Below are 108,414 nucleotides of genomic sequence, written 5' to 3' on the forward strand. Positions count from 1 at the left end.
GCACCGGCCGCCACAGTCTGCCATCGACGGTCACGAAGTTTCCGGCCGGCCGCGTGGTCGCGCGATCGATCAGGATCGGATTGCTCGCATGCGGCTTCCACGGCCCGAACAGCTGCTCGGCGTAGTAGATCGCCAGCGTGTCGGAATATCCGCCGGTGCCGTCGCGCCAGGCTCCGAACATGTAGTGAAGGCCGTTGTGCTGCGTGATGGTCACATCGGCAAGTTCGAGCCCGGACAGGAGCGTTGCGTGCCGCTCCCATTTGTCCGGAAAGCGGATGCATTTGTAGATCGGAACGTCCCGATGCGCGGTGCTTTCCGGGATCATCCAGAGTTCGCCACCGTGCTCGATCAGGAACGGATAGGACAGATGCCAGGGCTCTTCCAGCACCGGCTGCACCGCGCCGATCGGCCCACTGCCATCGAATTCGATCGCGGAGATGATGCCCTTGCCGGTGCGGTGGTCGAGGTCTTCGAAGAACACGAAGGTCCGGCCCTGCCATTTCACCGGGACAGGATCGGCATAGAAGTGGTTGCCGGGATCGCCGAGCACCTTCCAGGCAGGGCCCGACAAGTCGCCGCTGCGCCAGACATCGGCATCCTCGGCGTAGCGCCAGCCGATATGCCAATGCGGCGCGTAGCAGCAGAGACGATAGATTTCCTTTGCGATCGACGTCGCAACGCCACGCATCACAAAGGGCGCGGGATTCGGCGCTGCGCTGCCGCTCACCGGGACGGCCAGTTGCGGCACCAGCCGCGGAGCCCCCGACAGAATCGGCGGCAGCATCGACAGCGTGCGCAGCATGACCGTTTCGAGCCCGCCGCTCAGGCCGGCCGCGATCTCCGCGGAAGGATGGCCGCGGTCCATCACCGCGCCGTCGCGCTCATTGACGATTTCGATCACCGGCAGGTCGCCGGCGAGAATGGCCGCCAGTGCGGCGCCTTCTCCGGCGTGGCCGTTGAAGCGCGGACGGAGATAGAGCTGTGCGGAGCAGTTCGGATCGCGCTCGGCGCCGGTGAAGTCGACCACCACGTCGGGGTTGCCTGCGCGCGGCCGCTCCGGGATCGTCTTCAACCTGTCGGCGCCGCCGGCCTTGCCCTTGCGCAGCACGATGCGCTCCAGCTCGAAGAGGGCGTGCAGGCCCGCGGGGCGGGGCCCCGGCGTCGTAATCCAGGCAATTTGAACGGGGATATCCTGATCGTTGACGCGCAGTGACTCACGGCACATCCAGAGCCGCGGCTGCTCGCGATCGCAGCGAAACTCGATAATCATGGCCAGCCCAACTTCCTAGTGCGCGTCCGCCCCCACGGCGTCGGCGAGAATGCGGACGTATTCCTCTATCATGGCATCCAACGAGTAGCGCGACTTCAGGCCCACGGCGCTTTGCCGCAGCTGGTCGCTCAACGAACGATCGGTCAGGACCTTCGACACCGCGGCCGAAAACTCGGCCTCGTTTGCGGCGTCAACGAAGATTGCCGCGGGCTGTCCTTCGTAGGACAGCACCTCGCGCAGCACCGGGAGATCATTGACGACGCAGGGAATGCCGGCGCTCGCGGCTTCGACCGCGGCGAGGCCGAAAGTCTCGGCCTGCGTCGGGAAGACGAAGACGTCGAGGCACGCCAGGAAATCGGCCATCTGGCGCGGCGGAATCTCGCCGATGAAGTGCAGGCGGTCCGAGACCTTGAGCTCGTCCGCCAGGGTTTTCAGTCGCCCTTCATCGGCGCCCTGGCCGGCGAGCGCGAGGTGCCACGATGGGTCGGCAGCCAGCAGGCGAATGGCCGCATCGAGCCGCTTGTGCGGGTGCAGCCGTGCCGCGCAGCCGAGCAGGGTGCGATCCGGCGGCAGCTTGAACTGTTGCCGTGCAACGTCCTTCGGCAGCGAGTGCGACTTGTCGTCGAAGCCGTGCGGGACGTGCTTCATGCGCGATCGATAGGGCGCGGGGTAGCGGGCGTATTCCCGCTCCATGTCCCGCGAATTCAGCGTGATGCACTGGAAGAAGCCGGTCGACCCCATGATGATGTCGGCGGCGCGCACCGGCATGCTCATCGACAGCGCCGACGACACCTGGTTGGCGATGACGGGAGCGCGGCTGACGAGCCGCGACACGCCGCCGCCGATCACGTTGCCGAAGTGCTGGAAGGTCAGGACGACGTCGGGCCTGATGGTCCTGAGATGGCCGGCGAGCGTCCACAGCATGCGCAGCAGCGCCAGCGGATTTCCCGGGCGGGTCTGTGCGCAGTAGAACGTGTTGGGCGGCTCGTCGAAGGAATCCGATTTGCGGAAGAAGAACAGGTTGCTGACGTCGTAGCCGCGCGCAGTGAGGCCGGCACCGAGCAGCCGCGATATCTCCTGCGCGCCGGCGTTCTCGGCCTGGGTCTGCACCAGGACGACACGCAGCTTCGGCTTGCTCTCGTTCGGTCGATCGCGCGACGCGGTCGGTGCCTCGCGCAATTCTGTGCCCGGCGCGTAATGGAGCACGGATTCCTCACCCGTCGAGGGAGTGGTTTGGTCTCCCTGATTTTTGCGCGCGTATTTATCACGCGAAGCGCGCTCGTGCACCGAGTAGCGCGTGGTGAGGTTACTGCTCATTTGGTGCGATCAGACATTGCCAGCAATCGAGAGCCATTGTCTCACACATAGGGTACAGCGGGCTCGTTAACTAATTGGTTACGGCCGCATCAAGAGGGGGTAACTGCGGATTAACCATAGATATTTACGTTGGGCCGGCACTGAGCAGTGCCGTCAGTAAAGTAGAGTCAGAGCCCCATGAAGTTCGGTAGCCGCGTCGGCCCGAGACGTTCCGATGCCACGGAACCCGCAGCGTCGTGGGAAACTGCCGGCGTGCCGACCGGCCAATCCTCCGCGGAAACCACCAAGGGCGTGCTAAGCATTCCAGGCGTGCTGGCCTTTTTTCGCGAGAACGGTCAACGCATCCTGATGCTCGCCGCGGTCATCTTCGCCGTCGGTATCATCCTGCTGATGCTGATCCCGGCGCGCTACGCCGCGACGGCGCTCGTCGTCGTCGATCCGCGCGAGCAGCGTGTGACCACCGATCAGGACGTCCTGCCGGGGATCGGGCAAGATGCCGCAGCCCTGCAGAGCTACGTCGAGATCGCCAAGTCGGACGGATTTCTCGGGCCGCTGATCGATCAGCTCAAGGTCGCCGAGGACAGCGACATCGCGGGCGGCAGGACCGACGCCACGCGCCTGCTCGACCGGTTTCGCAACCGGCTCGATATCTCCAGGCGCGGATTGACCTATGTCATCGCCATCAAGTTCACGTCCAACAACCCGCAGCGCGCGGCGTATTACGCCAATGCGATCGCCGAGGCGTTCGTCGCCAGCCAGCGCGGAACGCGCAGCGTGGCAACCGACGAGGCTGCCGACTGGTTGAAGAGCCGGCTCAAGACATTGAACGACCGGCTGCGCTCGTCGGAAGATGCCGTCGCCAAATTCAAGCTCGAGCACCGCATCGTCAACGCCGGCAAGGAATCCACCACCCAGCAATTGCGCGTCACCGACCTGACGCAGCAAGTCGCCGCCGCGCGCGCCCGCACCGAAGAAGCCAAGGCCCGCTACGAGCAGTCGCAGCGCGACCTGAAGGCCAATGTCGACGGGCCGGTCAAGCAGGACCTGCTCAGCGTGCTGCGTGCCCAACGCTCGGCGCTCAACGACCAGATCGCGCAGAAGCGCGCGGTGCTCGGCGACCGCCATCCCGATCTGGTGATATCGCTCAGCCAGCTGAACGACCTCAACAGGCAGATCGAGATCGAGCGGAAGAAGAACATCGACACCGCGAAGTCGGAATATGAGGCGCAACGCGACCAGCAGAAGGCGCTCGAGGACCAGTTGAAGGCGGTTGAATCGCAGATCCTGGTGGACGGTCAGGCGCTCGTTAAGTTGCAGGAATTGCAGCGCGACGCCGACGCCAACAAGAACATCTACGAGCAGTTCCTCTCGCGCTACAAGACGACCGACGAGCAGCGGCTGCTGCAGAGCTCGCAGACCAAGGTCGCCTCGCCTGCGACGCCGCCGGTGCGTTCGACGATGCCGCCGCTTCCGCTGTTGCTCGCGGCGCTCGCAATCGTCTCGCTGCTGACGTCGACGGCGATCGTCGCCGTTCCCGGCCTCAATCTGAAGCAGCTCCCGATCAAGCCCCTTCCGCCGCTTCGGCGGGCCGAGCCACCCGCGCCGGCCTCGGCCCCGGCCGTGCCGCAGCCTGCGCTGCCGCCGGGATTGCCGGTGCTGGCCCGGATTCCCAACATGGTGTCGCCGGATGCCGTCAGGAGCGTCTGGCAGACGCCGATTTCCACGACGGCCGAGCCCGATCTCAGTCCGCATCTTCAATTGCTGGTCGAGAACATCGAGCAGCTTCCCGGCGATCACGGCAAGGTGGCGCTCCTGCTGTCGGTCGAGGCCGGCGCGGGCGGCAGCACCGTTGCCCGGTCGCTCAATCGCTCCGCCGTGAAGAACGGCACGCTCAGCGTCCTGATCGAGATGGAAGCCAAGCGCGCCGAGGCCGCGCCGCCGCAAGGCTCCGGGATCATCAAGGCCGACCTGCCGTCCGTCGTCGAACTCTTGGGCGCCAGCAGCAAGGCGCCGCCCTATCCGCCGGACGACATTCGCGCCGATTTCGGCCTCATCATCGTCGATGCGTCGTCGTTTGCCATGCAGCCGGATGCGGTCGCGCTGGCCGCCCATGCCGATCTGGTGATCCTCGTGGTTCGCGAGGGTGCCGCCAACGCGGCCGCGATCGGCAAGGCGCGGGCTGATCTAGCCAGATTTGGGTCGGTCCCGACCGCGCTCGTCGTCAATCGCGTGGCGGCCAATGCCGCCGTTCGCAGCCCTCAGGGCGAAGCCCTGGGATTGGCAAAGGCGATTTAGCTAAGTCCTAGTCGTTGCCGTCGGCAACGCGAACCGCATAGGCCCCTTGCTTCGGCGACGACAGATGCGACAGCACCAGGATTGACGGGTCGACGCCGGTCCGCCGGCGGCACAGCACGTTGAGCGCGATGGTCGCGAGCGCCAGCGAGACCGTCGCCGAGATCGCGGCGCCGAGCACGCCGAGCCAGGGGATCAGCACGACAAATCCGACCAGCCGCAGCGCCACGTTGGCGGCGACCACCGGAACATAATCGCGCTCATGCCCGGTCAGTTGCAGAACCGCGGCCGAGGGACCGCCGGCCGCCTGGACCGCGGTTCCGATCGCGAGCACGATCAGCACCCACTGCTGCGCGGCGAAGTGCGGCCCGAACAGGCCGAGAAGATAGGGCGCGCCGACCCAGACGATGACGAGCCCGCTGAGCACGCAGAGCGCGGTCACCTCGGCCATCAGCTTCAGCGTATGTTCGAGCTCGCTGTGATTTTTGCTGAAGTACAGCGAGGGCAGCCGGCGCGCACCGAAGGTGTAGAGCGCGGCCGACAGCATGGCGAAGATGTTCGCCAGGCGCGAGGCAGCGAAATAGACGCCCGCGGTGGCCGGATCCAGCATCCAGTAGACCAGGATGACGTCGAAATACTGGTTTGCCGCTTCGAGAATGGAGGAGAGCCAGAAGCGGAACGCGCTCCGGTTCCAGCGTGAGCTCTCGAAGCGTGCGGTGACCGAGCGCAGGTTGGGCAGCACGCGCATGATCGACACGATCTGCACGATCAGCCCGAGCGCCATCGCGACGCTCATCGCGGTGAACAGTTCGGCGGGGGTGAGCTGCCGGTGGCCGAACAGCACTGCGATCAGGGCCAGCACAACGGCAACGCGCCAGAAGAACTCCCGATTGCCTTCGCCCATCAGGATGCTGACCAGCGACCTTGCGATCTGGCTGCCGAGCATCAGGCCGGCATTGACGGCAGTGTACGCCGAGACCGAGAGGATCAGGAGCCACCACTCGCCGCGAATGCTTGCCACCGCCGCGATCGCGGCGATCGAGATCAACATGCCGATCGCGGAATTCCTCAGGCTCGACAGCAGCACGCCCTTGGTGAACTCGCTCTCGCCGCGTACCTCGTACTCGTTGAGGAAGCGGACCAGCAGCAGCTCCTGGCCGGCGAGGCCTATGACCGAGGCGATCTGGGCCACGGAGAGCAGGGTCGCAAAGTCGCCGAATGCATCCGGCGTCATCGCCCGTGCGGCCAGCGAGAACAACGCGAACGCGAGCCCGCCGCTGCCAACCTTGAGCAGGATGGTCCCGGCAACGCCGCGCGTGACATCGCGCCGTAGCAATTGAAGAACAGAGGCAATCACCAGAGACGTCTCAATATCCAGTCGGGCTGTTGACCGTAGCAAGCGGTGAAGTCTGGAGTGTTAATGTTCTCTTGCTAAGATTCCGTTCCTTCCGAATGGCTTCCGGCTCCACGCAGTTGTGAATCGGGCCAAATGTCGCGGTGCTCCATTCTGGAACGTCGCCGCCCGCTCTGTCTCCAAACGGTGCAGGTTGGTGCCGCGCTCGGTCCAGTGCAACGGAGCGCGCCAGTGAGGCCTGCGCCGGCGCGTCAACGCCACAGCGCCACTGCCGGGGCAATCGCCCCGCCGTCCTGCTGCGGAGCCTGCAAACGTTCGGTTTCATGGCCGACCACGGTGCAAAGCATGTGCCGGGAGCCGGCTGCTCGCGGTCCGGATGCTTTCGTTAACCTCAATATTGGGGCTCGTGGTGCTCGCGCGGAGTGGCGGCACGGCAGGCAAGGAACTTGCAGTTCCGCGGGCAACTAGCCGTCGGAGCGGACAAACATGGTTGTCGAAGAAAGTATGACTAAGCCGATTGCGACCTCCGAGACCGAGGTCATCGAAGCTGACGTCGCCATTGTTGGCGCCGGTCTGGCAGGCTCGCTCGCGAGGGCAGTGCTCGCCCGAGCCGGGTACCGGGTCGTCCTGATCGACAAGCGCTCGATTCCGCCGGACGAATTCCGCGTCGAGAAACTCGCCGGACGACAGATCGATAGCCTGCGCCGGCTGGGCTTCATCGACGACGTCAAGGCCATCGCCGCGCCCTACGACCGGGTGCTCAACATCAGGAACGGCAGGCTGGTCGATATCGGCGTCGGCCGATCCTACGGGGTTTCCTATGCCAACCTCGTCAACATGGCCCGCGGCCTGACGCCGGACCAGTCGGGTTTCCTGCTCGACCAGGTGACCAATGTCAGCTGCAGCGAGGATCGTCAGCAATTGACGCTGGTTTCCGGAAAGCGCGTCGTCTCGCGTCTGGTCATCCTGGCGACCGGCATGGCGAACGCGCTCGGCCACGGTCTTGGAATGCGCCGGCAGATGCTGGCGGCGCGCCACTCGGTTTCCTTCGGCTTCACGATCGCGCGTCCCGACAACGCGCCGTTCGATTTCGACGCGCTGACCTGCTACGGCAAGCAGGCGGCCGACGGCGTCGATTATCTCAGCCTGTTTCCGATGTCGGGAGGCATGCGGGCGAACCTGTTCATGTTCCGCGACCCGACCGATCCGATCATGCGCGAGCTGCGCCGCGACACCAGGCAGACGCTGCTTCGCCTGATGCCGGGACTGGAAACCTATCTCGGCGATTTCCAGGTCGTCGGCCAGGTGCAGAACTGGGTCATGGACCTGACCGTGACCGAGGGCCATTTGCAGCCCGGCGTCGTGCTGATCGGCGATGCGTTCCAGACCAACTGTCCCGCCGCCGGGACCGGCGTCGGCCGGCTGCTGGTGGATGTCGAGCGTCTGTGCATGGATTATGTGCCACGCTGGCTCGAGACCGACGGCATGGGCACCGACAAGATTGCGCAGTTCTATTCCGATCATGACAAGCTCGCCGCCGACCAGCACTCGCTGCATCTGGCACGCTACCGGGAGGCGTTGACCTCGAACACCGACGTGCGCTGGACCATGCAGCGGAAGCTGCACTTCCTGCGCCGGATGGTCACGCATCAGGTGGACCGGATTCACCCGGGATGGGTGATGCGCGTCCGCAGCGCGCTCCGCTAGGCGACCGTTAGCGCCGAGATCTTGCTCAAAACAAACAGCTCAAGCGCGATGAAGATTTTCATCGCGCTTCAGCGCGTGCCGGTCGAGGTGCGGATCGGCCTGAGGTCGGTCACGCGCTTGGCGGCCTGCTTGATCCAGGGTGCCTGCTTCAGGGCAAACAATGCGAGCGAGCCGGCCGCGCTGCCGGCCTGCGTCACCGCCGACATCGGCGTCGGCTGACCGCCGAACTGCATCTTGTAGGGCTCGTCGCCGATGGTGAAGTCCAGCACCCGGCCGCCACGCTCGATGCAATCCTTGGCGACGCTCTCGAATGTCAGCGCGCCGATCGACTGGCTCTTGTATCCATCGACGTCGAACCCCGTCATGACGACGAGGAGGCTGTCACGGTGGACCAGCCCGAGGGCGGTGGCGATGACTTCGCCATCCATCTTCATGGCGTAGAGCCGCGCGAGGGAGCCGAGGCCGCGAAGCGCCACGGTCGAATAGAAATCGAAATATTCCGGATGCTGCAGCAGGTCGCCGTCACCCTGCGCGTGGAAGCGCGGACCGCGAAACTTCCGCATCGTCGCCATGGCTTCGCCGATGGAGGCGTCGTCGTCGCAACACGAGAAGGTGAGCGAGCCCTTCTTGTGGATCTGGCGCCATTTCTTTGCCAGCTCCTTCTGATAGGAGCGCCCCAACGCGTTGAGCTGCCATTGCTCGAACGGCGTGACCAGCACCGTCGCATAGGCGTTGGTGTCCATCAGGCTGCGGTGAGGTGCCCCGAGCAGATTCTCGATCGGCATCCTGGCATCGAGCAGCTTGGGCATGCGCAGCAGATCGAACGGCCGCACCAGTTGCCGAAGCCTCTCGCAGGCGCGTCCGTCCTGGAGCAGGTCGGCGAATGTCTTGATGCTGCAGACCGGCGACAAATAATCGGACACGCGGAGGTCTGCGAATTCGATTGTGCGCATCGGCCCGCGGCGTACGCGCAGCATCGGCAATACGGCGGCCAGCGCGCCGGTTGCGCGGGAGCGGACGACCACGATCAGCGGCTTCGCCGCCGCCGCGGGAGCCAGCTTGCGATAGAGGCTGTCGAGCCATATCGGATGTTGGAAGGCAGTCGCATCCGAGCCTTCAAACAACGTCGCGTATTCTTCTGACAGGAAGTCGAATGCGTCGTCGATGCTGACATCGAACGCGTCATCATTCTTATTCATGGGAAACCAAAAACAAACGGGTTCTCAAAGCGCCGATCGAGCCGGCGCTATATCCTTATAGCAAAGGCTGATGGCGGCGGGCACCGGTAGAATAGGATTTGGATTAATGTAATGCATCGACCTTTGCATATTGTTGCTGGTCGAGCGTCGCTTGCCTCCGAAACGATGCGCGCGGCCGGCATCGTTAACGATCTCTTTACGGCCTGAACCAATCGAGATTGCGACGCGACGCCGCGCCTGGTCTGGACCGGATATTGCAGTTGAGGGCACGGAAGCACTGGAGTCCCTCCTGAAATGTTGAGTCACAGCCAAAACGCCCGCATTTCCCATGCAATTTCGCCTGTGCGCGGCAATCGCGAGGGAGCCCAGCGTCTCGATTCAGACGCAGCTGTTTCGCCTGTCCGGATTTGCGACACGTCGCTTGGCAAGCAACCGGCACTCGCAGCGGATATGCCAACCCGGTCATCGCTGCCGAACGGTGCTCCGGAGCGTCGCATCAATCCCGTCGGCAGGGCTGCGACCGCCGGCGTCCCCCGGGAAACCATCGGCGGGCTGCGGCTCGCCGTGCTCGATCGCGAGCAGACCGCGGACTTCATGGTCGAGGCGGTGCATCCGAACCGGCGTGTCAATCGCCCGCTCTATTTGACCTCCGCCAACGGCGAGGTGCTGTCGCGCTGCTCGACCGAGCCGATGACCGATCGTCTGTTCCGCGCCGCCGACCTGATCAATGCCGACGGCCAGCCGCTGGTCATGGTGTCCAAGCTCCGTTCGCCGAACCCGCTTCCCGAGCGCGTCGCGACCACGGATCTGTTCCACGACGTCGCGCGCAAGGCGGAGGAGCTCGGGCTGACCTTCTATCTGTTCGGCGCGAACGAAGCCGAGAACGAGGCCGCCATCGCCAATGTCCGCCGGGCGTATCCGGCGCTCAAGATCGTCGGCCATTCGCACGGCTATCTGCGCGGCGATGCGCTGCGGGCCAAGGTCGACGAGATCAACGCGCTGGCGCCGGACTTCCTCTGGGTCGCGCTTGGCGTGCCCTATGAGCAGGCCTTCGTCGACGAATACATGCCGCGGCTCGGCAATGTCGGCGTCATCAAGACTTCGGGCGGATTGTTCAACTTCCTGTCCGGCTCGCGGCCGCGCGCGCCGCGATGGATGCAGATCGTCGGCCTCGAATGGGCCTGGCGGCTCTGGCTCGAGCCGCGCCGGCTGCTCTGGCGGTACCTGACGACCAACCCGCACGCTCTCTATCTGCTGTTCAACCGGACCCGATCCTCAGCGACCAAAGACTGAAGTCCAGCGAGTGCAATGTGCGCTCCGGCCGATCCACCGGAGGCGCAAGCTCATCTGATGAGCGGAGTACAATATGGATGGCCGTGCCCTCGATAGCTCGACCTGGCAGGCGCCCGGCGTAGAGGCGGAAAGCTTCGCGCGGACCGTCGTCAGCTGGTCGATCACCATCAACGTGATCATGTCGATGGGGACCTTTCACGCCGCGCTGCTGCCGACCGAGTTGACCCTGCTGCAGCAGGCTGTCGCGCTGCTGATGTGGGGCGTGCTGATTTACGCCAGCCTGTTCATCCGTCCGCGCCTGCGACTGGCCTTCAATCTCGACACGTTTGCCATTGTCGCTTTCTATGCGTTCGCGACGGTTTCCGTGTTCTGGACAAGCATGAGCGCTGCCTCGCTCATGAAGGCGGCGGCGCTTGCGATCACGACGCTTGGCGCGTTCTGCATGATCACCCGCCTCGACATCGACGACATCGTGAAGGCGACCACCCGCGGCCTGTTCGTGCTGATCGCGGGCTCGGCATTCTGTGCGGTCGCCCTGCCGGACATCGGGATCGATCAGACCTGGATGCACAAAGGGCAGTGGCAAGGTGTCTTCGAGTCGAAGCAAACCCTGGGCTTCGCCGCCGCCTATCTGATGTTCTTTGCCTGTTACCGGAAGATCACCGGGCAGGGATGGCTGCCGTTCCTCGTGACGTTTCTGCTGGCCTCGGCCTGCGTCATGCTCTCGGAGTCGCGCGGCGCCGGCGCCTTGTCGCTGGTTGCCTGCGCGCTGCTGCTGACCTCGCTGTGGTCGGTCAGGTGCATGCAGGTCTATGCGATCCTGCCCTGCGTCATGTGCGTCGCGGCGGCGCTGCTGATCCTGTATTTCTACACGACCGGATACGACTCGATCCACGTCTTCGACACGACGATCGATTTTACCGAAAGAACCTTCATCTGGCAGTACGCGATCAGCCATTTCGACGACGCGCCGCTGTTCGGATTCGGCATCAACGGATTCTGGACCAATCCGGAGATCTACGATTATTTCAACCAGAACCACGGCTGGGTGCTCGACAATTACCACAATGGCTACATCGCGGTTCTTATCGAGACCGGATTCCTGGGCTATGTCCTGTTCACGGCCAGTGTCTTCCTGTTTTCCTACAAGGTGCTCTGCCTGATCGCAGGACGCGCAATCGATCGTCTGCATTGCGCGCTGATCATCGGGTTCGTCTTCCTCAACTGCCAGACCAATTTCACCGAGACGGTGTTCCTTCGCTCGACGATGTTCACATCGGTGCTGTTGATCGCGTTCTTCCTTGCCGTGTGCCGGTCGCTGCCGCCGTCGCGCGTGCGGCTGCGCGAAGTGGAGCAGCCATGACCGTGGTTCGATTGCTTCAAAGAGTATCTTGCGCGCTGCTGGCGGCGGGGCTTTCCGCCCTGCTGATCTCGCCGGTGAATGGCGCCGGGCAGGGCGCGTCTCCGGGGGGCGCGGCATTGGGGCGCGGCATCAACATTCTTGGCTATGACGGCATCTGGGACGGCCATCAGAACGCACCGTTCCGTCTGGAAAACCTCGCGGCCATCCGCAACGCCGGCTTTTCGCATGTCCGGATCAACTTCTTCGGCTTCCGGCGCATGGATTCGGGCAACATGCTGGACGACGCGGTCCTGCGGCGCCTCGACGCCGTGATCGAGCAGGTGCTGGCGAACAGGCTCGTTCCGGTCCTCGATGAGCACGACACCGATCTTTGCCAGCGCGACGTTGCGGACTGCAGCGTGAAGCTCAAGGCGTTCTGGCGCCAGATCGCGTCGCGCTATGCGGGGAAATATCCGGCGCTGGTGTTCGAGATCCTCAACGAGCCCGGCGGCAACATGAGTTCGGCCGAGTGGAATGCGCTGCTCGCCGATTGCCTTGCAATCATCAGGGGAACGAATCCGAAGCGCAACGTGATGGTCGCCATCCTGAACACCGAGGAGCTGCCGGTCGACCAGCTGGCGTTGCCGGCCGGCGACAGAAACCTCATCGTCACGTTCCACTATTACCTGCCGCTGCAATTCACCCATCAGGGCGCACCGTGGTCGGCGACCTTCTCGAAGATCGGCCCGCTGAATTGGGGCTCTGCGGAAGACGAGGCGAGGGCCTCTGCCGATTTCGACAAGATCCGGATCTGGTCGGAGAAAGAACAGCGCCCGATCTACCTTGGCGAGTTCGGCGTCTACGAGCGCGCTCCCGCGGAGAGCCGCGCGAAGTACCTGTCGTTCATGGCGAGAGGCGCGGAGCGAAACGGCTGGGCGTGGGCCTATTGGCAATTCGATCACGATTTCGCGGCATTCGACGGCGCCCGGCAGCGCTGGAAGGCGGACATCCTGCGCGCGATCATTCCACCGCGTCGCTAGGCCCCGCCGGCTTGCCTGACGACGCGATTGTCGCGCGCGACGAGGACCCCGGCCTTGTAGACCGATCGCCCGGCGGGCCGCGCGACCACGGCCTCCTGGATGTGCACGGCGTTCAAGGTCACGAAATCGGCCTTGGCTCCGACATGCAGGCCGTAGTCTTCGAGCCTCAGCGCCTTGGCGCCGGCCGCGGTCACCATATCGAACGCGATCGCGAGTTCGTCATCGGTGTAGAAACCCGAGCGGTATCCGATCATCATCGCACGGCCCAGCATGTCGCCGTCGCCATAGGGCCACCAGGAGTCGCGGATGTTGTCATTGCCGCTGAACACGGTGACGCCGGCTTTCCTGAGCGTGGCGACAGGCGGAAACGGCCGGCTGCCCGGCGCATTGGTCATGATCGCCACGCCCGAGCGCGCCAGGATATCGGCGGTCTTCTTCAGCGCATCGGCGGGGATGTCGCCGAGCCCGTAGGCGTGGCTGACGGCGACGCGGCCTTCCATGCCGAGCGCGCGCGTCCGTGCCGCGATCTGCTCGACCTCGAAGGCGCCGAGCATGCCGCCATCATGGAGATGGATGTCGACGTCGACGCCGTGCTTCTGCGCGACACCGAACACGACGGCGAGATGCCCTTCGACATCCCGGTCGAAACTCGCGGGATCGAGCCCGCCGACGGCATTGGCGCCGAGCTTGATGGCGTCGTCGAGCAATTGCGGCGTGCCGGGGCTGCTCAGGATCCCGCTCTGCGGAAACGCCACCAGCTGGATGTCGATCAGGTGCTTATATTCGTCGCGCACCCTGAGGATGGTCTCGAGCGACTTCAATCCGACCGAGCCGTCGACCATGACGTGGCTGCGCATCTGCGTCGTGCCATGCCCGATGCAGAGGTCGAGCTGGTTCCGTGCCCGCACGTCCATTGGAGCTGCGGCAGCAAGGTTCTCGGCCTGGAACGCAACCCGCTCATGGACGTCGAAACCATTGGTGCAGGGACGGTGCGGCCGCCAGCTGTCGCCGTAGAAGCTGGTGTCGAGATGGATGTGGCCCTCGACGAAGCCGGGCACGACGAGCGCATTGCCGAGATCGACGACCTCGGCGCCGACGGGGCGCGCGCCGCTCGCTTCGATCGCAACGATGCGGCCGCCACGAACCAGTATATCGCGGCGCGTGCCGTCACCGAGCCTGGCATTGATGAAGAGTTTGTCAGCCGGCATCGGACCTGTCCTTCTTCGCTTGCGTCACATGCAGATCGCGCTGCGCGCGCCATGCCTTATCTAAGCTTGCCTTGCCTAACATGATCGGAGGAATAATACTCTCCTCGCACAAGCAGACAAGGAACCGAGGGCGTTGTCCGAGATTGCGAGCAGGGAATTCGATGTCAAGCGCGCAGCCTTTGCCGCGACCATCGGCAACATGCTGGAGTTCTACGACTTCATCACCTACAGCTTCTTTGCGACCGAGATCGGGCGCACCTTCTTCCCCGCGCAAAGCGAATACGGCAGCCTGATGCTGTCGCTGGCGACGTTCGGCGCCGGCTTCCTGACCCGGCCGATCGGCGGCATCGTGCTCGGCATCTTCTCCGATCGCGTCGGCCGGCGGCCGGCGATGCTGCTGAGTTTTGCGCTGATGGGCGGCGCGATCCTGACCATCGCGCTGACGCCATCCTATGCCGCGATCGGCGTTGCGGCGCCTGTTATCGTGATCCTGGCGCGGATGGTGCAGGGGTTCGCGCTCGGCGGCGAAGTCGGGCCGACCACGGCCTATCTCATCGAGATCGCGGCACCGAGGAACCGCGGCCTGGTGGTGGCATGTCAGCCCGCCAGCCAGGAGATCGCGGCGACCGTCGGCGCGCTTGTCGGCGTCATCCTGAGCAGCACGATGACGCCCGATATGCTGCAGGCCTACGGATGGCGTGTCGCATTTCTGCTCGGGGCGGTCTGTCTGCCGTTCGGCATCTGGATGCGCCGCACGCTGCCGGAGACGATTTCGCACGGCGAACACGTCGCGGGGCAGGTCGAGAGCTCAAGCCATGTTGCGCTGGCGCGCCGGCACCTTCGTGTCATCGTGCTGGCGGTGATGATCCTGGCCAGCGGCACGATCTCGACCTATGTGACGCAATACATGACGACCTACGCCAAGAACACGCTGCACGTGTCGCCGTCGCTGGCGTTCACGGTGTCGCTGGTGAGCAACGGACTTCAGATCATCGGCGCAGTGCTCGGCGGCTGGCTTGCCGACCGGTTCGGCCGCAAGCCGATCATGATCTGGCCGCAGCTGGTCGTGCTGGTGCTGACCTATCCGGCTTTCCTGTGGATCGTCGATGACCCAGGTGCATGGTCGCTGCTGTTCGGGTTCGGCGTCCTGTCGTTCATCGGATCGCTGCCGTTCACGGCATTCTATGCTGCCTTCACCGAGGCGCTGCCGCAGACCATCCGCGGCGGCGTGTTCGCCACGATCTACGCGGTCGCGATCGCAACCTTCGGCGGCACCGCGCAACTCGTGGTCACGTGGCTGCTGCACGTGACCGCAGATCCGCTGGCACCGTCCTGGTATCTGTTGCTCGCGGCCGCAGTCGGCATCGTGGCGATGAGCCTGATGCCCGAAACCGCGCCGGTGAAGGTCGGCGAAAAATAGAGCGTTTTCGAGCGAAGTGGATACCGGTTCGCGCAAAGAAAACGCGTTAGAACAAAGCGCCAGCCATTGACGCTCAATCCATGTCGCGGAAGGCGTGGCCGTTGGCCTCGATCTCCTTGACGAGCTGCGGCGGCAGATTGGCCGGCGTCGACGTGCCGTCGAACACCCAGTCCTTGGCATCGGCGAGATCGGGGAGGCCCGCACCCTTGCGGACATAGAGACCGACCGACGCCTTCTTGGCGTTGAGGTAGAGATCATATTCCTGCATGCGCGCCTCCTCTCAGTTGAAGTTCAACAGCAGCCCCGGCGCAGATTGGCCGGGGCTGCCTGGAAGAGTGAACGCCGGTAACACTAGGCGGGCTTCTTCGCCTCCGGCGCAAGCACCACCGACGCTTCGCTGGTCAGCATCAGGAAGGTGATGGTCTCCTGGAAATACAGCTGGACCGAGGTCGCGGAGTGGCTGAGATAGCCGATCGAAAGGTCCTGGCCGATCGAGAGCTGGAAATCGCCGCCACGGGTGGTCAGCAGCACACCACCCTCGATCGCGGGCGCCCAGATAATCTTGCCGTCGATCAGACGCTGGATGTGCTGCAGCACCGGATAGCCGTCGTCGGTCGCGCCACCGATCGCGGTATAGGGCTCGGTGCCGAGCAGCAGCGTGTAGGGGCCGTTGACGCCGGCGAGCCGCAGCTGGCTGACCGCCTGCGCGACCACGCCGGGGTAATTCTTGACGCTCGACGGCAGCTTCAGCACCGGGTTGCTGGTGCCCTGACGGATGCCCTGAATGCCGGCGGCGCTGTAGCCATCGAACACCGCGCGATCCTCGGCGAACGCGATTTTTCGCGCGGCCTCCTTCAGCGGATCCCAGTCGGAATCATTCGCGCCGCGCTCGACATCGTCGATCGCCTGGCGCGAAAGCTCGAACGGCACGCGCAGCTCGACCAGTGCGCGGACATCGCGTTGCGTCGCCTCGACGCCGTCGCCGGGCGTCGCGATCTTCTTCAGATGGCCGGTGCCGACGGCGGAGAAATCCGTTCCCTTCGGGCCATCGACGTCGACGACACGGCGCGCCGCCAGATGGCGCTTCAACGTGCGCGAGGCTTCCTCTTCGATCTGGGCCCATGCCGCGTCCGAGATGGGAGCTAATCCCCGATGAAGATTATTCATGTCCAGCCTCTCCTTTCAGTGAGCCGATCCCGAGCGAGCCGTCGGACGGCGGTATTCGTTGTGCAGGCGTGTCGTCGGCTCCGGCGTCGTCCAGCGACGGCTCGGCAGGCGCGGCCGCAGGCGCCGGGTTGGCGGCATCCTCCAGGAAATTCGCCGACGGGATGAAGAACAGCATGCCGGTCGCGGCGCGGCTGAAGTCGAGCAGGCGGTCGTAATTGCCCGGCGGCTTGCCGACGAACATGTTCTCCAGCATCTGCTCGATCCGGTGCGGCGACTTGGCATAGCCGATGAAATAGGTGCCGAACTCGCCCTTGCTGATATTGCCGAACGGCATGTTGTCGCGGACGATATCGAGCTCCTCGCCGTTCTCGACGATCGAGGTCAAGGCGTTGTGCGCGTAGCTCGGCTTCACCGTATCGTCGAGCTCGATGTCGGAGAGCTTGGTGCGGCCGATGATCTTCTCCTGCATCTCGACCGGCAGCTCGTTCCACTTCGTCAGGTCGTGCAGGTATTTCTGCACGATCACGTAGCTGCCGCCGGCGAAGGCCGCGTCCTCGTCGCCGATGATGGTGGCGTCGGTTGCCGCCTGGTCTTCCGGATTCTCCGTGCCGTCGACGAAGCCGAGCAGATCGCGCTCGTCGAAATATTTGAAGCCGTGCACCTCGTCCGAAGTTGCAACGGCATCGCCGAGCCGTGACATGATCTGGGTCGCGAGCTCGAAGCACAGGTCCATCGGCACGGCGCGGATGTGAAACAAGAGGTCGCCCGGGGTCGCGACGGCGTGGTGGACGCCGTTGATCTCGCGGAACGGATGCAGGCCTTGCGGCTTCGGCGCGCCGAACAGCCGGTCCCAAGCATCGGAGCCGATGCCCATGACGCAGGACAGCCGTCCCTCGAGATCGCGGAAGCCGACGGCGCGCACCAGCGCGGCCAGGTCGGCGCAGAGCGACCGCACCACGGCATCATATTCCGGATTGGGCTTGATCGTGACCGCAAGGAAGATGGCCGCGCGCGTCAGCTTCGCAGCGACCGGTTGCGGAACGGCTGATGGCACGCATGTCTCCTTGACTAAAACGGCACTTTCACGCGGACAAAGGCAAACGCTGGACGCCGGATCGACGTCCAGACAGGGGCACAGGAGCACGCCACCGGACCCTTTACAAGGGCTCGAATGGCCTACCCTATTGCAGAGGCGCCTGCCTCAATCGACAGGCTTGCCGGACCTCTCCTCCTCGAGGGTTACCGCAATGGCGGCATTGGCGGAGAGCCGCACCTTGGTGCCTTCGACACCGGCGACGAAGCCGAGTTCGATAAAGTGGTGATGGCCCTTGTGGAAGCCGTCGCTGTCGTTTTTCTTGAGCTTGATGCGGTTGCCTTCGACGCGATCGACGGTGCCGACATGCACGCCGTCGGCGCCGATGACCTCCATGTTGTCCTTGATGTTCTGCTGCGTCATGGCGCTCTCCCTGGTTGCAGGTCGGCTTGCATATTCAGCTTGCATATGATGCGCCCAGACGACGCGGGCATGACAGCCGGCGTCGTCGGTAGTCCGTATTCGTCTCACACCGGTTCGAATTCGTCCGCCGCCGCACTCTCCGGCTTCTTGCCGTTGAAGGTGAGGCCGGCCTTGGTGGCGGAGAGCTTCACCTGCGAGCCGTCGCGGACCTCGCCGGCGAGAATCATTTCCGCCAGCGGGTCCTGCACGCTGCGCTGGATCACCCGCTTCAGCGGCCGGGCGCCATAGGCCGGGTCCCAGCCTTTCTCGGCAAGCCAGTCGCGCGCCTTCGGTTCGAGCTCGAGATCGATCTTGCGATCCTCGAGCAGCCTGCGCAGCCGCGCGAACTGGATCTCGACGATGCGGCCCATGTCGCTCTTCTGCAGCCGGTGGAACAGGATGATCTCGTCGATGCGGTTGAGGAATTCGGGGCGGAAATGCGCGCGCACCATGTTCATCACCTGCTCGCGCACCGCGCTCGTGCTCTGGCCCTCCGGCTGGTTGACGAGATATTCGGCGCCGATGTTCGAGGTCATGATGATCAGCGTGTTGCGGAAATCGACGGTGCGGCCCTGGCCGTCGGTGAGACGGCCGTCGTCCAGCACCTGCAGCAGCACGTTGAAGACGTCGGGATGCGCCTTCTCGATCTCGTCGAACAGCACGACTTGATAAGGTCGCCGCCGCACCGCTTCGGTCAGTGCGCCGCCTTCGTCGTAGCCGACATAGCCGGGCGGCGCGCCGATCAGCCGAGAGACCGAGTGCTTCTCCATGTATTCGGACATGTCGAGGCGGATCATCGCGGTCTCGTCGTCGAACAGATATTCGGCGAGCGCCTTTGCGAGCTCGGTCTTGCCGACGCCGGTCGGCCCCAGGAACATGAACGAGCCGATCGGCCGGTTCGGGTCCTGTAGGCCGGCGCGGGCGCGGCGCACCGCGGTCGACACCGCGCGGACGGCCTCGGCCTGGCCGACGACGCGCTTGCCGAGCATTTCCTCCATGCGCAGCAGCTTGTCCTTTTCGCCCTCAAGCATCTTGTCGACCGGCACGCCGGTCCAGCGCGACACCACTGCCGCGATGTTGTCGGCGGTGACGGTCTCGCTGGCCGACGAGGTCTCGCTGGCCTCGACCGCGGCGAGCTTCTTCTCGAGCTCCGGAATGCGGCCATAGGCCAGTTCGCCTGCCTTCTGGAATTCGCCCTTGCGCTGGGCGTTGGCAAGCTCCGTGCGCAACTGCTCGAGCTCACCCTTCATCTTCTGCGCATCGGAGAGCTTGCTTTTCTCCGAGCGCCACTTCGAGGTCATGTCGGCCGATTTCTTCTCGAGCTCGACGAGATCCTTCTCGAGCGTCTGCAACCGGCTCCTGGAGCCGAGATCGGTCTCCTTCTTCAGCGCCTCCTGCTCGATCTTGAGCCGGATGATCTCGCGGTCGAGCGAGTCGAGTTCTTCGGGCTTGGAATCGACCTGCATCTTCAGCCGTGCCGCGGCCTCGTCCATCAGGTCGATCGCCTTGTCGGGCAGGAAGCGGTCGGTGATGTAGCGGTTCGACAGCGTGGCGGCGGCGACCAGCGCCGAATCCGCGATGCGCACGCCGTGATGCTGCTCGTATTTGTCCTTGAGGCCGCGCAGGATCGAGATGGTGTCCTCGACCGTGGGCTCCGAGACGAACACCGGCTGGAAGCGCCGGGCCAGCGCCGGGTCCTTCTCGACATGCTTGCGATATTCGTCGAGCGTGGTGGCGCCGATGCAATGCAGCTCGCCGCGGGCGAGCGCGGGCTTCAGCAGGTTCGATGCGTCCATCGCGCCGTCGCCCTTGCCGGCGCCGATCAGGGTGTGCATTTCGTCGATGAACAGGATGATGCCGCCCTCGGCCGACGTCACCTCCTGCAACACGGCCTTGAGCCGTTCCTCGAACTCGCCGCGATATTTTGCGCCGGCGATCAGCGCGCCGAGATCGAGCCCGAGCAGCGCCTTGTCCTGCAGGCTTTCCGGCACGTCGCCATTGACGATGCGCAGCGCCAGGCCCTCGACGATCGCGGTCTTGCCGACGCCGGGCTCGCCGATCAGCACCGGATTGTTCTTGGTGCGGCGGGACAGCACCTGGATGGTGCGGCGGATCTCCTCGTCGCGGCCGATCACCGGATCGAGCTTGCCGTCGCGCGCGGCCTGGGTGAGATCGCGGGCGTATTTCTTCAGCGCGTCATAGGCGTTCTCGGCCGACGCGCTGTCGGCGGTGCGGCCCTTGCGCAGCGCGTTGATGGCCGCATTCAGGTTCTGCGGATTGACGCCGCCCTTGGCGAGCAGCTTGCCGGCGTCGCTGTCCTTGTCGGCTGCAAGCGCCTGCAACAGGCGTTCGACCGACACGAAACTGTCGCCGGCCTTGTCGGCGGCCTGTTCCGCCGCGGCAAAGGCCCGCGCGGTCTCGGGCGCCAGATAGATCTGTCCCGAGCCGGCGCCGCTGACCTTCGGCACCTTCGCCAGCGCCTCTTCGGTGGCTTTCAGGATCGCGCGCGAATTGCCGCCGGCACGGTCGATCAGGCCGGCCGCGAGGCCCTCGGGGTCATCGAGCAGCACCTTCAGGACGTGCAGCGTCGAGAATTGCTGGTGCCCCTCGCGCATCGCCAGCGATTGCGCCGACTGGATGAAGCCGCGAACGCGATCGGTATATTTTTCAATGTTCATCGTGGCACCTCAGGGCAACGCGGGCTCGTCGAGATCGGGTCATGCCACCCAGTCCCGCCGGCGGCAGATGGCGGAACGATGACATCCATCATGCAACAGCCCGGTGCAATGGCGCCGGCGGAAACCGCAGGCCAGAGGCTGCCGCTGCTCGCATCGTGTGGTCGTTTCGGGGGAGTGTCAATCGCCCCGCGCAGCCTTTGGCGGGCCGCAGCTAAGCTCTTGCGGCGGCAGACGTTCGTCTCTGGCACTCGTCCGGAGGCACTGCTACGCGCGGCGAGAAAGCGCGCGCGCATCACGGCGACGGCAATGCTGTTGATCGGGTGCTCTGTGAAGCGAACGGCGCGACGAGCTCGATCGTTGCGATCGGACCAAAGCCGGAATCATATTCGCGCATTCGGAATCGGTGACGTCGCATTGCGTGCCGCTCGTGCGTTGATGCAAGCGAGCGTCGCGCAATTGTTCCATTGAATCGCGCAGCACGACGTCACCGCGCACCCTGAACCGCCAATGAATAGCAACGCAATTGCGTTTCCGATTTGCGTCGATGCGTTTCAGGCTGGTGTAAGGTCAAGGGTCTAGCGATGAAGTGTGTCGGTGCATTGCCGATGCGCGGAACTTTTGTTCCGGTTCTCACGTTTGAACGTGCTCATCGAAGAGGCTCCCAATGACCACTCGTCTTCTATCGACCGTGTCGTGTGCAGCGATTGCCGCGGCGCTGTTCTCCACGACCGCCGTGCCGGCGCTCGCGCAGGATGCGGCGTGCGCGCCGGTCTCTGCCGTCGAGACTGCGCCGCCGCCATTGCCGACCTACGATCAGCCGCCGGTTCCCGGTCCTGGCTACATGTGGTCGCCGGGCAATTGGTCGTGGGACGAGGATCGCGGCGATTACTACTGGGTGCCGGGCACCTGGGTGCAGCCGCCGCGGGTCGGCCTGCTGTGGACCCCCGGTTACTGGGGTGCGTTCGGCGGCGGCTTCATTTTCCATCAGGGCTATTGGGGTGATCGCGTCGGCTTCTACGGCGGCATCAATTACGGCTTCGGCTACGGCGGCTCGGGCTATGAAGGCGGCCGCTGGGATCACGGCAACTTCTTCTACAATCGCACCGTGAACAATCTGCAGGGCGCGCGGATCACCAACGTCTACGAGAAGAACGTCACGATCAATCAGACCACCGTCAACAATGTCAGCTACAATGGCGGCCGCGGCGGCATCGACGTGCGGCCCACGCCTGCCGAGCGCGCCGTCGCCAAGGAGCAGCACTTCGCGGCGACGCCGTTGCAACGCAAGCAGGTCGAGACCGCAAGCCAGGATCCGAGCCTGTTCAAGCGGACCAACAACGGCGTGCCCGCTGTTGCGGCGACGGCGCGTCCCGGCGAGTTGAAGGGACCGGGCGTGGTCCGCGCGCGAGCGGTCGGCGAGGCGGTGCCTGCCACCGCTGCAAAGCCGGCGGCCGGCGAGCCGGCGCGTCCGGGCACGGCTGCGGCGCCGGCGACCGCACCAGCCGAGTCCCATGCGCTTCCGGTTCCGGGCAAGGAGATTCCGGCAGCGCATCCGCCCGCCGAGGCGAACAAGCCCGCGGCCGAGGAGAAGCGCACGGCGCCCGCTGCCGAGACCAAGGTCGAGCCGCATCCTGCTGCACCGGCGCCGGCCGGGTCGCATGCGCTTCCCCTTCCCGAGAAGGGCGTCGTGGCGCATCCACCGGTCGAGGCGAACAGGCCCGCAGTCGAAGAGAAGCGCGCGGCGCCCGCCGCCGAGCCGAAGGTTGAGCCGCACCCGGCAGCGGAAGCGGCGCGGCCTGCCGTGCAGGAGAAGCGGCCCGAAGAGGTGCGCAGGGAGGAGCCTGCCGCAAAGCCGGTCGCGCGGCCGGAGCAGGTAGCCAAGCCCGAAGCACGACCCGAGGCGCATGCTCCGCAGCCGGCCGAGGCCCATCCGCAGCCGGCGGCCCGGCCGGAGTCGCACGTTCAGGCGGCGCCGCACCCGGCCGCGCCGCACGTCCAGGCGCCGCCACATGCTGCGCCCGCCGGTCATCCCGCAGAGGAGAAGCGGCAGGAGCAACACTAACGCAAGATCGCGCTCCGCTGGCTCGTTGCAGCGGAGCGCGCTATGCTTCCGCCCGCGCGCAAGCGATCATCACTGGAGGTCGGTCATGGCACAGAGTCACGGTGGCGACGGACAGCTTGACGATGGCAAGCCTCGCTTGAGCGAGGACGATATGCAGCGGGCCCTGCTCGGTCCGCGGGGCGTGCCGGGCAAGCCGGATCCGGCAAAGATGACGCCGCAGCAGGAAAAGAACATCCCCAAATATCTCGATCCCGGACATACCTCGTAGGGTCCCTGCTCTGAGCACATGCCGCGTTGCCCGTTCTCGGGCCGCGTGCCTGCGGACTTGCAAATCATCGGCTTTTGCGCCCTCATGATTGCAGGTGCACTCACGGTGTTGCGGAGCAGGTTGTGAGAAATCCGTACGAGGTCCTTGGCGTTGCCCCGACGGCGTCTGCGGCCGATATCCAGAAGGCCTATCGCAAGCTGGCGAAGAAGCTGCATCCGGATCTCAATCCGGGCGACAAGGCGGCTGAAGACAAGTTCAAGGAAGTCGCCGCCGCGAACGATCTGCTCAGCGATGCCGACAAGCGCAAGCGCTTCGACGCCGGCGAGATCGACGCCAGCGGCGCCGAGCGGCCGCAGCATCGCTACTACCGGGATTTCGCCACTGCGGATGGGGCGCATCCTTACGCCGACAGCTCCGGCTATGCCGACTATATGGATCAGGACGATGCGTTCGCCGAACTGCTCCGGCGCACCGAGCAGGCGCGCGCCAACCGGCGCGGCCGCGACCTGCATTACAGCCTGGCGATCGATTTCGCGGAATCGATCACCGGCGCGAGCAAGCGCCTGACACTGCCCGATGGCGGCACGCTCGACGTGACGATCCCGCCGGGGCTCGTCGACGGCCAGATCATCCGCCTGCGCGGCAAGGGGATGCCGGGCAGCGGCAAGGGCGGCCCCGGCGATGCGCTGATCGAGGTCGAGGTCCGCCCCGATCCGCGCTTCACCCGCGAGGGCGACGACATCTCGCTGGAATTGCCGATCTCGCTGTCGGAGGCCGTGCTCGGCGGCAAGGTCAACGTTCCCACCCCGACCGGCGCCGTCACCATGACGGTGCCGAAGGGCGCGAACACCGGCACGACGATGCGGCTGCGCGGCAAGGGCGCGCCCAAGGTCGGCGGCGGCCATGGCGACGAACTCGTCAAGCTCAAGGTGGTCTTGCCCAAGGGTCCCGATCCCGAGCTCGAGGCGTTCGTGTCGAACTGGGATCGCAAGGCATTCAATCCGCGCGAGGATGGTGCGTCATGAACAAGCAGCAATTCCTCATCGATGCGGGTCTGGAGGTGCAGACCCTGGAGTTCTGGATCGAGCAGCAATGGCTGGTTCCGGACGAGACCGCGAGCGAGATCAGTTTCTCCGACACCGACGTGGCGCGCGCGCATCTGATCCGGGACCTGAAGGGCGACTTCGGCGTCAACAACGAAGGGATCGACGTCATCCTCCATCTGGTCGATCAGCTGCACGGCCTGCGCCGCGCGTTCGAGCAATTGCACAAGGATATCGCGTCACCACCCCGCTAGAGGTCGATGAGCTTGCTTCAAATCGAGCAACGGATCCGGCTTCACCTCGCCCCGCGTGCGGGGAGAGGTCGGAACGCATCGCTAGATGCGTTCCGGGTGAGGGGGAGTCTCCGCAAGCGCGGCTATCACCGCATATGCGGGGACAGCCCCTCACCCCAACCCTCTCCCCGTAAGAACGGGGAGAGGGAGCAGAGGGCCGGCCCGCTAGCCGCTTCGCTTACGACGAACCTCAGCCTTGATCAAGCTCAGCCCTGGGAGACGATCATGACGGACAAGCCGACGCCGCTCGCCCATGGCGAGATCGACGTTCTGATCCTGCAGGCATTGGTGCGCAAGCTGATTGCAAAGGGCGTGCTGACGCCGGACGATGTCCGCGCGATGCTGTTCGAGGCGGCAAAGAACCTCGATCTGGTCGGCAGCGAGCTGACGACGGAAGCCGCCAACATCATCGTGCAGGAAGATCTGGCGCCCGCGTTTCTTGGTGGAGGTTGAGCCCCTCAGGTCTGGCCGCCGCGGTTGGAGACCAGCCGGATCCGGGTGACCTGGCCGGCGTTGCCGGCGAGGTAGCTCTGCGCGTCGCGCACCAGCCGCTCCACCGCGGCCGCGTCGTAGCCCGGATGGCGCGCGTTCAGGTGCAGGTCGGTCTCGATCTGCATCACATTGGTGGTGCCTTCAGCGCTGATCTCGATCGAGAACGACACCAGCGAAACGTGCGGGCTCTTGAACGCCATGTCCTGATCTCCTGTCATGCCCCGTATCGCGCTTGGCCCGCAGGCATTGTTGCTTCAGGCTGCGGAATCCCTTGCGCTCACCGCATTCTGCATGGCCGCACCTGCAGGTCTTCGCTCGAGCTCCTCGATCATGCCGCGGGCGATCTCGCGCTCGCCCATGATCACGATGTCGGCCCCGAGCCCTTTCAGATGATCGACCTCGGCGTCGGAATGCGCCCGCGCGATGATCCGGATATCGGCATTGGCGGCGCGTGCCTGCTCGACGATCTGTCCGGCCTCGAACGCTTCGGGAATCGCGATGACCAGCGATCGCGCGCCGGCCGGATTGGTGGCGCGCAGCACGCTGGCGCGCGCGGCATTGCCCATCAATGCCTCGATGCCGCGCTGCCTGAGTTTTGCGACCGTATCGTCGGACGCTTCGACCGTGAGGAACGGTGCGTTGCGCTGGTGCAGCGCATCGCCGACGAGGCTGCCGACCCGGCCGTAGCCGACCAGGATGGTGTGATCCTGCAAGTCGGTGACCGGGATCGCTTCTGATGTCGTGGTGGCCGGCGAGGCGGCCTGCGGCTTCTCGAGCCGCGACGTCAGCCAGTCGACCACCGCGAACACCAGCGGGTTGAGCATGATCGAGAAGATCGCGCCCGCCAGGATCAGGTCGCGGCCGGCCTTCGGCAGCAGGTTGAGCGCAACGCCGAGCTCCGCCAGGATGAAGGAGAATTCGCCGATCTGGGCGAGGCTCGCCGAGATCATCAGCGCGGTCGCCAGCGGATGGCGGAACAGCACCACGATCAAGAGCGCGGCGAGCGACTTGCCGACTACGATGACGAACAAGGTCGCTGCGAACGGCCAGGGCTCGCGCACCACGCTGAGCGGATCGAACAGCATGCCGACGGAGACGAAGAACAGCACCGCGAAGGCGTCGCGCAGCGGCAGGGTTTCCTGGGCGGCGCGCTGGCTCAGCGGCGATTCCCGCAGCATCATCCCGGCGAAGAAGGCGCCGAGCGCGAGCGAGACGCCGAACAGCTTGGTCGCGCCGAACGCGATGCAGAGCGCGATCGCAAGCACGGTGAGCCGGAACAGCTCGCGCGAGCCGGTGTGGGCGATGTAATGCAGCACCCAGGGGATCAGCCGGCGTCCGACCACCAGCATCAGGGCGATGAACAGCGCGATCTTGACCAGCGTCAGGATCAGCACGCCGGTCAGCCCGAGGCCGAAGCGGGTGGCGAGCGGATCGGACGCGAGTGCGACGCCTTCGCCGCCCTGGAAGCTCGCCACCGCCGGGAACAGCACCAACGCGAGCACCATGGCGAGGTCTTCGACGATCAGCCAGCCAACCGCGATCTTGCCGCGCTCGGTGTCCATCAGCCGCCGCTCCTGCAATGCGCGCAACAGCACGACGGTACTTGCGACCGACAATGCCAGTCCGAACACCAGGCCGGCGCCGACCGTCCAGCCCATCAGCAAGGCCAGCCCGAGTCCCATCAGCGTCGCGACCGCGATCTGGGCGACCGCGCCCGGCACCGCAATCTTGCGCACCGATAGCAGATCGTTCAGCGAGAAATGCAGGCCGACGCCGAACATCAGCAGAATGATACCGAGCTCCGCGAGCTCGGTGGACAGCGCCTGATCGGCGACGAAGCCGGGCGTGAAGGGACCGACGGCGACGCCCGCGAGCAGATAGCCGACCAGTGGCGGAACCCGGAAGCGCTGGGCGATGGTTCCGAAGACGAAAGCCAATCCGAGGCCCGCGACGACGGTCGCGATCAGAGGTGTGTCATGCGGCATTTCGCCTTGTCGCACAGCATGGTTGGCAGTGCACCGCGACCATTTGAGGCGCGGCATTCGGCGCGCAAATTGTGATCTATTGCTCATGGCGTGAGCATATGATCTCATGGCGGGATGGATCCGCGGCTTCCCGAGACCGATCTGGTCATCTTCGACTGCGACGGCGTGCTCGTCGACAGCGAGGAGTTGAGCTGCCGCTGTCTCGCCGAGGCGATGGGCCAGGTCGGCATCGAGATGAGCACCGAGCGGGTGCTGGAGCTTTTTCTCGGGCGCAGCACCACGGCCTTGCTCGACTATTGCCAAAGCGTGGGAAAGCCGTTGCCGGCGACGTTTCTGCCTGAATTGGCGCACCAGGTGCGCGAGACGTTCCGCGCCCAGCTCAAGCCGATCGCGGGCATCGCGGCGGTGCTCAAGGAATTGAAGCTGCCGTATTGTGTCGCCTCGTCGAGCGCGCTTGATCGCGTGAAATTCTCGCTGGAGCTGACGGGTCTTGCCGCCGCTTTCGGGCAGCGGCTTTTCACCGCGCAGATGGTCCGGCACGGCAAGCCGGCGCCGGACCTGTTCCTGCATGCAGCAGGCGCGATGGGCGCCGCACCGCGCCGCACGCTCGTGATCGAGGACAGCGTCAGCGGGGTGACGGCCGCGAAAGCGGCGGGGATGAAAGTGTGGGGATTTGTCGGCGGCGCCCACTATCGGCTGGCGGATGGCAGTGCTCTGCTGCGGCAGGCCGGGGCGGATCGAATCTTCGCCGCGATGACGGATTTCTGGATGGAAGGCTGACACAGGACGATGGCTGCGCCCGACAACGAAAAGTCCCGTCTCGACGATGCGGCGCGCGCCGGCTGGCTGTATTTCATCGCGGGCCACACCCAGGACGAAATTGCAAAAATGCTGCAGGTGTCGCGCGCCTCGGCGCAGCGCCTGGTGTCGCTGTGCCTGGCGGAGCGGCTGATCACGTTCCGCCTCGAGCACCCCATTGCGGCCTGCATGGAGCTGGCCTCGCGGCTGAAGGCGCGGTTCGACCTGGTGCATTGCGACGTCGTGCCGTCGGATCCGGCGGCGCCGCTGTCGAATGCCGGGATCGCCGAACGCAGCGCCAATCTGCTAGAGATGACGCTGCGCTCGGAGACGCCGGTGATCGTGGCGCTCGGCACCGGCCGCGCGGTGCGCGCCGCGGTCGAGCGGGTCTCGCCGATCGAGCGGCCCGATCACCAGATCGTTTCGCTGGTCGGCAACATCTCCGCCGACGGCTCGGCGAGCTTCTACGACACGGTGGGACGGCTCGCCGACCGCACCGGCGCGCGCCATTACCCGATGCCGCTGCCGTTTTTGATGTCGAGCGAGGACGAGCGCAATCGCATGGTCCGGATCGATCCGATCGCGCGGGTGCGGGCGGTTGCCGCCAAGGCCGATCTGCGGCTGATCGGCATCGGGCAGATGGACCAGAAGGCCCAGGTCCATGTCGATGGGTTCGTCACCCGCGAGGAACTGCTGGAGATGATGCGGCTCGGCGCGGTCGGCGAGGTCACCGGCTGGGCCTATGACGCCAAAGGCCGCCTGATCAAGGGCGGTACCAACAAGCGGCTGACCAGCATTCCGCCGCAGATCCCCGCGGTCTCGACCACCATCGCGGCGGCCGTCGGCGCCGCCAAGGTGCCGTCGATCAAGGCCGCGCTCGCGGGCCGGGTGATCAACGGTCTCATCACCGATGAGGCGACCGCGCGCGCGGTGCTGGATCGGTAGGCGCCACATCAAGTTATTCGAAGCAGCCACGCGCTGCACCTCACCTCGCCCCGCCTGCGGGGAGAGGTCGGAATGCATCGCCAGATGCATTCCGGGTGAGGGGGAGCCTCCGCGCACTCGTCCGTCTCCATATGCGCGGAGAGAGCCCCTCACCCCAACCCTCTAAGAGCGAGCTTCGCTCGTCTCGACCCCGTAAGAACGGGGCGAGGGAGCGCAGTCCCGCTGCGGGCGCGATCCAGGCCGACTGGCAAGCTGCTCAGCGCTCCCTTCGCTTCCGCAAAACTCCATCCCCGCGTGCAGTGGAACCCGCAATCGCGCGGGACGGCGTCCCCGCGCGCTTGACAAATTTTGACGACAGGATGAACATACGCCCAACACGTGGGCATATGCTCAACGTGACATAAGGGAGGTCACCTTGAAAAACGTCCTTTGCGCCGTTGCGGGCGCGGCTGCTCTTTTGATCTCTGCCCCCTCGATCGCCCAGACCACGCTGACGGTGGCGACCGTCAACAATGGCGACATGATCCGCATGCAGGGGCTCACCAGCGAATTCACCGCGAAGAACCCGGACATCACCGTGAAATGGGTGACGCTCGAGGAGAACGTGCTGCGCCAGCGCGTCACCACCGACATCGCCACCAAGGGCGGTCAGTTCGACGTGCTCACCATCGGTACCTATGAGGTGCCGATCTGGGCCAAGAAGAACTGGCTGGTGCCGCTCGACAAGCTCGGCGCCGATTACGACGTCAATGATTTGTTGCCGAAGATCAGGGACGCGGTGTCGGTCGACGGCAAGCTCTATGCCGCGCCGTTCTACGGCGAGAGCTCGATGGTGATGTACCGCACCGACCTGTTCGACAAGGCCGGACTGAAGATGCCGGACAGCCCGACCTGGGACTTCGTGGTCGACGCGGCGAAGAAGCTGACCGACAAGTCGGCCGGCGTCTACGGCATCTGCCTGCGCGGCAAGGCCGGCTGGGGCGAGAACATGGCGTTCCTGACCGCGATGGCCAATTCCTACGGCGCGCGCTGGTTCGACGAGAAGTGGGAGCCGCAGTTCAACTCGCCGGAATGGAAGAAGACGCTCACGACCTATGTCGACCTGATGAAGCAGGCCGGTCCTCCCGGCGCCTCTTCCAACGGCTTCAACGAGAACCTCGCGCTGTTCAACGCCGGCAAATGCGCGATGTGGATCGACGCCACGGTGGCGGCGTCCTTCGTGACCAACCCGGCGCAGTCCACGGTCGCCGGCAAGGTCGGCTTCGCGCTGGCGCCGAACACCGGCCTCGGCAAGAATGCCAACTGGCTGTGGGCGTGGAGTCTGGCGATCCCCGCGGGCTCGAAGAAGGTCGATGCGGCCGAGAAGTTCATCGCCTGGGCGACCAGCAAGGATTATTCCAAGCTCGTCGCGTCCAAGGAAGGCTGGTCCAACGTGCCTCCGGGAACACGGGCCTCGCTGTACCAGAATCCCGAGTATCTGAAGGCGGCGCCGTTCGCCAAGATGACCCTGGCCTCGATCGATGCGGCTGATCCGAGCCACCCGACCGTGAAGCCGGTGCCGTATGTCGGCGTGCAGTATGCGGCGATCCCTGAATTCCAGGGCATCGGCACCCAGGTGGGCCAGCAGTTCTCGGCCGCGCTGTCAGGCTCGACCACGGTCGATGCGGCGCTGTCAGCCGCGCAATCCGCGACCGAGCGCGAAATGAAGCGCGCGGGCTACATCAAGTAATCCACGCGATCCGATCGCCAGGGCGTGTCAAGCGCCCTGGCCGCCGACCAGCTTAGACCTCCCGAGCTGGATCACTCGCGACCATCCTGTCCCGCAGCGGGATGGTCGCTCCTTTCCGTAAAGAAGGAGGCGGGGATGGCGACCCAGCAGACCCAACTGCTCGCACGCACACTGCTCACGCCGGCCGTGGCGCTGCTGTTCATCTGGATGATCGTTCCGCTGGCGCTCACGATCTACTTCGCAACCCTGCACTATAATCTGCTCGATCCCGGCTCCGAATCCTTCGTCGGGCTGGAAAACTTCCGCTACTTCCTGACCGATCCCGCCTTCCTCGCCTCGCTGCAGAATACCCTGGTGCTGGTCGGCTCGGTGCTGGCGATCACGATCATCCTCGGCGTGCCGCTGGCGCTGCTGCTCGACCAGCAGGTGGTCGGGCTCTCGATCGTCCGGCTGATGGTGATCGCGCCGTTCTTCGTGATGCCGACGGTGAGCGCGCTGGTCTGGAAGAACCTGTTGATGCATCCGGTGTCCGGCCTGTTCGCCTGGATCGCGCATCTGTTCGGCCTGCCGGCGATCGACTGGTTCAACGACGCGCCGCTGTTCTCGGTGATCCTGATCATCTCCTGGCAATGGCTGCCGTTCGCGACCCTGATCCTCCTGACCGCGCTGCAATCGCTCGACGAGGAGCAGAAGGAGGCGGCCGAGATGGACGGTGCGAGCGCGATCTCGACCTTCATCTACATCACGCTGCCGCATCTGGCCCGCCCGATCACGGTGGTGATCCTGATCGAGACCATCTTCCTGCTCACGGTGTTCGCCGAGATCTTCGTCACCACAGGCGGCGGCCCCGGCCTGCAGACCACCAACATCGCCTTCCTGATCTATTCGCAGGCGCTGATCCAGTACGACGTCGGCAGCGCCTCGGCGGGCGGCCTGGTCGCGGTGGTGCTGGCCAACATCGTCGCCTTCTTCCTCGTTCGTATCGTCGGCCGGAATCTGGAGGCGTAACGTCATGGCGCGGATGGTCACGACACAACGCAAGGTGATCTCGACGGCGGCGGCCTGGCTGGTCGGCTTCCTGATCTTCTTCCCGATCCTCTGGATGGTGCTGGCGAGCTTCAAGACCGAGCTCGAGGCGTTCGCGATCCCGCCGTCGTTCCTGTTCTTCCACTGGACCACGGAGAACTACGTCACGGTGCAGGAGCGCAGCGACTATTTCCACCATGCGCTCAACTCGATCATCATCGCAGGGGGATCGACCTTGATCGCGATGCTGATCGCGATCCCTGCGGCATGGTCGATGGCGTTCTCGCCGACCAAGCGGACCAAGGACGTGCTGCTCTGGATGCTGTCGACCAAGATGATGCCGCCGGTCGGCGTGCTGGTGCCGATCTACCTGATCTTCCGCAACTTCGGCCTGCTCGACACGCGAAGCGGCCTGATCTTCATCCTGTGCCTCGGCAACCTGCCGATCGTGATCTGGATGCTGTTCACCTATTTCAAGGAGATCCCGAAGGACATCCTCGAAGCGGCACGGATGGACGGCGCCACGATTGGCCGCGAGCTGATCTATGTGCTGACGCCGATGGCGGTGCCGGGGCTCGCCTCGACCATGCTGCTCAACCTGATCCTGGCGTGGAACGAGGCGTTCTGGACCCTCAATTTGTCGACGCTCGAGGCGGCGCCGCTCACCGTGTTCATCGCATCCTATTCGAGCCCGGAAGGATTGTTCTGGGCCAAATTGTCGGCGGCGTCGACGCTCGCGATCGCGCCCATTCTCGTGCTCGGCTGGTTCAGTCAGCGGCAGCTTGTCCGCGGCCTGACCTTCGGCGCGGTCAAGTAGCAGAAAGGCTTTTCCATGGGTCAGATTACGCTGCAGGGTGTGCAAAAATCGTTCGGGCCGGTCCACATCATCAAGGGCGCCGACCTCGACATCGCCGACGGCTCCTTCGTCGTCTTCGTCGGTCCATCCGGCTGCGGCAAGACCACGCTGCTGCGGCTGATCGCCGGGCTCGAGGATGTCACCGGCGGCGCCATCCTGATCGACGGCCGCAACGTGGTCGACGTGCCGCCGGCCAAGCGCGGACTGTCGATGGTGTTCCAGTCCTACGCGCTCTATCCGCATATGAGCGTGCGCGGCAACATCGCGTTCGGCCTGAAGATGGCCGGCATCGCCAGGGATGAAATCAACCGCAAGGTCGAGTCCGCCGCTGCGACCCTCAACCTCACCCCCTATCTCGACCGCAAGCCGCGCGAGCTCTCCGGCGGCCAGCGCCAGCTGGTTGCGATCGGGCGCGCCATCGTGCGCGAGCCGAAGGCCTTTCTGTTCGACGAGCCGCTGTCGAACCTCGACGCCGCGCTGCGGGTGCAGATGCGGCTCGAAGTGACGCGCTTGCAGAAGCAGCTCGGCACCACGGCGATCTACGTCACCCACGACCAGGTCGAGGCCATGACCATGGCCGACAAGATCGTGGTGCTGAACGGCGGCAAGATCGAGCAATACGGCTCGCCGCTCGAGCTCTACGAGAAGCCGGCAAACCTGTTCGTCGCCGGCTTCATCGGCTCGCCGAAAATGAATTTCGTTACCGGCGATCTCGCCAGGCAGCAGGGTGCCACGACGATCGGCGTGCGGCCGGAGCATCTGAAGGTCGAGCGCGACGGGCAGGGCGGCTGGCACGGCACGGTCTCGGTCGCCGAGCATCTCGGCAGCGACACCTTCCTCTATGTCGACGCCGGGCCGCAGGGGATGCTGACCGCACGCTATATCGGCGAGCTGGATCTGCATCCGGGCGACAAGGTGTCGCTGATCCCGGATCCGGCGCGCATCCATCGTTTCGACGACAGCGGAAAATCGATCCACGCGTAAGGAAGAAGAAAATGTATCTCGAGAAATTCAGGCTCGGCGGCAAGACCGCCATCATCACCGGCGCGGGGCAGGGCATCGGGCTCGCCTGCGCCGAAGCGCTGGCCGAGGCCGGCGCCAAGGTCATCATCGGCGACCGCGACGCCAAAGTCGCCAATGATGCGCAGGCGGCGCTGAAGGCCAAGGGCTTCGACGCCGACATCGCGCTGATGGATGTGACGGATTCAGGCCGCGTCTCCGCGGTCGCCGACGAGCTGGTGCGCAAATACGGCAAGGTCGACATCCTCGTCAACAATGCCGGCATCGCGCGCAGCGAGACACCGGCCGAGACCGTGACCGACGAGCACTGGCTCAACGTCATCGACGTCAATCTGAACGGCACCTTCTGGTGCTGCCGCGCCTTCGGCAACCACATGCTGAAGGCGAAGTCCGGCACCATCGTCAATGTCGGCTCGATGTCCGGCTTCATCGTCAACAAGCCGCAGGAACAATGCTTCTACAACGCCTCCAAGGCCGCGGTGCATCATCTCACCAAATCGCTCGCCGCCGAATGGGGCGCGCGCGGGGTTCGCGTCAACGCGGTGGCGCCGACTTATATCGAGACCCCGCTGAACGCCTTCGTGAAGAACAGCCCCAGAATGTACGACGCCTGGATCGGTGGAACCCCGATGGCGCGGATGGGGCAGGTCGACGAGATCGCCTCCGTCGTGCTGTTCCTCGCCTCCGAGGCGGCCAGCCTGATGACCGGAAGCATCGTTCTGGTCGATGGCGGCTACACTTGCTGGTAGGCTTGCCCCGCAAATAACGGAGCGGTCATGCGGCAGGCCTTTATTGGGGTGGACGTCGGGAGCACCAGCGCCCGGGCGGGTGTATTCGACGAGGCGGGGAAGCTATTGGGTTCTGCCCGCCATCCGATCCGGGTCTGGCATGAGCCCGGCGATATCGTCGAGCAATCGTCCGACGACATCTGGGCGGCCTGCGTCGCCTCCGTCCGCCATGCTATGCGCGAGGCGGCGGTTGCGCCCGAACAGGTCAAGGGTCTCGGCTTTGACGCAACCTGCTCGCTGGTCGTGCTCGACAAAGCGGGCCGGCCGCTCACCGTCAGTCCATCCGGCGATCCCGCGCGCAATGTCGTGGTCTGGATGGACCACCGCGCCATGGACGAAACTGAATTCGTCAACGCGACCGACGACCGGGTGCTGCGCTATGTCGGCGGCGCCATCTCGCCGGAGATGGAGATCCCGAAGATCCTCTGGCTGAAGCGGCATCTGCCCGCGACGTTCGAGGCCGCCGGGCACTTCTTCGATCTTGCCGATTATCTTTCGTTCCGCGCGTCGGGCTCGCTGGCGCGCTCGACCTGCACCGTCACCTGCAAATGGACCTATGTGGCGGGCGAGGGTGGCTGGAGCGAATCCTTCCTCAAACGCGTCGGCTTGGAGGCGCTCGCGGCCGATCGTTTTGGGCGCATCGGCACCGAGATCGTACCGCCGGGCTCGCCGCTCGGGCGCGGCCTATCCGAGGATGCCGCCCGCGATCTCGGCCTGCTGCCGGGAACCGCGGTCGGTGCCTCCTTGATCGATGCCCATGCCGGCGGCGTCGGTGCGATCGGCGGCCGCGACGGCTCGGGCGCCGAGGTCGATGTCTGCCAGCGGCTTGCCTACATCATGGGGACGTCGGCCTGCATCATGGCGACCACCGTTGATCCCTGCTTCGTGCCCGGCGTCTGGGGCCCGTATTTCGAAGGCATGGTGCCGGGCTTCTGGCTCAACGAGGGCGGCCAGTCGGCGGCGGGTGCCGCGATCGACCATCTGCTCAAGTCGCATCCGGCGCATGCCGAGGTTTTGCTTGCTGCGAAGCGCGACGGCGTCGATGTCATCGAATATCTCGAGAAGCGGATCCTGGCGCGCAGCGGCAATGCCGGCGCGGCCGCGCTGCTCGCGCGCAACGTTCACGTCCTGCCGGAATTCCTCGGCAACCGCTCGCCCTATGCCGATCCCGGCTCGCGCGCGGTGATCGCGGGGCTCGACCTCGACACCGACGTGTCGGCGCTGGAGCGGCTGTTCGTCGCCGGCCTGTGCGGACTGGCCTACGGCCTTGCCGATGTCATCGAGGCCCTGCAGGCCCGTGGCGTCGATGGCAAGACCATCGTGATCGGCGGCGGTGCGAGCCGCAGCCCCTTGGTGCGCCAGATCATGGCCGACACCACCGGCTACACGGTGGCGCTGCCGCAGACCCAGGAGCCGGTGCTGCTCGGCGCCGCGATGCTGGGCGCGGTCGCGAGCGGCGCGCATCATTCGATCAATGCGGCGATGGCCGGCATGTCGGCGCTCGGGCGGCTGAGCGAGCCGACGCAGCCCGCGCTGGCCGATTTCCACCGCCAGAAGCGCGGCGTGCACAAGATGCTGCGTGCGCTCGATCGCGACAGCCGCGAGGCGATGAAACAGGCGCCCGGCGAGGCGCTGGGTTAAGGTGTTTGCAAGATGCTGCTGAGTTGCGGAGATGCGCTGATCGATTTCCTGCCGTCACGGACGGCGGATGGACGCGAGGCCATGACGCCTGCGGTCGGCGGCTCCTGCCTCAACATCGCGATCGGCAGCGCCCGGCTCGATATTCTCACCGGCTTTGTCGGCGGCATCGCGAACGACACGTTCGGCCGGATGATCGCCGATCATGCCGCGGCGTCCGGCGTCGATCTCAGCCGCGCGACGCGCAGCGACCGTCAGGCCACGCTCGCCTTTGCGCGGGTGACCGGCACCGAGACGCAATACGCCTTCTACGACGCCGACACGGCATCGCGGAACTGGACCTACCGGCGCGAGGCGATCGCGCTCGACGGCGTCACCTGCCTTCACACCGGATCGACCACGCTGGTGCACGACAAGGGCGCGGCCGAGACGCTGGCCTTCATCGAGGATGCGCGCCCGCATGTGACGATCGCGCTCGACCCGAACTGCCGGCCGAATCTGGTCAAGGACAAGGACGCCTATCGCGCGCGCATACTGGCGTTCTGCGCCAAGGCCGACATCGTGAAGATGTCCGACGTCGACTTCGCCTATCTGTTTGGCAACGAGGCCTATGCCGCACGCGCCGGGGCGCTGTTGTCCGCCGGAGCATCGCTCGTCGTGATCACGCGAGGCAATGACGGCGCCGCTGCCTGGCACCAAAAGGCCGGACCGATCGAGGTCAAGGCGCCGGTGGTGAATGTCGTGGATACGATCGGTGCCGGCGACAGCTTTCAGGCGGCGCTGCTCGCGGCACTGCATCGGCTGGATCGAATCGCACGGCCGCGGCTCGCAGACATCTCCACAGCCGAGCTTACCCGCGCGCTGTCCTTTGCCTGCACATGCGCCGCCTTCACCTGCACCCGCGCCGGCGCCGATCCGCCGCGTAGCCGGGAGTTGCCCGCCGACACCTGGTAAGCCATGCGCGCGGGGCGATGGACTTGCCGCACGGGGCGCGGCACGATGCCGTCATCGAACACCGATGCGAGCGCGTGCCCGAATGAGCGACGATCTGTGCCTGCTGTCAGCCGTTGAACTTCGCGCCCGGATCGCCCGCAAGGAGGTCTCTCCGGTCGAGATCACCCAGGCGGTGCTGGCGCGCGCCGAGCGGCTGCAGCCCGAGCTGAACTGCTTCATCACGCTGTGCGGTGATGAGGCGATGGCGCAGGCGAAGGTCGCCGAGCAGCAGGTCATGGCCGGCGAGCCGCTCGGGCTGTTGCACGGCATCCCCTTCACCGTGAAGGACATCGTCAGCACCAAGGGCGTGCGGACGACCTTCGGCGCGGTGCCGTACAAGAACAATGTGCCCGACCATGATGCCGTGGCGGTGGCGCGGCTCCGTGCGCAGGGCGGAATATTGCTCGGCAAGACCACAACGCCGGAATTCGGCAGCAAGTGCCTGACCGACTCGCCGCTGTTCGGCCGCACCCGCAATGCCTGGAGCGCCGAACGTTCCAGCGGCGGCTCGAGCGGCGGCGCGGCGGTGGCGGTCGCGAGCGGCATCGCGCCGCTGGCGGTTGCGACCGACGGCGGCGGCTCGACCCGGATTCCCGCGGCCTGCAACGGCGTGGTCGGGATCAAGCAGAGCAACGGCGTGATCCCGCACAGCCAGGTGCAGGACGCCTTCGGCAATCAGACCTACGTCACGCCGACCACGCGCACCGTGGCGGACACGGCGCTGATGATGCAGGCGATGGCCGGCGCGGATCCGTCCGATCCGTGGTCGATCGGCGTGCCGGTGCCTGACTATCTCGACCGCGCCGCGCCGCGCGGTGATCTCAGGGGCCGGCGGGTGCTGTTCTGCCTGTCGCCGCCGGGCCGCCCGGTGACCGCGGATGTCGCCGCCGCGTTCAAGGCGAGCCTCGATCGGCTGGCCGGCCTGGGTGCGGAACTCGAGGAATTTTCCGGCGAAGGTTTTGACATCGAGCCGATCTGGCGCGCCATCAATCACACGGTCTGGCGTACCCGTTTCGAGAAGCTCGCGGCCGACCATCCCGACGACCTCAGCCCAACCTTCCTGAAGCAGCTCGCGCTCGCCGCGAAGGTGAGTGGCGTCGACTACCAGCAGGCGATGTTCGATCGCACCGCGCTGTTCCGCCGGGTGCAGTCGCTGTTCGCGCACGGCGATCTGCTGGCGATGCCGACCCTGACCCGCACGGCGCTGCCGATCGACCAGGATCTGTTCGGCACCATCGAGATCGACGGGCAGCGTTTTGACAGCGTGCGGCCGCACTGGTTTCCCTGGACCATGCTGTTCAACATGACCGGGCATCCCGCGGTCAGCATCCCCGCTGGCTTCGGCCGCGACGGCCTGCCGATCGGGCTGCATCTGGTCGGCGGCTTCCGGGCCGATGCGGAACTCCTGCACGCCGCAGCACTGTTCGAGCAGGCGAGCGATCTGCTGGGGCGCTGGCCGGCGATCGCGTCGTGAATGGCGCGGCGAAGGGCTTGCATTCGTTCGCGAACATGGTGAAACCTGCAGCCTGTTCCTCACGCGTCGAGCGGGCATGAGCGTATTCTTCCTGCGGCGGATCCTGACCCTGGTGGCGACGCTGGTCGTCGCGTCGCTGATCATTTTCCTGGTGCTCGACGCGTTGCCCGGCAATGCCGCGCAGATGCTGATGGGCGCCGACGCCTCGCCCGACGCGGTGCGCGCGCTCACCGTCAAGCTCGGGCTCGATCAGCCGCTCATGGTGCGCTACCTGCTCTGGCTCAAGGGCATGGCGGTCGGCGATCTCGGTAACAGCTACGTCTATGGCACACCGGTGGCCGGCCTGATCGCGGAGCGGCTGGTGCTGACCATCCCGCTCGCGATCATGTCGATGCTGATCACGGTGGTGCTGGCGCTCGCCGCCGGCATCTACACCGCGGCCAACCACAACAAGCTCGGCGATGTCGGCGTGATGTCGCTGACGCAGATCGGCATCGCGCTGCCGAATTTCTGGTTCGCGATCCTTTTGATCCTGCTGTTCTCGGTGAAGCTGCAATTGCTGTCCGCCGGCGGGTTTGCCGGCTGGGACGACGGCATCTGGCCCGGCATCCGCTCGCTGCTGCTGCCGTCGATTTCGCTTGCCGTGGTGCAGGCCGCGATCCTCGCCCGCGTCACGCGCTCCGCGGTGCTCGAGGTGCTGCGCGAGGATTTCGTGCGGACCGCGCGCGCAAAGGGGCTCGGCAAGCACGAGGTGCTGTGGCGCCACGTGCTGCGTAATGCCATGATCCCGGTGATGACGGTCATGGGCCTGCAATTCGCCAATCTCCTGGCCGGCACCATCGTGATCGAGAACGTGTTCTATCTGCCGGGCCTGGGCCGTTTGATCTTCCAGTCGATCGCCAACCGCGACCTGATCGTGGTACGCAACTGCGTCATGCTGCTGGCGGCGATGGTCGTGATCGTGAACTTCGTGGTCGATGTGCTGTATGCCTTCATCGATCCGCGCATCAAGGTGGCCAACCTGTGAGCGCGCCGCTGACCGCATCCACGGCGGCCATCACACCGGGCGCGCGGCCTGTGACCGGCTTCTGGCGCCGCGCGCTGCGCCATCGCAGCTTTGCGCTCGGCGCGGTGCTCAGCCTCGTCGTGCTCGGCGCGGCGCTGCTGTCGCTGGTCTGGACGCCGTGGCCGGCCTATGACATCGACGTCGCGTCAAAACTGCGGCCGCCGTCGGCGGCGCACTGGCTCGGCACCGATGTGCTCGGCCGCGACATCGTCTCGCTGCTCCTGGTCGGTGCGCGCTCCACCATTCTTGTCGGCGTCATTGCGGTGGGCATCGGCCTCACCTTCGGCGTTGGCCTCGGCCTGATCGCAGCGGCCCGCAAGGGCTGGACCGAGGAGCTCATCATGCGGATGAGCGACTTCACCTTCGCGTTCCCCGCCGTGCTGTCGGCCATCATGCTCGCCGCCGTCGCGGGACCCGGCATGGTGACGTCGATCACCGCAATCGGCATCTTCCAGATCCCGACCTTCGTCCGCGTCACCCGCGGTTCGGCCAATGCGATCTGGGCCCGCGAATTCGTGCTGGCCGCCCGCGCGGCCGGCAAGGGCTCGTTCCGCATCACCATCGAGCATGTGCTGCCGAACATCCTGTCGATCCTGATCGTGCAGGCGACCATCCAGTTCGCGCTCGCGATCCTCGCCGAAGCCGCGCTGTCCTATCTCGGGCTCGGCACCCAGCCGCCGCAGCCGTCCTGGGGCCGCATGCTCAATGACGCGCAGACCCTGCTGTTCCAGTCGCCGATGCTCGCGGTCTATCCGGGTGCGGCGATCGCGATCGCGGTGCTCGGGCTCAATTTGCTCGGCGACGGCTTGCGCGATCTGCTCGATCCCCGTTTGGCGCGGGAGCGATGAGCATGCGTGAGGCGCCGCTGCTCGAGGTGAAGGACCTTGGCGTTACGCTCAACACCAGCCGCGGCCCGGCGCAGGCCGTCCGCGGCGTCAGCTTTGCGCTTCGCCGCGGCGAGACGCTCGGGCTGGTCGGCGAATCCGGTTGCGGCAAGTCGGTCACCGCGCTCGCCCTGATGGGGCTGCTGCCGGAGAGCGCCGTGATCAGCGGCAGCGTCAGGCTCGATGGCGCGGAGCTGGTCGGCCTGCCGGATGCGGCCTATTGCAAGCTGCGCGGCAACCGCATCAGCATGATCTTCCAGGAGCCAATGACCGCGCTCAATCCGATGCACACGATCGGGCACCAGGTCGCCGAGCCCTTGCTGCGCCACACCGGCGTCTCGGCAGCGCAAGCGCGGCAGGAGGCGATCGCCTTGCTCGATCGCGTCGGCCTGCCCGATGCGGCGAAGCGCGTCGACGCCTATCCGCACCAGTTTTCCGGCGGCCAGCGCCAGCGCATCACCATTGCGATGGCGCTGGCCTGCCAGCCCGACGTCTTGATCGCGGATGAGCCGACCACCGCGCTCGACGTCACGATCCAGGGCCAGATCCTCGATCTGATCGCCGGCCTCGTCGCGGAGCACGGCATGTCGATGATCCTGATCTCGCACGACCTCGGCGTGATCGCCGAGAATGTCGATCGCATGATGGTGATGTATGGCGGCACCGTCGTCGAAAGCGGCGCCACCGATGCCGTGTTCACGCGGATGGGCCATCCCTATACGCAGGGCCTGTTCCGCGCCCGCCCGCGGCTCGGTGCGCGCAAGGGGACTCGGCTCAAGACCATTGCCGGCACCGTGCCGGAGCTGGCCGACCTGCCGGCGGGATGCACCTTCGCCGACCGCTGTGCGATCGTCGAGGCGCGCTGCCGCGCGGCGCTTCCGGCTGTGGTCGATGTCGGCGGAAGCCATGGCGTGCGTTGCATCAGGACAGATGTCTCGATGGCCGCCGGGGGCGTTGGCGCATGACGATGCTGGACCAGCCGTCACCGGCAACGCCGCTGCTCGCGGTGACCCATCTCGCGCAACGCTACACGCTGCCGCGTGAAAGCCTGTTCAAGCCGCCGGCGCAGGTGCATGCACTCAACGGCGTCACGGCGCAGGTCATGCCGGGCAAGAGCCTCGGCGTCGTCGGCGAGTCCGGCTCGGGCAAATCGACCTTTGCGCGGCTGGTGATGGCGCTGGAGCGGCCGACGGCGGGGCAGGTCGTGTTGCTGGGCCGCGACCTCAACCAGCTGTCGCCCGATGACCTGCGCCGCGCCCGCCGCGATTTCCAGATGGTGTTCCAGGATCCCTACGGCTCGCTCGATCCGCGGCAGACCATCGCGCGCATCGTGGCCGAGCCGCTCACCGCGCTCGGGCGCATCGATCGCGCTGGCCTGCGCGAGCGCGTTGCAACCACGCTGCGGCAGGTGGGCTTGCGCGATGCCGACATGGACAAGTTCCCGCACGAATTCTCCGGCGGCCAGCGCCAGCGCATCGCGATCGCACGCGCACTCATCACCCAGCCGAAGCTGATCGTCGCCGACGAGCCGGTCTCGGCGCTCGATGTCTCGGTGCAGGCGCAGGTGCTCAATTTGATGCAGGACCTGCAGGACGAGTTCGGCCTGAGCTACATCCTGATCAGCCACGACCTCGCGGTGGTCGATCTCATCTGCGACGAGATCGCGGTGATGTATCAGGGAAGGATCGTCGAGCAGGGGCGGCCGGCCGATCTGTTCGCGCACAGCGCCCATCCCTATACGCGCGCGCTGCTCGATGCGGTTCCGCGGGCGCGCGCCGGTGGTGTCCGGCGCCGCCGCGGCGCGCAGGCGATCGGCTCGCAGGCGTCGGCCACGGCCGGGTGCCCTTACGCGCCACGCTGTCCATTGGCCGACCGGCATTGTCGCGAGACCGCGCCTGCGCTACGCAACGTGGCAGACGCCCATCTGGCGGCCTGCCATTACGCCGAAGCTGTGATGGCGCTGCCGCCGGTGGTCGCCGAGGCCGGTTAGTCCTTGGTGGAGGGTTGGCCCAGGCTGATAAAAAGAATACGTCCGGGGAGCAGACCAATGCTGAGGAAACTGTGCATCATCGCGGCAGCTGCCGCACTCGCCGCAGCGCCGCTGCCGAGCCTCGCGCAGGGCAAGAAGGACAGCGTCGTGATGGGCATGACGCTGGAGCCGCCGGGGCTCGATCCGACCAACGCGGCGGCCGCGGCGATCGCCGAAGTCACGCTCTACAACGTCTATGAGACGCTGACCAAGATCAACGAGGACGGCTCGGTGTCGCCGCTGCTCGCCGAGAGCTGGCAGGCGTCAGCGGATCTCAAGACCTACACTTTCAAGCTCCGCAAGGGCGTCAAATTCCACAATGGCGAACCGTTCGACTCCGCCGCCGTGAAGTTCACCTACGAGCGCGCCGCGGCGCCGACCTCGACCAACAAAGACAGGAGCCTGTACCAGGCCTTCACGTCGGTGACCGCGCCCGACGCGGAGACGATTGTCATCGCACTGAAATATGCCGAGCCCAACCTGCCGTTCCTGCTCGGCCAGGCGTCGGGCTCGATCGTCGAGCCGAAGAGCGCGCCGACCGATGTGACGCAGCCGGTCGGCACCGGACCCTACACGCTCGGCAGCTGGGCCAAGGGCTCGTCGATCACGCTGGTGAAATGGCCTGACTACCGCAACGCCGCCGCGATCAAGCTCGCCAGGGTGACGATCCGCTTCATCGGCGATCCCGCCGCCCAGGTCGCAGCGCTGCTGTCGGGCGACGTCGACGCGTTTCCGCGGGTCGCGGCGGCCCGCAGCCTCGCGCAGTTCAAGGCCGATCCGCGCTTCAACGTCCTGATCGGCGGCTCCCGCACCAAGACCATCGTCGGCATCAACGAGCGCAAGAAGCCGCTCGACGACATCAGGGTTCGCCGCGCCATCCTGGCTGCGATCGACCGCAAGGCGATGATCGACGGCGCGGTCGACGGTTTCGGTACGCCGATCGGCAGCTTCTATACGCCGGGTTCGCTCGGCTATGTCGATACCACCGGCATCAATCCCTACGATCCCGAACTCGCCAAGAAGCTGCTGGCCGAAGCCGGCGTCAAGACGCCGCTCGAGCTCAGCCTGAAACTGCCGCCGCCGTCCTACGCGCGGCAGGGCGGCGAGATCCTCGCGGCACAGCTCGCCAAGGTCGGTATCATCGCCAAGATCGAGAACGTGGAGTGGGCGCAGTGGCTGTCGCAGGTCTTCACCGGCCCGCACAATTACGACCTCACCATCGTCGCCCATGTCGAGCCGTTCGATCTCGTGAAGCTGACCGAGCCGGATTATTATCTCGGCTACAAGTCCGAGGCGTTCAACGCGCTCTACCAGCAGATCATGGCGACGCCGGATGAGGCCGGCCGCGCCAAGCTGCTCGGCGACGCCCAGCGCATGCTGGCGACCGACGCTGTCGCCGGCTTCCTGTTCCAGCCGCAATTGATCACGATCGCCAGCAAGAAGCTGAAGGGCGTCTGGAAGGACGTCCCGCAGTTCGAGAATGATTTCTCGACCTGGTCTTGGGAGTAGCCGCGGCGCGCGTGCTCCGGCTTGGAAGCGCACTTCATCCACGTCATTGCGGGCGAAGCGAAGCAATCCATTTTCACCCCGTATGTGGACGGATGGATTGCTTCGCTTCGCTCGCAATGACGAACGTGAGCAGGTTCGGAACTTCCAAATTGCGGCAAAACTAACCGCTCTGCCCGGTGCTCGCATTCGAAACGGCGCGCGCGACATTGGCGATCACCTCGTTGCACTTGTCCATGGGTGCGCTTGCCCCGGTCAGATAGACCGTCACCACGATCGGCTTGCGGCCGGGCGGCCAGAACACGCCGACATCGTTATAGGTGCCGCGCTCGCCGGTGCCGGTCTTGTCGCCGACCCGCCAGTCGCGCGGCACGCCGGCGCGCAGCCTGGCGTCGCCGGTCTTGTTGGCGACCATCCAGTCCACGAGCCTCTGGCGCGAGGCGGCTTGCAGGACATCGCCGAGCATCACGCGTTGCAGATTTTTCAGCATCGCGACAGGGCTGGTTGTGTCGCGCGGGTCGCCGGGCACGGCTTCGTTCAGTTCCACCTCCCAGCGGTCGAGCCGGCTGACATTGTCGCCGATGGTGCGGAAGAAACTGGTCAGGCCCGCGGGCCCGCCGATCTCGCGCAGCAGCAGGTTGGCCGCGGTATTGTCGCTGAGTGTGACCGCGGCCTCGCAGAGTTCGGCCAGCGTCATGCCCGATCCGACGTGCTGCTTGGCGACGGGCGCGTAGGCCAAGATATCCTTGGCCTCGACCTGCATCCGTTGATCAAGGCTGGATTCGCCACGATCGACCCGGTGCAGCACGGCCGCTGACAGCATCGCCTTGAAGGTGCTGCACATCGGGAACCGCTCGTCGCCGCGCCGGCTCGCACGCAATCCCGTCTCCATGTCGAGCGCGGCGACGCCGAGCCGGCCGGTGGTCGCAAGCTCGATGCGCGCAAATTCCTGCTGCAGCCGCTGCGCCGGCTCGCCCGGTGCCGCCGCTGCACTCTGTCCCGCCGCGGCGCTTGGCCGCGGCAGGGTGCAGGAGGCCGCAAGGCCCAGCGCGTGCAATCCAAATGTCCGTCTCGTCAGCATGTCCCGTCTCCGTTGGCGGCGCGAACCTGCCGAACGGCGTGACGGCGCACAAACGATCATTTATACAACGAGGCATGAGAAAAACTTGGTCATGACGCCATGCGCCGGCATCTCCCGCTGAACGCGTTGCGCGCCTTCGAGGCCTCCGCGCGGCTGTTGAGCTTCACCCGCGCGGGGATGGAGCTGCGCGTGACCCAGACCGCGATCAGCCACCAGGTCAAGCAGCTCGAGGATCTGCTGGGCGCGAGCCTGTTCCGCCGCCTGCCGCGCGGGCTGGTGCTCACCGACGAGGGGCTGGCGCTATTGCCGGTGCTGTCTGACACGTTCGATCGGATCGGGGCCGCGATCGATCGCATCGAGGCCAAGGGCACGCGCGAGGTCGTCACCGTCGGTTGCGTCACGACGTTTGCGACCGGGTGGCTGCTGCAACGGGTCGATCGCTTCAAGCGCGCGCATCCCTATATCGACCTGCGGCTGCTCACCAACAACAACCGCGTCGACATCGCGGGTGACGGGCTCGATCTCGCACTGCGCTTCGGCGACGGCTCGTGGCACGGCACTGAGGCGATCCATCTGTTGTCCGCACCGCTCTCGCCGGTGTGCTGCCCCGATGCTGCGGCCCGGCTGCGCAAGCCGTCCGATCTCGCGCAGGAATTTTTGCTGCGCTCCTACCGCGCCGAGGAATGGCCGCTGTGGTTCGCGGTGGCCGGCTCGCCGTGTCCGAAAATCCAGGGGCCGATCTTCGACAGCTCGGTTGGCATGGCCGAGGCGGCGGCACGCGGTGTGGGCGTCGGGCTGGTGCCGATCGCGATGTTTGAAAATGAGCTGGCGTCGGGCCGGCTCAAGCGGCCGTTCGCGGCCGAGGTGCCGGCGGGGTCGTACTGGCTGACCTGGCTGAAGTCGCGCGAGGTGACGCCGGGCATGCGCGCGTTCCGCGACTGGCTGCTCGACACGCTGCGAGCGGAAGTGAATGAGAGCGAGACCGGCGCATCGGCTCCGCAGCCAAGGGCGAAGGCCAAGGCCAAAGCCAAAACGAAGGACGTAAAGAAGTCGCGGCGCTAATCTAAGACCCGTCATCCCCACGCAACGGCTTTGCCGTTGTCGCTGGAGGTGCGAGCGAAGCGAGCCTCGAAGGATGAATCGGCCACTGACCGGGCCGTCGACCCTTCGAGGGCCGCTGAAGAAGCGGCCACCTCCAGCGACAAAGGCGAAGCCTTTGCGCGGGGGTGACGGTGAGGGAGCGGCGCTGCCAGACTAGCGGATGCGCGCAAGCTGCTGCGGCGAGCGGTGCTCATACGACTTCGGAATATTAGAAATGTAGCCCTGAGTTGCCCGACGTGTCAAGCCGCCCGGTCGGACGCCGGCGGCCGCCAGCGCCTTTGCATGGGGTTGATTTCGATATTTTGGTCCCGGCAAGCGGAGCAGGTCGAGGCAGCCTGCGACCTAAGCCAGATGGCACGCCACGAAGTGCCCGTTGCGTCCTTCGAGCAGCTGCGGCGCCTCCTGGCGGCAGCGCTCTTCGGCGATCGGGCATCGCGTGTGGAAGTGACAGCCCTTCGGCGGATTCATCGGGCTCGGCACGTCGCCCTTCAGGCGGATGCGGTCGCGCTTCGCCTTGGGATCCGGCACCGGCACCGCCGACAGCAGCGCCTTGGTGTAGGGATGCTGCGGGTCGCGATAGAGATCGCTGGCCTTGGCGAGCTCGACGATGCGGCCGAGATACATCACCGCGACGCGGTCGGAGATGTGCTCGACGACCGAGAGATCATGGGCGACGAACAGATAGGTCAGGTTCAGCTCGGCCTGCAGGTCCTCCAGCAGGTTGATGACCTGGGCCTGGATCGAGACGTCGAGCGCCGAGACCGGCTCGTCGCACACGATCAGCTTCGGCTCCAGGGTGAGCGCGCGGGCGATCGCGATGCGCTGGCGCTGGCCGCCGGAGAATTCATGCGGGTAGCGTCGCATGTGCTCGGCCTTCAGCCCGACCTTGACCAGGAGGCTTGCGACGCGGTCCTCGCGCTCGCTGGCCGAGCTCACGAGGTTATGGATGATGAAGGGCTCGGCGAGGATCGCGCCGACCGTCATGCGCGGATTGAGCGAGGCGAACGGGTCCTGGAACACGAGCTGCATGTTGCGCCGCATGGCGCGCAAATCGCCGCCGCCGAGGCCCGTCACGCTCTGGCCGTCGAACACGATTTCGCCGGAGGTCGGCTCGATCAGCCGCAGCACGCAGCGGCCGGTGGTCGACTTGCCGCAGCCGGATTCGCCGACCAGGCCGAGCGTCTCGCCGCGGTTGACCGAGAACGACACGCCGTCGACCGCATAGACCTGGCCGACCTCGCGCGACAGCAGGCCGCCCAGCACCGGAAAGTGCTTCTTCAGATTGGAAACGCGCAGCAGCGGTTCGCTCATGACGCGTCTCCGAGGTGGCAGGCCATGCGATGGCCGGGGGCGATCTCGCGCAGCCGGGGCTCCTTTTCGGTGCAGATGCTCATGGCGTATTTGCAGCGCGGAGCAAACCGGCAGCCGGGCGGCGGATTGATCAGGATCGGCACCGAGCCGCCGATCGCCTCCAGCCGGGTCTTGTGCTCGGCATCGAGATCGATGCGCGGGATCGAGCGGATCAGGCCCTTAGTGTAGGGATGCCCGGGATTGCCGAACAGCTCGTCGACCGGCGCCTCTTCCACCACCTTGCCGGCATACATCACCACGACGCGCTGCGCGGTCTCGGCGACCACGCCCATCGCGTGCGTGATCAGCATCACCGCCATGCCGAAGCGTTCCTTCATGTCCTGCAACAGGTCGAGGATCTGCGCCTGGATGGTGACGTCGAGCGCGGTGGTCGGCTCGTCGGCGATCACGAGCTTGGGCCGGCAGGCCAGCGCCATCGCGATCATCACGCGCTGGCGCATGCCGCCGGAGAACTGGTGCGGATAGTGGTGCACGCGGCCCGCGGCGTTGGGGATCTGCACCAGCTTCAGCATGTCGATGGTGCGCTCCAGCGCCTGCTTCTTGGTCACCGCCTCGTGGCGGCGCAGGCTCTCGGCGATCTGCTCGCCGATCGTCAGCACCGGATTGAGCGAGGTCATCGGCTCCTGGAAGATGAAGCCGATCTCCTTGGCCCTGATGTCGTCGAGTTGGTGGCTCGACAGCGGCACCAGGTCGCGGCCCTCGAAGATGATCTCGCCTTCGACGATCTTGCCGGGCGGCATCGCGATCAGCTTCAAAATCGACATCGCGGTGACGGTCTTGCCGCAGCCGGATTCGCCGACCACGCACAGCGTCTCGCCGCGGTTGATCGAGATGTCGACGCCGTCGACCGCCTGCAGCACGCCGGCGTCGGTGGTGAAATGGGTTTTCAGGCCCTTGATGTCGAGCAGCGCCATCAGATCACCTTGCGCGCATCGAGCGCATCGCGCAGCCCGTCGCCGATGAAATTGATGGCAACGACCGCGATGAAGATCGCGCCGCCCGGAAACAGCGCCCAATGCGGGCCGATGTCGAGAAAGTCCTTGGCGTCATAGAGGATGCGGCCCCAGGTCGGCGTATCCGGCGGGAAGCCGAGGCCGAGGAACGAGAGTGTCGATTCGGCGATGATCGCGGCGGCGACGTCGATCGTACCGGCGATGATCACGGGCCCGAGCGCGTTGGGCAGGATGTGACGCACCACCTGGCGCACCGGGCTCGCGCCGAGCGCACGCGCCGCCTCGACGAACTCCTTCTCGCGCAGCGACAGGAACTGGGCGCGCACCAGGCGGGCAACCGGCATCCAGCGCAGGCCGCCGATCACCAGCACGATCAGGATGAAGATGCCGCCTTCCGGGCCGAACACCGCCTTCAGCCCGTCGCGGAACAGATAGATCAGCATCAACAGCAGCGGCAGTTGCGGCAGCGACAGGAACAGGTCGGTCAGCCACATCAGCACGTAGCCGAGCGCGCCGCGCGACATGCCGGCGAGCGCGCCGATCAGCGTGCCGACGAACACCGAGACCAGCATCGCGGCAAGGCCGACCGCGAGCGAAATCCGCCCGCCATAGATCATGCGGGCGAGCAGGTCCTGGCCGAGATCGTCAGTGCCGAACGGATGCGCCAGCGACGGCCCCTGCATGCCGGCCAGCACGTCGATGTCGCTGATCGAGACGCGCCAGACGAACGGGCCGATCACGACGGCTGCGATCAACAGCAGCAGCAGCACGGCGCTGACCACGGCCGGCTTGTGCCGGCGGTAGCGCCGCCAGGTTTCGCGCAAGGGCGAATAGCCGCGCCGCTCAGCGGAAGGAGATGCGAGGGTCAAGCCAGCCATAGAGGACATCTGCGATCAGGTTGAACAGCACCACGAGACACGCGAAGACGAAGGTCACGGCCATCACGACCGGCGTATCATTGGCGAGGATGGAGGAGATCAGGAGCGAGCCGATGCCGGGAATCCGGAAGATCTGCTCGGTGACGATAGCGCCGCCGAACACGGCGGGCATTTGCAGCGCGATCAGCGTGACCACCGGGATCATCGCGTTGCGCATCACATGCTTGACGATCACCTTGGCCTGGCCGAGGCCCTTGGCGCGGGCGGTGGTGACGTAGTCGAGCCGGATCACGTCGAGCATCGCCGAGCGCACGAAGCGGGTCATCGACGCCGCCTGGAACAGGCCGAGCACCATCACCGGCATGATCGCCTGACGGATCATCTCGATCGCCCATTTGATCCCGCTGCCCGGCACCTCGGTGTAGACGAAGGGCAGCCAGTCGAGCTTCACGGAGAAGACCAGGATGAACAGGATGCCGGTGAAGAAGGTCGGCAGCGAGAAGCCGATGAAGGCAAACGTGTTGGCGAGCTGGTCGAAGATCGAATAGGGCCGGGTGGCGGCATAGACGCCGACCGGGATCGCGATCAGGAGCGCCAAGAGCTGCGAGGAGCCGACCACGTAGAGCGTGGTCGGCAGCCGTTGCAGGATCAGGGTGTCGACATCGACCCGGCTGACGAAGGAGAAGCCCCAGTCGCCCTGCGCCATCGCGGCGAGCCAGTGCAGGTAGCGGAGATAGATCGGATCGTCGAGGCCGAATTTGGCGCGCAGTGCGGCCTGCACCTCGGGCGGCACGTTCGGATTGGTCGCGAGCTCGCTGAACGGGTCGCCCGGCGCGAGCGCCAGCACGACGAACAGGACGAGCGAGATGCCGAGCAGGCTCGGGATCGCGATCATCAGGCGACGCAGGATATATTGACTCATCGAGAGATCATCTAACTAACGCTCGCACCTTGAGCACGTTGATTTCGCTTCCAGTCGAAAGGCGAGCTTCACCTCGCCCCGCGTGCGGGGAGAGGGAGGAGATGCACCCATTCAAGTCAGAGCCTGCCTCACACGGCTCAGGCTTCACGATACCAGTCTTGCAGATTGTCGGTTTGGTTGGCCCAGCCGGACAGCGCGGGCCGCACCGTATTGGAGCAGGCTTCCACCGCGAGGCGATGCATCACCGGGATCACCACGGTGTCCTGCCACATCAGATCGTTGCACTTGATGTAGAGGTCGGCGCGCTTGATCGGATCGGTCTCGGTGTCGGCGGCGTCGATCGCGGCGTCGAAATCCTTGTTGACCCAGCGCGGGAAGTTCTGCCCCTGCCACTTGTTCTCCTTGGTGGCGACATTGCGCGACAGATAGCGGCGCATGTGCAGGGCCGGGTCGGGCTGCGTCATCGGGATCTGGAACATCTCGATGTCGGCGTAGAACTTGGAATAGGTGTCGGGGTTGGCGACGTCGGAGGAGAAGAACACCGAGGCCACCACCGATTTCAGCTCGACGTCGATGCCGGCCTTCTGGCAGGCCTGCTTGACGATCGCCTGGGTCTTCTGGCGTGGACCGTTGATCGAGGTCTGGTAGAGCAGCTTCAGCTTCTTGCCGTCCTTCTCGCGGATGCCGTCGGCGCCTGGCTTCCAGCCGGCCTGGTCGAGCAGCGCGCTCGCCTTCTCGACCGAGAATTCCCATTTGGTGTTCTTGGAGACGAACTCCTCGGGGCCGTTGAGATAGTTGGCGGTGGTGCGGCCGGCGCGGCCGTAGATCGCCTTCTTGACGGACTCGCGGTCGACCAAAAGCGCCAGCGCCTTGCGCACCGCCGGATCCGACAGGATCGGATGCTTGGTCTTCATCGACGAGCGCTCGCCGTCGACCTCGGTGTTCGGGTCGGTGAAATTGATGGCGATGAATTCGATGTCGCCGCCGACGGCGTAGAGCGTCTTGCCCTTGCCGCCCTTTTCCAGCCGCAGCAGCACCTCGTCCTCGACCTGGATGTTCCAGGCGAAGTCATATTCGCCGGTCTGGATCACGGCGCGCGCCGCCGACACCGCGTCGCCGCCGCCCTTCATCTCGATGGTGTCGAAATAGGGCCGGTTCGGCATGTGGTAGTCATTGTTGATTTCGCCGCGGATCAGGTCGCCCGGCTTGAACTCGACGAATTTGTAGGGGCTGGTGCCGACCGGCTTGAGGTTGTTCGGCGCCTCGCGCGACTTGCTGCCTTTGTATTCGGCGAACAGGTGTTTCGGAATGATGCAGCCATAGGCACCGACGAAGGCATTGGCCCAGAACGGCGTCGGATCCTTGAACTTGATGCGGACCGTGAGGTCGTCGACCTTCTCCACGGTCATGTTGGAATAGGTGCCGCTCGAGACGGCTGCGGTCGCGGGATCGCTGGCATATTCCCAGTTGAACACGACGTCGTCGGCGGTGAAGGGCTTGCCGTCATGCCATTTGACGCCGGGCTTGAGTTTCCACACCACCGTCTTGGCATCGGCGGTGAGGCCGCCGTTCTGGATCGACGGGATTTCCGCGGCGAGGATCGGGTTGAGATGGCCGTCGACGTCCCAGCTTGCGAGCGGCTCGTAGAACAGCCGCGAGCCGTCCTGGTCCTTGGTGCCGGTGGCGAAATGTGGATTGAGCAGCGTCGGGCCCTGCCACCACAGAAGCTTCAGCGGACCGCCGCCGCCGCGCTTGGTCGGCTTGTAGGGATTGGGGCTCTGCGCCATCGCGACGCCGCCGATTGCGAGAATCTGGTTGGCCATCGGCGCGGTGAGGCCGACGGCAATCATTCGCTTGACGAAGGCACGGCGATCCATTCGCCCGTCCTTCACGTCGTCGATCATGCCTCGCAGATTGTTGTCGAACATAGTCCCCTCGGTCCGGCTCACGTGTGATTGCGGCGGCCGTGGAACCGGCCGCCGTGCTGGCGGCAGATGGCACACCGAATGACCGCGAAGGTCAACGTCTGCCGAGGTCCAGCGCCTAGGTCTTTTGGCTATCGCTTGTGCAGAACCTCCCCGCTACGCACATCGGTTCAGCATATCGGTGCCAAAGCGCTGCTATGCGCGCCTCGCACTGCGGAAAATTTGTTCGTTATCCTTTGTTCCGAGATGCTTTTTTGCCACGCAGCAGTTGTTCTCGCGCTCAGTGGCTGCCGGCCTGCGCATCGCTGCGCAGGTCCGGCCCTTCAGATGCGGCGCTCAGGCGACCGACATGTCCAACGGCGGTGCAACATTCGCCGGCAGCGGACTGACATAGGGCGTGCGGGTGGTCCGCTTCTTGAGGTCGGCCTTGGCGGCCGCGATCAGCTCCGGCTCCAGCAGCGCCTTGACGCCGAGACCGGCCATCGCCTTGGCGGCCTGCACCATCGCCTTGTGCGCGGCAGGCGTCTTGCCCTGCGCCACAACCTGCCAGGTGTGGAACGGCGTGCCGATTGCAACCGTCGGGGCATGAACCTGTACGGTCGGCACCACCCAGCTGACGTCGCCGACATCGGTCGAGCCGATCAGCGGATTGCGCTTGGCGTCGATCGGCACCAGGAAATCCGCCAGCGGCCGGTCGGTCGGCTCCATGCCGATCGCGTAGTACACCGAGGCGATGTCCTTGTCGGTCAGGGTTGCGCGGATCTTGCCGGCGAAATCCTTGTCGGCATCGTCGAAATGCGGCGGGCCGAGGTCTTCCATGATCCGGTGCAGCGTCTCTTCCAGCGGCGTGTTGGGCAGGATGTTGGAGACCGCGGAGATGATCTTCATCTCGACCTTGGTCTCGGTCATCAGCGCTGCGCCCTGCGCGATCTTGTGCACGCGCTCGACCAGCTCGTTCATGCCGGGCAGGTCGCGGGCGCGGATCGAGTAGCGCACCCGGGCATGGGCCTGCACGACGTTGGGCGCGATGCCGCCGGTGTCGAGCAGCGCGTAATGCACCCGCGCGTCGCTCGGCATGTGCTCGCGCATGTAGTTGACGCCGACATTCATCAATTCCACCGCATCGAGCGCGCTGCGGCCGAGATGCGGCGAGGCCGCCGCATGCGAGGTGCGCCCGGTGAAGATGAAGTCGGCGCGGGTGTTGGCGAGCGACGGCGTCACCGCCACCTCCCAGAAGCTGTGCGGATGCCAGGTGATGGCGATGTCGGCGTCTTCGAACGCGCCACAGCGCACCATGAAGGCCTTGGCCGCGCCGCCTTCCTCGGCGGGGCAGCCGTAATAGCGCACCCGGCCCGGCACCTTGTTGGCGGCGAGCCAGTCCTTCACCGCGGTGGCGGCGAGCAGCGCGGAGGAACCGAGCAGATTGTGGCCGCAGCCATGGCCGTGGCCGCCGCTCTCGACCGGACGATGCTCGGCGACGCCGGCCTCCTGGCTGAGGCCGGGCAGGGCGTCATATTCGCCGAGGAAGGCGATCACGGGTCCGCCTTCGCCCCATTCGCCCATCACCGCGGTCGGAATGTCGGCGACGTTCTCGGTGATGCGGAAACCCTGATGGCGCAGTTCGGCCAGATGTTCGGCGGATGAGCGCGCCTCGGTGTAGCAGACCTCGGGCATCGCCCAGACCCGGTCGCTCAATTCGATGAAACGCGGCTTGATCGCGTCGACGCCGCGCCAAACATCACTACGGTTGTCCATTTGCTTCGGTCCCTTAACTCGCTAGGCGATCTGAAGCGCGAAAGGCTAGCAGCTTGGTGTGGGCGCGCCTAGGGCACATGCTTGCAGAGCCGATCCGCAACTATGTCGTCCGGCTTGGTTTCAACGGCGGATATTCCCGGCATGTCGAATTGTGTCTGCCAAGGCTCCAACAGCCAATGGTCCGACATTGCGAAAGCGACCCACGTATAGTACCCATGCCGCAATGCCCGTTGAAGTAGAATGGGTCGCGAGAGAGGAAGTGATATGCATCGGATACTCGCCGTGGTCACTATCGCGATCTTCACCTTGATAATGACGGGTTTCGCACGCGCGGAGAAAATCTACTATCTTCACGATCCTGGCGGCAACACCGCCGCGCACATCTTCAAGTACCAGCAAGTCAATGCTGAGTATGATCGCGTGGTGATCGATGGTCGCTGCAAGTCGTCTTGCACGACGGTCCTGGGGACCGTTCCCCTCAACAAGATCTGCATTACCCCGAGCGGCTACTTCATGTTTCACGCGGCGCATCACGGCGACCGCAGTCTGAACCCCGGCGAGACCCAGCTCATGATGTCGGCCTATGCGCCCGAGGTTCGCGACTGGGTGATGCGGCACCACGCGCTCGAACAGGTGGACCCTTACACATATCTCTACGCCCGGGATGTAAGATTCATCCGCCACTGTAGTCGATAGCCCTGCCGTCGCTTCATCCCGCGCTGAGCCGCTCCAGGCCTGTCCAATCGAAGGCGATGCCGTGTCCCGGCCGGTCCGGAGCGATCGCCATTCCCTGCTCGAGAACCAGCGGATTGGCGATGTAGCGGTCGAGGCCGAAGCCGTGCGCCTCGAGATATGACCGGTTCGGGCATGCCGCCAACAGATGCACGGTGATGTCATGCGCGCCATGGCTGGTCACCGGGATGTTGAAGGCCTCGGCGAGCCGGGCGATCTTCATGAAGCTGGTCACGCCGCCGCAATTGGTGACGTCGGGCTCGGCATAGGACAGCGCGCCGCCGGCGATATAGGGCTTGAACTCCCACAGGCTGCGTAGGTTCTCGCCGGCCGCGATCGGCACGCCGCCGGCCTGCAGGATCCTTGCGTGTCCCGCGACGTCGTCGGGAATGGTGGGCTCCTCGAGCCAGGTCAGGTCGAACGGCTGCAAGGCACGCGCGGCGCGGATCGCTTCCTCCACGGTCCATTTCATGTTGGCGTCCGCCATCAGCGGAAACTCGTCGCCGAGATGGCTGCGCATCGTCTTCACGCGCGTCACGTCGGAGGCGAGGCTCGGCCGGCCGACCTTCATCTTGATCGCGCGAAAACCCCTGGCGAGATTGTCGTCGGTCTGCTTCAGCAAGCCATCCAGCGGCAGATCGAGATCGATGCCGCCGGCATAGCAGGGCACGCGGCAATCGAAACCGCCGAGCAGTCGCCACAGCGGCAGCGACGCCCGTCGCGCCTTGAGATCCCACAACGCGATGTCGAGCGCGGACAGCGCAAGCACCGTCGGCCCGCCGCGGCCGCCATAATGCAGCGTCCACCACACTTTGTGCCAAAGCTGCTCGGTGTCGTCGGCCTCCATCCCGCGCGCGATCTCGCTGATTTCGCGGCGCAGGATATCGGCGATGGCGCCGCCGTTGCGGCCGACCGTGTAGGTGTAGCCGGTGCCTTCCGCGCCGTCGGCATCGCGCGCGCGGATCGTGACGAGCTCGAACGCCGTGATCTCGCCATGCGTGCTGTCACTCAGCACGACCGGAAGCGGGATCTTGTAGAACCCGATGCTGAAGTCCTTGAGGTTGGCCACGCCGGAACTCCTAGTCGTCGCGATGTGATGTGCAACGCGACTTAGAATTCCAAAAGCTACTGGAAGCCGCAACCGTTTCCAGCGGAATGGCTGCGTTGAGAGATCATCCTGCCTGCGCGAGGCGCATACGCATCTCGAGCACGCTTCACGCCGTGGCCTAATCGGACTTCTTCGGCTTGTCCCGTTCCGCGCTCTTCAATTCGCGGTCGATCAGCGTGCAGACGCGGCGTTGCGCCAGCAGCCCGAGTCGCACGCGCGTGCTGCCGCGCTTGATCTTGCCGTTGATCTCGAATGACCAGCTCCAGAGGTCGGGTTCGATATTGGTGAGCGTGTATTGAATGTCCCGGTGTCGATCGATCAGCTTCTTCATGCCGTTTCTTCTTGTTGGCTGAAGCCTGCATAGCCAGATCGAAGCGGCGTCTGTATCCGGATGACTACCTACATATTTGGTCTAAGCGTCCGCGCGGCGGAATTTGCGCAATCAGAGCGGCGCAACGAAGAGCAAGGATCGGACGGTTGATGTCGCGATGATGCGAAGTTGTGCCCCATTCTCATCTGTCATCGCCCGGCTTGACCGGGCGATCTAGTACGCCGCGGCCATCGGTTCAACAACGACTGCCTCTGGAATACTGGATCACCCGGTCAAGCCGGGTGATGACACCGCGTGTTTGACGTCTTGATCGAGAACCATCCTCGGTGTCGTCCCTGCGAAAGCAGGGACGACGTGTGGAGAGACCTCCGCGCACGCCCTCACAAATTGATCACCCCGCGCCGTGCCGCATGCGCGACGGCGTCGGTGCGGCCGGTGGCGTCGAGCTTGTCGAGCAGGGAGCCGACGTGAAATTTTGCGGTGTGGACCGAAATCCCGAGCCGCTGCGCGATCATCTTGTTGGATGCGCCCTCGGCCAGCAGCGCCAGCACGTCGAGCTCGCGCGGCGTCAGTTCGAAGTCGCCTGCGCCCGCGGCCTCGCGGTTGCGCGCGACGATTGCGGCCGCAGCCTGTTCGCCCGGCGCGGCAAGCCGCAGGCCGGCGACGCTGCCGAGCAGGGTCGCCAGCCGGTCGGCGAGGGCGGGATCGTCGATCTCGAGCGCAATGACGATGTCAGGGGCCGGCTCACTGCTCACGTCTCGGGCCTCTCGCCGACCGTGACCTTGAAGGTCAACGGCTCGCCGCCGCGATGCACGGTGAGTTCAACGACGCTGCCGACGCTTTGCGGCCCGAGGCCGCGCGACAGCGCCCGCACGCCCGACAGCTTCTCGCCGTTCACGGCAACGATGACGTCGCCCTGGCGGATACCGGCGGCAGCCGAGGGACCGGCCTTGTCGACATTCATCACCATCGCACCGAGGCCGTCGTCGAGACGCACCGGCTGCAACCCGACGCCGAGATATCCGCGCGCGACGCGGCCGCTCTTCTCGAGCTGGGCTGCGACCCGCTCGATCGTCGCCGCCGGGATCGTCAGCACGCGGCGCGGGCCGAGCACCGCCATGCCGAACGGCTCGCCCGCGGCATTCAGCGCCAGTCCACCCTGCTGGCTGTGCCGCAGCCGGACGTCGAGCTCGATCCGCGCGTCGATCTCGCCGCCGCGCAGGCTGCGCCAGGCCGGGCCCGACCGCGCGACCATGCCGAGCCGCGCGATCGGCGCGCCGCGATCGGCCGCGACGATCACCGCGAGGGATCCGAGCGCGGGAATTTCGGTCGACAGCTTGACCGGCGCGACGTCGCCATCGACACGCAGCAATGCGATGTCGGTGGTGTGGTCGCGTCCGGCGACGGTCGCTGACCGGCGGCTGCCGTCGGCGAACTGGATTTCGATCTCGCCCTCGTCGGCCAGCGCTTCGTCGGCGGTGACGATCAGGCCCGCCTTCCAGACGAAGCCGGAGGCGCGCGCGCGATGCGAATGCACGGAGACGATGGCAGGCGCTGTGCGCGCGATGGTCTCCGCAAGGGCTGATGACAGCGAGGCGAGGATGTTCGGTTCGGTCATGGGAAACTCCATTGGCTTCCCTCAATCTGGGATGAGGCGGCCGGCGGCGATACTGGCCGGATGGGCAGGGCCCGGACGAGCCGATCGGAACCGCAGCTCAGCTCAGCCGGTGCAGGGTCGCCTTCGGGCTTTCGCCGAACTTGGCGCGGTAGGCGCTCGCCATCCGGCTCAGATGGGTAAAGCCGAGGTCGAATGCAATATCGACGATGCGTTCGCCCGGCCGTGCCGTCTTGAGGCGGGCGTTGAGATGGGCAAGGCGGATGTCGAGCAGCATCTCGGACACGGTGGTGCCGAAGTGGCGGCGGAAGCCGAGTTGCAGCGCGCGGACGCCGGTGCCCGCGATCTCGGCAAGCTCGGCGAGATCCAGCGGCTCGGTCGCGCGGGACTCCAGATAGGCGCGCACGCGCTTCAAGGCCGCCGGCTGAGCCTCATTGCGGCCGTTGAAGACATCAATCGCCGAGCTCAGGCTGTGCCGCTGGCCGTTGAGCAGCGCGTTGAGAAACTGTTCGCGCCAATCGGCCGCCGCCACCGCGGACAATGTCTTGCGCGGGCCGAGCTGCTCGGCTGTCGTCACCAGCTGCTCGATCCTGGCCGAGAGCGTTTGCCCGAGCAGCCCGCTCAGCGCGACGGCCGGATCAAACTCGACCGGCCGGACCGCGACGCCGCCAAGCGCCGCCGCGCGATGCTCCACCAGTCTGCGGTCGAGCAGAACGATGAGCTGGGCGCAATCGCCGCGCCAGGTCATTTCGGTCGGAATGGTCGGCGACAACAGCGAGGCACAATGTTGCGGCCCGGTGGTGAGCTCGCGCGCGGCGGTGCGGACCGAGGCCGAGCCCGACATCGGCATCTGCAGCAGGAAGAAGCGGTCGAGGCACCCGGGATTGATCGCGACCGATCCGCCATAGGCGACATAGTTGACCGAGAAGCCGTCGAAGTCTGCGCAATTGTGGTGCGCGGAGAAATCGCGCTCGGAATGATCGACCGGCACCAGATCGTGCGGGCAGAAGATGCGGCCGATCGCTTCGGCCGCGTCATCGACACGCGCCGTCGCGACGCGCGCGAAATCCTTGAGCCTTGTCCTCGCAGGATTTGCCCTCGCAGGATCTGCCCTTGCCGAAACCTCGTTGCCAACAGCAGTCACGCCGGTCGTCCGGAGTTGTTTGAGGTCTAAAATATCGGGCAGCGTAATCCATTCGCCGGCAAAGGGGAACGCTGTTTCGTCGCGCAATCTGCCCGATCGGCATGCAGGTGGATGCGACCGCATCGGGCACCAGTCACCCGGATCAACGCTCCCGCATTGCAGCATGATCGCGCCGGGTGCGGATTCGTTTATCGGCTAGACAGCCCCAGCGGCCGGCGACAGGCTCCGTGTCCGCAATGCGCATCAAAACTGGAGAGGCTGACATGGGCACGCTCGAGAAAGGCATTACCCGCACCGGCACCGGCTACGGCGGCAAGACCTGGAATATCCTGGGCCAGGTCTACTATCCCAAAGCGGTCACCGACTCGACCTTCGCGTTCGAGACCAACAGCGATCCCGGCCAGTTCGTGCCGGTGCACATCCACCCGACCCAGGACGAGTTCATCCTGGTGCAGGAGGGCGTGCTCGACCTCAAGCTCGACGGCGTCTGGGTACAGGCCAAGGCCGGCGACCTCGTGCGCATGCCGCGCGGCATTCCGCACGGCTATTTCAACAAGTCGGACAAGCCGGCGCGGGCGCTGTTCTGGGTGTCGCCGATGCAGAAGCTCGAGGCGCTGTTCGACAAGCTGCACAATCTGCAGGATCCCGTCGAAGTGGTGCGCATTTCCGCCGAGCACGAGGTGGACTTTCTGCCGCCGGAAGCCAACGACTAGGCCTGTAGTAGAGAATACGTACGCGAGGCGGCCATCGCCGGAGGGGCCTCCGGCGATGAGGGGGACGCGTGCGCCAGCGAATTGGACCTGTTCATTCATCGCGGAGCGGTTTCATGGTCAAGCAGAAGCATGTGTGCGTCATCGGCGCCGGGATTTCCGGCCTCGCCGCCGGCAAGGCCTTTGCCGGCCGTGGTCACCGGGTGACCATCATCGAGCGCAGCGGCGATCTCGGCGGGGTCTGGGAGCCGGCGCGCTCCTACCCTGATGTGCAGACCCAGAGCCCGAAGGAGCTCTATCGCTACACCGACAAGGCGATGCCGGAGGCCTATCCGGAATGGCCGAAGGGGCCGCAGGTCCATGCTTATCTGCGCGATTATGCGCGCAGCCATGGGCTCGAGGGCGCGATGCGGTTCAACACCAGGGTCGAGGGCATGACGCGTCGCGCCGACGGCAGACCGGGCTGGACGCTCGCGCTGCGCTCGATCGACGGCGCCACGGGACACGAGGATTTCGATTTCGTTGCGGTCTGTACCGGACAATTCAACGAGCCGCAGACCTTGCCGCTTCCCGGCGAGGACGGCTTCAAGGCGCAGGGCGGCCAGATCCTGCATTCGTCGCAATACGGCGATCCAACGCTTGCGAAGGGACGCAAGGTGGTCGTGCTCGGCGGCTCCAAATCGGCGACCGACATCGCGGTGAACGCGGTCAATTCCGGCGCCAGCGAAGTCACCATCGTGTTTCGCGAGCCGGTGTGGCGGATTCCCTACTTCGTCGGCGGGCTCGTCAACTTCAAGCGCATCCTCTACATCCGCGCGCAGGAGCAGATGTTTGCGAGCTGGGGCATCGGGCCGATGGCGCGCCTCGCGCATGTCGTGGCCAAGCCGTTCGTCTGGGCGAACTGGCGCGGGCTCGAGAGCATGCTGAAGATGCAGCTCAAGCTGAAGCAATGTGGCATGGTGCCGAAGGAGCGGATCGAGGACGGCGTCAACTGCTCGGTGCCGATCGCGACCCCCGGCTTCTATCCGATGGTTGCCGACGGCCGGATCAAGGCGGTGCAGGGCACCTTCGATCATTATGACGGCAAGACCATCGTGATGAGCGGCGGCCAGCGCGTCGCCGCCGACGTCGCCGTGCTCGCGATCGGCTACAAGCTCGGCGTGCCGTTCCTTCCTGCGGAGTATCAGAAGAAGCTGGTCGAGCCCGACGGGCAGTACCGGCTCTACCGGCTGATCGCCAATCCCGACCTGCCCGACATGGGCTTTGTCGGCTTCAATTCGAGCTTCTGCACCGTGCTGTGCGCCGATCTCGCGGCGAACTGGCTGGTGCGCTATGCCGACGGCCAGCTCGCGCGGCAGCCGAGCGCGGCCGAGATGAACGACAACATCGCGATGATGCTGAACTTCAGGCGCGTCGAGCGGCCGGCCGCGGGCGTCTATGGCGGGCTGTGCGTCGCGCCCTATCACTTCAAGCATTTCGACGAGCTGCTGGCTGATATCGGCACCAAGGCGTCGCGCCGCAACCCGCTCGTCGAAAAGTTCACGCCGCCGGACGCGGACGCCTATGCCCGCTTCCTCGCGACCGCGCCTGTGTACAGGGCGGTCGCCTAAAGCGCGATGAGTTTTGATTGAACCGGCTTGGCGGTCTCGGTTCACCTCTCCCCATCGGGGAGAGGTCGGATTGCGCCTGGCGATGCGAAGCATCGTCCAGTGCAATCCGGGTGAGGGCTCTTGCTCTCTCGATAGACCGTCACCCCTCACCCGATTTGCTGCGCAAATCGACCTCTCCCAAGGGAGAGGTGAAGCTTCGATGCCATTCCAGCTCAGCCTAACCTCATCATGAGCTAGTCGCGCCCGGCATCCATGAAGGCTTGCGCCAGCCGCTCCGGATTGGAGAAGCACAGCTCGTGGCTGCCCCGCACCTGGACCAGGCGGAACAGCCCGAGCTTCTCCGACAGCCGCGGATGCCAGGGCAGGCTGTGCGGCATCGCGGTGTCCTCGGTGCAGTTGACGTAGGATTTTGCGATCGGCATCTCGGCCGGATTGGTGCGCAGCGCGATCTTGTCCTCGAACGTCTTCAGCGGGTGCGGATTAAGCACGTCATAGGCGCGCTGCGCCGTTTCGAGGTCGGCATCGTTGATGAATGCCTCGCGCCAGATCGGGAACGGCAGCACCACCGAGCCGTCGCCGCGCTCGGCATGGATGGCATCGAACAGGCCGCGATAATGCGGCGGCACCATGTCGTTGAGGCATTCGCCATTGTTCGGCACGAACGCGTTCCAGTAGACCAGCCGGCGGATGCGATTCCCGGCCGCGTCGGCGACACCTGTGATGACCATGCCGCCATAGCTGTGGCCGACCAGCACGATGTCGTTCAGATTGTGCTCGGCGAGATAATCCACGATCGACTGGATCGCCTCGGGGAGGCCGGAATCCTTCCGATCGCCGGGCCGGTTGCCCCTGATCGTCGGGGTGTGGACGACATGGCCGGCCTTGCGGATCGCAGCCGCAACCGGCTCAAACTCGGCGCCGGTATGCCAGGCGCCATGGACGAGAACATAGGTCGACATGTTGAACCTCCCTTTCTGGTTTGGTTGGATCGATCGCCCGGGTTCGGACGGCCCGGGATACGCGCAAGCTGCAAGCGCTTCCTGATGGATATTGACCCGGACCCCGGGAACGCGCTTGGCTGTAACCGAACCGGACTGGGCTCGGAGTGAACTGATGCAGCAAATCGCCGCCGCGGATCGCTCGCGCAGGCTGAGCTGGAATACCGCGGACACCAGGCCGGGCGAGCAGTTCGCCTATTATCGCGAGGCGATCTGCCAGGCCTTCATGAACCTGACGCCGGAGCCGCCGGCGACCCCGGGCTTCATCGCCCGGGTCGAGACCGTCGGCCTCGGCGACGGCGCGGTCAACCGGGTCAGCTTCCCCGAGCACATCGTGCGGCGCTCGGCCGCCGACATCGCCGCATCCAGCCGCCGCTGCTACTACCTCAATCTCAAACTCGCGGGACGCTGCCGCATCCAGCAGGCGGGGCGCGAGATCAGTCTTTCGCCGGGGCAGGTCGGAATCTTCGACAGCGGGCAGCGCTTCTCGCTGCTGCACGACCGTGGTCCTGCGCTGCAGGTCGCCTCGTTCTGGGTCCCGGCCGAGGCGCTCGATGAACGGCTGCCGTCGGCGCCGGATGTGGCGCCGGCGCGGGTGTCCGATGATCCCTTCGTCGGTCATCTCATCGCCGAGACCGCGCAGGTTCTTAACACAGCGTCGCTCCGCGCGTCTGATGCGGACAACGCCCGGCTCTTCGGCGTGCTGCTCGACCTCGTCGCGCTCAGCCTGTCGCGGACCGGTCGCGAAGGCGTTGCCGAGAGCGCGGGCCTTGCGGATGCGACCTGGCTGGCGCTGCGCCGTGCCGTGGACCGCCGGCTGCGCGAGCCCGGGCTCAGCGTTGCCGCCATTGCGGCCGCGATCGGCATCAGCGAGCGCTATGTCCACAAACTGTTCGAGCGAGCCGGCACCACATTCGTAAGCCATCTGATGGACCGGCGCCTCGACGGTGCGGCGCGCGACCTCAGGGATGCAGCGATTGCCGGGCGCGCGATCGGCGACATCGCGTTCGACTGGGGCTTCTCCGATCTGTCGCATTTCACCCGGCGCTTCCGGCATCGCTTCGGCTGCACGCCGCGCGACTGGCGCCGCGGCTGATTAACACTTTCGGACATTGCCATGCCACAGCCGTTCACCTATCAGGTCAGCCCGATGCGCGTCGTGTTCGGGACCGGCACCGTCGCGCAATTGGCGGACGAACTCGGCCGGCTCGGTGTCAGCCGTGCGCTGGTGCTGGCGAGCCGGCGGCAGCAGGCCGAGCTGGGCGATCTCGCTGCCTTGACCGGCGGCCGCATGGCCGGCGCGTTCGATGGCGCTGTCGTACACACGCCGGTCGCGGTCACCGACCGTGCGATGGCGCTGGTCCGCGAGCTCAAGCCTGACGGCGTGGTCGCGATCGGCGCCGGCGCTGCGACCGGCCTGAGCAAGGCGATCGCGCTGCGCACCGACCTGCCGCAACTGATCGTGCCGACCAGCTACGCCGGCTCCGAGATGACACTGGTGCTCGGCGAGACCGTCGATGGCGTCAAGACCACTCAGTCGTCGCCGAAGATCCTGCCCGAGGCCGTGATCTACGACGTCAACCTGACGATCTCGATGCCGGCCAAGTTCTCCGCGATCTCAGGCCTCAACGCGATCGCGCACGCGGCCGAGGCGCTGTATGCGCGGGATGGCAACCCGATCACCTCGCTGATGGCGGAGGAGGCGATCGCGAAACTCGCATCAGCGCTGCCGGAGGTGATCGCGCGGCCGCGCGATCTCGATGCGCGTTCGGACGCACTCTATGGCGCGTGGCTGTGCGCGGTCTGTCTCGGCACCGTCGGCATGGCGCTGCATCACAAGCTCTGCCACACCGTCGGCGCGCTGTTCGACCTGCCGCATGCCGAGACCCATGCCGTGCTGCTGCCGCACACCATCGCCTACAACTCGCCGGCAGCGCCCGAAGCAATCGGCCGTGCCGCCCGCGCGCTTCGGGCCACCGATGCAGCCGATGGCCTGTTCGATCTGTCGGCAAAGCTCGGCGCGCCGCGCTCGCTCGCCGAGATCGGCATGCCCGAGGACGGCATCGCCAAAGCGGCCGCGCTCGCCACCAAAAATCCCTACTGGAATCCGCGGCCGATCGAGGAGAGCGGGATCAGCGATCTGCTCAGGCGTGCCTGGTCCGGTGCGCGGCCGCAGGCCGGATAGGTCATACACCGATCGCGTTGCGCGCGATCACGTCGCGATAGAACGCCGCGCTCAGTTTCGGCACCCGGGCCTGGGTCTCGAAATCCACCCGGTACAGACCGAAGCGTTTCTCGTAGCCGAAGATCCATTCGAAATTGTCCATCAGGCTCCACAGGAAATAGCCGTGGACCGGGACGCCGTCGGCGGTCGCGCGCTGCAACTGGGCGAGGTAGTTGCGCAGGAACATGATGCGGTCGAGGTCGTAGATCTGCCCGTCCGGCTGCACCTTGTCCTCGCCGGAGGTGCCGTTCTCGCTGACATAGATGCTCTTGATGTTCCAGAGTTTGGCGGCAATCCGCGGCGCCCAGTAGATCGTCTCCGGCGCGATCCGCAGCCAATCGGAATTCATGTGCGGGAAGGAGGCCGGCATCGGCAGCGGCTTCCAGCCGGGCGCGCTGTCGGTGGCGAGGACATAGCAGTGCGGTGCATAGATGTTCAGTCCGACGAAATCGTTGGGCTGCGAGATGATCTTCAGTTCCTCCGCGGTGAACTTGGGCGCGTCGGCGCCGGCATATTTCAGGAAGCCCTCGGTGTACTTGCCTTCGAGCACGACGCCGAGGAAGCCCGCATTCAGTTCACGCGTCGCGATCTCGGTGGCGCGGATATTCTCCGGCGTGTTGAACGCGGGCACGCAGGCGGTGATGTTCTCGGCTGGACCGACCCGCGTGCCGGCGCGCCCTTTGGCGCGGATCGCCTGCACCGCAAGGCCATGCGCCAGCGCTACGTGGTGGCGGGCCTGGTTCACCTCGGCCGGCGGCAGCTTCAGCCCCGGTGCGTCGACGCCGAGCGCATAGCCGAAGGGGAGGAAACGCCCGACCTCGTTGAGGGTGAAGATGTTCTTCACCCGGTCGGTCAGCCGCTGCGCGACATAGCCGGCATAGTCGCCGAACGCCTTCGCGGTGTCGCGCGAGCGCCAGCCGCCGACGCGGTCCTGCAGCGCCTGCGGCAGGTCCCAGTGATAGAGCGTGGCATACGGCTCGATGCCGTTCGCCAAGAGCTCGTCGACCAGGCGGTTGTAGAAGTCGAGGCCCTTCGGGTTAGGCGTGCCGGTGCCGTCGGGAAACACCCGCGGCCAGGCGATCGAGAATCGATACGCCTTGGCGCCGAGCTCCTTGATGAGGCGGACGTCTTCCTTGTAGCGGTGATAGTGCTCGTTGGCGCGGTCGCCGGTCGAGCCATCCTCGATTTTGCCCGAGGTGTGGGTGAACGTGTCCCAGATCGACGGGCCGCGGCCGTCCTCATTGACCGCGCCTTCGACCTGGTAGGATGAGGTCGCGGTGCCCCAGACGAAACCGGCCGGAAAGTTCGTGCCGTCCGGTCGCGGGGCCCGGTTCGCCGCTTCGGCCGGGGCCGAAAGGCCGAGCGCCGAGAGGCCTGCAAGGCCCGCAAACTGCCGGCGCGAGAATTTTCCGAACATTGCTGTCTCCCGTCGCCGGACGCTGCGGCTGGAATGCCGGCCCTAGGTTAGCCTTCCAGCCCGCGGTAGAGCAACACGGGCCGGGACAAGCGATGCGCCGTAGCAGATGCGTGCCGATCGGTGTCGCAGAGTTGTCAGTTTTGTGGCGACATGTTCTCTACTAGATTGCCTGCTACGTCCCTCCGCACTGACATCCGAAAATCCCGAGATCCCGGTGAGCCGCGCGCGATGAACGAACCTGCACCCCTTGTCCGAAACGCGTTGCTGCGTCGTCTTGCCACGTCGATCGGTTTGTTGCTGGTGTTGGCCGCAGGCGCGCAGGCCGAGCCGACGTTCTCGTTCGACGGCACACCCGGAAAGCTGCCGAAGGCCGTCATTCCTCTGAACTACGCGATTGAGCTGACACCGGATTTCTCGAGCCTCGCCTTGCCGGGTGTCGAGACCATCGACATTGAGGTGCGTGAGGACACCGCGCATCTGACGCTGAATGCGATCAACACGACCTTCGCCGAGGTCACGATCGATGACGGCGCACAGCGCGCGGAGGTCGTGACCGATGGCGCTGCACAGACGGCGACGCTGACCTTCCCCCAGCCGCTCGCGGCCGGCCGCCACAGGCTGCGCATCACCTTCACGGCGCAGATCAACAAATTCGGCACCGGCCTATTCTCGGTCGATTATCCGACGAGGAACGGGATCAAGCGGCTGATCTCCAGCAAGCTGGAGCCGGCCGACGCCCGGCGGATATTCCCGTGCTGGGACGAGCCCTCGTTCAAGGCGAGCTTTGCGCTGACCGTCGTGATCCCGCGCAATCTGCTCGCGGTCGGTAACATGCCCGTGACGGGAGAGCAGCCGGCCGCCGGCGATCTCAAGAAGGTTACGTTCGCGCCCACGCCGAAGATGTCGAGCTATCTGTTCGTGCTCACGGTCGGCGAGCTCGAACGGGTCACGGCGGATGCGGGCGGCGTCACGATCGGGGTGGTGACGACCGAGGGCAAGAGCGAGCAGGGCCGGTTTGCGCTCGACAGCGCAGTGAAGCTGCTCGGCTACTATAACGACTATTTCGGCGTGAAATATCCGCTGCCGAAGCTCGATCTGATCGCCGTGCCCGGCGGGTTCGGCGGCGCGATGGAGAACTGGGGTGGCATCACCTTCTTCGAGAGCAGGCTGCTGTTCGACCCCGCGACCTCTGCGGAGACCGCGCGGCGCGGCATCTTCGCGATCATCGCCCATGAGATGGCGCATATGTGGTTCGGCGATCTCGTCACCATGGCGTGGTGGGACAATCTCTGGCTCAACGAGGGCTTTGCCAGCTGGATGGCGACCAAGGCCTCGGAGCAGTTCTACCCGCAATGGCGGAGCTGGCTGAACGGCTACGGCGCCAAGCAGTTTGCGATGGCGCTCGATGCGCGCCGCACCTCGCATCCGGTGCAGCAGCCGATCGCCGATCACAGCGAGGCGGTCACCGCGTTCGACGCTATCACCTACAACAAGGGGCAGGCGCTGATCCGCATGCTCGAGAATTATCTCGGCGAGCAGCCATTCCGCGACGGCATCCGCAAATACATGGCCGCGCACGCCTACAGCAATTCCACCACGGCCGATCTCTGGCAGGCGCTTGAAAGCTCCGGCGGCAAGACCATCACCGGAATCGCCGCCTCCTTCACCGAGCAGGACGGTGTGCCGCTGGTGGTGGCCGAGACCGCCTGCGACGGCACAGCGCAACGCCTGACGTTGCGGCAGGATCGCTTCGTGATCGCGCCGGCCAACGATCCGCCGCTGCCGGCTCACGCCTGGCAAATCCCGATTGCCGTGGGACCGGCGCATGGCAAGGCCTTTGACGAGATCCTGCTGAAGGGCAGCGCCGACATCCCGGCCGGCGCCTGCGGCGATGCCATCAAGGTCAATCTCGGCGACGTCGGTTACTTCAGGGTTGAATACGGCCCGAAGAACCGCGCGGCGTTGCTGAACGCATTCCCGCAGATGCAGGTGGAGGACCGGCTCAACGTCGTCACCGACAGCTGGGCGCTGGTGCAGGCGGGGCGGGCCGAGGCGCCGTCCTATCTGGCGCTGCTCGATGCGCTCGATGCCGGCGATCACCGTGCGGTGTGGGACCAGGTGATCTCGACATTTGCCGCGTTGAATCGGCTGTCGCGCGACCGCACCGAGCGGCCGGTGATCCAGGCCTATGCCCGGGCCAAGCTGCGTCCGGTGTTCGATCGCATCGGATGGGACGGACGGGGCTCCGCCGATGACGACACGGCCCTGCTGCGCGCGAGCCTGATCTCGGCGCTCGGCGATTTTGGCGATGCGGCTGTCGTGGCGGAAGCGAAGCGGCGCTTCGCGGCGTTCCTCGATGATCCCAACTCGCTGCCGACCACGCTGCGCGATGCCGTCACCCATGTGGTCGGCATCACCGCCGATCGGGCGACCTATGACCAGCTGCTGGCGCTCGCGCGCAAGAGCACGGCGACCAATGAGCGGCTGCGCTATTATTTCGCCGCAGCCAGCGCCCGCGATGCCGAGCTGGCGCGCGCGACGCTGGCCCTGACGCTGACCAATGAACTGCCCGACACGATCGTGACCGGGATGATCAGCACGGTTGCCTCCGCGGGCGAGCAGCCGCAGCTAGCGTGGGACTTCGTCCGGACCAATTTCGACACGCTGCTGGCACGGCAGGGGCCCAACTTTCGCGACCAGTTCGTGCCGAACTTCATGACCAATTTCACCGATGAGGCTCATGCGGCGGAACTCGCCGCCTTCGCTCCGGCGCAATCGACCACGGGTGGACGGGTGATGGTGGCGCGATCCGTGCAGGCGATCGCAATCTCGGCCGATCTCGCCGCGCGCGTGCTCCCCGCGGCGGACGGCTGGATCAGGGCGCACAAGCCGTGAGAGCGCGAGGGAGTTTCCGCCGGCGCGCGATGCGGCTATGCTCGGTCGGCGGCATGCAATCAACGAGGCGAGGCTGACATGGTCAAAGGTTCCGATTTGCTGGTCGCAGCGCTCGAGAATGAGGGCGTGGAGCGGGTGTTCGGCGTGCCCGGCGAGGAGAATCTCGACGTCGTCGAGAGCCTGCGCAAATCCTCGATCAAGCTGATCGTGACCCGCCACGAACAGGCGGCTGCCTTCATGGCGGCGACCTATGGCCGGCTGACCGGAAAGCCCGGCGTCTGCATCACGACGCTCGGTCCCGGCGCGCTCAATCTCACCACCGGCGCCGCCTATGCGCTGCTCGGCGCAATGCCGATGGTGATGCTGACGGGGCAGAAGGGTATTTTGAGCAGCCGGCAGGCCAAGTTCCAGATTGTCGACATCGTCAACACCTTCCGGCCCCTGACCAAGCTGTCGCTGCAGATCGTCTCTGGCGCGACCATTCCGACGCTGGTCCGCGACGCCTTCCGGATCGCGACGCAGGAGCGGCCGGGCCCCGTGCTGCTCGAGCTGCCGGAGGACATCGCGGGCGATGAGACCGCACCGGTCGAAATGATACCGCCGCATCCGATCGAGATCCCGATCGCGCATGCCGCCGCGCTCGACCGTGCCGCCGACATGATCCTGAAGGCGCAGCGGCCGCTGATCATGCTTGGTGCGGCGGCATCGCGCCCGCGCGCAACCGCCGGAATCGGCGACTTCGTGCGGCGCACGAAAATTCCGTTCTTCACCACCCAGATGGGCAAGGGCACGGTGTCCGGCGGCACCAACCAGTATATGGGGACCGCCGCGCTGAGCGAGCGCGACTATGTGCATGAGGCGATCGACCGCGCCGACCTGATCATTGCGATCGGCCACGACACGATCGAGAAGCCGCCCTTCATCATGGGTCCGAAGGGACCGCAGGTGATCCATGTCAGCTACACGCCGGCGAATGTCGAGCAGGTCTATTTCCCGCAAGTCGAGGTGATCGGCGATGTCGGGCCGAGCCTCGAACTGCTGGCCGATCGGGTCGCGGGCAAGCTGCCGCATGCCAGCGCGCTGCTCAGCCTGCGCGAAGGCATTCTGGCCAAGATCACCGATCGCGCCACCGAGGGCCGCTGGCCGCCGACGCCGCAGCGCATCGTGCACGACGTGCGGCAGGTCATCCCGGAGGACGGCATCGTCGCGCTCGACAACGGCATGTACAAGATCTGGTTCGCACGCAATTACCGTACGCTGCTCGCGAACTCGTTGCTGCTCGACAACGCGCTTGCGACCATGGGCGCGGGCCTGCCGTCGGCGATGATGGCGGCGATGCTCTATCCGAAGAACCGCGTGCTCGCAGTGTGCGGCGACGGCGGCTTCATGATGAACTCGCAGGAGATGGAGACCGCGGTTCGCCTCAAGCTCAATCTGGTGATCCTGATCCTGGAAGATTCCGCCTACGGCATGATCCGCTGGAAGCAGGCGGTCGACAATTTCCCCGATTTCGGCCTCACCTTCGGCAATCCGGATTTCGTCAAATACGCCGAGAGCTACGGTGCCAAGGGTTCGCGGATCGAGAGCACGGAGGCGATCGTCCCGACCCTGGAACGCGCCTTCTCCGGTGGCGGCGTGCACCTCGTCGTGGTGCCGGTCGATTATACCGAGAACAAGCGGGTGCTGGTCGACGAATTGCGCGAGAAGGTGCAGCAGATCGATGTCGAATAGCGGATTGCCTCAGCGGGTAAAGGGAACGAAAAGCCCTCGGCTTGATTGAACGTAAGCCGCCATGGTAGCACGCCGGGCGATCAAGCCTTGGCATCACTCGTTGTGCTGATGGTCGGCGATACCAGATCTGAGAGGTCACGTGACTGCACCAAATCCTGCCGCCGGCAAACCCATCGATCCCTCAGCGCTCGCCAATGTGCCGCGGCTGGTCACGGCCTATTTTGCAGGCAAGCCCGATGCCGGCGATCCCACCCAGCGGGTCGCCTTCGGCACCTCGGGCCATCGCGGCTCGTCGCTGAGGAATTGCTTCAACGAGGACCACATCCTCGCCACCACGCAGGCGATTTGCGATTACCGCCGCGAGAAGGGGCTCACCGGGCCGCTGTTCATCGGCATCGATACCCATGCGCTGGCCGAGCCGGCGCTGGCGAGCGCGGTGGAAGTGTTCGCGGCCAATAGCGTCGAGATCATGATCGACGCGCAGGGCGGCTACACCCCGACGCCTGTCATCTCGCACGCGATCCTGAGCTACAACAGGGGACGCAGCACGGGGCTTGCGGACGGCGTCGTCATCACGCCGTCACACAATCCGCCGGAGGACGGCGGCTATAAATATAATCCGCCGCATGGCGGCCCGGCCGACACCGATGTCACCGCCGTGGTCGAAAAGAATGCCAACCGCTACATCGAGGCGGGCCTCAAGGGCGTCGCGCGGATGCCGTATGATCGCGCGCGCAAGGCCGCGACCACGCATCTGCATGACTACATCACACCCTACGTCGCCGATCTCGGCAACACCGTCGATCTGGCGCTGATCAAGTCCGCCGGCGTCAAGATCGGCATCGATCCGCTCGGCGGCGCCGCGGTGCATTACTGGCAGCCGATCATCGCGCGCTACGGCATCAATGCGTCAGTCATCAACCAGGCGGTCGATCCGACTTTCCGCTTCATGACCGCGGATTGGGACGGCAAGATCCGGATGGATTGCTCGTCGCCTTATGCGATGGCGAGCCTGATCGGGATGCGCGACCGGTTCGACGTCGCCTTCGCCAACGATACCGATGCCGATCGTCATGGTATCGTGACGCGCTCGAACGGGCTGATGAACCCGAACCATTTCCTGGCCACCGCGATCGCCTATCTGTTCGCGCACCGACCGCAGTGGAGCAGGGATGCCGCGATCGGCAAGACCATCGTGTCGAGCTCGATCATCGATCGCGTGGCCAAGAAGCTGAACCGCAAGCTGGTCGAGACGCCGGTCGGCTTCAAATGGTTTGTCGAGGGACTCGGCAGCGGCGGCTTCGGCTTTGCCGGCGAGGAGAGCGCCGGCGCGTCGTTCCTCAAGCGCGACGGCACGGTGTGGACCACCGACAAGGACGGCATCATTCTCGGCCTGCTGGCGGCGGAGATCATCGCCAGGACCGGCCGCGATCCGAGCGAATTGTTCAAGGAGCTGACCGCCGAGCTCGGTGTGCCCTACTACGAGCGCATCGACGTCGCGGCGACGCCGAAGCAGAAGAATGCGTTGAAGGCGCTCGGGCCGGAGCAGCTCAACATGACGGAGCTCGGCGGCGATGCCGTGCGCGCAGTCAGGACCAAGGCACCGGGCAACGATCAGCCGTTCGGCGGCATCAAGGTCGAGAGCGAGGCGGGCTGGTTCGCCGCGCGTCCCTCCGGCACCGAGGATGTCTACAAGATCTATGCCGAAAGTTTCCGCGGGCCGGATCATCTGAAGCAGATCCAGGGCGACGCGCAGGCCGCGATTGCCAAGGTATTCTGAGGCGCGAGGCGGGGCGGAAGTCATGCGCGTCTTGTTGACCGGCTCCTCCGGCTGGCTCGGCTGCTTCCTTGCGCCGCGGCTTCGACAGGCCGGCCATGCCGTGACCGGCCTCGACGTCGTCGCGGGCACGGCGACAGATGTCGTCGGCTCGGTGGCCGAGCGATCGGTGGTTGACCGCATCTTCGCCGATCGCGGCATCGAAGCCGTGATCCATGGCGGCGCGCTGCACAAGCCCGATATCGCGCGGTTCGCGCCGCAGGCCTTTGTCGACGTCAACGTGTCAGGCACGCTCAATTTGCTGCAGGCGGCCGCGGCCGCCGGCCACAAGCAGTTCGTCTTCACCTCGACCACCTCGCTGATGATCTCGCAGACGATCCGCGACGAGGAGGGCCACGCCGCGGTTTGGCTCGACGAGACGACGGGACCGCTCGAGCCGCGCAACATCTATGGGGTGACAAAACTCGCCGCCGAAGGGCTCTGTCGGCTCTACAGCCGCGAGCACGGGCTGAACTGCGCGGTGCTGCGCACCAGCCGCTTCTTCCCCGAGGACGACGACACGATCGTTGACATTCATGGCGAGAACCTGAAGGCGACCGAGCTGCTGTACCGCCGCCTCACGGTCGAGGATGCCGCCGATGCCCATGTCGTGGCGCTGGAGAAGATCAGGGGATTCGAGGTCTTCGTGATCAGCGCGCCGACGCCGTTTGCGCGCAGCGATGTCGCTGACCTGAAGACCGACGCCGCCGGCGTGATCGCGCGCTATTTCCCCGATGCTCCGGCGCTGCTTGCAAAGCGCGGCTGGCAGCTGCCGAAATCGATCGGCCGGATCTACGATGCCGGCAAGGCCGAACGCCTGCTCGGTTTCCGCGCGGTCACCGACTTTGCAGCCGTGCTCGGCGCCTTGCGCAGCGGCGAACCGCTTCCCTTTGCGCACGATCCCGATTATGTCTCGCCGTCAACGAGGCTCGCAAATGGCTGATTTCCACGGCGTCTTTCCGTATCTGGTGTCCCCGGTCGATCCCGCCGGCCATGTCCGGACCGAGGTACTGGGCCGGCTCTGCGACGATCTGATCGAGGCCGGCGTCCACGGGCTGACGCCGCTCGGCTCGACCGGCGAATTCGCCTATCTCAACAATGCGCAGCGCATGCAGGTGGTGGCGACCACGATCGAGGCCGCGCAGGGCCGCGTGCCTGTCGTGGCCGGCGTCGCCTCGACCTCGACGGCCGACGCCGTGGCGCAGGCCAAGGCCTATCAGAAGCGGGGCGCTGCCGGCATTCTCGCGATCCTGGAGGCGTATTTCCCGCTCAGTGATGCGCAGGTGGAATCCTATTTCCGTGCCATCGCCGATGCGGTCGACATTCCCGTGGTGATCTATACCAACCCGAATTTCCAGCGCTCCGACCTGACGCTCGACGTCATCGCGCGCCTCGCCGAGCATCCGCGGATCGGCTACATCAAGGATGCCTCGACCAACACAGGCCGGCTGCTGTCGATCATGAATCGCTGCGGCGACAGCCTGAAGGTGTTTTCGGCCTCCGCCCATATCCCGGCCGCTGTCATGCTGATCGGCGGCCATGGCTGGATGGCAGGACCTGCCTGCATCATCCCGCGGCAGAGCGTCGAGCTCTACGATCTCTGCCGTCGCACCCGCTGGGATGAGGCGATGGCCCTGCAGCGCAAGCTGTGGCGCATCAACGAGGCGTTCGCCCGCTTCAACCTCGCCGCCTGCATCAAGGCCGGGCTTTCGATCCAGGGCTACGATGTCGGCGACCCCGTGCCGCCGCAGGCGCCGCTCACGGCCGAGCAGCGCAAGGTGGTCGAGGCCGCGTTGCGGGATCTGGCCTGAGCGCGCCGCCGGCCGCGCGGCAAAATGCCGGGGTAGTCCGCCTTGGCCGCGCCGGAAACCTCTGGTGATCCCCGGCGTTTGTTGCTTGGAGCACACCCATGAACCGGCGCACCGCCGTTATCGTCGCCGTCATCGCGGCCATTCTGTTGATCGTCGCGGCCGGCAATATACGTCAGGCGCGGTGGAGCGGCTCGCCCGCCCGGGCGGTCGCGGAGCGCGGCGCGCTGTCGGAGGCCGAAAGGGCCAATGTCGAGATCTTCGAGAAGGTCTCGCCATCGGTCGTGCAGGTGGTGACGCAAACCGCCGCCAATCCGCTGAGCGAGGACCAGGAGAGCGGCTCGGCGTCCGGCACCGGCATTGTCTGGGACAATGACGGCCACGTCGTCACCAACAACCACGTGGTGCAGAACGCAAGCCAGGTCGCGATCCGCTTTGCTTCCGGCGAAGCGGTGCGTGCCGAGATCGTCGGCACGGCGCCGAACTACGATCTGGCGGTGCTGCGGATCCGCAGCGCGCGCAAGCTGCCGCCGCCATTGGCGCTCGGCAGCTCGGCCGATCTCAGGGTCGGCCAGTTCGCCTATGCGATCGGCAACCCGTTCGGGCTCGACCAGTCGATGTCGAGCGGCATCATCAGCGCGCTGAAGCGCAGGCTGCCGACCTCCAGCGGGCGCGAAATCTCCAACGTGATCCAGACCGACACCGCGATCAATCCCGGCAATTCCGGCGGCCCATTGCTGGATTCCGCCGGCCGCCTGATCGGCGTGACCACCGCGATCCTGTCGCCGTCGGGGTCGAATGCCGGCATCGGCTTTGCGATCCCGGTCGATATCGTCAATCGCGTGGTGCCCGAACTGATCCGCAATGGCCGCGTGCCGACGCCGGGGATCGGCATCGTGACCGCGAACGAGGCGGTCGCCACGCGTATCGGCGCCGAGGGATTGATCATCGTGCGCACCACCCAGGGCTCACCCGCCGAGCGCGCCGGCCTCCGCGGCGTCGATATGTCGACCGGCGAGCTTGGCGATGTCATTACCGCCGTCGACGGCAAGCCGGTCCACCGGCTCTCCGACCTGGCCGATCAGCTCGAGCAGATCGGGGTCGGCAAGAAGGTGCGCCTCACCGTGAATCGCGACGGTTCGGCGCGCGATGTCGAGGTCGCCATCGTCGATATCGGCCGGACGCAATGATCTAGGCATTGACCCAGCCAAGTGCCATCGGACGGGCTCGCGCACGGCGCAGGCCGGGCGTCCGCGGGCGCGGTTGTCAGGCCGCCAAAATCCGCTAAAACCCCCGCCAAATTCTTGGAAGTCTTCTTGGAAGTCGAAGGATACAATGATGAACATTCTTCCCGGCAGTATGCGTTTTGGTGCGGGCCAGCCAGTCAAGCGTCTGGAAGACCAGCGGCTGGTCACCGGGAAGGGGCATTTCATCGACGACAAGCCGCAGGATGGCGCGCTCTGGCTGCACGTGCTGCGCTCGCCGCATGCCCACGCCAACATCAAGTCGATCGATGCCAAAGCGGCGCTCGAGATGCCCGGCGTCAAGGCGGTCTATACCGGCGCCGACCTCGTCAAGGACGATATCGGCACGCTGCCGACGCTGGCGATCTTCAAGCGGCCCGACGGCTCGCCGATGACCGTGCCGCCGCGGCGCCTGCTGGCGCATGAGGTGGTGCGTTACGCGGGCGAGGGCGTCGCGGCCGTGGTCGCGACCTCGCGCGTGCTGGCACAGACCGCGGCGGAGGCGATCGAGATCGATTACGAGGTGCTGCCCTCGGTGGTCGATCCGGTCGAGGCGATCAAGCCCGGTGCGCCGGCGGTGTGGCCGGAAGCACCCGACAACATCGTCGCCGCGATGAGCTATGGCGACGCCGCCAAGGTCGAGGAAGCCTTTGCCGGCGCCGCGCACAAGGTGTCGCTCGATCTCGTGAGCCAGCGCCTGGTGCCGTCGGCGATGGAGCCGCGCTCGACCATTGCCGAGATCGAGAAGAAGACCGGCCGGCTCATCCTCCATGTGCAGTCTCAGACCCCGGGCTCGACCCGCGATCTCCTGGCGGAATCGATCCTGAAGCGGCCAAAGGACAGCGTGCGCGTGCTGGTCGGCGACATCGGCGGCGGCTTCGGCCAGAAGACCAGCCTCTACCCGGAAGACGGCATCGTCGCCTATGCCGCGACCAAGCTGAACGAGAAGATCCGCTGGCGCGGCGACCGCACCGACGAGTTCGTCGGCGGCACCCACGGCCGCGACCTGACCTCGACCGGCGAGTTTGCACTCGACGCCAAGGGCCGCGTGCTGGCTTATCGCGTGCGCTCGATCGGCGGCACCGGCGCCTATTCGTCGGGCACCGCCAACATCATCCCGCTGGTGCTCGGCCCGTTCGTGCAGACCGGCGTCTACGACCTGCCCCTGGTGCATTTCGAGGTGAAGTCGGTGATGACCCACACCGCGCCGGTCGGCGCCTATCGCGGCGCCGGCAGGCCCGAGGCCGTGTTCATTGTCGAGCGGCTGTTCGATGCTGCGGCGCGCCAGATCGGCATGGACCCGCGTACCATCCGCAAGGTCAACTACATCAAGCCGGCGCAGCTGCCCTACACCAATGCGGTAGGCCAGGTGTATGACTCCGGCGCCTTCGCGCACATGCTCGAGCGCGCGTCCGATCTCTCCGACTGGAATGGCTTTGCCGCACGCAAGAAGGCGGCCAAGAAGAAGGGCCTGCTCTACGGCCGCGGCCTGACGAGCTATATCGAGTGGACCGGCGGCCGCGCCCACACCGAGAATGTCTCGCTGCATGCGACCGCCGAAGGTCGCGTCGTCCTGCATTCCGGAACCATGGCGATGGGGCAGGGCCTCGCCACCACCTACACCCAGATGATATCAGACACGCTCGGCATCGGCATGGACAAGATCGACGTCATCCAGGGCGACACGGATTTGGCCACCGGTTTCGGCAGCGTCGGCTCGCGCTCGCTGTTCGTCGGCGGCACCGCGGTTGCGGTCTCCGGCAACGACATGATCAACAAGGCGCGCGACAAGGCCTCCAACCTGCTCGAAGCCTCCGTCGAGGATATCGAGTATCGTGACGGCTTCCTTACCGTGGTCGGCACCGACAAGCGCATCAGCCTGTTCGAGATCGCGGCCAAGGAAAAAGGCGCAAAACTCTCGGTCGAGAGCGAGGGTAATGTCGATGGGCCGAGCTGGCCGAACGGCACCCATATCTGCGAGGTCGAGATCGATCCCGAGACCGGCGTCACGCGCGTGGTGCGCTACACCACGGTCGACGACGTCGGTGTCGCGGTCAATCCGATGCTGGTGACGGGACAGGTGCATGGCGGTGTTGTCCAGGGCATCGGCCAGGCGCTGTACGAGAGCGTGGCCTACAGCGAGGAAGGCCAGCTCTTGACCGCGAGCTATCAGGATTATTGCATCCCGCGCGCCTCGGACATTCCGCCGATCACGGTGACGCTCGATCCCTCCGCGCCCTGCAAGACCAATCCGCTGGGTGCCAAGGGCTGCGGCGAGTCCGGCGCGATCGGCGGCCCGCCCTGCATCACCAACGGCGTGATGGATGCGCTGAGCGAGGTCGGCATCACCCAGCTGAATACGCCACTGACGCCGGTGAAGATCTGGCAGGCGATAAGGGACGCGAAGGCGGGGGCTTAAGCGCGCGAGTGTCAACACCCTCCCCTGGAGGGGTCGAGACGAGCGAAGCTCGCTCTTGGGTCGACGCGACTGAAAGGAGCGGCGGGGTGGGGTGAAGGTCTATCCTCGCGAACAGTGCCCGAGTTGAGATTTCACCCCACCCCGTCACGCATCTAGCGATGCGTGCCGACCCTCCCCCTCGAGGGGAGGGTAAGGCCGAGGGTTACAACCCCAGCACCATCTTCGCGATGATGTCGCGCTGGATCTCCGACGATCCGCCGAAGATCGTGTACGCCCGCCCGTTGAGATATTCCGGCACCACCGGCAGCAGTTCTTCCGGGATCGCCGGCTCGTGGTTGAGCCGGTAGAACGGCCGCGCCGGCTCGACGGCTAAGCCATCCTGGCCGATCACGTCGACGCCGAGCCGCGTCACCGCCTGGCGGATCTCGCTGACGCGGAGCTTGATCAGCGACGACACCGCGCCGGGATTCTGCCCGGTCTGCAGCGCCGACAGGACCCTGAGCTCGGTCATCTCGAGCGCATCGATATCGACCTCGACCTCCGACATGCGGATCGCGATGTCGGGGTCCTCGATGGCGCGGCCGGTGACCTCGGAGCCTGCAAGATCGGTGATCGTCTTGAGCGCCTCGCGCAGTTTTGCGGATGCGATGCCGGAGCCGCGCTCGAACTCGAGCAGATACTTGCCGTAGGTCCAGCCCTTGCCTTCCTCGCCGACGCGATTGGCGACGGGTACGCGGACGTCGTCGAAGAACACCTGATTGACTTCATGATCGCCACCAATCGTCAGAATTGGCCTTGTCGTGATGCCCGGCGTCTTCATGTCGATGAGAATAAAACTGATGCCGTCCTGCTGCCGCTCGCCGTCGCTGGTGCGCACCAGCGCGAACATGCGGTTGGCGTGATGCGCATGCGTGGTCCAGATCTTGGTGCCGTTGATGATGTAATCGTCGCCGTCGCGTACCGCGCGCGTCTTCAGCGACGACAAATCGGAGCCGGAGCCCGGCTCGGAATAGCCCTGGCACCAGTAATCCTCGCCGGACAGAATCCGCGGCAGATAGAAATTCTTCTGCTCGGGCGAACCGAAGCCGATGATGACGGGGCCAACCATCTTGACGCCCATCACATTGACATTGGGCACGCCGGCGCGGGCGCATTCGGCCTCGAAGATCCAGCGCTGCGCCGGCGTCCAGTCCGGCCCGCCATGTTCGACCGGCCAGCCCGGCGCGCCCCAGCCCTTCCGGTGTAGCGCGCGCTGCCAGGCCATGCCGATATCGGGATCGGAGAACACCGACGGCGTCAGCGCGGTGGCGCGCTTCATCTCCGGCGTCAGGCTCTCGGCGATATAGTCGCGGACTTCCTGTTCGAAGGCGCGTTCCTCGGCACTGAAGGTGAGATCCATGTGCGCTCTCCGTTATGCGTGGACGCGGCCGCTGAGCGCGGCGTGGCGGCGATAATGATGGGCGCTGCCGCCGAACAGCGTGTCGAAGGCGAGCAGCCGCTTGAAATAGGCGCCGATGTCGAGCTCCTCGGTGACGCCCATGGCGCCGTGCAGCTGAACCGCCTGCTCGGCGACGAAGCGCGCGCATTTGCCGATCTTCGCCTTGGCGCCGGACGCGGCACGGCCGCGCGCCACCGGCTCGGCATTGGCCATCAGCGCGGCGCGTAGCGCCATCGAGCGCGCCTCGTCGACCTGCATCGCGACGTCGGCGAGGCGATGGCGGATCACCTGGTTGGCCGACAGCGGCCGGCCGAATTGTTTCCGAATTTTGGTGTATTCGAGCGTGGTGTCGAGCAGCGTCTGCATGATGCCGACCGCCTCCGCGCCAAGCGCGGCCATCGCACGATCGACCACGGTTTCGATCGCGGGCAGCGCGTCGCTGCCGTCGCCGAGCAACGCATTGGCAGGCAATTGCACATCCCTAAGATCGAGATTGCAGCCGCGCCCGCCGCCGAGCCGCGCAAAGTCGCGCAGAGTGACGCCGGGCGTTCCCGCCGGCACCAGGAACAAGGCAAGCTTGCCGGATGCGCCATTGGCGTTGGCGACGCGGGCCGAGACGATGATCTGATCGGCCGCCGCGCCGTCGAGCACGGCGATCTTGCTGCCGTTCAGCCGCCAGCCGTCGGTGGTTTTCGCTGCTGTCGTGTCGACATGAGTGAGGTCGAAGCGCGCGGCACGCTCCGAATGCGCGAAAGCGAGCGTGAGCCCACCCTCGGCGATCCTGGGCAGGATCGCCTGCTTCTGCGCCTCCGTGCCGCGTTCGGCGATCAGCGCGGCGCCGATTACCACCGTGGAGAGGAACGGCTCCGACACGAGGCCACGGCCGAACGCTTCCATCAACAGTCCGATCTCGATCGCGCCGCCGCCGAGCCCGCCATGGGCTTCGCTGATCGGCAGCGCCAGCCAGCCGAGCTCGGCGAACTGTTTCCAGATCGCGGGCGAATAGCCCAGCGGATCGTTCGCAGCTTTCTTGCGATGATCTGATGTGAAGGTTTCCGCCACGAAGCGGTCGGCACTTTCGCGCAGCAGGCGCTGCTCGTCGCTCAGGGTGAGGTCCATCTGGCTTTCTACACGTTGGCGGTTTTCTTGACGGAGGGATGCAGACCGGCGGGATCCACCACCATTCCGAATTCCTGGAGATTGTGGGCGTGGCAAAGCTGATGCAACGCGAAGGCCTGATCGATCGCCGCAGGCTGCCCCATGATGTCGATCGAGCGGTTCACCGCCTCTTTGGACAGCTTCAGTGCAAAGGCGGGCTTGGCGGCGATCCGCCGCGCCAGCGCCAGTGTGAAGGAGGAGAGGTCGCCGCGCGGCACCACGTGATTGACCATGCCGAGACGATGCGCCTCGTCGGCGTTCCAGACGTCGGCGGTGAACAGCATCTCCTTGGCCTTGCGCGCGCCGAGCTCCCAGGGATGCACGAACCACTCGACGCCGCAGACCCCCATCGTCACGACGGGGTCACAGAACTCGGCGTCGTGACTGGCGACAATCAGATCGCACGCCCACGCCAGCATCAGCCCGCCGGCGATACACTTGCCGTGCACCTCGGCGATCGTCGGTTTTGCCAAATTGCGCCAGCGCCGTGTGATCTGCAGGTAGATCTCCTGCTCGCGCGCGAAGCGGCCGTGCGCATTGGGCTCGGCGAAGCCGCCCCAATTTCCGACTGGCGGGAAATCGACACCGGCTTCGTTCTTGCCGGCCGGCCGCAGATCGTGACCGGCCGAGAAATGCGGGCCGTTGCCGGCGAGGATGATGACCTTGATTACGTCGTCCTGCACCGCCCGGTCGAAGGCAGCGTTGAGGTCGTAGGTCATCTGCAGGTTTTGGGCGTTGCGCGCCTCGGGGCGGTTCATCACGATCCGCGCGATCGCAGGATCGGGCCGCTCGACAACAATCGTCTCGAATTGTTCAGACGCCAATGGATCCTCCCTGGATCAATTTTTCCGCCATGATGAACGGCGCGGGGAGGGATAGGCAAGCGCGATCATCCGCAAAACAGCCCGCGAAATCCGCCGCACGGGATTATCAGGCGAAAATCTGTTACCGTGTCCGAGAATCCACCGGGAGGACCATCTTCATGCGCAAGCTTTGGACCGTGCTGGCAGCGCTGGCGACCTTGAGCCTGACCAACTGCGGCTACAACGCGATCCAGACCAATGACGAGCAGGTCAAGTCGAGCTGGTCGGAGGTGGTGAACCAGTACCAGCGGCGCGCCGATCTGGTGCCGAACCTGGTCAACTCGGTGAAGGGCTTTGCGCAGCAGGAGAAGGACGTGCTGCTCGGCGTCACCAACGCGCGCGCCAAGGTCGGCAGCATCCAGGCGACACCCGAGGTGCTCAACGATCCCGCCGCGTTCCAGAAGTTCACGCAGGCGCAGGGTGAATTGACCAGTGCGCTGTCGCGGCTCTTGGTCGTCACCGAAAATTATCCGCAGCTGAAATCGGATGCGCTGTTCCGCGATCTGATGGCGCAGCTCGAAGGCACCGAGAACCGCATCACGGTGGCGCGCAACCGCTACATCAAGGCAGTGCAGGAGTATAACGTCGGCATCCGCACCTTCCCGAACAATCTGACCGCGATGGTGTTCGGCTACAAGGACAAGCCGAACTTCTCGGTCGAGAACGAGAAGGAGATTTCGACCGCGCCGAAGGTCGATTTCAATCCGGCCCCGGCCCCGTCGCCCGCGCCGTCGAAATAGCGCCGGCAGGCGCTCGTCGCGATGACCGCCATACGCGTCATCCTGCTCGCCTTCCTGCTGGGCCTCGTGTGCCCGGCATGGGCCGAGGTCGCGGTGCCTCAGCTCACCGGCCGCGTCGTCGATCAGACCGGGACGCTGTCATCAGGCGATGTCGCGTCGCTGAACGACAGGCTGAAGGATCTGGAGAGGCGCAAGGGCAGCCAGATCGCGGTCCTGATCGTGCCGACCACCGGCGAGGAGACCATCGAGCAGTTCTCGATCCGCGTCGCCGAAGCCTGGAAGATCGGGCGCAAGAAGGTCGACGACGGCGCGCTGTTCGTCGTCGCCAAGAATGACCGGCATTTGCGCATCGAGGTCGGCTACGGCCTCGAAGGCGTGCTCAGCGACGTCGTCACTCACCGCATCATCGACGAAGACATCACGCCGAAATTCAAGGCCGGCGATTTCGCCGGCGGCATCTCGGCCGGCGTCGACCGGATGATCCGCCTAGTCAATGGCGAGCAATTGCCGGCGCCGGAGCCCGAGCATTGGCAGGCGCCCAATCTTGTCGATTTCGCCAATCCGGTCGTGATCTTTGGCGTCATCATCGTGGCGGGCTTCCTGCGCGGCCTGCTGGGGCGGTTGCTGGGCTCGGTCGCGACCGGCGGCATCGTCGGCGTCTTCACCTGGATGCTGGCCGGCTCGCTCGCCACCGCGCTGGTGGTCGGCCTGTTCGCCGGCGTTGCGGCGCTGATTTTTGGCGGATTGAATTTCGGCGGACCGGCGGCAGGCTCGGGACCGTACCGGCGCGGCGGCGGTTATTCCGGCGGCTGGTCCGGCGGCGGCGGGGGCTGGAGCAGCGGTTCGAGCTCGAGCGACAGCGGCGGCTTCAGCGGCGGAGGCGGTAGCTTCGGCGGCGGCGGCGCCTCGGGGAGCTGGTAGGCATATGAGCATCAAGCGCATCGGCAAGCATCTGCTCGAGCATCGCTGGCGCGTGCGGCGCGCGTTTCCGCCGCGCGTGCTCGACGCGATCGAGCAGGCGATCAAGGCCGGCGAGGCCACCCATTCCGGCCAGATCCGCTTCGTCGTCGAGGGCGCGCTCGACGGCGTGCCGCTGTTCCGCAACCAGCCGGCGCGGGAGCGGGCGCTCGACGTGTTCTCGCATTTGCGGATCTGGGACACCCATCACAACAATGGCGTCCTGATCTATCTCCTGCTCGCCGACCGCGACGTCGAGATCGTGGCCGACCGCGGCATCGATGCGAAGGTCGGCCATGCCGGCTGGGAAGCGATCTGCCGCGCGATGGAGGTGGATTTCCGGGCAGGCCGGTTCGAGCAGGGCGTGATCAAGGGCATCGCGGCGGTCTCGCAGGAGCTGGCGAGGCATTTTCCGCATACGGAAGGCGGCCCGAACGAGCTGCCGGACAAGCCGGTGGTGATCTAGGACCCCACTATGTCATTGCGAGGAGCGATAGCGACGAAGCAATCCATTTCTCCGCAAGCAGTGATATGGATTGCTTCGCTTCGCTCGCAATGACGGCTCGCGAACTACGCCTTCACCGACGGCCGTTCGGCGACACGGTTGAACCAGGCAACGATGTTGGCGTTCGACTGGTCCAGCGGCTGGCCGACCTGGTTGCCGAAATCGATCCAGCAGTAGAGCAGCATGTCGGCGAGGGTGAAGCGTTCGCCGCAGATGTACTTGCGGCCATCGGCCATCTGGCTATCAAGCCATTTGATGCGGTTGGCGGCGATCATCTTCAGCCCCGGCGAGGCCTCGGGCGCCACCGGGATCCGCTTCTCGAAGAATTTCAGCGCCTCGCCGAAGCGGTAGCCGTTGGCGAGCGGCTCGGCGATGTTGAGGTCGACGCGGCGTGTCCACATCCGGCATTCCGCGCGCTCTTCGGGCGTGGCGCCGATCATCGCGGGCGAGGGGTGCTTCTCCTCGAGATATTCGCAGATCGCGGTGATCTCGGAGAGATAGTTGCCGCAGTCGAGCTCGAGCGCCGGCATCTGGCCGTGCGGATTGCGCTTCAGATGCGCCTCCTCGCGGTTCTCGCCCTTGCGCAGGTCGACGGCCTCTTTGGGGATCTCGATGCCCTTCTCCGCCATGAACATGCGGACGATGCGCGGATTGGGTCCGATCGAGTCGTAGAGTTTCATGGTCCTCGCTCCCTGTTCTTCAGTGTTGTTGCTGTCGTTGAACAGGGCACAAGCGGATTTGTCAAATCCGGCGCGTTTCGCGACCCATTGGCTCGCAATGACGAAGGAAAGCAACGCTAGTCGTCGAGCTTGTTGAGGTCGCGCACCGACTGCATGATCGGCTCGAAATTCGATCGCGCATCGAGCGCGTCGAACAGCTGCGCGGTGTCCTCGAGCAGGGCATGCGAGCGCTGCAACGCGATCCGCACGTCGTCCTGCGGCGTGTCGGACAGCCGGCCGTGGCCCGACAGCAGGATCTTCGAATTGAGACCCTTCAGCCGTTCCAGCGACTGGATGTAGTCGGCAATCGAGCCGGAGCCGAACACCCCGCCCATCACGCCGCCGGGCATCAGCGTGTCGGCCGCGAACAGCAGGCCCTTGTCCTGATCGAACAGCGTGATGCAGGCCGACGTATGGCCCGGCGTGTACATCACGTTGAGGCGGAAATTGCCGAGATCGATCAGATTGCCTTCCTCGAGCCAGATGTCGATGTCGATCGGCACGTTCGGCTCGTTGAACATCTTGCGCAGCATCGAGAAGTCGTCGCGCAGCATGATCTTGTTGGCGGCGAGCCGATGCGCGGCGATATAGGCCGAGCCGTGGAAATGATAGGCCGCGCCGATGTGATCGAGATGCTCGTGGCTCAGCACCACCATGTCGATCATCTCGGGCGTCACCCCGAGATGACCGAGACAGGCGAGGAGCGACGGATAATTGGTCGACAGCCCGACGTCGATCATGATGGTCCGCTTGCTGCCGCGCACCAGATAGGCGTTGGCCGCGCGGTTCTTGAAGCGGATCTGGTAGACGTCGTCGGCGGCCTGGATCAGCGTCGCGACCTCGGCGTCGAACAGCGTCTTGAACGGGCTTGGCTTGCGGTCGCTCATGGTGCGCCTGTTCGGTAAGTGACGGCGTTGGAGGCGCGCAGGCGTTTCGAGAGCGCGTCCATCACCATGAGCGCGAAGGCCGGCTGCTGGCTGACGAGATAGACGAAACGGGCGTGATTGATCCGCATCACCCTCGTTGCGGGGGCGGAGGCGATGGCGGTCGCCGAACGCGCCGAGCCGTCGATCACGGCCATCTCGCCGAAGAACTCGCCCTTGCCGAGGCTGACGATGACCGTCTTGTTTCCGCCATCGATCTTGGCGATGTCGACCTTGCCGTCGAGCACGACGAACAACTCGCGGCCGGTCGAGCCTTCCTCAAAAATGACGTCATCGACACCAAATTCCTTGATGCATTTCTCGATGGTCATGGCGCTCTCCTGCCTTCTGGCTGGAAGATGGCGGTATGTTAATCGGGAAAGCGTCGCGCGCAAACGGAGCTGACGCAGATTGCCGCAGCGCCGCATCGCCCAAATCCGGCCCGGAAAACTCCCTAAAATTTAGGTAATGGCGGGGCCGGGTAACCATTTCGCAAGCAATAAAAGTTACCGAATTGTCAACCCAGTGTGGAGACTTTGAACGTGAGTGAGCAGCAGAGCGAGCCGGTCAGCGGTCAAACCGGCGCCCAAACGGCGGCGAAGAGCGAGCCCGTGATGGCCGTGACCGGTGTCGAGGCTCCCCGGCTCGCGCCCGAGCAGGAAGAGACGTCCCCAAAGGCCGACGCGCCAAGGATGGACGCGCCAAGAATTGACGCATCGAGGATGGACGCGCCGAAGGTTGAAGCCCCCAAGGTTGAGCCGTCCCGGCTCGATCCTGTGATCGAGGCCAAGATCGACGCGAAGATTGACGGCAAGATCGACCCGACCAACATGGAAGTGCCTGAGGTCGAGACCGGCAAGCGTGAAGAGCCGCGTTTCCCGGGCAAGCTGATGATCATGGCGCCCGGTGAGCGCACCTGGGACCATGAGGCGACCGCCTCCAAGCCGGGCGCCGAGCAGGCCGCCAAGGCCGCAGCCAAGCCGGCCGGCACGCGCCGGTTTGGGGCAATGGCCGCGGTGATTGCGCTGGCGACCGTGGCGGGAGCCATCGGCGGCGCGCTCGCGACCGCAGGGCTTGGCCATCTCGCCGCCCCCGCCGCTGCTTCCGTCAGGGATGTGGCTGCCAAGGACGCGGCTGCGAAGGAGGCGGCCGACGCCGCGCTCGCCCGGATCGAATCCGAGATCGCCGCGCTGAAGGCCAGCGTCGAGCAGACCGCCAAGACCGGCCAGGCCCAGTTCAGCAAGGCCAGTGACCGGATCGAGAAGGTCGAGAAGGCGCAGGCCGAGCCGTTGGCCAGGCTCAACAAGCTCAGCGAGACGGTCGACAAGCTCCGTGCCCCGCAGACCACCGTCGCCGCTGCGACGCCGGCCCGCGAGGTCACCGGCTCGGTCACCCCGGCGACGGCCGCGGCAGCACCCGCGGCTCCCCGGCCCGAGGTCGGCCGCCTGCCTGTGGTCGACGGCTGGGCGCTGCGCGACGTCGGCAATGGCGGCGCCCTGATCGAGGGCCGCGGCGGCATCTACGAGGTTTATGCCGGCGATCCCATCCCCGGCCTCGGCCGCGTCGACGCCATCCGCAAGCAGGATGGCCGCTGGGTGGTGGTCACCAGCAAGGGCCTGATCGTTTCGCGCTAGAACTTCGGTTCTGACTGAAAGGCGACGATACCAAGGCGCTTCACCACGATGTGAAGCGCCTTTTTTCTTGAATAGGATTTGCCGCGCGGTGTTAGTGGGGGCATGAGCCGCGCGCTGAAATACCTCCTCGTGATGTCCGCTCTGCTCTGCGGCGCCGGGCCTGCGCGTGCCGCCGAGGATCGCGCGCTCGAGCGCGGCGCGGCAGTGATCGATCCGGCGACCCTGCGCGAGCTCGATCACGGCCGCTTTGGCCTCGGCCGGATGCTGGCGCCGGAACGCGCCGCCGACAGGCCGCTGTCCAACCGCGAGCTGTTCGCCCTTGCCGCGATGGTGCCGGTGCGCGAGGCGCTCGGCCGTGAATTCGATCGCTATATCGCCAAGCATCAAGCGAGCCTGCCGAACGAGAGCATCGGGGTCGGCGACGGCTTCGCGTTCCAGCTGTTCGATCGCGCGCTGTTCGAATCCCCGGATGTCCGCTTCGTGCTGGCAGGCATCGTCAACCGCATGGACCGCGCCTATGTGGCGCCGAAAGACTGTGGCGAGATCCGGTTGATCTACCGGCTGACCCGCACCGATGTGCCGCCGATCGGCGAGAACGCGGTGTCGCAGCGGCTGCCGATGACATTGAACCTCGTGCTGAAGGCGAAGGGCGACGGCAATGACGCATCGCTCGCCTGCCGTGAGATCGCGCGGCGCTGGCTCGCTGCCGGCAGTGCGCCGCCGACAATGGAGAAATTGTTCGGCAAGGACGGGCCGCTGGATTTGATCGATGCCCGCAATATCGATCGCATCGAGACCAATCTGCAGATCGCGCACGCGCCGAAATCCGCGGTGCGCGACTTCCGCACCGACTATCTCTTGAAAGTGTTCGACTATGACGGCGCCGCGAAGCGCTTCACTGAGGCGCCGCTGGAGAACCAGATTGATCGCGACCGCATTCTGGCGGACGAGGGACTGAAGCGCGACTTCAAGGCGTGGCTGCTGGATCCCGGGCATTTTGCCGAGCTCGATCGCGGTACCTTGCTGGTCCCGGATCGTTTCCTCGCAACCTCGGCGGTCGCGCCGACTCCGACCGGGTTTGACGTCAGCGACCTCGAGCCCGAGTTCGGCATGGTGCAGGGCGAGGTGACGTCCGGCGATGCGGTGTTCTCGGAGGGCGATGTCGTCGGTGCCTTGCAGAAGGCTGCGGCCGACGGAACGAAGCTCACGAACATCCAGTCGCTGGCCGGCTTCGAGCACCGCCTGAACGACGTCACCTGCGCCGGCTGCCACCAGACCCGCGGCATCGGCGGCTTCCATTTTCCCGGGGTCGACTGGATGGCGGCAAGGCCCTCGAACTCGACCGTGGTGCCGGCCTCGCCGCATTTCTTCGGCGACCAGCCGCGTCGCCGCGATATCCTGACAAGCTTCCGCGACGGCAGGGCGCCGGACTTTTCACGCGGCTTCTCCAACCGGCCGCAACTGCGCGGCAGCACCGAGCTTGCCGGCACCGAATATAGCGACGGCTGGGGCGCGCATTGCTACCTGCCGGGCGCCAAACCGGCCGAGACCGACCGCAGTTTCCGCGGCTGGAGCTGCGCCGAGGGGCTTGCCTGCCAGGTCGCCGGGAAGACCTCCCGCATGGGCATGTGCTTCGTGAAGGGGCGATAACGTTCTCGGGAACCGACGCGGCCGGGCGTCATTATTCGATGCTACACTACACGCTGCCCAGGACCTGACAGCTCTTGACCGGAGACCGGCCCGATGAGTGCTTCCGAGGACAACAAGCAGCGCAACCGCGAGATCGCGGCCAACGAGGCCGAGCGTCAGGCGGTGAGCGCCGTCCGCGTCAGCAGCTGGGCGATCGGGCTCACGGTCATCATCGGCATCATCGTGGTGGCCATCGTCTGGGCCTGGATGACGCGCTGAAGCGACGCTCGACGAAGTCGATCCGCTACGCCACCGCGCCAGACGCGCGCAGCTTCTGGATCGTGGCCTCGTCGTAGCCGGCCTGGCGCAGGATCTCGTCGGAATGCTCGCCGACCTCGGGTGGCTTACGCGGCTGCACCTTCTTTGCGCCGTCGATGAAGATCGGGCTGTTGACGGTCAGCATGGTGTCGTTCTCGAAGCGCACCAGCACCTCGTTCTCGATCATCTGCTTGTCGTTCGGGATGTCGTCGAGGATGCCGACGACGCCGAACACGAGGCCATTGCCGTCGAGGATCTTGCGCCATTCGGCGAGATCCTTGCCGGCGAACACCTCGTCGAAGATCTTGATCAGCTCGACCGAACGCGCATGGCGGTCAGGCTTTGTCGCGAAGCGCGGATCGGCGATCAGGTCCTCGCGGCCCATGCAGCGCGCCAGGGTCGGCCACTGCCGGTCTTCATTGAGCAGCGACAGGATCAGCCAGCGGCCGTCCTTGCACTTGTAGTGGTTGGTGACCGCGTTCAGCGCCTCTTCGCGCGGCTTGCGCTTCTTGAACTTGGCGCCGGCGAGCTTGGCCTGCGCCAGCACGCCGTTGGCCCAGACGCCGTTGGCCATCAGATTGGTCGAGACGTGCGAGCCCTTGCCGGTCTTCTCGCGCTGGAACAGCGCGGTGACGATGGCGCCGTAGAACGCCATCGCGCAGGGGTGGTCGCCCATGCCGGCGACCGAGCGGGCCGGCGTGGTGTCCTCGTCGGCACGCACCAGATCCATCAGGCCGGAGCGGGCCCAATACGCATTGGAGTCGAAGCCGGGCTTGTTGGCCTCTTCGCCCTTCTCGCCATAGCCGGTGAAGGAGGCGTAGATCAGCCGGTCGTTGAGATGGGCGAGATGATCGTGGGTGATGCCGAGCTTCTGGCGAACCTGCGGCGGCATGTTGGTGATGAAGACGTCGGCTTCAGCGACCAGCTTGTAGAGCACATCGCGCGCGTCGGGCTTGGTGAGGTCGAGCGCCAGGCTCTTCTTGTTGCGGGCCTCCAGCATCCACGCGAAATTGTGCTCGCTGGCGGGATAGCCGGGCAGATTGGGCAGATTGCGGTAGGGGTCGCCGGCACCGGGCGGCTCGATCTTGATGACGTCGGCGCCGAAATCGGACAGCACGGTGGCGGCTGCGGGCGCCGCGATGAAGCTCGCGCAGTCCAGGACCTTGAGCCCGTCAAAAATGCCTTTTTCCATCGTGCCGTCGCTCCCGTGGCGCTTGTTGGTGTTTTTCCGGTAGCTGGAATTATCGCAAGCGATGATCCCGATCGGATCGCCATTTGACCCATCTCGGGGGCGCGATGCAACGGCTTGTTGGGGCGTCATTGCGAGGAGCGAAGCGACGAAGCAATCCACGCTTCGGCAGGCGGAGGTATGGATTGCTTCGCTCGCAATGACCGGGCGCGCTACTCCACCCCCGCCATCAGCGCGGCATTGCCGCCCGCGGCGGCGGTGTTGATCGTGATCGTCTGCTCGCCGGCGAAGCGCGTCAGGTAGTGCGGGCCGCCGGCCTTGGGGCCGGTGCCGGAGAGGCCGCTGCCGCCGAACGGCTGCACGCCGACCACCGCGCCGATCATGTTGCGGTTGACATAGATGTTGCCGACCTGGAGGCGGTCGATCACGTGTTCGATGGTGTCGTCGATCCGCGAATGGATCCCGAGCGTCAGCCCGAAGCCGGTGGCTTCGATCGCGGCCAGCACGTCGCCGAGCCGCTCGGCGCGGTAGCGCACGACATGCAGGATCGGGCCGAACACCTCTTCGGTGAGCTGGCTGGCCGCTGAGAGTTCGAAGATATGCGGCGCGACGAAATTGCCTGATGGCGCAGCGCCGGCGAGATGCACCCGCGCTTCCTTTTTCATCCGCGCGATATGCGCATCGAGCCGCTGCTTGGCCTCGGCATCGATCACCGGTCCGATCTGCGTCGATACGTCTGAGGGATCGCCGATCTTCAATTCGCGCGCGGCGCCCGCGATCATCTCGATCATGCGATCGGCGACGTCGTCCTGTACGAACAGCAGCCGCAGCGCCGAGCAGCGCTGGCCGGCGGAGCGGAACGCCGAGGTCACGACATCGTCGGCGACCTGTTCGGGCAGCGCGGTGGCGTCGACGATCATGGCATTGATGCCGCCGGTCTCGGCGATCAGCGGCACGATCGGGCCATCCTTGGCCGCGAGCGTGCGGTTGATCGATCGCGCCACCTCGGTGGATCCCGTGAAGACCACGCCGGCGATGGCGGAATGGCCGACCAGCGCGGCCCCGATCGCGCCGTCGCCCTGGACCAGATGCAGCGCCGTCTGGGGTACGCCGGCCTGATGCAGCAAGACGACGGCCTCGGCCGCGATGCGCGGCGTCTGCTCGGCCGGCTTGGCGATCACCGCATTGCCTGCCATCAGCGCCGCCGTTACCTGGCCGAGGAAGATCGCAAGCGGGAAATTCCACGGCGAGATCGCGACGAACGCGCCGCGGCCATGCAGCTCCAGCACGTTGCTCTCGCCGGTCGGGCCCGGCATCGTCTCGCCTTTGTCGAACAGTGTTCGGCCGAGCGCCGCATAGTAGCGGCAGAAGTCGATCGCCTCGCGCACCTCGGAGAGCGCGTCGTCGAGCGTCTTGCCGCCCTCGCTTTGCAGCAGCGCGAGGAAGTGCGCGCGGCGCTGCTCGAGCAGGTCGGCGGCCTTGTCGAGGATGGCTGCGCGTCGTGCGGCCGGCGTGGCGTTCCAGGCCTTGAAGCCGCGCCGCGCCGCGGCGACGGCAGCATTCGCCTGCTCGGTTGTCGAGGTCGCAACCGTGCCAGGTGCTGCCTTGCGCTCGGTTGCGATTGCCGAGGTCAGCGCGCCCAGCGCCTTGCGTTCACCGAATTCGATGCCGTGCGAGTTCGCGCGCTGCGGGCGATAGAGATCGGCCGGCAACGGAATCGCGGAATGCGAAGCCTTGTCGTCGCCCTCGATGATCTCGGCCGGGCGGCGCAGCAGGTCGGTGATGGAGACGCGATTGTCCGCCGCCAGCGCCACGAAGGACGAGTTGGCGCCGTTCTCGAGCAGGCGCCGCACCAGATAGGCGAGCAGGTCGCGGTGGCTGCCGACCGGCGCATAGGTGCGGTGGGCGATCTCCGGCCGGTCATCGCCGAGCTGCGCGTAGAGTGCCTCGCCCATGCCGTGCAGCCGCTGGAATTCGAAGCTATTGGGATCGTCTGACAGTTCGAGGATGGTCGCGACCGTCAGCGCGTTGTGGGTGGCGAATTGCGGAAACAGCCGCGGCCGCAGCGCCAACAGCTTTCGCGCGCAGGCGACGTAGTTCAAATCGGTCATCGCCTTGCAGGTGAGCACCGGATAGCCGTCGAGCCCGCGCTCCTGCGCGCGCTTGATCTCGGTGTCCCAATAGGCGCCCTTGACCAGCCGCACCATCATTTTGCGGTCGAGCGCGCGCGTCAGTGCATCGACATAGTCGATCACGTCAGCGGCGCGCTTCTGATAGGCCTGGATCGCCAACCCGAAGCCGCTCCAGCCGGCGAGCGACGGGTCGGCGAAGGCAGCGGCGATGACGTCGAGCGACAGCTCCAGCCGGTCGGCTTCCTCGGCATCCACGGTGAAGTTGAGATCGTACGCCTTGGCGCGGCGCGCGAGATCGATCAGCTGCGGCACCAACTCGCTCATCACCCGCGCGTGGCTGACCGCCTCGAAGCGCGGATGCAGCGCGGAGAGTTTCACCGAGATGCCAGGCCGGTCGGGCAGGGGCTGATCGCCGGCCGCCTTGCCGATTGCATCGATCGCGCGGGCGTAGGATTCGAAATAGCGGTGGGCGTCGTCGGCGGTGCGCGCGCCTTCGCCGAGCATGTCGAAGGAATAGCGCGAGCCGCGCGCCGTGTGCGATTGCGCGCGCGACAATGCCGCCTCGATGGTCTCGCCGAGCACGAAATGGCTGCCCATCAGCCGCATTGCCTGCCGCGTCGCGGCGCGCACCGCCGGTGCACCGAGCCGCTTCGTCAGCCGGCCGATCGTACCCTGCGGCGTCTCGCCGGGCTGGATCACGCGCGCCGACATGCCGAGCGCCCAAGCCGAGGCGTTGACCAGGAACGCGCTCGATCGGGTCTCGTGGTTGACGAAGTCGCCTTGGCCGAGCTTGTCCTCGATGAACTGGTCGGCGGTGCGCGCATCGGGCACCCGCAGCAGCGCCTCTGCCAGCACCATCAGCGCCAGCCCCTCCTTGGTCGACAGCGCGAACTCCCGCAGCATGTCCTCGACCCCGCCGAGCGGATCGTCGTTGGCCCGGATCGCCTCGATCAGGCGCGTCGCGGAGCGGTCGATCCGAGCCTCCGCCTCCGCGCCGAGGCTTGCGTCCTGCCGCAGCCGGCCTGCGATGGTGGCGTCGTCGGGTGCGTAGGGCGCGCTGAACGGGGGCGGGAGCGGGTCGGGCATGGCGGCGGTTCCTCGAGGGTTGCACGGGAACACCTACGCGCCCGTGGACCGTAGTTCGATAGACAAATTAGCAGATTTGCCTTAGAAAATTAGGATCAATTCATATATTGCCGCAGATATGACAGAGATAGACAAGACAGACCGCAAAATCCTCTCGATCCTGCAAGGGGATGGCCGGATTGCCAATGTGGAGCTGGCCGAGCGGATCGGCCTGTCGCCGACCTCGGTCGGCGAGCGTCTGAAGCGGCTGCAGCGCGACGGCTTCGTCGAGGGCTACGGCGCGCGGCTCAACCCGCACCGGCTCGGGCTCGGTCTCTTGGTGTTTGTCGAGGTGCTGCTCGACAAGACCACGCCCGACGTGTTCGAGAAGTTTGCCAGGGCGGTGCAGACCGCGCCCGAAGTGCTGGAGTGTCACATGGTGGCCGGCGGCTTCGACTATCTGGTCAAGGCGCGGGTCGCCAACATGACTGCCTATCGCCGGTTTCTCGGCGAGACCCTGCTGGCGCTGCCGGGCGTGCGCGAGACGCGAACCTACGCGGTGATGGAGGAAGTCAAGCGCGATGCGCCGTTGCCGGTCGGCTGATTTCATCCCGATCTGATCCACAGCCATGCGCCGGATGTATTGGCATCGCTGTGCACCCGAGTTAATCCTTTGGCCGAGTTGGGGCAGGGGTTCATGACAGACGCCGATCAGCCGATACGAATGAAACGGGCCGGACTTGCCGGCGCGCTTGCCGTGCTCATGCTCGTGCTGCCGTCAGGGGCGCCGGCCCGCGCGGCCGAGCTCAGCTCCGGCATCATGCAACTCTATACGTCGGTCTCGATTTATCCGCCGTCGGCCTCGACGATGACCGTGTGCTACGGCTTCGTCTGCCGGCGCCGCGAGATGCTCGACTTCAACGCGGCCGACCGGGCGGCGCTGGCCAGGATCATGGCGACGGGCCGCGCCAACGCCGCCGCCGAACGCGCCGCCGTGCAAAAGGCCGTGATCTGGTTCGACCGCCGGATGGGGCCGATCCTCGGCACCGACAAGCGCGTCGCGAAAGCGGACTTCCGCGCCAACGACGACAAGCACAATTATGATTGCTGGGACACGACGCGAAATACGACCAGTTTGATGCTGGTGATGCAGGCGTGGAACCTGTTCAAGTTCCATGACGTCGGGGATCCCCACTACCGCGGATTTTCGTTCGCGCAAACGCCGCACAACACCGCCGTTCTGGTCGAACGCGCGACCAAGGTGGAATGGGCCGTCGATCTCTGGCCCCGCGGCTATCTGCAACCGCCTGATGTCATGACCGTCGCCAAATGGGTGACGGAAGATTGAACGGCTGAAGGATTCCGCCGTGCGCGTGCCGCGGTGTTCCATCCATTGATCGCAGGGATGGCGACCTGTGTCATTCGACACTGGAACCGGGCTCGACGGTTCCAAAAAATACGTCGAGCGCCCATCACCTTAAGAACGAAGTGACGCGTTAGCACGGCAGCATTCGGCCAACCCGAGGCTACGATATGCGTTCACGTTCGACCTGCATCGATGCCGCGATCAGCGGCGCTCGTTTCCCGCTGTTGCCGGCGCTTGCGCTGCTGCTGTGGCCCATGCTCGCCGCTACGGCCCGCGCGGGCGATGTCGAGGATTGCGGCGGGCCGCCGACCGAGAAGGCCGAGGCGGCGTGTTCGGGCATCATCAACGATAGCGCACGCTCCACGGAGGATCGGACCAAGGCGTTCACCGGCCGCTCGCGATACTACATCGCCCGCAACAAGATCGATCAGGCCCTTGGTGATGCCGATGCGGCGGTGCAGCTGAACGCGCAATTCGTGCCGGCGCTGATCGCACGCGGCTATGTGCAGCAGCGCAAGGGCGGCCTGGATCAGGCGCGCGCCGATTTCGATCGTGCGATCGAGCTCGAGCCGAAAAATCCGTTCGGCTTCCTGGCGCGCGGCAATCTGCGCGCCGACCAGCACGCCTGGGCCGACGCGATTTCGGACTACGGCCAGGCGATCACGCTGCGGCAGGATCTTCCCGCCGCCCATGTCGGACGCGCCCGGGCCTATGTCGAATCCGGACAACCCGATGCGGCGCTGGCCGACGCCAACACCGCGATTGCGGTCAACGCCAGCACGCCGAATGCGTTCTACTGGCGCGGCCAGGCCTATCGCCGCAAGGGCGACATGGATCACGCGATCGAGGATTTCTCGCGCGCGATCGCGCAGGCGCCGCAGACCGAGCGCAACGCCTATTTCGCCCGTGCCCAGCTCTACAGCGCCAAAGGCGACTACGTCAGAGCCATCGGCGACTTCGACCGGCTGCTGAAGGTTCTTCCCGACAACAAGGAGATCCAGCAGCAGCGCCAGCAGGCGCTCGCGATGCAGGCCGAGCTGGCCAGGTCGGGTGCGGCCGCGTCACCATCACCGGCGACACCAGCTCCGGGCGCAGCGCCGGCTCGGCCAGCCGCGCCGACACCGGCCGCGGGTAATCAGCAGGTCGAGCAGGCCAGGCAGTTCGTTGCGCAGGGCAATTACGCGGGCGCCGTCGCCAATCTCAGCCAGGTGCTGAGCAGCGATCCCCGCAACGAGGCTGCGCTACGGCTGCGCGCGCTGGCCTATTCACGGCTCGGCCGGATGGCGGAGGCGCGCAACGATCTCAGTGAGCTACTCAAGCTCAAGCCGGACGATCCGCAACTGCTGGCCTTCCGCGCTCTCAATGCCGCCGGCATGCGGCAGTTCGACGAGGCCATGACTGACGCCGGCCGCGCCATCACGCTCGATCCGAACAACGCGCTGGCCTATCTGGCGCGCGGTCTCGTCAAGGCCGGCACCGGCAAGGTGCAGGATGCACTCGCCGACTACGACCATTCGATCTCGCTCAATGCCAAGGAAGCGTTGGCCTACACCGAACGCGGGCTCGCCTATGTCGGATTAAACCAGCTCGACAAGGCGCTGTTGGATTTCGATCAGGCGCTGGCGCTGGTGCCGACCAATCTGGTCGCCAAATCGTGGCGTGGACTGGCGCTGATGCTCAAGGGCCGTAGCGATGAAGGGCTGGTCGATATCGACGGCGTGCTGGAGCGCAGCCCGAACAATCCGACCGCCCAGCTCGGCCGCGGGCTCGCGATGCTGACCTCCTCGCAGTTCGACCGCGCCATCGCTGCGTTCGACCAGATCGTTACGCGGGCGCCCAACGATGCCTTCCCGCGTGTGCTGCGTGCACGGGCCTATCTCGGGCTGAAGAAGCCTGACGACGCGATGAAGGATCTCAATTTCGTGCTCGCTGCGCGGCCGGATTATCTGCCGGCGCTGACGCTGCGCGGCATCACCTGGTCGGCGCTGCGCAACTACGACAAGGCGGTCGACGATCTCGACCGGGCGATTGCGCAGAAGGAGACGGTGGAGGGGGTGTTCGCCCGCGCCAAGGCGCATGAGGCGCTCAACCATGCCGACAAGGCGACCGAGGATTTTCGTAAGGCCACGCAGCTCGCACCGTCGAGCGTGTTCGACGTGCTGGCGCAGGCCGAGTCGAAGCGCAAGGTCCAGGAGCTGTCGAAGCGGGTGCCGTGCGGCACCGGCCAGGGCGGCACCTGTCTGTGACGCGACAACTCGGCGGCCGCGCGTCTTCCCGGAGCAAAGGCTAACCTCGGCGCGCGCTGGCAATGGCGGCCGGAAAAAAGCTCAACGGCGTGGCGCGCGGGCGTCGTGCCCGCTCCGCCGAACGTCACGTGGTCTGGTGTGTGGATCGGCCCCCACTCCCGGATGACGTCCGAGAGTGCGCCGCCGGATCTGGCGCTGGTGCGCTAGACCTTCAAGTTCTCGGCTGACGTCTTGCCGCGATTTGCGATCTCTTCGTATTCAACGGTCTGGCCTTCGTTCAGGCTCTGAAGACCAGCCTTCTGAACCGCCGAAATATGCACGAAAATGTCTTTGCCGCCCGTTGCGGGCTGGATGAATCCGTAACCCTTGGTCGGGTTGAACCACTTCACTGTACCTTTGGGCATTCCAGTCGTCTCCGCGGAATCAATCGAAAACAGACCAGCCGGTCCCCGCACAAACCGGCTTGTCCGTGCCACACAGGATAGCAGTTTGAAAAAAGCTGGGTAGATCAAACGACGGTGTGATTTTGGCCGGAAACAACCCGCTTTGTGGGGATTTGGCGTCGGATTGCCTGTTTCGTGGTCAATTAATGCGCTGCAAAACAAGATTGGTTCCGTCGAACCCAATCGGGTCGGTGGCCCCGCGCGCGGCCTTTTCCGCCGGCGCGCGGGGAATGGACCGGCCGCGTTTCAATAGGTCGCGGAGAGGTAGTCGACGATCTTGCCGACGTCGGCCTGGTCGATCGGCGCACCGTAGACCTTGATCATCTTGGTCACCTCGGCCTGCCAGAAGTCCTTCTTGAACTTCTCGCCCTGCGGCTGGGTCTTGATGTAGTCCGCCGAGTGGCAGCCGGTGCAGTTGCTCTGCACCACGTCGAGGTTGGGCCCGGGCTTGAACGCCGCGGTTTCCTCGGGAAGCGTGTAGTTGACCGGTGCGGCGATCGCGGCGCCGATCGTGAGCATGGCGATCGCGACGAGGGAGGCAAGCAACTTGCTGGTCATGATGCTTCTCCTCACGCCGCGGTGACGCGCACTGTTTCGACGACGTTGCGCAGGTAGCCGGCCGGATTCCACAACGGATCCATCGGCTGGGTGTCGCCGGCATTGTTGGTGGCGCGCACCTTCAGCTCCGCGGGTCCGGGGGGAAGCGCGACCTTCAGCTTCCATTCGCGGAATGCGTATTTGCCGAGGTCCTTGCCGAGCTTGGCCGGCGTCCAGCTCTTGCCGCCGTCGGTCGAGACCACGACCTCCTTGATGCCCTTGCCGCCGTCGAAGGCGATGCCGCGCAGCGTAATGCGGCCGGCCTTCAGCTTGGCGCCGTCGGCGACGCTGGTGATGAACGAGCGCACCGTGAAGCGGTTGATCGGGATCGTTGCCTTCGGTGCGGTGCCGGGCTCGACCGCGTTGTTCGGCGTATCCGGAATCCGGTAGGCGGATTTCATCCAGAAGCCCTCGAACACGCTGTCGATCACCGTGATCTCGTTGAGGTGCTTGACCCAATAGGTGCCGTAATAGCCGGGCACCACGAGGCGGAGCGGGAAGCCGTTGAGGAACGGCAAATCCTCGCCGTTCATGCCCCAGGCCAGCATCACCTCGCCGTCGCGCGCGTGGTCGATGTCGAGCGCCTTCACGAAGTCGGGCGTCGTCTCCATGACAGGTCCATCCATGCCGTTGAAGGTGACCTGCTTGGCGCCGGCCTGCACGCCGGCCATATCGAGCACGGTCTTCAGCGCCACGCCGTGCCAGCGCGCGCAGCCCATCGCGCCGTTGCCGAGCTGGCCGCCGGCGACGCGCGGATTGAAGAAGCCGCGGCTGTTGCCGGAGCACTGGTTGACGGCGACGAGCTCGGTGGCCTTCAGCTTCCTGATGTCCTTCAGCGACAGTTTCAGCGGCTTGTCGACCTTGCCCTTGATCTCGAGCGTGAACTTGTCCGGATCGAGGTCGTAAGGGATGCCGGCGAGGTGATAGCGGACGAAGAACGCATTGTTCGGCGTCAGCGGGCCGTCGTTGAAGATCGCGAACGGCGTTTCCAGCTGCGGCGGCCGGCTGGTCAGGCCGATCATCGGGCGCTTCTGCGGGTAGCGCACCAGCGGCCGTTCGCCATTGCCGAAGGGCAGTGTCACGGTGTCGAGGGCGAACGCGCCTCTGGATCCCAGCCCCGTCACCAAAGCGGCCAACCCGGCGCGCTTCATCAAGTCTCGTCGATCGAGCATTCCGCTTCCTCCGAAGCTGTTCTGTCCCGAGCTGGTCATCACCAGGCTCGGATTGCCTTGCGCGCCTTCGCATCATGGACTGCGCGCGGTGACAAATGTCGCACCTGACAACTCCAAGTCAATTGAGCTTTCGCCGCGGTGCGTCGCAACAACGAAAAGCCCCGGCCGCATCAGGCGACCGGGGCATTTCGATTCCAGGCAGCAGGTTCGATCAGTAGCAGACGTTCACGGTGCGATAGCGATAGCCGTAGGGCGTCAGCACCAGGCGGGTGACGTAGCAGCCGGAGTCGACGAAGCCGACGGAGATGCCCGGGCCACCCCAGAAGTGATGGTGGTACGGATGCCAGAAGAACGGCTTGGCGGAGGCTGCGGTGGGCGCCAGCGCGGCGGCACCGAGGGTAGCGGCAGTAGCGAGAGCAAGCGTGACTTTGCGAAGCATGGTCGTCTCCTTCAGATGCGCGTTGAGCTCTGTCGCGGCGCGGTTGCAGTGTTACCCATCGCCAGTCAGTCGCATCCGGCAGGGGGCACGTTCGAGCATCTCTGCTGGACGCACCCGTGGATGTGCGGCAGGTCACATTCGATGAAGGGGGGATGAACCGGTCAGGCCGCCACGGCACGCCGGTCGTCGACCAGCGCGGACAGCACCCGCGTCGCCTCAATCGTACGCACGGTCATCGGCTCGTTGCGGCCGCGGATCGCGACCTCCTGAGCCGGCAGGGCATCGTCGGCCAGATCAGCGGTGACGCGCACCTCGTCGGAGATGATCGCTTCGCAGGCCAGCGCTTTCGTCATGTCCTGCAGCCTTGCCGCCACGTTGACGGCGTCGCCGAGCGCGGTGAACACCATGTGGTCGCGATAGCCGATATCGCCGACGATCACCTCGCCGCCATGGATGCCGATGCCGAAGCGGATCGGCTCGCGCAGATCGTGGCTCAGAAACTGGTTCAGCTCGTCGATATTGGCCGCGATCTGCGCTGCCGCGCGCAGCGCCTGTCGGCAGGCCTCGTGCCGGTCGGTCGAGAGCCCGAACAGCGCCAGCATGCCGTCGCCGATGAACTGGTTGGGCCGCCCGCCGGCTTCCAGCACCGCCTGCGACACCGCGCCGAGGAAGCGGTTGACGATGAACACGGTGTCGAACGGCAGCCGCTTCTCGGCGAGTTGCGTCGAGCCGCGCATGTCGACGAACATGCTGACGAGATAGCGCTCCTGGCCGACCCGCGTCGGGTGGGTGGCGTGCGCGTTCGCCGACATCGTGCTCGGCAGGAACAGCTGGAAGAAGTTCAGGTCGGAGGTCGGACGCAACTGGCAGGCCAGCCGGATCGACGGATCGTCGGTGCCGACCCGGTGCAGCACGAAGGCCTCGCGCGGTGACGGCTCGGGCAGCGCGGCGTGATCGCCGATGATGCGGATGCGGCAGGTCGAGCAGCGTGCCCGGCCGCCGCAGACGCTCGCATGCGGCACGTTGTAGCGCAGGCTCGCTTCCAGCACGCTCAGTCCCTTCGGTACCCTGAGCGTCCGGCCGTTGCCGTAGGACAGCGCGATCATGCCGCCGCGGCGCTCGAGCAGGGCGCGCGCGCCGCGCGCGAGCAGCACGAGGCCGAGCAGGCCGAGATAGCTGATCGTCAGGTCATCGGTGATCTTCTCGAGCGTGGCCCCCTGCGCGGCGGTGCCGAGCTTCTGCACCGACAGCTCCTCGTGGCGCCAGTCGGCATCCTGATAGTCGGCGATCGTGGCGCGGCCGGCCTGATAGATGCCGAGGATGGCCAGCGTCGGGATCAGCACGGCTGTCGCGAGCAGGAACGGGGCGGCGCGCTGGAAGAACGAGCGCAGCCGCAGCCAGAAATACAGACCGATGCAGCCATGCACCCAGGCGATCACCAGCACCGCCAGCATGGTCCACAGCCGGTTCGGCGCCGCGATGAAGAAGGTGTAGAGCTCCTGCGGGTAGAGCTTTTCGTGCCCGTACAGGCTCTGGCCGAGCCGTACGCCCACGACATGCGCGACGATCAGCATCGGGACGCTGAGGCCGAGCGCAAGCTGCACCGGCTCGACCGCCTTCCAGTGGAACTCGCGGCGCTGATACAGCGCCCAGATACCGAGCCCGGTATGCACCAGGCAAGCGCCGTAGAACACGATCGCGACCGGGAGGAACTGCCAGAACTCGGAGTGGTAGTGTACCCCGATCGCCAGCGCCTCGGTCGAGATATTGCCGAGCGCGTGGTTGACGAAATGGCTGATCAGGTAGGCGAACATGATCGTCCCGGTGACCAGCCGGACCTGCCGCAGGCCGACGCCGCGGGCCATGTCCTGCAGGTGCTCGCGCGAGGGGGAGGCCATGTGATTCATGATCGGCAAGTCTAGTGGTTAATTCCCGCGCTGAACACCACCACGGGTCCGGACACGCCGTGATAACTGGCCGTGCGGCACGTTGACACTCCGTTAAGAGTCGAACAAAAAGCGCGCCGTGACGATAGCCCCTTCCGATAACATCCGCGTCAAGCCGGCCCGTTCGCGGGCGCCGGATTGGCGCGGCGTCGTCGCCGTGATCGTGGCCATGACCGCGATGCGGCTGGTCTATGCCCATGCGCTCGATCTGCGCACCGACGAGGCCTATTACTGGACCTGGTCGAAGGAAAACGTGCTGTCCTTCCTCGACCATCCGCCGATGGTGGCCTGGTTCATCCGCTTCGGTACGGCTGTTCTCGGCGACACCAATCTCGGCGTCCGGCTCGGTGGCATCGTGGCGATGCTGGCGACCCAGCTCCTGCTCGCCGACATCGTCCGCCGCGTCACATCGAACAATGTCCGCGCCGTGATGCTGGCGCTGCTGCTGCCGGAGGCGGCGCTGTATTACGGGCTGCTGATGGCCAAGGTCGCGCCGGATACGGCGCTGATCCCGTTTTCGGTGGCGATGCTGTGGTCGCTGGTGCGGCTCGCGCAAAGCAATGACGGGCGCTGGTGGCTTGCCGCCGGGCTGTTCGCCGGGCTGTCGCTGCTGTCGAAATTCACCGCGATCATGTTCGCGCCGGCGGTGCTCGCCTTCGCGCTGGTGCCGGACTGGCGCTGGCGCTGGTTGCGCAGCCCGTATCCCTACCTCGCTGCGCTGATCGCGATCGTGGTGTTCTCGCCGGTCTTGATCTGGAACGTGGAGCACGACTGGGCCTCGTTCCGCTTCCAGGCGGTGCGCGCGACCGCTGAGCGCGCCTTCACGCTGCGGACCGTCGGCGAGTTCATCGGCATGCAGTTCGGCCTGGTCGGCTTCGTGCTGCTGCCGGTAACGCTGTTCGGCACGGCGCTGACCGCATGGCGCGGCTATCGCAAGCGTGAGCCGGTCGCGATCCTGCTGGCGACCGCGGTGCTGGTGCCGTTCGCCTATTTCCTCTGGAAGTCGCTGACCTTGCGGGTCGGCGACACCTGGCCGATGTTCCTGTGGCCGGCCGGCTTTGCCGCGGTTGCCATCAACGTGACACGGATGCCGTTCGAGGGCTGGTCGGTTGCCCTGGTCAAGTCGACCGTTTTCTGGGCGCGGCGGGCGATTTCCACGGGCATCGTCTTTGTCGTCTGCGTCTTCCTCTACTACATGTTTGCGCCGTGGAATCTGATCGGCCGGACCGATCCGATCGGCACCGAAGCGGGCTACGATGTGGTGGCCGCGCGCACGCTGGCGCAGGTTGAGGCGACCGGCGCGAGCTGGGTCGCGACCACGGATTACCGCACCTATGCAATGCTGCGCTGGTTGCTGCGCGGGAAGGTGCCTGTCATCGAGGTCAACGAGCGCGGCCGCTTCCAGGGCTTTGCCGATCCCGGCATGAACATGATCCGCGATCACGTCGGCGTCTATGTCGGGCGCGAGCCCGAGAACAATCTGCCGCTGTGGAGCGAGACATCAGCGGTGCGTCAGCCGCTCGAGCGCGTGATGCGCAGCTGGCGCGGCATGGTGATGGACACCTATTCGCTGGAGAAGATCTCAGGCTGGACCCCCGACCTGTCGCCGCCGCCGGACACCACCTTCTTCCGCTGGCGCGTGCTGGCGATGCGTCTTCCTTCTCCCCTTGTGGGAGAAGGTGGCGCGCATTCGCGCGCCGGATGAGGGGTTTCTCTCCGCGAACAAGGTGCGCGTGGATGGACACCCCTCAGATGGCTCCCCCACTCGCATAACATACTCGATGTCGTCCCTGCGAAAGCAGGGACCCATAACCACCGATGCTGGTTATCTTGCATCTCCGTAACGGCGAGCCCCGTTCACAATATCCGCTGCGGCGTATGGGTCCCTGCTTTCGCAGGGACGACAGCTTTGTTGGTCGCGAGCACGACGTGGATGGTGGGCGCGGTGCAAACGTGTCTTTGCCGCCCCAGTGCCGCTATTGCTCTTCCTCGCGCTTGCGGATCAGGTCTTTCGCCAGATCGGTCAGGGCCGGGCGCGGCAAAGCGTTGAAGGGAAGCGGGCGGGTGACGTCGATCGCGGCGAGGCCGAGGCGGGCGGTCAAGAGGCCGTTGAGCATGCCTTCGCCGAGCCGCTGCGAGAGTTTTGCCGCGATGCCGTGGCCGAGCATCTGCTGGATCAGGCTGTCGCTCGCGGCCATGCCGCCGGTGATCGCCAGATGCGCGATGACGTGACGCAGCAGGCGGATCATGCCGAGCGCGCCGGGCCGCCCGCCATAGAGCCGCGCCAGTTGGCGGATCATGCGCAATGAGGCCACGAACACGAACAGCACGTCGAACAGCGCGCGCGGGCTGACCGCGGTGACGACGGAGACGCGCTGCGCGGCCGAAGACACCAGCCGCCGCGCCTCCTCGTCGAGCGGTGTCATCAGTTCACGCTCGGCGAGGCGGATCATGTCGGCGCCGTCAATGATATCATCGGTGTGGCTCTGCAACGCGCTGCGGGCGCGGGCGAGCTGCGGGGTCTGGTGCGCGAGCTTGAGCAGGTCGGCGACGACGGCGCGACTGGCGGCGCGGTCGTCGCTGATCAGCACCTCGGCGGCGCGCAGATGCAGTTTCTCGATGGTTGCGAGCCGCGTCAGCCCGACCAGCTCGCGCATGGTGACGACGGCGAGCGCCACCGCCGCGACGATGGCGAGCGCAAGCCCGAGGAAGCCGAGGCCTTCATTGCGTGCGAACAGATCCTCGACCAGGTTGAGCACACCAAGCCCGGTGCCGAGCACGACGAGGCCCGCGACCGCGCTCCAGAACAGCGTGCCCCAGCGGAAGCCGCGGCGCGCCGGCAGCAGCGGCGCATCGACCGGCACAGGGAGTTGCGCGGGCTCGGCCTCGGGCACGATCTGGATCGCGCCGCGGCTGAGGCGGCCGCTGTCGTCCGGATCCATCAGGACCACGCCGGGATCGTCGAGCTTGAACGTCGCCGGCCGCCGCGGGGGCGTCTTCTCGTTCATTGCAGTTTGTCTCCGATCAGGAACTGGAGGGCGCGGTCAAGGCGGATGTGAGGCAAGGCCGGCTCCGCATCGCCGTTTCGTTCCAGCTTCGGCGGGCGGAAGCGCAGGAAGCGATAGTCGGCGGCCTCGGCACCGGAGCTCGAGAGGCCGCGGAATCCGCCGTTGAACAGGTCCTCCGGATTGTCGGGTAGGTCGCCCGGAAAGGTCGCAACCTCCGTCTCGCCGTCCAGAATCTCGCCATTGGCGACCTCGCCCGATGCCGGCGTGCCGAGGATCGACGGCAGCTTGTCGCGGCCGCGCTGAACCTGGGCCTCGCGGGTGGCGCGCACCGCGGCGAGCGCCACGACATCGATGTCGGCGCCGGCATATTCGGCGCGCTCGGCGGCCTTGGCCACGATGCGCCTCAGCACGGCCTCGAGGCGGTCGTGGCTCTGGTGATGCAGATGGTCGGCCTTGGTTGCCGCGAACAGGATGCGGTCGATGCGCGGCCGGAACAACGCGCTCAGGATCGTGCTGCGACCGATCCGGAAGCAGTCGAGAATGCCGGCGAGCGCGGCCTCGAGATCGTGCAGCGCCTCGGGGCCGGCGTTGAATGCGGCGAGCGCATCGGCCAGCACGATCTGGCGGTCGAGCCGCGCGAAATGATCGCGGAAGAACGGCCGCACCACGACATCCTTGTAGGCTTCAAAGCGCCGCCGCATCATCGCCCATAGCGAGTGATCCGGCGCGCTGCCGTCGATCGGCACATCGAGCGGCGCGAAGGTCAGCGCCGGCGTGTCGGCGAGATTGCCCGGCATCAGGAAGCGGCCGGGCGGCAGCAGGCTCATCGCGAAGCGCTCGTCGCGGCAGGCGCGCAGATAGTCCGTGAACAGTCTTGCCTCGGTGAGTGCGGCCTGTTCGTCCTCCTTGGCCTCGGGCTTCAGCGTTGCGAGATGGGCGTGCCAGGGCGCCGCGAGTTTTGCGCGCAGCGGCTCGCGCGACAGCGCAAGGCTCTCCGCCGACCATTGCTCGTAGCTCTTGTTGAGCAGCGGCAGGTCGAGCAGCCACTCGCCGGGATAGTCGACGATATCGAGGGTCAGCGTCCGGTCCGCGCCATTTTGCCGCTGATACTCGATCACGAGGCGAAGCTCGGAGATGTCGGTGGTCGAACTCGGCCAGCGCCGTTCCTCGACCAATGTCCGGACATGGCTCTCATAGGCGAAGCGCGGCACCGCATCGTCGGGTTGCGGGGCGAGATAGGCGCGCGCGATCCGTCCCGAGGCATAGGGCTCGAACACCGGAAAGCGGCCGCCGCGGGTCAGGCCGTGCACCAGCGCGGTGATGAACACCGTCTTGCCGGCGCGCGACAGGCCGGTGACGCCGAGCCGCACCGTCGGGTTGAAGAAACCCTCGCCATAGTCGAGCAGCGCCCGCGCCGAGAGACGCGCTTCCTCGACGATATCAGAGAGGCTGGGGGGCATGGAGGGTTAACGATAAACCCGGCAGGAGGGACCAAAAGCGGCGGGCGAGCACCCGCAAGGTGGCGATTATCGGGCCAAAATCAAGCTTCACATTTCCGGCGCCTTTGCAGGCGAGGGGATTGCCAAGGGGATGCAGGGGGATTGAACGCGTCACGTCACCCGCGCTACCCATAGTCTGTCGGTACACAGGAAAGCCTGCATGACGGTCTTCCGCCTGAAGCAACTCGCCTCGACCTCGATCCACGCGGCCGGTGCCGCGTTGTGGAACTACGACCGTGCCGAGCTGATCGCCGATGGCGTCGTTCATCTCGTCGGCGTCGCTTTCGGGCTGGTTGCCGCCACCGCGCTGATCGTGCTGACTGCGGTCTATGCCGGCCCGTTCGACGTCGCCGTGGTGTCGGTCTATGTCGCCGGTCTGCTCGCGATGCTGACGCTGTCGGCGACCTATAATCTCTGGCCGGTGTCGCGCGCCAAATGGATCCTGCGGCGCTTCGATCACTCCGCGATCTATTTGTTGATCGCCGCAACCTACACGCCGTTCATCGTGGAACTGAAGGACAGCTATTTCGCGATCGCGCTCTTGGTCAGCGTGTGGTGCGTGGCAATCGTGGGCATCTGGCTCAAGCTGCGCTACCCTGGCCGCTTCGACCGGCTCTCGGTCGGGCTTTATCTCGCGATGGGCTGGAGCGGCATCATGCTCTACGACCGCGTCGTGAAAGCGCTGCCGACGATGGCGCTCGGCTTCGTGCTGGCGGGCGGCATCCTCTACAGCCTGGGGGTGATCTTCCACTCCTGGCGGCGGCTGCGCTTCCAGAACGCGATCTGGCACTGCTTCGTGCTGCTCGGCGCCGCCTGCCACTATACGGCGGTGTTCGACGTCGTGCTTGCGAGCTGAAGTTTCTCGCCAAGGGCGTTGGATAGGCTATCATGTTTGGTGATACGCCCGTTCCGCTTTGTCCCGTCACCCTGAGGAGCGCGGTACGCGCGTCTCGAAGGGTCGACGGCCACCAGCCGGGCCGTGCATCCTTCGAGGCTCGCCCCGCGGCGCAATTGCGCCGCGTGGCTCGCACCTCAGGATGACGGGACGCATAGGAGAGGGTGGGCAAAGCGACAGTGCAAGCAAAGATATCGGGAGGATAGCCATGCAGGTGGCAGGTAAGGTCGTGGTGGTCACCGGCGGTGGCAATGGCATCGGCAAGGCGCTGTGCGAGGCGTTTCACGCCGCCGGCGCATCCAAGGTCGTGGTCGTCGACCTCGATCACGCGGCGGCCGAGAAGGTCGCGGCCGCGGTCGGCGGCGCTGCCTTCAAATGCGATGTCGGGCAGGAGAAGAACATCCTACACGTGATCGAGGAGACCGAACGCATGTTCGGCCCGATCGCGCTGTTCTGCTCCAATGCCGGCATCGGCGGCGGCTTCGACCCGCTGTCGAAAAACGCCGGCGGCACCTCGGACGAGCCGTGGTCACGGAGCTGGGCGATCCATGTGATGGCGCATGTCTATGCCGCGCGGCATCTGGTGCCGCGCATGAAGGCGCGCGGCGAGGGCTACTTTCTCAACACGATCTCGGCCGCGGGCCTGTTGTCCCAGGTCGGCAGTCCCGCTTACTCGACCACCAAGCACGCCGCGGTCGGCTTTGCGGAAAACCTCGCGATCTCGCATCGCGCCGACAACATCAAGGTCTCGATCCTCTGCCCGCAGGGTGTCGACACCAACATGCTGCGCTCGATCCCGAAGGGCCCGCAATCCGGCGACGGCGATCTCACGGCGGAGCAGGTCGCGCAGGACGCGCTGAAGGGCATCGAGCAGGAGACCTTCCTGATCCTGCCGCACCCGCAGGTGCTCGGCTACATGCGCAAGAAGACCGAGAACTACGACCGCTGGATCGGTGGCATGGCCAAGATCCAGGCCAAGATGCGCGAGAGCCACGGGAAGTGACGCGCGGCGCGTGTCGCGCAAGCCGTCGCCGTGTGAGGTGAGCACCTGGTCAGGCTCCCTCCCCCCTTGCGGGTGTTCAGACCGGGGAGATGGTGGACGGGTGTTCGGAGACATCGTGGACACTTTCAGCTCCGCGGGCGAGGGGCCGGATGTCGATAGTTGCTATCATCTGGGTTCTGAACACGGCGTCGAATACGCCATCCTGTACAGTTGGGCGGAACGCGACCGCCTTGCCGCGGAAGGCCTTCGGCAGCCTGACGGCGCGGCCAAGGAAGCTGACGTGGCCACCCTCCTGGACACGGCGAACAATGTCGGTCGGAGCGTATTCGAAGGGCGCAATGGCCTCGACATAAACGCGCGACCGTTGTCGGTAATCAGCCTCTCGGGCAGGCCGTAGCGGCGGAAGGCCGCGACGAGATGCGCTCTGACCGTCGCGGTCCGCTCGTCGGCGCAAGCCGCAAGCACCACCGCAAAGCGTGAATGATCGTCGAGCACGGTCAGTGGGTGAAGCCGGCCGGTGCGCAGGGCCACGTGTCCCTTGAAGTCCATCTGCCACAACTCGTTCGGCTGCGCCCGCTCAAACCGGATGAAGGCGGACTGGCCGCCGCCGAACGTACCCAGTTCCACGCCATGCCGCTTCAAGATTGCCGTGACCGTCGAGGGTGCAGGAACAACCTGCTGTCCAAGATCCTTCAGCCGCCTGGCAATCTTGCGACCGCCCCAGGCCGGATGAGCGGCACGGACCGAGAGCACGGCCGCCTCCGTACCCGCGGTGCTGCGCGCAGGTGAGTTCTGCGGCCGACGCGATCGCTCCTGCAGTCCAACCATCCCGTCAAGCTGCCAACGCTCCAGCCACTTGTAGCCGGTCGTCGGACTGACGCCGAACCGGCGGCACAGCTGCCGAACGTTGGCTCCTTCGACCGAAGCCAGCATCACAAACTCCAATCGCTCGTCCATCCGGGACACCTCGCGGAACGGCATCCGACAGCCTCCATATTTTGCTGTCGAAAGTGTCCACGATGTCTCCGAACACCCGTCCACCATCTCCCCGGTCTGAACAGCGGG

92 protein-coding genes and 1 pseudogene (1 of these 93 running past the window's edge) are annotated in these 108,414 nt (G+C 65.7%); 51 read left to right on the forward strand and 42 right to left on the reverse strand.

The window, feature by feature from the left end; translation table 11 throughout:
* Positions 1-1,270, reverse strand: the 5' portion of a protein-coding gene (locus tag BI327_RS37710) for a glucosamine inositolphosphorylceramide transferase family protein (RefSeq protein WP_076866580.1). The gene continues 287 nt to the left of window position 1, outside the view; 1,270 of the gene's 1,557 nt are visible here — the first part of the coding sequence; it begins with the start codon at positions 1,268-1,270; its stop codon lies off the left edge, out of view.
* 15 nt (positions 1,271-1,285) lie between these two features.
* Positions 1,286-2,476 carry a glycosyltransferase family 4 protein gene (locus tag BI327_RS37715; RefSeq protein WP_089025706.1) on the reverse strand — a complete coding sequence of 397 codons (1,191 nt, stop codon included), beginning with the start codon at positions 2,474-2,476 and terminating at the stop codon, positions 1,286-1,288.
* Positions 2,477-2,764: 288 nt separating this feature from the next.
* Here BI327_RS37715 and BI327_RS37720 point away from each other — a divergent pair, with 288 nt between their 5' ends.
* Complete coding sequence (locus tag BI327_RS37720; RefSeq protein ID WP_076866582.1) at positions 2,765-4,882, forward strand: GumC family protein; 2,118 nt, start codon at positions 2,765-2,767, stop codon at positions 4,880-4,882.
* Between the two features lie 7 nt (positions 4,883-4,889).
* Here the strand turns inward: BI327_RS37720 and BI327_RS37725 are convergent, their stop codons facing one another.
* On the reverse strand, positions 4,890-6,236 hold the full coding sequence (locus BI327_RS37725; RefSeq protein WP_076866584.1) for a lipopolysaccharide biosynthesis protein: 1,347 nt from the start codon (positions 6,234-6,236) through the stop codon (positions 4,890-4,892).
* 483 nt (positions 6,237-6,719) lie between these two features.
* Here BI327_RS37725 and BI327_RS37730 point away from each other — a divergent pair, with 483 nt between their 5' ends.
* Positions 6,720-7,940, forward strand: coding sequence for an FAD-dependent oxidoreductase (locus BI327_RS37730; RefSeq protein ID WP_076866586.1), 1,221 nt, complete (start codon positions 6,720-6,722; stop codon positions 7,938-7,940).
* Positions 7,941-8,008: 68 nt separating this feature from the next.
* Here BI327_RS37730 and BI327_RS37735 read toward each other — a convergent pair whose 3' ends face one another.
* On the reverse strand, positions 8,009-9,139 hold the full coding sequence (locus BI327_RS37735; protein ID WP_076866588.1) for a GNAT family N-acetyltransferase: 1,131 nt from the start codon (positions 9,137-9,139) through the stop codon (positions 8,009-8,011).
* A gap of 450 nt (positions 9,140-9,589) precedes the next feature.
* Between BI327_RS37735 and BI327_RS37740 the strand changes: the two genes are divergently transcribed.
* The 3 genes from BI327_RS37740 to BI327_RS37750 all read left to right on the forward strand — a co-directional run bounded on the left by BI327_RS37740 (position 9,590) and on the right by BI327_RS37750 (position 12,814).
* Positions 9,590-10,432, forward strand: a complete 843-nt coding sequence (locus tag BI327_RS37740; protein ID WP_076866589.1) for a WecB/TagA/CpsF family glycosyltransferase — start codon at positions 9,590-9,592, stop codon at positions 10,430-10,432.
* A gap of 73 nt (positions 10,433-10,505) precedes the next feature.
* Complete coding sequence (locus tag BI327_RS37745; protein ID WP_076866591.1) at positions 10,506-11,795, forward strand: O-antigen ligase family protein; 1,290 nt, start codon at positions 10,506-10,508, stop codon at positions 11,793-11,795.
* Complete coding sequence (locus BI327_RS37750) at positions 11,792-12,814, forward strand: glycoside hydrolase family 5 protein (RefSeq protein WP_076866593.1); 1,023 nt, start codon at positions 11,792-11,794, stop codon at positions 12,812-12,814. The genes BI327_RS37745 and BI327_RS37750 overlap by 4 nt, the downstream gene beginning before the upstream one ends.
* On the opposite strand, the gene BI327_RS37755 is transcribed toward BI327_RS37750, so the two are convergent.
* A complete protein-coding gene (locus tag BI327_RS37755; RefSeq protein WP_076866595.1) occupies positions 12,811-14,022 on the reverse strand; it encodes an amidohydrolase family protein in 1,212 nt (403 codons plus the stop codon). The genes BI327_RS37750 and BI327_RS37755 overlap by 4 nt on opposite strands.
* 199 nt (positions 14,023-14,221) lie before the next feature.
* Here BI327_RS37755 and BI327_RS37760 point away from each other — a divergent pair, with 199 nt between their 5' ends.
* A complete protein-coding gene (locus BI327_RS37760) occupies positions 14,222-15,442 on the forward strand; it encodes an MFS transporter (RefSeq protein WP_394329913.1) in 1,221 nt (406 codons plus the stop codon).
* Between the two features lie 73 nt (positions 15,443-15,515).
* Here the strand turns inward: BI327_RS37760 and BI327_RS37765 are convergent, their stop codons facing one another.
* From BI327_RS37765 to clpB, 5 genes are all read right to left on the reverse strand, one after another.
* A complete protein-coding gene (locus tag BI327_RS37765; protein WP_076866599.1) occupies positions 15,516-15,710 on the reverse strand; it encodes a hypothetical protein in 195 nt (64 codons plus the stop codon).
* 83 nt (positions 15,711-15,793) lie between these two features.
* A complete protein-coding gene (locus BI327_RS37770) occupies positions 15,794-16,609 on the reverse strand; it encodes a family 1 encapsulin nanocompartment shell protein (protein WP_076866601.1) in 816 nt (271 codons plus the stop codon).
* Positions 16,602-17,663, reverse strand: a complete 1,062-nt coding sequence (locus BI327_RS37775; RefSeq protein WP_076866603.1) for a Dyp-type peroxidase — start codon at positions 17,661-17,663, stop codon at positions 16,602-16,604. Before BI327_RS37775 ends, BI327_RS37770 begins: the two co-directional genes overlap by 8 nt.
* Positions 17,664-17,810: 147 nt before the next feature.
* The gene (locus BI327_RS37780) at positions 17,811-18,065 is read right to left on the reverse strand and encodes a DUF2171 domain-containing protein (RefSeq protein WP_076866604.1); all 255 of its coding nucleotides are present in this window, start codon (positions 18,063-18,065) and stop codon (positions 17,811-17,813) included.
* Between the two features lie 104 nt (positions 18,066-18,169).
* Positions 18,170-20,782, reverse strand: a complete 2,613-nt coding sequence (gene clpB, locus BI327_RS37785) for an ATP-dependent chaperone ClpB (protein ID WP_076866607.1) — start codon at positions 20,780-20,782, stop codon at positions 18,170-18,172.
* A 664-nt stretch (positions 20,783-21,446) separates the two neighbouring features.
* Between clpB and BI327_RS37790 the strand changes: the two genes are divergently transcribed.
* The 5 genes from BI327_RS37790 to BI327_RS37810 all read left to right on the forward strand — a co-directional run bounded on the left by BI327_RS37790 (position 21,447) and on the right by BI327_RS37810 (position 24,901).
* Entirely contained in the window at positions 21,447-22,844 is a 1,398-nt protein-coding gene (locus BI327_RS37790; protein ID WP_083742381.1) for a YXWGXW repeat-containing protein, read from the forward strand.
* Positions 22,845-22,929: 85 nt separating this feature from the next.
* Positions 22,930-23,112, forward strand: coding sequence for a hypothetical protein (locus BI327_RS37795; RefSeq protein WP_076866611.1), 183 nt, complete (start codon positions 22,930-22,932; stop codon positions 23,110-23,112).
* 122 nt (positions 23,113-23,234) lie between these two features.
* Complete coding sequence (locus tag BI327_RS37800; RefSeq protein ID WP_076866612.1) at positions 23,235-24,137, forward strand: DnaJ C-terminal domain-containing protein; 903 nt, start codon at positions 23,235-23,237, stop codon at positions 24,135-24,137.
* A complete protein-coding gene (locus tag BI327_RS37805) occupies positions 24,134-24,409 on the forward strand; it encodes a chaperone modulator CbpM (protein ID WP_076866614.1) in 276 nt (91 codons plus the stop codon). The genes BI327_RS37800 and BI327_RS37805 overlap by 4 nt, the downstream gene beginning before the upstream one ends.
* Before the next feature lie 264 nt (positions 24,410-24,673).
* Complete coding sequence (locus tag BI327_RS37810) at positions 24,674-24,901, forward strand: hypothetical protein (RefSeq protein ID WP_076866616.1); 228 nt, start codon at positions 24,674-24,676, stop codon at positions 24,899-24,901.
* 5 nt (positions 24,902-24,906) lie between these two features.
* On the opposite strand, the gene BI327_RS37815 is transcribed toward BI327_RS37810, so the two are convergent.
* Both BI327_RS37815 and ybaL read right to left on the reverse strand, forming a co-directional pair.
* The gene (locus BI327_RS37815) at positions 24,907-25,158 is read right to left on the reverse strand and encodes a hypothetical protein (protein WP_245335050.1); all 252 of its coding nucleotides are present in this window, start codon (positions 25,156-25,158) and stop codon (positions 24,907-24,909) included.
* A gap of 36 nt (positions 25,159-25,194) precedes the next feature.
* Complete coding sequence (gene ybaL, locus BI327_RS37820; RefSeq protein ID WP_076866620.1) at positions 25,195-26,925, reverse strand: YbaL family putative K(+) efflux transporter; 1,731 nt, start codon at positions 26,923-26,925, stop codon at positions 25,195-25,197.
* 114 nt (positions 26,926-27,039) lie between these two features.
* Here ybaL and BI327_RS37825 point away from each other — a divergent pair, with 114 nt between their 5' ends.
* The 15 genes from BI327_RS37825 (at position 27,040) to BI327_RS37895 (ending at position 43,680) form a co-directional block, all read left to right on the forward strand.
* Positions 27,040-27,705: an HAD family hydrolase gene (locus tag BI327_RS37825; RefSeq protein ID WP_076866622.1), complete on the forward strand. Its 666-nt coding sequence runs from the start codon at positions 27,040-27,042 to the stop codon at positions 27,703-27,705.
* 9 nt (positions 27,706-27,714) lie between these two features.
* A complete protein-coding gene (locus BI327_RS37830; RefSeq protein WP_074127073.1) occupies positions 27,715-28,668 on the forward strand; it encodes a sugar-binding transcriptional regulator in 954 nt (317 codons plus the stop codon).
* A gap of 415 nt (positions 28,669-29,083) precedes the next feature.
* On the forward strand, positions 29,084-30,397 hold the full coding sequence (locus BI327_RS37835) for an ABC transporter substrate-binding protein (protein ID WP_076866624.1): 1,314 nt from the start codon (positions 29,084-29,086) through the stop codon (positions 30,395-30,397).
* A 135-nt stretch (positions 30,398-30,532) separates the two neighbouring features.
* Positions 30,533-31,405 carry a carbohydrate ABC transporter permease gene (locus BI327_RS37840; RefSeq protein ID WP_024583852.1) on the forward strand — a complete coding sequence of 291 codons (873 nt, stop codon included), beginning with the start codon at positions 30,533-30,535 and terminating at the stop codon, positions 31,403-31,405.
* 4 nt (positions 31,406-31,409) lie between these two features.
* Positions 31,410-32,240: a carbohydrate ABC transporter permease gene (locus BI327_RS37845; RefSeq protein ID WP_076866626.1), complete on the forward strand. Its 831-nt coding sequence runs from the start codon at positions 31,410-31,412 to the stop codon at positions 32,238-32,240.
* Positions 32,241-32,255: 15 nt separating this feature from the next.
* Complete coding sequence (locus tag BI327_RS37850) at positions 32,256-33,263, forward strand: ABC transporter ATP-binding protein (protein WP_076866628.1); 1,008 nt, start codon at positions 32,256-32,258, stop codon at positions 33,261-33,263.
* 11 nt (positions 33,264-33,274) lie between these two features.
* The gene (locus BI327_RS37855; protein WP_076866630.1) at positions 33,275-34,048 is read left to right on the forward strand and encodes an SDR family NAD(P)-dependent oxidoreductase; all 774 of its coding nucleotides are present in this window, start codon (positions 33,275-33,277) and stop codon (positions 34,046-34,048) included.
* Positions 34,049-34,075: 27 nt separating this feature from the next.
* Positions 34,076-35,728 carry an FGGY-family carbohydrate kinase gene (locus BI327_RS37860; protein WP_076866632.1) on the forward strand — a complete coding sequence of 551 codons (1,653 nt, stop codon included), beginning with the start codon at positions 34,076-34,078 and terminating at the stop codon, positions 35,726-35,728.
* Between the two features lie 12 nt (positions 35,729-35,740).
* Positions 35,741-36,679, forward strand: a complete 939-nt coding sequence (locus BI327_RS37865; RefSeq protein ID WP_076866634.1) for a carbohydrate kinase family protein — start codon at positions 35,741-35,743, stop codon at positions 36,677-36,679.
* Between the two features lie 82 nt (positions 36,680-36,761).
* Complete coding sequence (locus tag BI327_RS37870; protein WP_076866635.1) at positions 36,762-38,192, forward strand: amidase; 1,431 nt, start codon at positions 36,762-36,764, stop codon at positions 38,190-38,192.
* Positions 38,193-38,268: 76 nt separating this feature from the next.
* Positions 38,269-39,219 carry an ABC transporter permease gene (locus tag BI327_RS37875; protein ID WP_076866637.1) on the forward strand — a complete coding sequence of 317 codons (951 nt, stop codon included), beginning with the start codon at positions 38,269-38,271 and terminating at the stop codon, positions 39,217-39,219.
* Positions 39,216-40,106 (forward strand): ABC transporter permease, encoded by an 891-nt coding sequence (locus BI327_RS37880; RefSeq protein WP_076866639.1) that lies wholly within the window; start codon positions 39,216-39,218, stop codon positions 40,104-40,106. Before BI327_RS37875 ends, BI327_RS37880 begins: the two co-directional genes overlap by 4 nt.
* Entirely contained in the window at positions 40,103-41,107 is a 1,005-nt protein-coding gene (locus BI327_RS37885) for an ABC transporter ATP-binding protein (RefSeq protein WP_076866641.1), read from the forward strand. The genes BI327_RS37880 and BI327_RS37885 overlap by 4 nt, the downstream gene beginning before the upstream one ends.
* Positions 41,104-42,132 carry an ABC transporter ATP-binding protein gene (locus tag BI327_RS37890; RefSeq protein WP_076866643.1) on the forward strand — a complete coding sequence of 343 codons (1,029 nt, stop codon included), beginning with the start codon at positions 41,104-41,106 and terminating at the stop codon, positions 42,130-42,132. Before BI327_RS37885 ends, BI327_RS37890 begins: the two co-directional genes overlap by 4 nt.
* Before the next feature lie 57 nt (positions 42,133-42,189).
* A complete protein-coding gene (locus BI327_RS37895; RefSeq protein WP_076866645.1) occupies positions 42,190-43,680 on the forward strand; it encodes an ABC transporter substrate-binding protein in 1,491 nt (496 codons plus the stop codon).
* A gap of 160 nt (positions 43,681-43,840) precedes the next feature.
* On the opposite strand, the gene bla is transcribed toward BI327_RS37895, so the two are convergent.
* Positions 43,841-44,758: a class A beta-lactamase gene (bla, locus tag BI327_RS37900; protein ID WP_076866647.1), complete on the reverse strand. Its 918-nt coding sequence runs from the start codon at positions 44,756-44,758 to the stop codon at positions 43,841-43,843.
* 99 nt (positions 44,759-44,857) lie between these two features.
* Between bla and BI327_RS37905 the strand changes: the two genes are divergently transcribed.
* Complete coding sequence (locus tag BI327_RS37905) at positions 44,858-45,820, forward strand: LysR family transcriptional regulator (protein ID WP_076866648.1); 963 nt, start codon at positions 44,858-44,860, stop codon at positions 45,818-45,820.
* 381 nt (positions 45,821-46,201) lie between these two features.
* Here BI327_RS37905 and BI327_RS37910 read toward each other — a convergent pair whose 3' ends face one another.
* From BI327_RS37910 to BI327_RS37935, 6 genes are all read right to left on the reverse strand, one after another.
* Positions 46,202-47,170 carry an ABC transporter ATP-binding protein gene (locus BI327_RS37910; RefSeq protein ID WP_076866650.1) on the reverse strand — a complete coding sequence of 323 codons (969 nt, stop codon included), beginning with the start codon at positions 47,168-47,170 and terminating at the stop codon, positions 46,202-46,204.
* Entirely contained in the window at positions 47,167-48,147 is a 981-nt protein-coding gene (locus tag BI327_RS37915; protein ID WP_089025710.1) for an ABC transporter ATP-binding protein, read from the reverse strand. The genes BI327_RS37910 and BI327_RS37915 overlap by 4 nt, the downstream gene beginning before the upstream one ends.
* Positions 48,144-49,061, reverse strand: a complete 918-nt coding sequence (locus BI327_RS37920) for an ABC transporter permease (RefSeq protein WP_076866655.1) — start codon at positions 49,059-49,061, stop codon at positions 48,144-48,146. The genes BI327_RS37915 and BI327_RS37920 overlap by 4 nt, the downstream gene beginning before the upstream one ends.
* Positions 49,027-49,983, reverse strand: a complete 957-nt coding sequence (locus tag BI327_RS37925) for an ABC transporter permease (RefSeq protein ID WP_076866657.1) — start codon at positions 49,981-49,983, stop codon at positions 49,027-49,029. The genes BI327_RS37920 and BI327_RS37925 overlap by 35 nt, the downstream gene beginning before the upstream one ends.
* A gap of 137 nt (positions 49,984-50,120) precedes the next feature.
* Positions 50,121-51,911: a peptide ABC transporter substrate-binding protein gene (locus tag BI327_RS37930; RefSeq protein WP_076866658.1), complete on the reverse strand. Its 1,791-nt coding sequence runs from the start codon at positions 51,909-51,911 to the stop codon at positions 50,121-50,123.
* A gap of 333 nt (positions 51,912-52,244) precedes the next feature.
* A complete protein-coding gene (locus BI327_RS37935) occupies positions 52,245-53,663 on the reverse strand; it encodes a M20 family metallopeptidase (RefSeq protein ID WP_076866660.1) in 1,419 nt (472 codons plus the stop codon).
* 264 nt (positions 53,664-53,927) lie between these two features.
* Between BI327_RS37935 and BI327_RS37940 the strand changes: the two genes are divergently transcribed.
* The gene (locus BI327_RS37940) at positions 53,928-54,359 is read left to right on the forward strand and encodes a hypothetical protein (RefSeq protein ID WP_076866662.1); all 432 of its coding nucleotides are present in this window, start codon (positions 53,928-53,930) and stop codon (positions 54,357-54,359) included.
* A gap of 13 nt (positions 54,360-54,372) precedes the next feature.
* Here the strand turns inward: BI327_RS37940 and BI327_RS37945 are convergent, their stop codons facing one another.
* The 5 genes from BI327_RS37945 to BI327_RS37965 form a co-directional block, all read right to left on the reverse strand.
* Entirely contained in the window at positions 54,373-55,464 is a 1,092-nt protein-coding gene (locus BI327_RS37945) for a mandelate racemase/muconate lactonizing enzyme family protein (protein ID WP_076866664.1), read from the reverse strand.
* Positions 55,465-55,621: 157 nt separating this feature from the next.
* Positions 55,622-55,834, reverse strand: a complete 213-nt coding sequence (locus BI327_RS37950) for a hypothetical protein (RefSeq protein WP_076866666.1) — start codon at positions 55,832-55,834, stop codon at positions 55,622-55,624.
* A gap of 380 nt (positions 55,835-56,214) precedes the next feature.
* Positions 56,215-56,589: a response regulator transcription factor gene (locus tag BI327_RS37955; RefSeq protein WP_076866667.1), complete on the reverse strand. Its 375-nt coding sequence runs from the start codon at positions 56,587-56,589 to the stop codon at positions 56,215-56,217.
* The gene (locus BI327_RS37960) at positions 56,586-57,452 is read right to left on the reverse strand and encodes a S1C family serine protease (RefSeq protein ID WP_076866750.1); all 867 of its coding nucleotides are present in this window, start codon (positions 57,450-57,452) and stop codon (positions 56,586-56,588) included. Before BI327_RS37960 ends, BI327_RS37955 begins: the two co-directional genes overlap by 4 nt.
* 97 nt (positions 57,453-57,549) lie before the next feature.
* The gene (locus BI327_RS37965) at positions 57,550-58,593 is read right to left on the reverse strand and encodes an AraC family transcriptional regulator (protein ID WP_076866751.1); all 1,044 of its coding nucleotides are present in this window, start codon (positions 58,591-58,593) and stop codon (positions 57,550-57,552) included.
* A gap of 263 nt (positions 58,594-58,856) precedes the next feature.
* On the opposite strand from BI327_RS37965, the gene BI327_RS37970 reads away from it, so the two are divergent.
* Together BI327_RS37970 and BI327_RS37975 are read left to right on the forward strand one after the other, a co-directional pair.
* Positions 58,857-59,306, forward strand: coding sequence for a cupin domain-containing protein (locus BI327_RS37970; RefSeq protein ID WP_050424788.1), 450 nt, complete (start codon positions 58,857-58,859; stop codon positions 59,304-59,306).
* 113 nt (positions 59,307-59,419) lie between these two features.
* Complete coding sequence (locus BI327_RS37975; RefSeq protein ID WP_076866669.1) at positions 59,420-60,913, forward strand: flavin-containing monooxygenase; 1,494 nt, start codon at positions 59,420-59,422, stop codon at positions 60,911-60,913.
* 233 nt (positions 60,914-61,146) lie between these two features.
* On the opposite strand, the gene BI327_RS37980 is transcribed toward BI327_RS37975, so the two are convergent.
* Positions 61,147-61,872 carry an alpha/beta hydrolase gene (locus tag BI327_RS37980; RefSeq protein ID WP_076866671.1) on the reverse strand — a complete coding sequence of 242 codons (726 nt, stop codon included), beginning with the start codon at positions 61,870-61,872 and terminating at the stop codon, positions 61,147-61,149.
* Between the two features lie 154 nt (positions 61,873-62,026).
* Here BI327_RS37980 and BI327_RS37985 point away from each other — a divergent pair, with 154 nt between their 5' ends.
* Both BI327_RS37985 and BI327_RS37990 read left to right on the forward strand, forming a co-directional pair.
* On the forward strand, positions 62,027-63,007 hold the full coding sequence (locus BI327_RS37985) for a helix-turn-helix domain-containing protein (RefSeq protein ID WP_076866673.1): 981 nt from the start codon (positions 62,027-62,029) through the stop codon (positions 63,005-63,007).
* 21 nt (positions 63,008-63,028) lie between these two features.
* Positions 63,029-64,096: a maleylacetate reductase gene (locus BI327_RS37990; RefSeq protein WP_076866675.1), complete on the forward strand. Its 1,068-nt coding sequence runs from the start codon at positions 63,029-63,031 to the stop codon at positions 64,094-64,096.
* Position 64,097: 1 nt separating this feature from the next.
* Here the strand turns inward: BI327_RS37990 and BI327_RS37995 are convergent, their stop codons facing one another.
* Entirely contained in the window at positions 64,098-65,552 is a 1,455-nt protein-coding gene (locus BI327_RS37995; protein WP_076866677.1) for a GH1 family beta-glucosidase, read from the reverse strand.
* 228 nt (positions 65,553-65,780) lie between these two features.
* Between BI327_RS37995 and BI327_RS38000 the strand changes: the two genes are divergently transcribed.
* From BI327_RS38000 to BI327_RS38030, 7 genes are all read left to right on the forward strand, one after another.
* A complete protein-coding gene (locus BI327_RS38000) occupies positions 65,781-68,447 on the forward strand; it encodes a M1 family metallopeptidase (protein WP_076866679.1) in 2,667 nt (888 codons plus the stop codon).
* 78 nt (positions 68,448-68,525) lie between these two features.
* Complete coding sequence (locus BI327_RS38005) at positions 68,526-70,178, forward strand: acetolactate synthase large subunit (RefSeq protein WP_076866680.1); 1,653 nt, start codon at positions 68,526-68,528, stop codon at positions 70,176-70,178.
* 139 nt (positions 70,179-70,317) lie between these two features.
* The gene (gene pgm / locus BI327_RS38010; RefSeq protein ID WP_076866682.1) at positions 70,318-71,958 is read left to right on the forward strand and encodes a phosphoglucomutase (alpha-D-glucose-1,6-bisphosphate-dependent); all 1,641 of its coding nucleotides are present in this window, start codon (positions 70,318-70,320) and stop codon (positions 71,956-71,958) included.
* 22 nt (positions 71,959-71,980) lie between these two features.
* Positions 71,981-72,937 (forward strand): NAD-dependent epimerase/dehydratase family protein, encoded by a 957-nt coding sequence (locus tag BI327_RS38015; RefSeq protein ID WP_076866685.1) that lies wholly within the window; start codon positions 71,981-71,983, stop codon positions 72,935-72,937.
* Positions 72,930-73,805 (forward strand): dihydrodipicolinate synthase family protein, encoded by an 876-nt coding sequence (locus tag BI327_RS38020; protein WP_076866688.1) that lies wholly within the window; start codon positions 72,930-72,932, stop codon positions 73,803-73,805. The genes BI327_RS38015 and BI327_RS38020 overlap by 8 nt, the downstream gene beginning before the upstream one ends.
* A gap of 98 nt (positions 73,806-73,903) precedes the next feature.
* A complete protein-coding gene (locus BI327_RS38025) occupies positions 73,904-74,992 on the forward strand; it encodes a S1C family serine protease (RefSeq protein ID WP_076866690.1) in 1,089 nt (362 codons plus the stop codon).
* Between the two features lie 148 nt (positions 74,993-75,140).
* The gene (locus BI327_RS38030) at positions 75,141-77,465 is read left to right on the forward strand and encodes a xanthine dehydrogenase family protein molybdopterin-binding subunit (protein WP_076866753.1); all 2,325 of its coding nucleotides are present in this window, start codon (positions 75,141-75,143) and stop codon (positions 77,463-77,465) included.
* A gap of 202 nt (positions 77,466-77,667) precedes the next feature.
* Here BI327_RS38030 and BI327_RS38035 read toward each other — a convergent pair whose 3' ends face one another.
* From BI327_RS38035 to BI327_RS38045, 3 genes are read right to left on the reverse strand one after another with little or no spacing between them, the layout of a single operon-like run.
* Positions 77,668-78,864 (reverse strand): acyl-CoA dehydrogenase family protein, encoded by a 1,197-nt coding sequence (locus BI327_RS38035; protein ID WP_076866691.1) that lies wholly within the window; start codon positions 78,862-78,864, stop codon positions 77,668-77,670.
* A 12-nt stretch (positions 78,865-78,876) separates the two neighbouring features.
* The gene (locus tag BI327_RS38040; RefSeq protein ID WP_076866693.1) at positions 78,877-80,022 is read right to left on the reverse strand and encodes an acyl-CoA dehydrogenase family protein; all 1,146 of its coding nucleotides are present in this window, start codon (positions 80,020-80,022) and stop codon (positions 78,877-78,879) included.
* A gap of 8 nt (positions 80,023-80,030) precedes the next feature.
* Entirely contained in the window at positions 80,031-80,885 is an 855-nt protein-coding gene (locus BI327_RS38045; RefSeq protein ID WP_076866695.1) for an enoyl-CoA hydratase, read from the reverse strand.
* 158 nt (positions 80,886-81,043) lie between these two features.
* On the opposite strand from BI327_RS38045, the gene BI327_RS38050 reads away from it, so the two are divergent.
* The 3 genes from BI327_RS38050 to BI327_RS38060 are packed head-to-tail and all read left to right on the forward strand — an operon-like array spanning position 81,044 to position 83,087.
* Positions 81,044-81,664: a LemA family protein gene (locus tag BI327_RS38050; RefSeq protein ID WP_076866696.1), complete on the forward strand. Its 621-nt coding sequence runs from the start codon at positions 81,044-81,046 to the stop codon at positions 81,662-81,664.
* 21 nt (positions 81,665-81,685) lie between these two features.
* Positions 81,686-82,585 (forward strand): TPM domain-containing protein, encoded by a 900-nt coding sequence (locus tag BI327_RS38055; protein WP_076866698.1) that lies wholly within the window; start codon positions 81,686-81,688, stop codon positions 82,583-82,585.
* A 4-nt stretch (positions 82,586-82,589) separates the two neighbouring features.
* Complete coding sequence (locus tag BI327_RS38060) at positions 82,590-83,087, forward strand: TPM domain-containing protein (RefSeq protein WP_076866700.1); 498 nt, start codon at positions 82,590-82,592, stop codon at positions 83,085-83,087.
* Positions 83,088-83,191: 104 nt separating this feature from the next.
* Here BI327_RS38060 and BI327_RS38065 read toward each other — a convergent pair whose 3' ends face one another.
* The 3 genes from BI327_RS38065 to BI327_RS38075 all read right to left on the reverse strand — a co-directional run bounded on the left by BI327_RS38065 (position 83,192) and on the right by BI327_RS38075 (position 85,100).
* Positions 83,192-83,806, reverse strand: a complete 615-nt coding sequence (locus BI327_RS38065; protein ID WP_076866755.1) for a glutathione S-transferase family protein — start codon at positions 83,804-83,806, stop codon at positions 83,192-83,194.
* A gap of 116 nt (positions 83,807-83,922) precedes the next feature.
* On the reverse strand, positions 83,923-84,732 hold the full coding sequence (locus tag BI327_RS38070) for an MBL fold metallo-hydrolase (RefSeq protein ID WP_076866702.1): 810 nt from the start codon (positions 84,730-84,732) through the stop codon (positions 83,923-83,925).
* Positions 84,729-85,100, reverse strand: a complete 372-nt coding sequence (locus BI327_RS38075) for a Crp/Fnr family transcriptional regulator (protein WP_076866704.1) — start codon at positions 85,098-85,100, stop codon at positions 84,729-84,731. Before BI327_RS38075 ends, BI327_RS38070 begins: the two co-directional genes overlap by 4 nt.
* Positions 85,101-85,304: 204 nt before the next feature.
* Here BI327_RS38075 and BI327_RS38080 point away from each other — a divergent pair, with 204 nt between their 5' ends.
* From BI327_RS38080 to BI327_RS42850, 3 genes are all read left to right on the forward strand, one after another.
* Positions 85,305-86,402 carry a hypothetical protein gene (locus BI327_RS38080; RefSeq protein WP_076866706.1) on the forward strand — a complete coding sequence of 366 codons (1,098 nt, stop codon included), beginning with the start codon at positions 85,305-85,307 and terminating at the stop codon, positions 86,400-86,402.
* Positions 86,403-86,504: 102 nt separating this feature from the next.
* Positions 86,505-88,052: a hypothetical protein gene (locus tag BI327_RS38085; RefSeq protein ID WP_076866708.1), complete on the forward strand. Its 1,548-nt coding sequence runs from the start codon at positions 86,505-86,507 to the stop codon at positions 88,050-88,052.
* A 93-nt stretch (positions 88,053-88,145) separates the two neighbouring features.
* Positions 88,146-88,310 (forward strand): hypothetical protein, encoded by a 165-nt coding sequence (locus BI327_RS42850; RefSeq protein WP_167386929.1) that lies wholly within the window; start codon positions 88,146-88,148, stop codon positions 88,308-88,310.
* Positions 88,311-88,335: 25 nt separating this feature from the next.
* On the opposite strand, the gene BI327_RS38090 is transcribed toward BI327_RS42850, so the two are convergent.
* Together BI327_RS38090 and putA are read right to left on the reverse strand one after the other, a co-directional pair.
* Positions 88,336-89,541: a CaiB/BaiF CoA transferase family protein gene (locus BI327_RS38090; protein WP_076866710.1), complete on the reverse strand. Its 1,206-nt coding sequence runs from the start codon at positions 89,539-89,541 to the stop codon at positions 88,336-88,338.
* Between the two features lie 209 nt (positions 89,542-89,750).
* Positions 89,751-92,756, reverse strand: a complete 3,006-nt coding sequence (gene putA / locus BI327_RS38095) for a bifunctional proline dehydrogenase/L-glutamate gamma-semialdehyde dehydrogenase PutA (protein ID WP_076866712.1) — start codon at positions 92,754-92,756, stop codon at positions 89,751-89,753.
* 118 nt (positions 92,757-92,874) lie between these two features.
* Here putA and BI327_RS38100 point away from each other — a divergent pair, with 118 nt between their 5' ends.
* The 3 genes from BI327_RS38100 to BI327_RS38110 all read left to right on the forward strand — a co-directional run bounded on the left by BI327_RS38100 (position 92,875) and on the right by BI327_RS38110 (position 96,347).
* A complete protein-coding gene (locus BI327_RS38100) occupies positions 92,875-93,339 on the forward strand; it encodes an Lrp/AsnC ligand binding domain-containing protein (RefSeq protein ID WP_018273295.1) in 465 nt (154 codons plus the stop codon).
* A gap of 120 nt (positions 93,340-93,459) precedes the next feature.
* Positions 93,460-94,083, forward strand: coding sequence for a hypothetical protein (locus BI327_RS38105; RefSeq protein ID WP_076866713.1), 624 nt, complete (start codon positions 93,460-93,462; stop codon positions 94,081-94,083).
* A 185-nt stretch (positions 94,084-94,268) separates the two neighbouring features.
* Positions 94,269-96,347, forward strand: a complete 2,079-nt coding sequence (locus tag BI327_RS38110) for a tetratricopeptide repeat protein (protein ID WP_076866715.1) — start codon at positions 94,269-94,271, stop codon at positions 96,345-96,347.
* Positions 96,348-96,550: 203 nt separating this feature from the next.
* Here the strand turns inward: BI327_RS38110 and BI327_RS38115 are convergent, their stop codons facing one another.
* The 5 genes from BI327_RS38115 to BI327_RS38135 all read right to left on the reverse strand — a co-directional run bounded on the left by BI327_RS38115 (position 96,551) and on the right by BI327_RS38135 (position 100,905).
* Positions 96,551-96,751 carry a cold-shock protein gene (locus BI327_RS38115; RefSeq protein WP_029080322.1) on the reverse strand — a complete coding sequence of 67 codons (201 nt, stop codon included), beginning with the start codon at positions 96,749-96,751 and terminating at the stop codon, positions 96,551-96,553.
* A 285-nt stretch (positions 96,752-97,036) separates the two neighbouring features.
* Entirely contained in the window at positions 97,037-97,348 is a 312-nt protein-coding gene (gene sorB, locus BI327_RS38120; RefSeq protein WP_076866717.1) for a SorB family sulfite dehydrogenase c-type cytochrome subunit, read from the reverse strand.
* A gap of 11 nt (positions 97,349-97,359) precedes the next feature.
* Positions 97,360-98,559: a SorA family sulfite dehydrogenase catalytic subunit gene (gene sorA, locus BI327_RS38125; protein WP_076866757.1), complete on the reverse strand. Its 1,200-nt coding sequence runs from the start codon at positions 98,557-98,559 to the stop codon at positions 97,360-97,362.
* A gap of 211 nt (positions 98,560-98,770) precedes the next feature.
* Entirely contained in the window at positions 98,771-98,998 is a 228-nt protein-coding gene (locus BI327_RS38130; protein ID WP_076866719.1) for a hypothetical protein, read from the reverse strand.
* A gap of 161 nt (positions 98,999-99,159) precedes the next feature.
* Positions 99,160-100,905 carry an adenylate/guanylate cyclase domain-containing protein gene (locus tag BI327_RS38135; RefSeq protein ID WP_394329911.1) on the reverse strand — a complete coding sequence of 582 codons (1,746 nt, stop codon included), beginning with the start codon at positions 100,903-100,905 and terminating at the stop codon, positions 99,160-99,162.
* Positions 100,906-101,113: 208 nt separating this feature from the next.
* On the opposite strand from BI327_RS38135, the gene BI327_RS38140 reads away from it, so the two are divergent.
* The gene (locus BI327_RS38140) at positions 101,114-102,649 is read left to right on the forward strand and encodes a glycosyltransferase family 39 protein (protein WP_076866761.1); all 1,536 of its coding nucleotides are present in this window, start codon (positions 101,114-101,116) and stop codon (positions 102,647-102,649) included.
* A gap of 271 nt (positions 102,650-102,920) precedes the next feature.
* Here the strand turns inward: BI327_RS38140 and BI327_RS38145 are convergent, their stop codons facing one another.
* Both BI327_RS38145 and BI327_RS38150 read right to left on the reverse strand, forming a co-directional pair.
* Positions 102,921-103,952, reverse strand: a complete 1,032-nt coding sequence (locus BI327_RS38145; RefSeq protein ID WP_076866721.1) for a YcjF family protein — start codon at positions 103,950-103,952, stop codon at positions 102,921-102,923.
* Positions 103,949-105,412 (reverse strand): YcjX family GTP-binding protein, encoded by a 1,464-nt coding sequence (locus BI327_RS38150; RefSeq protein ID WP_076866723.1) that lies wholly within the window; start codon positions 105,410-105,412, stop codon positions 103,949-103,951. The genes BI327_RS38145 and BI327_RS38150 overlap by 4 nt, the downstream gene beginning before the upstream one ends.
* 199 nt (positions 105,413-105,611) lie before the next feature.
* Between BI327_RS38150 and trhA the strand changes: the two genes are divergently transcribed.
* Together trhA and BI327_RS38160 are read left to right on the forward strand one after the other, a co-directional pair.
* Complete coding sequence (gene trhA / locus BI327_RS38155; protein WP_076866724.1) at positions 105,612-106,307, forward strand: PAQR family membrane homeostasis protein TrhA; 696 nt, start codon at positions 105,612-105,614, stop codon at positions 106,305-106,307.
* A gap of 247 nt (positions 106,308-106,554) precedes the next feature.
* Complete coding sequence (locus BI327_RS38160) at positions 106,555-107,349, forward strand: SDR family oxidoreductase (protein ID WP_076866725.1); 795 nt, start codon at positions 106,555-106,557, stop codon at positions 107,347-107,349.
* Positions 107,350-107,425: 76 nt separating this feature from the next.
* On the opposite strand, the pseudogene BI327_RS38165 reads toward BI327_RS38160, so the two are convergent.
* Positions 107,426-108,330: pseudogene (locus tag BI327_RS38165) on the reverse strand (DDE-type integrase/transposase/recombinase).
* Positions 108,331-108,414 lie beyond the last annotated feature (84 nt).

The sequence above is a fragment of the Bradyrhizobium mercantei genome, from assembly GCF_001982635.1.
GTDB classification, from domain to species: Bacteria; Pseudomonadota; Alphaproteobacteria; order Rhizobiales; family Xanthobacteraceae; genus Bradyrhizobium; species Bradyrhizobium mercantei.

What these genes read in the sequence shown, in the direction of transcription:
- BI327_RS37720 (WP_076866582.1), top strand. Translation starts at nt 2,765, where the DNA reads ATGAAGTTCGGTAGCCGCGTCGGCCCGAGACGTTCCGATGCCACGGAA.
- BI327_RS37730 (WP_076866586.1), top strand. Translation starts at nt 6,720, where the DNA reads ATGGTTGTCGAAGAAAGTATGACTAAGCCGATTGCGACCTCCGAGACC.
- BI327_RS37735 (WP_076866588.1), bottom strand. Translation starts at nt 9,139, where the DNA reads ATGAATAAGAATGATGACGCGTTCGATGTCAGCATCGACGACGCATTC.
- BI327_RS37740 (WP_076866589.1), top strand. Translation starts at nt 9,590, where the DNA reads ATGCCAACCCGGTCATCGCTGCCGAACGGTGCTCCGGAGCGTCGCATC.
- BI327_RS37745 (WP_076866591.1), top strand. Translation starts at nt 10,506, where the DNA reads ATGGATGGCCGTGCCCTCGATAGCTCGACCTGGCAGGCGCCCGGCGTA.
- BI327_RS37750 (WP_076866593.1), top strand. Translation starts at nt 11,792, where the DNA reads ATGACCGTGGTTCGATTGCTTCAAAGAGTATCTTGCGCGCTGCTGGCG.
- BI327_RS37755 (WP_076866595.1), bottom strand. Translation starts at nt 14,022, where the DNA reads ATGCCGGCTGACAAACTCTTCATCAATGCCAGGCTCGGTGACGGCACG.
- BI327_RS37760 (WP_394329913.1), top strand. Translation starts at nt 14,222, where the DNA reads ATGCTGGAGTTCTACGACTTCATCACCTACAGCTTCTTTGCGACCGAG.
- BI327_RS37765 (WP_076866599.1), bottom strand. Translation starts at nt 15,710, where the DNA reads ATGCAGGAATATGATCTCTACCTCAACGCCAAGAAGGCGTCGGTCGGT.
- BI327_RS37770 (WP_076866601.1), bottom strand. Translation starts at nt 16,609, where the DNA reads ATGAATAATCTTCATCGGGGATTAGCTCCCATCTCGGACGCGGCATGG.
- BI327_RS37780 (WP_076866604.1), bottom strand. Translation starts at nt 18,065, where the DNA reads ATGACGCAGCAGAACATCAAGGACAACATGGAGGTCATCGGCGCCGAC.
- clpB (WP_076866607.1), bottom strand. Translation starts at nt 20,782, where the DNA reads ATGAACATTGAAAAATATACCGATCGCGTTCGCGGCTTCATCCAGTCG.
- BI327_RS37790 (WP_083742381.1), top strand. Translation starts at nt 21,447, where the DNA reads ATGACCACTCGTCTTCTATCGACCGTGTCGTGTGCAGCGATTGCCGCG.
- BI327_RS37795 (WP_076866611.1), top strand. Translation starts at nt 22,930, where the DNA reads ATGGCACAGAGTCACGGTGGCGACGGACAGCTTGACGATGGCAAGCCT.
- BI327_RS37805 (WP_076866614.1), top strand. Translation starts at nt 24,134, where the DNA reads ATGAACAAGCAGCAATTCCTCATCGATGCGGGTCTGGAGGTGCAGACC.
- BI327_RS37810 (WP_076866616.1), top strand. Translation starts at nt 24,674, where the DNA reads ATGACGGACAAGCCGACGCCGCTCGCCCATGGCGAGATCGACGTTCTG.
- BI327_RS37815 (WP_245335050.1), bottom strand. Translation starts at nt 25,158, where the DNA reads ATGACAGGAGATCAGGACATGGCGTTCAAGAGCCCGCACGTTTCGCTG.
- ybaL (WP_076866620.1), bottom strand. Translation starts at nt 26,925, where the DNA reads ATGCCGCATGACACACCTCTGATCGCGACCGTCGTCGCGGGCCTCGGA.
- BI327_RS37825 (WP_076866622.1), top strand. Translation starts at nt 27,040, where the DNA reads ATGGATCCGCGGCTTCCCGAGACCGATCTGGTCATCTTCGACTGCGAC.
- BI327_RS37830 (WP_074127073.1), top strand. Translation starts at nt 27,715, where the DNA reads ATGGCTGCGCCCGACAACGAAAAGTCCCGTCTCGACGATGCGGCGCGC.
- BI327_RS37840 (WP_024583852.1), top strand. Translation starts at nt 30,533, where the DNA reads ATGGCGACCCAGCAGACCCAACTGCTCGCACGCACACTGCTCACGCCG.
- BI327_RS37845 (WP_076866626.1), top strand. Translation starts at nt 31,410, where the DNA reads ATGGCGCGGATGGTCACGACACAACGCAAGGTGATCTCGACGGCGGCG.
- BI327_RS37850 (WP_076866628.1), top strand. Translation starts at nt 32,256, where the DNA reads ATGGGTCAGATTACGCTGCAGGGTGTGCAAAAATCGTTCGGGCCGGTC.
- BI327_RS37855 (WP_076866630.1), top strand. Translation starts at nt 33,275, where the DNA reads ATGTATCTCGAGAAATTCAGGCTCGGCGGCAAGACCGCCATCATCACC.
- BI327_RS37860 (WP_076866632.1), top strand. Translation starts at nt 34,076, where the DNA reads ATGCGGCAGGCCTTTATTGGGGTGGACGTCGGGAGCACCAGCGCCCGG.
- BI327_RS37865 (WP_076866634.1), top strand. Translation starts at nt 35,741, where the DNA reads ATGCTGCTGAGTTGCGGAGATGCGCTGATCGATTTCCTGCCGTCACGG.
- BI327_RS37870 (WP_076866635.1), top strand. Translation starts at nt 36,762, where the DNA reads ATGAGCGACGATCTGTGCCTGCTGTCAGCCGTTGAACTTCGCGCCCGG.
- BI327_RS37875 (WP_076866637.1), top strand. Translation starts at nt 38,269, where the DNA reads ATGAGCGTATTCTTCCTGCGGCGGATCCTGACCCTGGTGGCGACGCTG.
- BI327_RS37885 (WP_076866641.1), top strand. Translation starts at nt 40,103, where the DNA reads ATGAGCATGCGTGAGGCGCCGCTGCTCGAGGTGAAGGACCTTGGCGTT.
- BI327_RS37890 (WP_076866643.1), top strand. Translation starts at nt 41,104, where the DNA reads ATGACGATGCTGGACCAGCCGTCACCGGCAACGCCGCTGCTCGCGGTG.
- BI327_RS37895 (WP_076866645.1), top strand. Translation starts at nt 42,190, where the DNA reads ATGCTGAGGAAACTGTGCATCATCGCGGCAGCTGCCGCACTCGCCGCA.
- bla (WP_076866647.1), bottom strand. Translation starts at nt 44,758, where the DNA reads ATGCTGACGAGACGGACATTTGGATTGCACGCGCTGGGCCTTGCGGCC.
- BI327_RS37905 (WP_076866648.1), top strand. Translation starts at nt 44,858, where the DNA reads ATGCGCCGGCATCTCCCGCTGAACGCGTTGCGCGCCTTCGAGGCCTCC.
- BI327_RS37910 (WP_076866650.1), bottom strand. Translation starts at nt 47,170, where the DNA reads ATGAGCGAACCGCTGCTGCGCGTTTCCAATCTGAAGAAGCACTTTCCG.
- BI327_RS37920 (WP_076866655.1), bottom strand. Translation starts at nt 49,061, where the DNA reads ATGGCTGGCTTGACCCTCGCATCTCCTTCCGCTGAGCGGCGCGGCTAT.
- BI327_RS37925 (WP_076866657.1), bottom strand. Translation starts at nt 49,983, where the DNA reads ATGAGTCAATATATCCTGCGTCGCCTGATGATCGCGATCCCGAGCCTG.
- BI327_RS37930 (WP_076866658.1), bottom strand. Translation starts at nt 51,911, where the DNA reads ATGTTCGACAACAATCTGCGAGGCATGATCGACGACGTGAAGGACGGG.
- BI327_RS37935 (WP_076866660.1), bottom strand. Translation starts at nt 53,663, where the DNA reads ATGGACAACCGTAGTGATGTTTGGCGCGGCGTCGACGCGATCAAGCCG.
- BI327_RS37940 (WP_076866662.1), top strand. Translation starts at nt 53,928, where the DNA reads ATGCATCGGATACTCGCCGTGGTCACTATCGCGATCTTCACCTTGATA.
- BI327_RS37950 (WP_076866666.1), bottom strand. Translation starts at nt 55,834, where the DNA reads ATGAAGAAGCTGATCGATCGACACCGGGACATTCAATACACGCTCACC.
- BI327_RS37960 (WP_076866750.1), bottom strand. Translation starts at nt 57,452, where the DNA reads ATGACCGAACCGAACATCCTCGCCTCGCTGTCATCAGCCCTTGCGGAG.
- BI327_RS37970 (WP_050424788.1), top strand. Translation starts at nt 58,857, where the DNA reads ATGGGCACGCTCGAGAAAGGCATTACCCGCACCGGCACCGGCTACGGC.
- BI327_RS37975 (WP_076866669.1), top strand. Translation starts at nt 59,420, where the DNA reads ATGGTCAAGCAGAAGCATGTGTGCGTCATCGGCGCCGGGATTTCCGGC.
- BI327_RS37980 (WP_076866671.1), bottom strand. Translation starts at nt 61,872, where the DNA reads ATGTCGACCTATGTTCTCGTCCATGGCGCCTGGCATACCGGCGCCGAG.
- BI327_RS37985 (WP_076866673.1), top strand. Translation starts at nt 62,027, where the DNA reads ATGCAGCAAATCGCCGCCGCGGATCGCTCGCGCAGGCTGAGCTGGAAT.
- BI327_RS37990 (WP_076866675.1), top strand. Translation starts at nt 63,029, where the DNA reads ATGCCACAGCCGTTCACCTATCAGGTCAGCCCGATGCGCGTCGTGTTC.
- BI327_RS37995 (WP_076866677.1), bottom strand. Translation starts at nt 65,552, where the DNA reads ATGTTCGGAAAATTCTCGCGCCGGCAGTTTGCGGGCCTTGCAGGCCTC.
- BI327_RS38000 (WP_076866679.1), top strand. Translation starts at nt 65,781, where the DNA reads ATGAACGAACCTGCACCCCTTGTCCGAAACGCGTTGCTGCGTCGTCTT.
- BI327_RS38005 (WP_076866680.1), top strand. Translation starts at nt 68,526, where the DNA reads ATGGTCAAAGGTTCCGATTTGCTGGTCGCAGCGCTCGAGAATGAGGGC.
- BI327_RS38015 (WP_076866685.1), top strand. Translation starts at nt 71,981, where the DNA reads ATGCGCGTCTTGTTGACCGGCTCCTCCGGCTGGCTCGGCTGCTTCCTT.
- BI327_RS38020 (WP_076866688.1), top strand. Translation starts at nt 72,930, where the DNA reads ATGGCTGATTTCCACGGCGTCTTTCCGTATCTGGTGTCCCCGGTCGAT.
- BI327_RS38025 (WP_076866690.1), top strand. Translation starts at nt 73,904, where the DNA reads ATGAACCGGCGCACCGCCGTTATCGTCGCCGTCATCGCGGCCATTCTG.
- BI327_RS38030 (WP_076866753.1), top strand. Translation starts at nt 75,141, where the DNA reads ATGAACATTCTTCCCGGCAGTATGCGTTTTGGTGCGGGCCAGCCAGTC.
- BI327_RS38035 (WP_076866691.1), bottom strand. Translation starts at nt 78,864, where the DNA reads ATGGATCTCACCTTCAGTGCCGAGGAACGCGCCTTCGAACAGGAAGTC.
- BI327_RS38040 (WP_076866693.1), bottom strand. Translation starts at nt 80,022, where the DNA reads ATGGACCTCACCCTGAGCGACGAGCAGCGCCTGCTGCGCGAAAGTGCC.
- BI327_RS38050 (WP_076866696.1), top strand. Translation starts at nt 81,044, where the DNA reads ATGCGCAAGCTTTGGACCGTGCTGGCAGCGCTGGCGACCTTGAGCCTG.
- BI327_RS38055 (WP_076866698.1), top strand. Translation starts at nt 81,686, where the DNA reads ATGACCGCCATACGCGTCATCCTGCTCGCCTTCCTGCTGGGCCTCGTG.
- BI327_RS38060 (WP_076866700.1), top strand. Translation starts at nt 82,590, where the DNA reads ATGAGCATCAAGCGCATCGGCAAGCATCTGCTCGAGCATCGCTGGCGC.
- BI327_RS38065 (WP_076866755.1), bottom strand. Translation starts at nt 83,806, where the DNA reads ATGAAACTCTACGACTCGATCGGACCCAATCCGCGCATCGTCCGCATG.
- BI327_RS38070 (WP_076866702.1), bottom strand. Translation starts at nt 84,732, where the DNA reads ATGAGCGACCGCAAGCCAAGCCCGTTCAAGACGCTGTTCGACGCCGAG.
- BI327_RS38075 (WP_076866704.1), bottom strand. Translation starts at nt 85,100, where the DNA reads ATGACCATCGAGAAATGCATCAAGGAATTTGGTGTCGATGACGTCATT.
- BI327_RS38085 (WP_076866708.1), top strand. Translation starts at nt 86,505, where the DNA reads ATGAGCCGCGCGCTGAAATACCTCCTCGTGATGTCCGCTCTGCTCTGC.
- BI327_RS42850 (WP_167386929.1), top strand. Translation starts at nt 88,146, where the DNA reads ATGAGTGCTTCCGAGGACAACAAGCAGCGCAACCGCGAGATCGCGGCC.
- BI327_RS38090 (WP_076866710.1), bottom strand. Translation starts at nt 89,541, where the DNA reads ATGGAAAAAGGCATTTTTGACGGGCTCAAGGTCCTGGACTGCGCGAGC.
- putA (WP_076866712.1), bottom strand. Translation starts at nt 92,756, where the DNA reads ATGCCCGACCCGCTCCCGCCCCCGTTCAGCGCGCCCTACGCACCCGAC.
- BI327_RS38100 (WP_018273295.1), top strand. Translation starts at nt 92,875, where the DNA reads ATGACAGAGATAGACAAGACAGACCGCAAAATCCTCTCGATCCTGCAA.
- BI327_RS38105 (WP_076866713.1), top strand. Translation starts at nt 93,460, where the DNA reads ATGAAACGGGCCGGACTTGCCGGCGCGCTTGCCGTGCTCATGCTCGTG.
- BI327_RS38110 (WP_076866715.1), top strand. Translation starts at nt 94,269, where the DNA reads ATGCGTTCACGTTCGACCTGCATCGATGCCGCGATCAGCGGCGCTCGT.
- BI327_RS38115 (WP_029080322.1), bottom strand. Translation starts at nt 96,751, where the DNA reads ATGCCCAAAGGTACAGTGAAGTGGTTCAACCCGACCAAGGGTTACGGA.
- sorB (WP_076866717.1), bottom strand. Translation starts at nt 97,348, where the DNA reads ATGACCAGCAAGTTGCTTGCCTCCCTCGTCGCGATCGCCATGCTCACG.
- sorA (WP_076866757.1), bottom strand. Translation starts at nt 98,559, where the DNA reads ATGCTCGATCGACGAGACTTGATGAAGCGCGCCGGGTTGGCCGCTTTG.
- BI327_RS38130 (WP_076866719.1), bottom strand. Translation starts at nt 98,998, where the DNA reads ATGCTTCGCAAAGTCACGCTTGCTCTCGCTACTGCCGCTACCCTCGGT.
- BI327_RS38135 (WP_394329911.1), bottom strand. Translation starts at nt 100,905, where the DNA reads ATGAATCACATGGCCTCCCCCTCGCGCGAGCACCTGCAGGACATGGCC.
- BI327_RS38140 (WP_076866761.1), top strand. Translation starts at nt 101,114, where the DNA reads ATGACCGCGATGCGGCTGGTCTATGCCCATGCGCTCGATCTGCGCACC.
- BI327_RS38145 (WP_076866721.1), bottom strand. Translation starts at nt 103,952, where the DNA reads ATGAACGAGAAGACGCCCCCGCGGCGGCCGGCGACGTTCAAGCTCGAC.
- BI327_RS38150 (WP_076866723.1), bottom strand. Translation starts at nt 105,412, where the DNA reads ATGCCCCCCAGCCTCTCTGATATCGTCGAGGAAGCGCGTCTCTCGGCG.
- trhA (WP_076866724.1), top strand. Translation starts at nt 105,612, where the DNA reads ATGACGGTCTTCCGCCTGAAGCAACTCGCCTCGACCTCGATCCACGCG.
- BI327_RS38160 (WP_076866725.1), top strand. Translation starts at nt 106,555, where the DNA reads ATGCAGGTGGCAGGTAAGGTCGTGGTGGTCACCGGCGGTGGCAATGGC.